At 58.3% G+C, this 90,273-nt stretch carries 60 protein-coding genes, 10 pseudogenes and 1 other annotated feature; of the genes and pseudogenes, 48 read left to right on the top strand and 22 right to left on the bottom strand.

Annotated elements, in window-relative coordinates; all coding sequences use genetic code 11:
- Nucleotides 1–255: transposase domain-containing protein (locus tag A3M7_RS45025; RefSeq protein ID WP_156936975.1), on the top strand; the 255-nt coding region annotated here is incomplete at its 5' end.
- A 308-nt stretch (nucleotides 256–563) separates the two neighbouring features.
- On the opposite strand, the gene A3M7_RS0127065 is transcribed toward A3M7_RS45025, so the two are convergent.
- On the bottom strand, nucleotides 564–1,736 hold the full coding sequence (locus A3M7_RS0127065) for a Xaa-Pro peptidase family protein (protein WP_027546731.1): 1,173 nt from the start codon (nucleotides 1,734–1,736) through the stop codon (nucleotides 564–566).
- Between the two features lie 991 nt (nucleotides 1,737–2,727).
- On the opposite strand from A3M7_RS0127065, the gene A3M7_RS0127060 reads away from it, so the two are divergent.
- The 3 genes from A3M7_RS0127060 (at nucleotide 2,728) to A3M7_RS0127050 (ending at nucleotide 6,791) form a co-directional block, all read left to right on the top strand.
- On the top strand, nucleotides 2,728–3,282 hold the full coding sequence (locus A3M7_RS0127060) for a hypothetical protein (RefSeq protein WP_245284332.1): 555 nt from the start codon (nucleotides 2,728–2,730) through the stop codon (nucleotides 3,280–3,282).
- A 165-nt stretch (nucleotides 3,283–3,447) separates the two neighbouring features.
- On the top strand, nucleotides 3,448–4,542 hold the full coding sequence (locus A3M7_RS0127055) for an amidohydrolase (protein ID WP_084302549.1): 1,095 nt from the start codon (nucleotides 3,448–3,450) through the stop codon (nucleotides 4,540–4,542).
- A 701-nt stretch (nucleotides 4,543–5,243) separates the two neighbouring features.
- Nucleotides 5,244–6,791, top strand: coding sequence for a UxaA family hydrolase (locus A3M7_RS0127050; protein WP_027546728.1), 1,548 nt, complete (start codon nucleotides 5,244–5,246; stop codon nucleotides 6,789–6,791).
- 526 nt (nucleotides 6,792–7,317) lie between these two features.
- Here A3M7_RS0127050 and A3M7_RS0127045 read toward each other — a convergent pair.
- Complete coding sequence (locus A3M7_RS0127045; RefSeq protein WP_027546727.1) at nucleotides 7,318–8,748, bottom strand: aldehyde dehydrogenase family protein; 1,431 nt, start codon at nucleotides 8,746–8,748, stop codon at nucleotides 7,318–7,320.
- Between the two features lie 523 nt (nucleotides 8,749–9,271).
- On the opposite strand from A3M7_RS0127045, the pseudogene A3M7_RS45020 reads away from it, so the two are divergent.
- From A3M7_RS45020 to A3M7_RS0127025, 3 genes and pseudogenes are all read left to right on the top strand, one after another.
- A pseudogene (locus tag A3M7_RS45020) lies at nucleotides 9,272–10,206 on the top strand (IS3 family transposase); the annotation flags it as partial.
- Nucleotides 9,556–9,672, top strand: a sequence feature (AL1L pseudoknot). Its footprint overlaps the pseudogene before it by 117 nt.
- 244 nt (nucleotides 10,207–10,450) lie before the next feature.
- Complete coding sequence (locus tag A3M7_RS0127030; protein ID WP_027546725.1) at nucleotides 10,451–11,626, top strand: IS30 family transposase; 1,176 nt, start codon at nucleotides 10,451–10,453, stop codon at nucleotides 11,624–11,626.
- A gap of 37 nt (nucleotides 11,627–11,663) precedes the next feature.
- A pseudogene (locus tag A3M7_RS0127025) lies at nucleotides 11,664–11,966 on the top strand (integrase core domain-containing protein); the annotation flags it as partial.
- An 837-nt stretch (nucleotides 11,967–12,803) separates the two neighbouring features.
- Here A3M7_RS0127025 and A3M7_RS0127015 read toward each other — a convergent pair.
- On the bottom strand, nucleotides 12,804–13,913 hold the full coding sequence (locus A3M7_RS0127015; RefSeq protein ID WP_027546722.1) for a M14 family metallopeptidase: 1,110 nt from the start codon (nucleotides 13,911–13,913) through the stop codon (nucleotides 12,804–12,806).
- 1,032 nt (nucleotides 13,914–14,945) lie between these two features.
- Here A3M7_RS0127015 and A3M7_RS0127010 point away from each other — a divergent pair.
- The 5 genes from A3M7_RS0127010 to A3M7_RS49885 all read left to right on the top strand — a co-directional run bounded on the left by A3M7_RS0127010 (nucleotide 14,946) and on the right by A3M7_RS49885 (nucleotide 21,586).
- Nucleotides 14,946–16,145: an acyl-CoA dehydrogenase family protein gene (locus A3M7_RS0127010; protein ID WP_027546721.1), complete on the top strand. Its 1,200-nt coding sequence runs from the start codon at nucleotides 14,946–14,948 to the stop codon at nucleotides 16,143–16,145.
- Nucleotides 16,146–16,238: 93 nt separating this feature from the next.
- Nucleotides 16,239–17,402: an acyl-CoA dehydrogenase family protein gene (locus tag A3M7_RS0127005; protein WP_027546720.1), complete on the top strand. Its 1,164-nt coding sequence runs from the start codon at nucleotides 16,239–16,241 to the stop codon at nucleotides 17,400–17,402.
- Nucleotides 17,403–17,657: 255 nt separating this feature from the next.
- On the top strand, nucleotides 17,658–19,868 hold the full coding sequence (locus A3M7_RS0127000; protein WP_027546719.1) for an acetate--CoA ligase family protein: 2,211 nt from the start codon (nucleotides 17,658–17,660) through the stop codon (nucleotides 19,866–19,868).
- Nucleotides 19,869–20,084: 216 nt separating this feature from the next.
- Complete coding sequence (locus tag A3M7_RS0126995) at nucleotides 20,085–20,942, top strand: MaoC/PaaZ C-terminal domain-containing protein (RefSeq protein ID WP_027546718.1); 858 nt, start codon at nucleotides 20,085–20,087, stop codon at nucleotides 20,940–20,942.
- Nucleotides 20,943–21,328: 386 nt separating this feature from the next.
- Complete coding sequence (locus tag A3M7_RS49885) at nucleotides 21,329–21,586, top strand: hypothetical protein (RefSeq protein WP_027546716.1); 258 nt, start codon at nucleotides 21,329–21,331, stop codon at nucleotides 21,584–21,586.
- Nucleotides 21,587–21,979: 393 nt separating this feature from the next.
- Here A3M7_RS49885 and A3M7_RS0126980 read toward each other — a convergent pair.
- Nucleotides 21,980–22,234 (bottom strand): annotated as a pseudogene (locus A3M7_RS0126980) (transposase); the annotation flags it as partial.
- A 333-nt stretch (nucleotides 22,235–22,567) separates the two neighbouring features.
- Between A3M7_RS0126980 and A3M7_RS0126975 the strand changes: the two are divergent.
- Nucleotides 22,568–23,419 carry a class II aldolase/adducin family protein gene (locus A3M7_RS0126975; protein ID WP_245284331.1) on the top strand — a complete coding sequence of 284 codons (852 nt, stop codon included), beginning with the start codon at nucleotides 22,568–22,570 and terminating at the stop codon, nucleotides 23,417–23,419.
- Between the two features lie 1,585 nt (nucleotides 23,420–25,004).
- Here A3M7_RS0126975 and A3M7_RS0126960 read toward each other — a convergent pair.
- Nucleotides 25,005–25,790 (bottom strand): hypothetical protein, encoded by a 786-nt coding sequence (locus tag A3M7_RS0126960; RefSeq protein ID WP_049823711.1) that lies wholly within the window; start codon nucleotides 25,788–25,790, stop codon nucleotides 25,005–25,007.
- Nucleotides 25,791–26,476: 686 nt separating this feature from the next.
- On the opposite strand from A3M7_RS0126960, the gene A3M7_RS0126950 reads away from it, so the two are divergent.
- Nucleotides 26,477–26,686: a hypothetical protein gene (locus tag A3M7_RS0126950; protein WP_027546711.1), complete on the top strand. Its 210-nt coding sequence runs from the start codon at nucleotides 26,477–26,479 to the stop codon at nucleotides 26,684–26,686.
- Nucleotides 26,687–26,696: 10 nt separating this feature from the next.
- Here A3M7_RS0126950 and A3M7_RS0126945 read toward each other — a convergent pair whose 3' ends face one another.
- Complete coding sequence (locus A3M7_RS0126945) at nucleotides 26,697–27,806, bottom strand: IS630 family transposase (RefSeq protein ID WP_027546710.1); 1,110 nt, start codon at nucleotides 27,804–27,806, stop codon at nucleotides 26,697–26,699.
- Between the two features lie 153 nt (nucleotides 27,807–27,959).
- Between A3M7_RS0126945 and A3M7_RS51330 the strand changes: the two genes are divergently transcribed.
- Both A3M7_RS51330 and A3M7_RS45010 read left to right on the top strand, forming a co-directional pair.
- Complete coding sequence (locus A3M7_RS51330; RefSeq protein WP_156936989.1) at nucleotides 27,960–28,205, top strand: helix-turn-helix domain-containing protein; 246 nt, start codon at nucleotides 27,960–27,962, stop codon at nucleotides 28,203–28,205.
- Entirely contained in the window at nucleotides 28,153–28,842 is a 690-nt protein-coding gene (locus A3M7_RS45010) for an IS630 family transposase (RefSeq protein WP_156936988.1), read from the top strand. Before A3M7_RS51330 ends, A3M7_RS45010 begins: the two co-directional genes overlap by 53 nt.
- Nucleotides 28,843–28,911: 69 nt before the next feature.
- On the opposite strand, the pseudogene A3M7_RS50690 reads toward A3M7_RS45010, so the two are convergent.
- A pseudogene (locus A3M7_RS50690) lies at nucleotides 28,912–29,395 on the bottom strand (transposase); the annotation flags it as partial.
- Nucleotides 29,396–29,976: 581 nt separating this feature from the next.
- Between A3M7_RS50690 and A3M7_RS45005 the strand changes: the two are divergent.
- The 6 genes and pseudogenes from A3M7_RS45005 to A3M7_RS47230 form a co-directional block, all read left to right on the top strand.
- Entirely contained in the window at nucleotides 29,977–31,113 is a 1,137-nt protein-coding gene (locus A3M7_RS45005; protein ID WP_049823708.1) for an amidohydrolase family protein, read from the top strand.
- Entirely contained in the window at nucleotides 31,110–31,547 is a 438-nt protein-coding gene (locus A3M7_RS0126925) for a Rieske 2Fe-2S domain-containing protein (protein WP_198033819.1), read from the top strand. The genes A3M7_RS45005 and A3M7_RS0126925 overlap by 4 nt, the downstream gene beginning before the upstream one ends.
- Before the next feature lie 172 nt (nucleotides 31,548–31,719).
- Entirely contained in the window at nucleotides 31,720–32,130 is a 411-nt protein-coding gene (locus tag A3M7_RS0126920) for a hypothetical protein (RefSeq protein WP_027546708.1), read from the top strand.
- Nucleotides 32,131–32,205: 75 nt separating this feature from the next.
- Nucleotides 32,206–32,529 carry a 2Fe-2S iron-sulfur cluster-binding protein gene (locus A3M7_RS0126915; protein ID WP_027546707.1) on the top strand — a complete coding sequence of 108 codons (324 nt, stop codon included), beginning with the start codon at nucleotides 32,206–32,208 and terminating at the stop codon, nucleotides 32,527–32,529.
- Between the two features lie 242 nt (nucleotides 32,530–32,771).
- Nucleotides 32,772–33,992, top strand: a complete 1,221-nt coding sequence (locus A3M7_RS0126910) for an NAD(P)/FAD-dependent oxidoreductase (protein ID WP_027546706.1) — start codon at nucleotides 32,772–32,774, stop codon at nucleotides 33,990–33,992.
- A 95-nt stretch (nucleotides 33,993–34,087) separates the two neighbouring features.
- Nucleotides 34,088–34,252 (top strand): annotated as a pseudogene (locus A3M7_RS47230) (hypothetical protein); the annotation flags it as partial.
- Between the two features lie 55 nt (nucleotides 34,253–34,307).
- Here A3M7_RS47230 and A3M7_RS47225 read toward each other — a convergent pair.
- Nucleotides 34,308–34,897, bottom strand: a pseudogene (locus A3M7_RS47225) (transposase); the annotation flags it as partial.
- A 34-nt stretch (nucleotides 34,898–34,931) separates the two neighbouring features.
- A complete protein-coding gene (locus A3M7_RS0126890) occupies nucleotides 34,932–35,552 on the bottom strand; it encodes a biotin transporter BioY (RefSeq protein ID WP_245284330.1) in 621 nt (206 codons plus the stop codon).
- A 90-nt stretch (nucleotides 35,553–35,642) separates the two neighbouring features.
- Here A3M7_RS0126890 and A3M7_RS0126885 point away from each other — a divergent pair, with 90 nt between their 5' ends.
- The gene (locus A3M7_RS0126885) at nucleotides 35,643–36,779 is read left to right on the top strand and encodes an ABC transporter substrate-binding protein (protein WP_027546704.1); all 1,137 of its coding nucleotides are present in this window, start codon (nucleotides 35,643–35,645) and stop codon (nucleotides 36,777–36,779) included.
- A gap of 370 nt (nucleotides 36,780–37,149) precedes the next feature.
- Nucleotides 37,150–37,332, top strand: a pseudogene (locus tag A3M7_RS47220) (acyl-CoA dehydrogenase family protein); the annotation flags it as partial.
- Between the two features lie 115 nt (nucleotides 37,333–37,447).
- Here A3M7_RS47220 and A3M7_RS50680 read toward each other — a convergent pair.
- The 4 genes and pseudogenes from A3M7_RS50680 to A3M7_RS0126850 all read right to left on the bottom strand — a co-directional run bounded on the left by A3M7_RS50680 (nucleotide 37,448) and on the right by A3M7_RS0126850 (nucleotide 41,919).
- A complete protein-coding gene (locus A3M7_RS50680; RefSeq protein WP_027546702.1) occupies nucleotides 37,448–38,158 on the bottom strand; it encodes a hypothetical protein in 711 nt (236 codons plus the stop codon).
- Nucleotides 38,159–38,451: 293 nt separating this feature from the next.
- A pseudogene (locus A3M7_RS44990) lies at nucleotides 38,452–38,996 on the bottom strand (transposase); the annotation flags it as partial.
- Nucleotides 38,997–39,548: 552 nt separating this feature from the next.
- Nucleotides 39,549–39,941: an ATP-binding protein gene (locus A3M7_RS44985; protein WP_049823706.1), complete on the bottom strand. Its 393-nt coding sequence runs from the start codon at nucleotides 39,939–39,941 to the stop codon at nucleotides 39,549–39,551.
- A 1,495-nt stretch (nucleotides 39,942–41,436) separates the two neighbouring features.
- Nucleotides 41,437–41,919: a MarR family winged helix-turn-helix transcriptional regulator gene (locus A3M7_RS0126850; RefSeq protein ID WP_027546700.1), complete on the bottom strand. Its 483-nt coding sequence runs from the start codon at nucleotides 41,917–41,919 to the stop codon at nucleotides 41,437–41,439.
- Between the two features lie 456 nt (nucleotides 41,920–42,375).
- Here A3M7_RS0126850 and A3M7_RS0126845 point away from each other — a divergent pair, with 456 nt between their 5' ends.
- The 4 genes from A3M7_RS0126845 to A3M7_RS0126830 all read left to right on the top strand — a co-directional run bounded on the left by A3M7_RS0126845 (nucleotide 42,376) and on the right by A3M7_RS0126830 (nucleotide 48,042).
- Nucleotides 42,376–43,911: a porin gene (locus tag A3M7_RS0126845; protein WP_027546699.1), complete on the top strand. Its 1,536-nt coding sequence runs from the start codon at nucleotides 42,376–42,378 to the stop codon at nucleotides 43,909–43,911.
- Nucleotides 43,912–44,725: 814 nt separating this feature from the next.
- Nucleotides 44,726–45,895, top strand: coding sequence for a Xaa-Pro peptidase family protein (locus tag A3M7_RS0126840; protein WP_027546698.1), 1,170 nt, complete (start codon nucleotides 44,726–44,728; stop codon nucleotides 45,893–45,895).
- Nucleotides 45,896–46,397: 502 nt separating this feature from the next.
- Nucleotides 46,398–47,264, top strand: coding sequence for a CmcJ/NvfI family oxidoreductase (locus tag A3M7_RS0126835; protein ID WP_245284329.1), 867 nt, complete (start codon nucleotides 46,398–46,400; stop codon nucleotides 47,262–47,264).
- Between the two features lie 91 nt (nucleotides 47,265–47,355).
- A complete protein-coding gene (locus A3M7_RS0126830; protein WP_027546696.1) occupies nucleotides 47,356–48,042 on the top strand; it encodes an SDR family oxidoreductase in 687 nt (228 codons plus the stop codon).
- 418 nt (nucleotides 48,043–48,460) lie between these two features.
- On the opposite strand, the gene A3M7_RS0126825 is transcribed toward A3M7_RS0126830, so the two are convergent.
- Entirely contained in the window at nucleotides 48,461–49,879 is a 1,419-nt protein-coding gene (locus A3M7_RS0126825) for an MATE family efflux transporter (RefSeq protein WP_245284328.1), read from the bottom strand.
- A gap of 992 nt (nucleotides 49,880–50,871) precedes the next feature.
- The gene (locus A3M7_RS48885) at nucleotides 50,872–51,021 is read right to left on the bottom strand and encodes a hypothetical protein (RefSeq protein WP_156936985.1); all 150 of its coding nucleotides are present in this window, start codon (nucleotides 51,019–51,021) and stop codon (nucleotides 50,872–50,874) included.
- Nucleotides 51,022–52,055: 1,034 nt separating this feature from the next.
- On the opposite strand from A3M7_RS48885, the gene A3M7_RS0126810 reads away from it, so the two are divergent.
- Both A3M7_RS0126810 and A3M7_RS0126805 read left to right on the top strand, forming a co-directional pair.
- Nucleotides 52,056–53,189 (top strand): mandelate racemase/muconate lactonizing enzyme family protein, encoded by a 1,134-nt coding sequence (locus A3M7_RS0126810; protein ID WP_027546693.1) that lies wholly within the window; start codon nucleotides 52,056–52,058, stop codon nucleotides 53,187–53,189.
- 1,109 nt (nucleotides 53,190–54,298) lie between these two features.
- A complete protein-coding gene (locus A3M7_RS0126805; protein WP_027546692.1) occupies nucleotides 54,299–55,147 on the top strand; it encodes an acyl-CoA thioesterase II in 849 nt (282 codons plus the stop codon).
- A 218-nt stretch (nucleotides 55,148–55,365) separates the two neighbouring features.
- On the opposite strand, the gene A3M7_RS50675 is transcribed toward A3M7_RS0126805, so the two are convergent.
- A complete protein-coding gene (locus A3M7_RS50675) occupies nucleotides 55,366–55,980 on the bottom strand; it encodes a hypothetical protein (protein WP_371090217.1) in 615 nt (204 codons plus the stop codon).
- Between the two features lie 1,268 nt (nucleotides 55,981–57,248).
- Between A3M7_RS50675 and A3M7_RS0126795 the strand changes: the two genes are divergently transcribed.
- From A3M7_RS0126795 to A3M7_RS0126745, 10 genes are all read left to right on the top strand, one after another.
- Entirely contained in the window at nucleotides 57,249–59,690 is a 2,442-nt protein-coding gene (locus A3M7_RS0126795; RefSeq protein ID WP_027546690.1) for a CoA transferase, read from the top strand.
- Between the two features lie 648 nt (nucleotides 59,691–60,338).
- Complete coding sequence (gene ectB, locus A3M7_RS0126790; RefSeq protein WP_027546689.1) at nucleotides 60,339–61,607, top strand: diaminobutyrate--2-oxoglutarate transaminase; 1,269 nt, start codon at nucleotides 60,339–60,341, stop codon at nucleotides 61,605–61,607.
- 35 nt (nucleotides 61,608–61,642) lie between these two features.
- A complete protein-coding gene (locus tag A3M7_RS0126785; protein WP_027546688.1) occupies nucleotides 61,643–62,533 on the top strand; it encodes a crotonase/enoyl-CoA hydratase family protein in 891 nt (296 codons plus the stop codon).
- 411 nt (nucleotides 62,534–62,944) lie between these two features.
- Nucleotides 62,945–63,670 (top strand): hypothetical protein, encoded by a 726-nt coding sequence (locus A3M7_RS0126780; RefSeq protein WP_027546687.1) that lies wholly within the window; start codon nucleotides 62,945–62,947, stop codon nucleotides 63,668–63,670.
- Nucleotides 63,671–64,177: 507 nt separating this feature from the next.
- On the top strand, nucleotides 64,178–65,440 hold the full coding sequence (locus A3M7_RS0126775) for an aspartate aminotransferase family protein (RefSeq protein ID WP_245284327.1): 1,263 nt from the start codon (nucleotides 64,178–64,180) through the stop codon (nucleotides 65,438–65,440).
- Between the two features lie 1,839 nt (nucleotides 65,441–67,279).
- Nucleotides 67,280–68,665, top strand: coding sequence for an LLM class flavin-dependent oxidoreductase (locus tag A3M7_RS44975; RefSeq protein WP_049823703.1), 1,386 nt, complete (start codon nucleotides 67,280–67,282; stop codon nucleotides 68,663–68,665).
- Nucleotides 68,666–69,033: 368 nt separating this feature from the next.
- The gene (locus A3M7_RS0126760; protein WP_027546685.1) at nucleotides 69,034–70,335 is read left to right on the top strand and encodes an aminotransferase class I/II-fold pyridoxal phosphate-dependent enzyme; all 1,302 of its coding nucleotides are present in this window, start codon (nucleotides 69,034–69,036) and stop codon (nucleotides 70,333–70,335) included.
- A 27-nt stretch (nucleotides 70,336–70,362) separates the two neighbouring features.
- Complete coding sequence (locus A3M7_RS0126755; protein WP_027546684.1) at nucleotides 70,363–71,316, top strand: hypothetical protein; 954 nt, start codon at nucleotides 70,363–70,365, stop codon at nucleotides 71,314–71,316.
- Between the two features lie 5 nt (nucleotides 71,317–71,321).
- On the top strand, nucleotides 71,322–72,110 hold the full coding sequence (locus tag A3M7_RS0126750; protein ID WP_049823702.1) for an SDR family NAD(P)-dependent oxidoreductase: 789 nt from the start codon (nucleotides 71,322–71,324) through the stop codon (nucleotides 72,108–72,110).
- Between the two features lie 74 nt (nucleotides 72,111–72,184).
- Entirely contained in the window at nucleotides 72,185–74,632 is a 2,448-nt protein-coding gene (locus tag A3M7_RS0126745) for a CoA transferase (RefSeq protein WP_027546682.1), read from the top strand.
- Nucleotides 74,633–75,965: 1,333 nt separating this feature from the next.
- Here the strand turns inward: A3M7_RS0126745 and A3M7_RS0126740 are convergent.
- Both A3M7_RS0126740 and A3M7_RS0126730 read right to left on the bottom strand, forming a co-directional pair.
- The gene (locus A3M7_RS0126740; protein ID WP_049823713.1) at nucleotides 75,966–76,205 is read right to left on the bottom strand and encodes a hypothetical protein; all 240 of its coding nucleotides are present in this window, start codon (nucleotides 76,203–76,205) and stop codon (nucleotides 75,966–75,968) included.
- A 1,278-nt stretch (nucleotides 76,206–77,483) separates the two neighbouring features.
- Nucleotides 77,484–78,875 carry an FAD-binding oxidoreductase gene (locus A3M7_RS0126730; RefSeq protein WP_049823701.1) on the bottom strand — a complete coding sequence of 464 codons (1,392 nt, stop codon included), beginning with the start codon at nucleotides 78,873–78,875 and terminating at the stop codon, nucleotides 77,484–77,486.
- Between the two features lie 99 nt (nucleotides 78,876–78,974).
- On the opposite strand from A3M7_RS0126730, the gene A3M7_RS48880 reads away from it, so the two are divergent.
- The 8 genes and pseudogenes from A3M7_RS48880 to A3M7_RS45910 all read left to right on the top strand — a co-directional run bounded on the left by A3M7_RS48880 (nucleotide 78,975) and on the right by A3M7_RS45910 (nucleotide 86,542).
- Nucleotides 78,975–79,352, top strand: coding sequence for a hypothetical protein (locus A3M7_RS48880; RefSeq protein ID WP_156936984.1), 378 nt, complete (start codon nucleotides 78,975–78,977; stop codon nucleotides 79,350–79,352).
- A gap of 251 nt (nucleotides 79,353–79,603) precedes the next feature.
- Nucleotides 79,604–80,632 (top strand): radical SAM protein, encoded by a 1,029-nt coding sequence (locus A3M7_RS0126725; RefSeq protein WP_198033818.1) that lies wholly within the window; start codon nucleotides 79,604–79,606, stop codon nucleotides 80,630–80,632.
- 160 nt (nucleotides 80,633–80,792) lie between these two features.
- Complete coding sequence (locus A3M7_RS0126720) at nucleotides 80,793–82,184, top strand: hypothetical protein (RefSeq protein WP_027546678.1); 1,392 nt, start codon at nucleotides 80,793–80,795, stop codon at nucleotides 82,182–82,184.
- Nucleotides 82,185–82,556: 372 nt separating this feature from the next.
- Complete coding sequence (locus A3M7_RS0126715) at nucleotides 82,557–83,033, top strand: class I SAM-dependent methyltransferase (RefSeq protein ID WP_198033817.1); 477 nt, start codon at nucleotides 82,557–82,559, stop codon at nucleotides 83,031–83,033.
- A gap of 1,139 nt (nucleotides 83,034–84,172) precedes the next feature.
- The gene (locus A3M7_RS0126705) at nucleotides 84,173–84,346 is read left to right on the top strand and encodes a hypothetical protein (RefSeq protein WP_156936983.1); all 174 of its coding nucleotides are present in this window, start codon (nucleotides 84,173–84,175) and stop codon (nucleotides 84,344–84,346) included.
- A complete protein-coding gene (locus A3M7_RS0126700) occupies nucleotides 84,343–85,104 on the top strand; it encodes an amidohydrolase (protein WP_027546674.1) in 762 nt (253 codons plus the stop codon). Before A3M7_RS0126705 ends, A3M7_RS0126700 begins: the two co-directional genes overlap by 4 nt.
- Nucleotides 85,105–86,153: 1,049 nt before the next feature.
- Nucleotides 86,154–86,294 (top strand): annotated as a pseudogene (locus A3M7_RS50670) (conjugal transfer protein TraI); the annotation flags it as partial.
- Entirely contained in the window at nucleotides 86,291–86,542 is a 252-nt protein-coding gene (locus A3M7_RS45910) for a DUF2274 domain-containing protein (protein ID WP_027546672.1), read from the top strand. The pseudogene A3M7_RS50670 and the gene A3M7_RS45910, both read left to right, overlap by 4 nt.
- Before the next feature lie 16 nt (nucleotides 86,543–86,558).
- On the opposite strand, the gene phnE (A3M7_RS0126685) is transcribed toward A3M7_RS45910, so the two are convergent.
- The 4 genes and pseudogenes from phnE (A3M7_RS0126685) to phnC all read right to left on the bottom strand — a co-directional run.
- Entirely contained in the window at nucleotides 86,559–87,437 is an 879-nt protein-coding gene (gene phnE, locus A3M7_RS0126685) for a phosphonate ABC transporter, permease protein PhnE (protein ID WP_049823700.1), read from the bottom strand.
- Nucleotides 87,438–87,441: 4 nt separating this feature from the next.
- Nucleotides 87,442–88,332, bottom strand: a complete 891-nt coding sequence (gene phnE / locus A3M7_RS44965) for a phosphonate ABC transporter, permease protein PhnE (protein WP_049823699.1) — start codon at nucleotides 88,330–88,332, stop codon at nucleotides 87,442–87,444.
- A gap of 43 nt (nucleotides 88,333–88,375) precedes the next feature.
- Nucleotides 88,376–89,293, bottom strand: coding sequence for a phosphonate ABC transporter substrate-binding protein (phnD, locus tag A3M7_RS0126675; protein ID WP_027546670.1), 918 nt, complete (start codon nucleotides 89,291–89,293; stop codon nucleotides 88,376–88,378).
- Nucleotides 89,294–89,462: 169 nt separating this feature from the next.
- Nucleotides 89,463–90,197: pseudogene (gene phnC / locus A3M7_RS44960) on the bottom strand (phosphonate ABC transporter ATP-binding protein); the annotation flags it as partial.
- Nucleotides 90,198–90,273 lie beyond the last annotated feature (76 nt).

The following is a 90,273-nucleotide window of genomic DNA, read 5'->3' as shown; positions in this document are numbered from 1 at the left end:
AATGCCGCCGAGCGCGGCGTGCGCGGTATCGCCCTGGGGAGAAAATCCTGGTTGTTCTGCGGCTCTGATCGTGGCGGCGAGCGGGCCGCGGTGATGTACAGCCTGATCGTCACCGCCAAGATGAACGATATCGATCCGCAAGCCTGGCTCGCCGACCTTCTGGCGCGCATTGCCGAGCACCCGGTTCACCGGCTCGACGAACTGCTTCCGTGGAATTGGCGCGACCGAAACAAGCAAGTCGATCAGGCAGCCTGAGTGACCGCTACGGCCTTCACCGGATGCTTACGCTGCTCACCCTACTACTCGGCGCGCGCGAGCTGATGTTCCTGTCCGAATGCATTGATGCGCGTCGGGCGGAAGGACTTGAACAAAGTGGTGTCGGACGCAGATTTGTGCGAGGCCGCTTTTTGCGCTCCCGGTCTCTCTGGCGATCGTACCGATGTTCGCATTCGGTGCCATCTGATCACGCCGCGAACACCGGCCTGACGGAATGCATAGATTATAGAGCCCGCTCTCGAAGGACAATGAAGCTCCGCTGCTGAGGCCCGAATGTGCTGAACATATTAGCTAAGCTCGAACAGCTTGCGTGGCGCTAGGGTTAGTGATTCGGCTCCGGACCCGGTAACGCGGAACGTCTCGCTGAGGGCATAACCAAAATCTTCCTCGATCCAGTTGCCTAGCATGAGATGGAAGGTCATGTTCGGCTTTAGCTCTGTCATGTCGCCATCTTGAAGGCTTGCGGTCGGCTCAGTCCAATCAACTCCAATGGCGTATCCACAACGGGTGTGCTTCTTGATACCCTGCTTTTCAATCGTTCGATAGAAGGCGTTTGCGACGTCACTGCAGGTGGCGCCGGGCCGAACCGCGTTCAACGCGGATTCCAAACCAGCAACCTCTGCCTCGTGTACACGGCGAAGACGGTCGGACGCCGCACCAACCGAGAAGGTGCGCATAATCGCTGCAACGTAGCCATGGCGAACCCCGCCAAGTTCAATATTGATCTGCGATCCCTCGCGAATGATGTCCTCGCTCCACCGAATATGACACGTGCCCGTGCGGGGTGAGGAGCAGAAGAACGCGTTCGCCAAATCCGTCCCTGGCTTGCCGTTCGCGCCGCGCGCCAGCGTCGCCAGGATTTCGGCCATGGCGTCTGCCTCCCTCACACCAGGACGAATGACTTCTGCCGCACGCATTATGCCAGCGTCGGCGATGGCTGCAGCTTCTCGCATAACCTCAATTTCAAGATCAGACTTGATGGTCCGGATCCAGGCTACAGCTTTGCTGCAATCCACGATCTTCGCTTTTGGCATTCGCCGTCTGAACTTCTCCGCCGTCTGAGCCGAAAGGTCGCCCAGCTCGAGCCCCAAGCCGCGGTTTGCAACGCCAAGTTCACGAAGGAAATCGATAACCGGATCGAAACCATCCTTCTCAGGATTGCCAATGAAATGTTCAGGATAGCCGATCACCCTCGCACGATCCAGAAACGATTGGTGGATCGCTGCGGGTGCATCAAGGCCGCGCATGATAAACGTCGGTTCCTCGTCTCCAATTGAAACCACCAGCGCTTGTGGAGTTATACCTGTCCGGGCCGTGCAACCGCTGAGGTAAGTGATGTTGCGCGAGTTGTTCACGACAAGCGCATCAACGCCGCGTCGTGCCATTTCTGCTTTCACTGCTGCAACCCTTCGCAGATACTCCAATCGGGGGAAAGCCTGCGGACCTTTGCTGATCTCCATTTTATCCTAACTCCAGCTGGTCGAGAGTCACCATGAGCGACGGGATGATCATCTCACAAAATATCGTCGCAAACTTCCAAAAACATTGCCACCCGTTCAAAGCTTTATTTCGTTGATATGAGCTTCCGTTCGTCGAAGTTCTGCGCTTAAGGCGCAAATCCGCCCATTTTCCTGCGGCCAAAGGATTAGATCGGGGGGCAGTACGGGTACGGTGCGAGACGGGTCCGCGTTCCTTGGAATTGAAATGGGGCGACCGGGTGCTGCCGGGACGAAAGTGCCGGCGGCTGCGGGCGTGCGTAGGCTGCAGGGCGGGAGAGTAAGTCGCCTAGGAGCCCTTTGGGTCGTGCGCGCACCCATTTCGAGCACCCGGATAGTTGATGCATTTCCCGGAAATCGGTGGTCTTCCCGGTGTGGGGGAGCCCTTCGCCATGTAGTCGCTAGATGCTCGGCATGGTTGGTTTTGCGCTTGTAGCGAACGCCATATACGGTCATTGCGCTCCACGAGCAGCGCCGTGCGAAAGAGAGGAATCTGCCGGCTACCGAGCGCTACATCGGGCTACCACAATTCTGTGCAGCTTGTCCGGATTTGCGTGCTGCGTGCGTGTGATGGAACAGGATGGCGAAGTCGGCGCAAGTCGCTTGCAGACTGATCTGCGACCCGAGCTGCAGCGTCGATCAGGCGTGCCGAAATTGCCTAACCAGTCAGAAGCCGTTCAACCAGCGCGGCGGAGCGCCCTTAGAAGAGCAGGAACTATTGCGTTTTTCTCAATCAAACGCAGAATTCCAAACTTATGTAGGCTCAAATTAGGAAGATTCGGCTCCAAAAAAAGTTACGCTTCATCCGATGCACGCTCTCACGCTCCCTCGGAATTTCGACCCTCGAACGAGGAGTTCCGCCCGGCGCCACGCCGCCGGCGCCGAAGCAACGCTTCATCATGAATTCCTCAACTTTCGATTTCCCACCATCACGGAAGCCGTTGCGGGAGCTTGGGTGGAGAAGGTCGTCCGCGGCGATCCTGCGCTTGAGATGGCGTTTGTCGCAGCTGCTCGACGTCTGGTTGAACGCGGAGCCGTCGCTATAAGCTCCACCTGCGGTTTCTCTATTCGGCATCAAGCGGCGGTGGCTGCGTCGGTGAATGTGCCGGTGGCAATGCCGAGCCTGCTCCTGTTGCCGGTGCTACTTCGTCAGCTGCCGTCGCCCGCCAAGATCGCCCTGTTGACTTACGACTCGACGTACTGCTGCGAAGATCTGCTCGGGGTTAATGATCCGGCCGAGCGGGCGAGGGTCGTGATAGGTGGTATTGAAGGTGGCAAGTTCTGGCGTGACGAGCTGAAGCGTCCAGCGCCACCCATCGACGTCGCCGCGATCGAGGCAGACGTTGCCGCCTGTATCGCGCGTCTCCGCGACAAGCATCCCGAGATCTCGGTCATCTTGTTCGAGTGCGCGGGATTTTCTATGGTCGCGTCCTCGATCCGTCGTGTGACGAAGTTGCCCGTGTACTACATCACTGACCTCTGCCGCATGACGATGGCGTCCGTGGCCTGAGGTGGCGTACATGCCCAGGGTACATCGCGGGTCTATGCTTAATATTTCGCAACTTTGTGACCGTGCCGCTACATACCATCCATCGGCCCATGCAGGAAGTATCATTCAATCAGCGCCGGGGCTTGCTGTTGAGGGCTTAATCGTGAAGCCCGGATTGGGATGCTAATGAACGACGCGATAGTCGATGCAGCAAATAAACGCTTACTGCCAAGCCGCAGGCCAGGTGAAGAGGAGCGCTCGGCCAGTGGGCTCTATGCCGAGCCGCGCGAGGACTGGCTAGCGGGCCACAGCGAGGCCATTATAGATTCCGGGCGTAGAATCATTGATCCGCATCATCATCTCTGGGACTGCGGACGGCCTCGCTACCTGATCGAGGAGGCGGCCGCCGACATTGCAAGTGGCCATAATGTAGTCGCCACGATCTATGTCGATTGCCAGTCGATGTATCGAGCGTCTGGTCCGGAGGCGTTTCGACCCGTAGGTGAGGTCGAATTCGCTAACGGCGTCGCTGCGATGAGCGCCAGCGGCGGCTATGGGAAGGCGCAGATCTGCGCCGGTATCGTCAGCCATGTGAATCTTCTGCTGGGTGATGGGGCGAAGCCCGTCCTCGAAGCCGAAATCGCCGCAGGCGGCGGGCGCGTTCGTGGAATCCGCCATTCCTCCGCCTGGGATGCCGATTCAGACGTCGGCAAATATTCGAAGCGACCTAAGAGACTCCTAGGCGATCCGGAGTTCCGTAAGGGCTTTGCTTGCCTTGCGCCACTTAACCTCAGCTTTGATGCCTGGCTTTTTCATCCTCAGATCGGTGAACTCGCCGATCTTGCCCGAGCCTTTCCCGATACCAACATTGTGCTCGATCATTGCGGTGGCCCTATCGGCGTTGGCAGCTATGCCGGTCGCCGCGAGGAGGTCTTTGCCGTCTGGAAGTCCTCGATCACCGAGATCGCCGAATGCGCCAATGTCGTGGTCAAGCTGGGCGGGCTGGGGATGCGACTGCTTGGCTATGATTTCCACCAGCGGCCAACGCCGCCCACATCAGAGCAGCTGGCTGCCGCTTGGCGGCCCTACATCGATACGTGCATCGAAGCGTTTGGCCCCGAGCGCGCGATGTTCGAGAGCAATTTTCCGCCTGATAAAGGCCAGTGTAGCTTCCAGGTCCTCTTCAACGCCTTTAAGCGCATTGCAGCCCCTTATTCCGAGGACGAGAAGACGGCACTGTTCTCGAAAACGGCCAGCGACTTCTATCGCCTTGGAGTTTAGCCGCCGCCTATCAGGCCTGACTTGCGAACTGCTCTCGTGTTATCAGAGACAATTGTTGCAACTGAGAGCGCCACTCCTTAGCGGACTCTGGGTCGATTGCCGTTATCCGATTTGCCCGATGCCTCATCTATTGAGATGGGCGAGCGACGCGCCGTGATTTCGCTCGCGCCATTCCACAACGCCAATCCTTTGTTGTTGGAACGTACCCGATTGCAGCAAAATCGCACGATACGGTCTGCGGGTGCCAAGCAGGGCCACCCATCGACGAACCGCTTGGCGTAATCTTCGATTTTAGTCGTATCGAGCCGCGCGACTGCGATCATGCATGGTACTGCCAGAGAGCGTCGCTCATTTGCAGAATTTCTGCAATTATGAACCCATTTTCGAGGACATCGATACTCTTAACGGTGCATATCTACACAGCGTTTGAAACGTTCGGCAGTTCGGGGCGGTTCTTCCAACCGAGTTGTTAAGTTGCATTCCAGAACTTGGAAATGCGCTTCACCAGATTGTAGAATCGTTTCATGCTCATGATCGGAAGGGCAAATCAGCTGGTTTCGCTGGGGGCTGCCAAGGATCGTATTGGTCAGCGCGCACTCGCGAGAACTCGTAACTGGCACGTCTGTTGTTAGTTGCAGCAAGGAAACATCAAAGCTTTGAACGCTGCGATAGCTGAGCGCGGCTAAAGGGAACACGACGACATGCTCCACACAAATATGAACTTCGCCGGGCCCTTGCTGAGCCTCAATGAGACGGATAATGTGCTGATTGCACGCGAAGCGCTCGCTGCGGGCCAGCGGGTGCGCGTCGGTGAAACGACGGTCGAGCTGCCTAAGGAGATCATCCCGGGCCATAAGGTGGCCGCGCGGCGGATCGCGCGCGGTGAGCCGATACGCAAATGCAATGCTATCATCGGCCGCGCGGCGCGCGATATCGAACCCGGCGAGCATGTCCATAGCCATAACGTCGAGTTGGTCGATTTCGAGCGCGATCCTGGGTTCGGTCTCGACGTGCGGCCTGTCAACTACATCCCTGAGTCCGAGCGCGCCACTTTTTCTGGAATCGTGCGGTCCGACGGCCGCGTCGCGACCCGCAACTTCATCGGCATTCTTGCGTCGGTTAATTGCTCCGCTACCGTCATCAAACACATCGCCGCATGGTTCACGCCCGAACGGCTTGCTGCTTATCCGAACGTGGACGGCGTGGTTGCCTTTGCACAGACGAGCGGCTGCGGCATGTCGTCGCCCAGCGAGCACTTCGACGTCTTGCGGCGCACGCTTGCCGGCTACGCGCGTCACCCGAATTTGGCTGGCGTGCTCGTCGTCGGACTTGGTTGCGAGCGCAACCAAGTCGCTGGTCTCCTGGAGACGCAAGGTTTGCAAGCCGGTGAGACGCTGCACTCTCTTGTGATGCAGGAGGTCGGTGGCACCCGCGCGACAATTGAAGCTGGCATCGCCGCAATAAGGCAAATGCTGCCCGCGGCGAACGACATTGCACGGCGCGAGGTGCCCGCGAGTCATCTGAAGATCGGCCTTGAATGTGGTGGCTCGGATGGCTTCTCCGGTATCTCGGCTAATCCGGCGCTCGGTGCAGCAATGGATTTGCTTGTGCGTCATGGCGGCACAGCGATACTCTCGGAAACGCCTGAAATCCACGGCGTTGAATACTTGCTCACACGCCGTGCTATTACACCCGAAGTCGGCCAGAAGCTGCTGGATCGCCTCGCTTGGTGGGAGCGGTATACGCACGGCCACAACGGCCAGTTCAATGGTGTGGTTAGCCCAGGCAATCAACAAGGCGGGCTCGCGAATATCTTCGAGAAATCGCTTGGATCGGCGATGAAGGGTGGCACGACCCCACTTCAAGCGGTCTACGAATACGCTGAGGCCATTGATCGCACGGGGTTTGTCTTCATGGATTCGCCGGGCTACGACCCCGTCGCGGTTACAGGACAGATCGCGAGTGGCGCCAACCTCATTTGCTTTACGACTGGACGGGGCTCAATGTTTGGCTCTAAACCGGTGCCGACGCTCAAACTTGCGACCAACACGCCCATCTACGAACGCCTTGCCGAAGACATGGATATCAACTGTGGGCTCATCATCGACGGTGAGCGCACGATCGAGGAAATGGGTCAGGAGATCTTCAAACACATCCTGCGCGCGGCGTCGGGCGAGCGTACTAAGAGCGAATTGCTGGGACTGGGAGACAATGAGTTCGTACCGTGGCACATGGGGATCGTGAGCTAATAATAGCAGAAGGGGTGTCAAATCCCGCGGCCGCTCTAGCTCGGAGAGATCGTGAGTGGGCTTGAAGATGCCAGCCTGTGCGATCGAGACATCGACAACGGCTGTTCTTAGGTGGCCGCTGTTAAGCCAGGGGCAATCGCTACATTGGTCTTGTGCTGCCTTCATAAGAGCTGCCCAAGACCTACATCCGACTGAGTAAGCTTTGATTTACCCGCTTTGCACATGCAGTATCACAGGTCGCCACGGCCAAGACGCAGTACTTGGGCGGGCGCGCTTTCCCAGCAGCCGGCCGCTAAACTGCTGAGTTCTCGGACATCAAGAAGTTTCCAGGATACCGCACCGCGAGGGCTCGTGGCTGGCGATGGAGCGCAGCAGGCGCTGTACTCTAGAGGGCAGGTGACCGGCGGAAAGAAAACTCCATCATGAGCTTGCAAGCTTCCGAGAGAGCAGATCTCGAAAGCTTGCAATCGATAACGCTCAAATGCATCAGGACAGAACCGTTCTTAAGGGCTTTGAGCCTCGCAGTTCAGCCCTCAAGAGAGCCAGCAACGGACTTTACCTCTAAATAGTCTTCAAGACCGAAGCGACCCCATTCGCGACCGTTACCCGATTGCTTGTACCCGCCAAAGGGAGCGTCGCAGTCAAGCAATACGCCCTGCAGATATATGGCGCCAGCTCGAATCAAGTGACCAACCTTGCGCGCGCGTTCAGGTGAGCCTGCGAATACGTAACCGGCGAGGCCATATGGCGTATCGTTGGCGAGTTGGATCGCGTCGATCTCGTCCTTTGCGCCAATGATCGCAAGCACCGGCCCGAAGATCTCCTCACGTGCAATTGTCATTTCGTTTTTGACATCTGCGAAAATTGTGGGACGAACGTAAAAGCCCTTGTCCATGCCTTTCGGCAGGCCTAAACCGCCGGCGACCAGCTTGGCTCCCTCATCTATGCCTTTCTGGATCAATGCTTGGATTTTGTCCCATTGGCCGCGGTGTACCACTGGACCGATATCAGTCCCTTCGGTTCGGGGATCGCCGACCTTGAACTTATCCGCGGCGGCTTTTGCGATCTCTGCCACTTCCGCCATTCTGGATTGCGGTACGATGAGGCGCGACGGTGCATCGCAAGATTGCCCCGAGTTGAGCACGATTTTCGCGATGCACCCGCTGACAGCCTTATCAAGATCGGCATCATCGAGAATAATGTACGGTGACTTGCCTCCAAGCTCTTGGCTGACACGCTTGACAGTAGAAGCGGCGCGGATCGCAACATCGATCCCGGCGCGGGTCGAACCAGTAAACGAGATCATGTCAATATCTCGGTGATCACTCATGGCGGCGCCGACCTCATGGCCAAGACCATTAACTAGGTTGAATACCCCTTTAGGTACGCCCGCCTCGTGAAGGATCTCCGTGAATATCAGTGCACAACTTGGGGTGAATTCCGAAGGCTTAAGGATCATAGTACAGCCAGCGGCGAGGGCTGGCCCCACTTTGCAAGCAATCTGATTCATTGGCCAATTCCAGGGTGTGATCATCCCGACCACGCCGATCGGCTCGCGCAACACTATCGCGCTGCCAATTCGCTCCTCAAATGAGTAACTCTTGAGGACTTCGAGCGTGGTAACGAGATGGCTTAATCCAGACTTGGCTTGCTTCTGTTCCGCCATACGAAGCGGAGCTCCCATCTCGTCAGAGATTGAATCGCCGATCTCTTTCATGCGGCGTTTGAAAATCTCGATGATGTTTTCGAGCAGAATGATGCGCTCCCCACGGGTGGTCTGAGAAAACTTCTCAAAGGCCCGCCTAGCCGCCATGACCGCCTTGTCGACGTCAGCTTTCGAGCCCAGCGCAACCTCGTACATTTCCTCTGCCGTCGCTGGATTGACGGTACGCGTTGTTTTCGTAACGGCGGGATCGATCCAAGCGCCATCTATGTAGAACCGCATTCGATTGACCATGTCATCCTCTCAACGTTCGTGCGTTGTGGTTTTTGAGTTGAGCTCCGCCCGGGCATGGTGCCTCCTAAAAGGAGACCCACTCTCTTTGGATGGGACCAAGTCAGGGAGGAAAACGCCCCGCCATTTTGCTCAGCACCTAGTGCATGCCGTGACCCAAGCTCTTTGCGGGAAATACGCTTAGTCTGTTGTCTCCGGACTGAGCTACTCGCAACGACCCGCGTGTCCGATCCAAAGGGTCTCACCTTCTTGGCGGATCTGAACCAATTCCAATGATGTTCCTGTAGCCTCTTTGTTGCGCGGCTTGACAGTGATTCTCGCGCGCCTTTTGCGTATTTTCTCCACAAAAGTGGAATAAGCGCAGGTTTCTCTTCATCGAACTGGAGCCTGATGCCGTTCAACGTCCTTCGAGCGGCAACAAGGTGCTGGTCCTGGGGAGCGGCGGTTGCCTCAAGTGCGTAATGCCGCGGGCGCCATGAACCGCCCCGGGTTTGCCGGAGGCTCCAACTCCTGAGAGGATGGAGCCATGACGAACAAGACGACGAACAAGTTTTCGGCTGAGGTCCGGGACCGTGCGGTTCGGATGGTTCTGGATCACGCCGGCGAGCACCCTTCGCGCTGGGCGGCGGTGACATCGATTGCTGCCAAGATCGGCCGCACACCGCAGACGCTGCATGACTGGGTCAAGAAGGCCGAGATCGACAGCGGGCAGCGGGCCGGCGTTCCGACTGAGATGGCCGAGAAGCTGAAGGCCCTGGAACGGGAGAACCGCGAGCTTCGGCAAGCCAACGAGATCCTGCGCAAGGCGAGCGCTTATTTTGCGATGGCGGAGCTCGACCGCCGGTCCAAGCCATGATCGCCTTCATCGACGATCATCGTGGGGCGCATGGGGTCGAGCCGATCTGCAAGGTCCTGCCGATCGCCCCCTCGACCTACCACGCCCATGTCGCCAAGCGGCGCGATCCGGCCAGGCTGTCGGCCCGCGCCAGGCAGGACGCCGCGCTGAAGATCGAGGTTCGGCGCGTCTTCGATCAAAACTTCTCCGTCTACGGCGTGCGCAAGGTCTGGCGCCAGCTCAAGCGCGAAGGCTTCGATGTTGCCCGTTGCACGGTATCGCGACTGATGCGGGACATGGGTTTGCAAGGGGTCATCCGCGGCAAACCCGTCAAGACCACGATCAGCGACAAGGCCGCGCCATGCCCGCTGGATCACGTCAACCGCCAGTTCAGGGCGCCAAGGCCGAACGTTCTTTGGCTCTCCGACTTCACCTATGTCGCGACCTGGAGCGGCTTTGTCTACGTCGCCTTTGTGATCGACGCCTATGCCCGCAGGATCGTGGGCTGGCGAGCCTCGCGCACGGCGCACGCCGGCTTCGTGCTCGATGCGCTGGAGCAGGCTCTGCACCATCGCCGACCGGTCCATCGCGGCGGGCTCGTCCACCACAGTGACAGAGGCAGCCAAGGCGGATTCAAGCGGTCGTTGCAACACTCCGAGGTTGGAGGTTGCGGTGAACATTCGAAAGCGGCGATCGGCACGATCAGGACGAGCGCCATTGCCATCGCCAGGGCGGCCGTCTGCTGCAGGGCGCGATGAACAGAATAGATTCTGGCGGGCGATCGCCAGCGGGCTGAGCAGCGAAGAGGCTGCGCTCGAAGCAGGAGTGTCGCAACCTGTCGGTACCAGATGGTTCCGAAAGGCGGGCGGCATGCCACCAGCGATGTTCAGATCTTCGGCGAAGCCGCTCTCTGGGCGGTACCTCTCATTGGTAGAGCGCGAGGAGATCGCACTCCTCAAGGTGCAGGGCCATTCCATACCGGAGATTGGGCGCCGCCTCGCGCGGGCTGCCTCGACAATCTCCCGTGAACTGCGGCGCAATGCGGCCACCCGCAGCGGCGGGTTGGAATACCGGGCGACGACTGCCCAGTGGCATGCAGATCGATCGGCCTGTCGTCCGAAGCTGACCAAGCTTGCGCTCAACACCACCTTGCGCACTTATGTGGAAGAGCGACTTGCCGGTGTCGTCGTGGCTCCGAGCGGCACTCCCGTTCCTGGTCCCGCCGTTCCGTGGAAGGGCCGCCGGCATGGGCCGCGCAAGGATCGGCGATGGGCCAAAGCCTGGAGCCCTGAGCAGATTGCCCGACGCTTGCCGATCGACTTCCCGGACGACAAGACGATGCGCATCAGCCACGAAGCTATCTATCAAGCCCTCTTCGTTCAGGGCCGTGGGGCGCTACGCCGCGAGCTGACGGCCTGCTTGCGAACAGGGCGTGTGTTACGGACGCCAAGAGCGCGCGTACGCAGGCGGGGCAAGGGCTTTGTCTCGCCAGAGATCATGATCAGTGAGCGCCCCGCTGAAGCGGCCGATCGAGCCGTGCCGGGACATTGGGAGGGAGATCTTATCCTCGGTCTTGGCAGCTCGGCAATCGGCACGCTGGTCGAGCGCACGACGCGCTTCACGATGCTCTTGCACCTTCCACGGTTGGCGCGGCATGGCGAAGCTCCGCGCGCGAAGAACGGGCCCGCCCTCGCGGGACATGGGGCCGAAGCCGTGCGCGACGCGATCACGCGCACCATTATCACTTTGCCCGAAGAGCTGCGCCGCTCGCTAACCTGGGATCAGGGAGCCGAAATGGCACAGCACGATCGTCTCAAGATCGATGCGGGTATCCAGGTCTACTTCTGCGACCCGCAAAGCCCTTGGCAGCGTGGCACTAACGAGAACACCAACGGTTTGTTGCGGCAGTACTTCCCAAAAGGCACAGACCTGAGCATCCACAGCGCCGACGAGATATCCGCTGTGGCAGCGGCCCTCAATGCCCGACCGAGAAAGACACTGGGTTGGAAAACGCCCGCGGAGGCGCTTGACGACTTGCTATCATGAGTGAAAATAACTGGTGTTGCGACGACCGCTTGAATCCGCCCAATACGTTTCGATCAAATACACCGAGCGCCTGGCCGAAGCCGGCGTGGAGCCTTCTGTCGGCAGCGTCGGAGATTCCTATGACAATGCTCTCGCCGAAACCATCAATGGCCTTTACAAGGCCGAGGTGATCCATCGGCGTGGACCATGGCGCAGCTTCGAGGCAGTCGAGTTCGCGACGCTGGAATGGGTCGACTGGTTCAACAACCGAAGGCTCCTGGAGCCCATCGGCAACATCCCGCCGGCCGAAGCCGAGCAACGCTACTACGCCATGCTGGAACAACCTGCCATGGCGGCTTAACTTAAACCAAATGGCCTCCGGCAAACCCGGGGCGGTTCACCAAGGCCGAGGTGGAGGTCTCAAGAAGGAAAATAGGTTCGCGACGGCGCATCAGGGACGTAGAGGCGCTATTCCGCGCCGAAAGGAATTACGTCGTCGCGCTGTCCTCGTGACACAAATCGAGATCTTCTGATGTAGTGAACGACGTCAAGAAGATTGGGAAAGGCTGTCCGGACTCGCCATTGCGCGCTCTATATGGCGACACGTGGCTTCCCGCGGCTGCATGCTGCTGGAGCTATCGATGTCCGGATTCAAAGAAAAGACTGGTGACGCCGCGGGGTCGCAGCATTCCTTGCAGACGCACCGAGCACGGGAGAGTCGTTCATCGGACGGCCAGCATGCCCACAGCCTATTGGAACGGGAGGGAGCGCGACCGATCGAGCCTTACCATATGCCGATACTCCCGGGTGCATCTGCTGTTCGCGCTGCGCCGATGCGCTATGATGCTCTTCAACGATAGATTTGAGAATGTCTTCTGTCGCCATCAACTGATCGCCGGAAGCGTACGACGTCCGATGACACTGTAGAGAGGGAGAACGTACTTGGCGTCAACGTCAGCGAGGCTTTCGAACGATCCGATGTGGTCACGACCGCGCTTGTCAGCCCCGGTTGCGATCCCATCAGGCTTCGTCATTGCCGCAATGACAAAAGCGGCGCGGTTCTTGTCATTTGCCGACCTCAAAGGGCGGGTCCAATCCTTCGCGACCACACGGAAGCATGGCTTTAGGAATCGCGATCAAGAAAATCTGAGCCTTAACCGCGCCTAAGACACGCCTACGACAAGGATTGGCAATGCCTTTACCCTCGCATACTATCCATCAACTGCCGATGAACCTGGCGGCTACGATACAGCACCATCTCCTTCCAATCGGCTCTGTCAGGATAGTAGTGCTGCTTCACGCGCCGACGAATGTCACGCCCAAAGTCGCTTCCAATCTGAGCTTGAGCGTAAGCGTAGAGCCAGTGATCGGCGCGCAACAATGGCCTGGCTGCCTCCGGAGGGTAAGTTCCGAACTCTAAGCAAACGTAAACGTGGCGATCACCGAGGAGCCGCTGCCAGTAGTCGTCTTGCGTGCCATTGAGTACTAAGGCCGATGAAGTGCCGAGATCTGGTGAAGTGACCGAATGGCCGAATATGTCACGAGCCCGCTGATATCCACTCATGCCCGATGCCTGCTCGCATTGCAGCTCACCATAGCCATACGGTCCGAGACCTGTGTGATAGTCTACGATCAAGACAAGCCGACGGGATGCGATACTGTAGTCCGACACGATCCGTTCGAGTGTTTGGCGAGCTACGGTAGGCCCGAAGCCGCCAAAGAACATTCCTGTCGGATGTCGATACTGACCGCTGGTCCGTGCCTTCCGGTAGGCGATTTCACCGTATGTTGCCCGATATTTTTCGATCGTTGCCTCGGCAGCCGCGAAAACAGGTCCATCCAAAGCACTTGGCACCAGACTATCCGCGAGGGCGTCATATCCCTCGTTTTGAGGAAGCGGAGCCGTGAAATCTATGAAGTTTCTGTTGAGGTCGCAACCTTCTTGCGTAACGCGCCGATCCCATGCGAACCCGTATGGATTGATGGCATGGATTAGCAACATGGCCTCATCGGATTTCAGCTTTTCGTATCCACGCTCGGCCAACCAGTCCAACTGTGCTGCGGATCCACAATATCCTTCGGCGCCGTGCGTGGCCGATATTAGAACCCCCACTCTTGAGGCCCGGCGATCGCCAAACCAGGCGACATCCGTCGAGAGTTCTTCTCCATCAGGGCCACGAGCCGGCGATGTATAGACAGCTGAATCGCTAGCTGCAGTCTTAGCAACGTACTCACGAAACCTCTGACGAGCTTCGAAATAATTCGATGCGAAGTGCTTATTCGATGCTTCAACAATGGAGTCGTTCATCAGCGTTCCAGTCGTGATTCAAGAACTACGAATTGAATTCGCAGTAAACCCCAATCGTAGTCCAGCTTCCTATCGCCAGATCGGCGCCCAGTCTTACCCGTCCGAGTTCGCAGTTTTTCGGCGTTCGAGATGGTCGATCCGATGAATGCCAGCGCAATCTCCGCATTGCTTGATTCTATCTAGCCAAGTGGGCGCCCGGTAGAGCCGTGCTCGAGCTCCTGAAGTTGAGCATACCGGTCCAAGGGTGGCGGCGTGAGGCCCATCGAGTTCAGCAGAACGGATGAATCGTAGGCTCGGCGCCAAGGTGCAAAGAACAATTTTGTCGCTTTGGACCTGATTTCATAATGTCGGCGTCCTTGTCGATGCCTCGCAGGGTTAGTCGCGCAGATATCGCGTCGGGGCACCCTCCCGGATCGTAAGATGCTCATGCCGGAGCTATGATGAAGGCGAGGAGGATAGCATCCTACGTCGTCTCTGCAGAATCTCGCCGACGAATTCGTGTGAATGCAACGAAGCCTAGGCAGTTCCGGCGAAGCCCTGGTCTAGGTTGGGCGCATATGTGTGAACTCAAGGTTGACGCTCGCCCCGCAATGCCAAGCGGCCTGTCTCAGCATAACGCGCGGCCATTCTGCGGTCGGCGGATCCTCGCTGGGCCGTAAAGGGATAGAGGACGTCGTCTCGAATATCCCCCAGAATTCACGCCAGACTACTAGGAGGGCGTGCGTCCACTTGATCGCATTGATAGCAGCTTTGGTTGGCATTGCAACAATGAGGGATCTATTCGGCCGCTAGCAACTACACGCTGCGTTCCGCAACACCAGTCCTCAAGAAAATCACGGCACAACTCACGCTCCGAGATAATACCGGTGACCGTGACAATGCAGTCGATGGCGCACTTATTCTGCGCATCTTACTAGTCTGGCGCATCTTTTTGGCTCATGATCCCCGCATTAGGGAGTTTTAGCTTCATGCCACCCGATTATTATTGCCCGTGAGGATCGGTGCGCTGTATTGCGCCAGTAGGAAGCAACGATGGATCTGAATTTTACCGCTGACGAGCTTGCCTTCCGCGACGAGGTCAGGGCATTCTGCCGCTCCGCAATCCCGGACGACATTCGTGAGAAGTTGATTGCGGGGAGGCATCCCAGCAAGGACGATAAGGTGCGCTGGACGCGTATCTTGGCGCAGCAGGGGTGGGCCGTGCCGCACTGGCCAGTCGAGTACGGCGGTACCGGCTGGACGCCGGTCCAGCACTACATTTTTAATGAGGAAGTAAGCGAGACGCCGGCGCCGGAACCGGCGGGTAGCGGCATTAATTTGGTTGGTCCGGTTATCTATACCTTTGGCAATGAGCAGCAAAAGAAATATTTTCTGCCGCGCATTGCACGTTGCGACGACTGGTGGTGCGAAGGGTTCTCTGAACCTGGGGCTGGCTCCGATCTCGCCTCGCTCAAAACCCGCGCTGTGCGCGAAGGTGACCACTATGTCGTCAACGGTCAAAAAATCTGGACGTCATTGGCGCAATATTCCAACTGGATCTTCTGCCTGGTCAGGACTGATCCTGATGCGAAGAAACAGCGGGGCATCTCATTTCTCCTAATCGACCTCACGTCTCCGGGTGTGACTGTCCGGCCGATCCAGTTGTTCGATGGCTATCCGGAAGTCTGTGAAGTTTTCTTCGATGACGTGCGGGTTCCTGTCGAAAATCGGGTTGGCGAGGAAAATCGCGGTTGGGACTACGCCAAGTTCGTTCTCGGGAACGGTCGCGTCACGATTGCTCGTGTTGGCCTTTCCAGGGAGTCTGTCCGGCGCATTAAGGAACTCGCCGCGCGTACCCGCGTCGGTGGTGAGTGGTTGATCGACCGGGCCGATTTCCGCAGGAAAGTCGCCGCAGTAGAGGTTCAGCTGAAGGCGCTCGAGATGACGCAGCTTCGCGTGGTGTCCAACCAATCGAAACTCGAGAAGGGTACGCAAGACCCGGCGAGCTCGATCCTCAAGATCAAGGGCTCGGACGTTCAACAGGCGACAGCCGAGCTTCTGATGGATGTGGTCGGCCCGTACGCGCTGCCCTATCAATCGGAGGAAGATTTCCAGCGCCGCGAGCCGCCGATCGGTCCCGATTGGGCTGGCCCGATTGCGCCTGCCTATTTCAACGGGCGTAAGGTGCCCATCTATAGCGGCTCGGACGAGATCCAAAAGAACATCATTGCCAAGGTCGTCCTTGGCCTCTGATGCTTGGCGGACCGGGCCCGGCAGGCGTTCAATGGGCTATTGCGAAAGGGCTTGAGGGGCAACCATACGGCCCCGCTTCAGGAGGGTTTTGTAGTGGATCTTGATCTTTCCGAGGAGCAGCGGCTCCTAAAAAATGGTGTCGAGCGCCTGATGCGCGACCGGTACGGCTTTGACGATCGCCGCAAGTACCGGACGGAGAAGCTGGGATTCAGCGAAGGGATGTGGGCGCGCTACGCCGAGCTCGGGCTTTTGGGGCTGCCGTTTCCCGAGGCATATGGAGGGCTCGGAGGTGGTGCAGTCGAGACGATGATTGTCATGGAGGCCTTCGGCAAGGCGCTGATCCTCGAGCCGTATTTCGCAACGGTAGTACTGGCGGGGGGCGTCCTGCGGCGCGGCGCGAACGAAGCGCAGAAGGCCAATCTCATCCCTGGTATTGCCGAAGGTCATACAAGGCTCGCGTTCGCCTATGCCGAGCCGCAGTCACGCTACGATCTCTTCGATGTTGAAACCCAGGCGAAGAAGGAAGGCGAGGGATGGGTCCTGAACGGAACCAAGGGTCTCGTCCTCCACGGCGATGTGGCGGATAAAATCATAGTATCGGCGCGAACGGCGGGAGGCGAGCGCGAAAAGGAAGGGATCGGCCTTTTCTTGATCGACGGCGATGTGCCGGGCCTCGCGCGTCGTGGCTATCTAACACAGGATGGGCTGCGCGCGGCCGAGTGTACGCTCGAGAATGTGCGCGTTGAGGAGACTGATGTGATCGGCGATCCTGCCGGCGCTTTTCCGATCATTTCGCAAGTTGCGGACGAGGCGGTTGCAGCTTTGTGCGCCGAAGCCGTCGGCTGCTTCGTTGAAATGCACGCCACCACGCTCAACTATCTGAAGACGCGCAAGCAGTTCGGCACCACAATCGGCTCCTTCCAGGTGCTTCAGCACCGTGCAGTGGACATGTTCGTTGAGCTGGAGCAGTCGCGCTCCATGGCGATGTATGCCACCATGATGGCGGGAGAGAGTGATGCGACCGAACGTGAGCGAGCCATGTCGGCCGCGAAGGCGCAAATCGGCCAGTCGTCGAAAGCGCTTGGACGTCAGGCGATCCAGCTCCACGGCGGCATCGGTATGACCATGGAATACAGCATAGGTCATTATTTCAAGCATGTGACCATGATCGACACCTTGTTCGGCGATTCCGACCACCATCTTCAGCGCCTCGCCTCACTCGGAGGGCTCTTCGGCGAGCAAAGGATGCAGCCATGAAACCAACTGCGTCATCGCCTAACTGTATCGGCGACTGTGAACGAGCGGCAGCTCGCTAGCGTATGAAAGCGCCGCATTTTACTAGTCAGGCGCAGCCTTTCGGCATAAGCCGATTCGTCGGAGCCACTCGGCCCAAAATGCCGCGTGTGGTCAGCCAGACTGGCGATGGAGTTTTTCTCAGATCCGCATGACGCGGCGACGAGAGCTCCATGAATTGCGGAACTACAGGGCGGGGAACGCGAGGACAGATTGAACATGCAAATCGATGGTATGCTGCGGCAGGAGAGCGGTCAGCGCGGAGCGACCGAAAGGATCGGTCGTCTTTTTCGCCCGGAATCCGTCGCAATCATAGGAGCTTCCCAGAAAGGAGGTTTCGCAACGGACATCCTTACGAATATCAAAAAATGGGGCTTCTCGGGCGAAGTCTTTGCGGTGAACCCCCGATACGATCAGATTGGTGGCGTGCCGTGCTTTCCGAGCTTATCGGCGATACCTCATCCGGTTGGCCTCGCGATAATCGCCATTCCAAGTAAGGCCATTCCTGCGGTACTCGATGATTGTGCGGCCGCTGGTGTGCGCGCGGTCCAGATTATCTCAAGCGGCTTCGCCGAGCAGGCTGGGGAGGGCGCGACAAAGCAGCGCTCCCTCACCGAATGGGCTGAACGGACGGGCATCCCAGTCGTCGGTCCGAACTGCTTCGGATTCATGAACGCGGCCAACCGGCTGATGGCGGTTCCATTGGATTTTCACAGCATGAAAGCGGGAGGAATCAGTGCCATCCTGCAGAGCGGCACTCTTGTCTTTAGCCTGATTGTGCCTCTCCTGGCCCGCCAAATCGGCATCGGGCGCGTCGTTACCGTCGGCAACGAAGCCTGCATTGATGTGGCGGATTTCATCGATTACTTTGTCGAAGAGGAGGAAACCCGCGTCATCACTTGCTATTGCGAGCAGATCAAGCGGCCGCTTGAGTTTATCAAAGCCTGCGAGCACGCCGCCGACAAGGGCAAGCCGATCGTGATGATCAAGGTCGGTCGCTCCGAGAGCGCACGCCAGGCGGCCTTGGCCCATACCGGCTCGCTGGTGGGCTCGGACGTGGCAATCGATGCCGCGCTGAAGAAGTTAGGTGTTATTCGGGTCGACACTGTTGATGACCTGATCGAGACCGCGGCTGCGCTGTCCTCGACCAAGAGGCCCCATGGTCGGCGTGTAGCATTCGCGTCTTTTTCTGGGACCGCTGTCAGTATGCTGTCTGACTTCGCCGACTCGTGCGGCATCGAATTCCCGCCGCTGCCCGCGCCGGTGAAGGCGCGCCTGAAAGAAGTCTTTCCTGAATTCGGGAACTTGAGCAACCCACTCGATCTCACCGCGCAAGGCGATTACGATACGCGCATTATCGATGAGTCGCTAAGCGCGCTCGCCACCTGCGGGGCTTATGACGTAGTCGTCTGGGGTCGTAGCTTCCCTTCGTACCTGGATATGCGCTCGGCCCTTGGGCAAGCGCTAGCGCGAGCCGCGGCGGCGGCCCCGGAGGTGGTCTTCTCCGTGATGAGCCTTGCAGGCGGCCATTTCTATACTGCTCTCGACCCAAAATATCCGATGGTCGAGCCCAAGGCCGATTTCGACGGCATGCCGTTTCTGCAAGGGATGGCCCCCGGGCTGAAGGCACTCTCCGCCCTCATTGGTTATGCCGAGTTCCTTCGCAACCGCAAGCCCAGCAACCGCCTGTCGAGTCAGTGGGGTCGACGCAGCGCCTACTATTCTGAGGCGGTGCGCATCATCCGCGAGGCCAAAGGTGACGTCTTGACGGAGCGTGAGGGCAAGCGTCTGCTCGCGCTTTACGGACTTCCCATCACGCGCGAAGCGCTGGCGACGGGGGCGGATGAGGCGGCGCGCATCGCGCAAACTCTTAATTTTCCGGTAGTGATGAAAGTCGAGTCCGCCGAGATTGTGCACAAGACGGACGTGGGCGGCGTCATCTTGAATATTCCGTCAGCGGAGAAGGCAGCGGAGGCGTTCGAGCAAATCATGGCTTCGGTCCGGTCGCACCGCCCCGAAGCGAAAATCGCCGGAGTCGTCGTGCAAGAAATGGCCAAATCAGGGCCGGAAATCATGCTTGGCGCGACTTTCGATCCGCAATTTGGGCCCGTCATTGCCTTCGGATTGGGTGGAATCTGGGTGGAGGCACTAAAGGATGTGCAGGTGCTGCTGCCGCCCTTCGATGCCGCCGATGTGCAATCTGCGATCGGGCGGCTACGCGGCGCAAGCGTTCTACGTGGTGCGCGGGGCCGCGCAAAGACAGACTTGGACGGCTTGGCCGATTGCATTGTCAAGTTTAGCACGCTCTGCACCGACGTTGCCAACGAGATCGGCGAGATCGACATCAATCCCGTCATCCTTTCTGCTAACGGCGCGGGGCTAACCGCAGTTGACTGCCTCATCGTTAAAAAGAAACGCAAAGGAGTTTGACGGACAAGCCGCGATCAGTTTGCGGCGGTCAGTTCGATCAGAGAGGCGTTCGGCAAAGACCGATATTACCTCCTGCTCGAGGAGAGAGGTGGCGTGGAGAGACCTTTTTAGCCCCCGGAGAGAGAGATCTAGGCAACACAACGAGCGTTGCTTAGTTCTTCCGCAACCACGTAAGCAGTCGAGCCGCTATAAGCCTTGGCGTGAGGAAAAATCACAATGGCAATCAACTATGAGCAGCTGATGGCCATGAAGAAACTCGGCCAGAGATGCAGCTATAGCGATCGCGATGTGATCCTTTATGCTCTTGGTATCGGCATGGGAGCTGATCCGCTGGACGAGAAGGAGCTCGCTTTCGTGAACGAGGCTACGGCGACGACGCGGCCACTGAAGGTCGTGCCGACGTTTGCTTCAGTCGCAGCCGGCTTCGCTGAACCCGGTGAGTTCAATCTGAACTCACTTGCTTTGGACGGCGAGCGCGATATCACATTCCACAGCACACTTCCGCCCGCCGCCCATATCACGGCCGATTCTTCCGTGATTGCCGTCTACGACAAAGGCAAGCACAAGGGGGCAGTCATCCGTTTCCAAACGGTGTTGAAGGGCAGCCGCGGCGAACCGCTGGCAACCCTGGTGACTTCGTACTTTGCGCGAGGGGATGGCGGTTTTGGCGGCCCGTCCCAGGGCCAGCCCAAGCCACACCAAATGCCGAGCCGAATGCCGGACCGGGTCGTCGACATTCGCACGCGCCCCGATCAAGGGCTGATCTACCGGCTTTGCGGCGACCGCCACGCGCTGCATTCCGATCCGGAATCCGCCAAACAATTTGGGTTTCCAAAGCCGATCCTTCACGGAATGTGCACCTACGGAATCACCTGCCGCGGCATTCTGCAGACCTATGCCGATTATGATCCCAGCGCCTTCAGGCGGCACGCGGCGCGTTTTTCATCGCCAGTCTACCCCGGGGAGACCGTGACGCTGGAGATGTGGAGGGATGGCAACGTGATCTCGTTCGAAGCGAGCGTGAAGGAGCGCTGCGTCACAGTTGTCAAGAACGGCATGACAATGCTTCGCTGACATCGCGCGTCGCGGAATGATTTCGCGACATTTGCCGCATATTCTGCAGAATTTCTTCGATCCGACTTATGCGCTCTTCGCCGGTCAGGTGGCTACGCTCACGCGTATCATACGCCGAACAATGTAGTTCTGCATAACGAGGGGGACTGTCATGACCAAAGGGGAGTCCGGGAACCATTGAGTTAGTGGCCCGAGCCGTCGCACTGCAGTCGTCGGCGACCTTAGTCGGCCTGCCGTTTGTTGCCAAAACCACCAGAGTCTCGGCGCAGGAAAAGCTCGCCGGCAGCGGCGAAGTCGTCGTCTTCAGCTATGGCGGCTCCTTTACCGAAGGTGTTCGGCGATCTGTCTACGAGCCCTTCACGAAGGCGACTGGAAAAAGGTCGTAGATGTGGGTGGCCGATTTGGCCGAGCCCAAGGTCAAGGCGATGCACCAGGCTGGCCGCGTCGATTGGGACATTGCTTATATCGAGGCGGAGGCCTATCCGGCAATGCACGAAGTGGGGATGTTCGCGCCGATCGATTACAGTCTCTGGAATCAAGAAGCGCTTGGAAGCTCCCTCGTAACAGACCGTAGGAATGTGAGCTGGCGCAGCTATGCCGCATCGCTGACATCTGTCCTGCGCCCAGGCACGTTCTTGGCGTAACGCGCGTTGACCAGAATGACCACGAACCCGCGCTGCTCGAGAATCTCGTACGCTGGAATCCAATGGACCCCCGGTGGATTCCATCGCGACACTGGTCACGCCGCAGGCTTTGAGCCAGTTCGCCAGATCATGCAGGTCCCAAGTGAAGGTGCCGAACGCGCGTACCTGGCGCGTCAGTGCAGACTGGGTCGACCGCTGCCATGCGCATTTTTGATCCAATGTCGATGGCCGCGGCGCCGACGTTGACCGGATTCAATTCCGGGTGGTCGCTGCTCGCCCTTTTGGACATGCAAATCTCCATCCGATTGTGGGTAGGCCGCTACCCTCCCGGCCACAGAGGATAGCCCAGGGCTGTTTCTACCCCGCGCAGGCGCACAACGGCGCTGGACAGTTTTTTAGAATATCCCGCTCGGCCTTCAGCTTGGCGACCTCACGGCGCAACCGCTCGATCTCCTGCCGCTCCGGCTTCATCTGTCCATGACCGGGAAAGGCCTGCGCCGGATCGGAGCCGAACTCTTTGACCCACTTGCGCAAGACGTTCTCGTGCACGTTCAGGTCGCGGCTGGCTTGCGCCACCGATACCCCGCGTTCCCTGACAAGCTTGATCGCCTCGACCTTGAACTCGCGACAGAACTTTCGTCTCTTCAACGCTCACCTCCGGCTTCATGAAATACCTAATCTCGGTGTCCATCAAACTGGCAGCAGCTCAAATGCCACGAATTTTGCTGAAGCAACATTCGCACCTGGCGCCGAAAAGGCCCGCTCCCCCGGTGGCCTCTCGCTCAAATGTCGCAGTCCCCGAGTGCTCGAGTGACAACACTTTTGGAACCAAGTAAAGCTATCGCCTTTGACCCATGCTGACCTCGGGGTGTGGGGCTGTTTCTCCAAGACCGCCAGGTTGTGCTCTCGGAAGCACACGCCTCTGAGCACCTCACCTATCGACCGCCGGGGTGAGCGAAGAGTTTCGATTTTCTCTATCAAATGCAGAATATCCGCAGCCCGATGACATTCATCGGTGAATTTGGCTCCGGGTTCGCACTAGTGTTCCACGGTTCACAAGTGGTCGAGCTGTTTTCTCAAGGAGAGGCGAATATGCGTAATGACGCTGCCGAGGAATGGGACATCCGTTGTGATCTGGCCGCGGCCTATCGCCTCATTGCCCATTTCGGAATGGACGATCTGATCTCAACGCACTTGTCAGCGCGACTGCCGGGCAAGGAGCATCGCTTTCTCTTGAATCCGTATGGCATGCTGTTCGAGGAAATTACAGCTTCGAGCCTTGTAGTCGTCGACCCAGAGGGGCAGGCCATTCAGAGCGAGGATGAGTCCAAAATTAACAACGCAGGCTTCACCATCCATTCCGCCTTGCACATGAGCCGTGACGACGCTCAGTGCGTCATGCACACTCACACTCTGGCCGGCATGGCGGTGGCCGCGCAGGAGCAGGGGCTACTACCATTGAACCAAAAATCAATGTGCTTCTACGGGGGTATTGCCTATCACAACTATGAGGGTGTTGCGATCGATCTTGGCGAGCGCGAACGTTTGGTGCGTGATTTGGGTAACAAGAACGTAATGATCCTGAAACATCATGGCCTGCTCACGGTCGGACGCACCGTCTCGGAAGCCTTCCTCAACATGTATCTTTTGGAGCAATCCTGTCGTATCCAGATCGCGGCCACGCAAGGAGGACAAAGGGTCGCCCTACCCTCCGACAATGTCGCCGCTCACACGGCGAAGCAGTTTCATGAAGAAGGGTACAATAGGAGCCTGCGCCCTTGGACGGCACTAAAGCGCCGCCTCGACCGCATCAGCCCGGATTACGCGACCTGATAACCTATTACTCCTCGGGCCTCCCGTCAGGGTAGATGACGCAACACGTGATCCACCACTTCATCTGCCCCGCCTTCGCGTGCTCGGGCCAACTGTCAGAGCGTGTTGGGCCACCAACTGATCGAGCGAATCTTAAGATCAAGCAATTGCGGTGGGTCGCAACGCACTTCGCGATGACAAACTCAACCATCGATGCAAAATCGAAGACCGGAATGCCGGTAGCTCGTTGGACCGCGGGCGCATAGGGCGGCAACTCCGAACATTCGAAGAGCAGCATCCCGATGTCGGGCCGCGCTTTCAGGAGAGCGACCGCGGTGTCAACCGTTTCCTTCTCGACGGCGCCAACGTCGAGGTCGCCGCTAGCGGTAAGAAAAGCCGCGGCGAAACAATGACGCATTCTCTATGCTGGCTACTATCACACGGTCGGACCTGCGGCACCCCAGCCGCTTCTAACATATCTGGTGTCAACGAGAGTGCTTGTGCGGTGATGACACCGATCGCTTTGTTGCGCGGAAGCATCTGTCCGAGCAATGGAATGAGAACAAGAGGGAAAGGCGCACGGGTACATCGACGGCCCGCGGGGACATGGTGTTGATATCGGGTCATGAATCCTCGGCGCGTGATCAGTTGTGCGCCTTCGCGCACAAGCTCCACAGCCGCCTGGACCGCGGCCGACGCGCAATTGTCGGCATCGGGTGACACAAGTTTGCTAACTTGGGATGAGGTCGCAAGGAGACGGACGCTGCCGTCATGCGTGCAATGCTGTCTGCGCCGTAGACAGGCAGATTCGTGATCCGACGGACCGGCAGCGCCGTTGACGGAAAAGCCGGCACTCGAATAGGATCGCGCCGATTTGAGGATGCGCGACGCGCAGTTGCTGGGGCCACGCGATTACCTCGTTTTCGAGCAATGCGGCGCTTGTCCGGATCGGGCGCTCAAGCCACATTCTCCATACCTCACCGTCCTCTATGCCGCCGATGACGATCCTTGAGTGGTCCCCAGGGTCCCGAACCCCGAGCAAATCTTCGCTCAGCTGACTCGAATTGGCTGTCACGATAGCGAGCTTGGTGGACTTGGGCAGTTGGTGCAAAAGCGACGCGCTATAAAGAGCGAAGTCTCCTCAAACAGCCGAGACAATATATATTGGGACGAAATCCTGCTGTGCCCCTTGCCGCCAAAGAATTACTGCGATGGTCTTGGGATGCACGCTGAATGCACGCGCCACAATCTATCGCACCACTACAAGCGAGTGAAGCGACGTTCTCGCTTTTGCGCCGCAGGAGGTTTTCTTGAGGGGTCTAAGTGCGTCGCGGTTTGCTGACCGGAGAGCCCTGAGCTCGCCGCCTCGAATAGATGACGCAACATGTGATCGACCACTCCATCTGCCCCGCCTTCGTGCCCTCCGACCAACCGTCAGAACGTGTTGGGCCGCCCAATCATCAGCAATAGATCGAGCGATTCTTCTTCAAAATCAAGCAATTGCGGCGGGTCCCAAGGCACTTCGAGAAGTTAGCCAGGAAACTTCCTTGTCGCTCTCTTTCCGCTCTCATCCTACCTCTGTCTCGCAACTCAATGAGACCGCAACTTAGTCGATTCCGGTGAATGGCTTTCGTATCAACCCGCCAATGACAAACTCAACCATCGAGGTAAAATCGAAGACCGGGACGCCGGTAGCTCGTTGAACCGCGGCCGCATAGGGCGGCAACTCTGAACATTCCAAGAGCAGCATCCCGATGTCGGGCCGCTCGTTCAGGAGAGCGACCGCGGTGTCAACCGTTTCCTTCTCGACGGCGCCAACGTCGAGGTCGCCGCTAGCGGTAAGAAAAGCCGCGAAGCAAGGCGCATTCTCTAGGCCGGCTACTACCACACGGTCGGAGCTGGCAGGTAACCCAGCCGATTCTAACACCTCTGGAGTCAACGAGCGCGCTTCTGCGGTGATGATACCGATCGCTTTGTTGCGCGGAAGCATCTGTCCGAGCAATGGAATGAGAAGAAGAGGAGAAAGGAGCACGGGTACGTCGACGGCAGCGCGGACACGGTCTTGATATCGGATCATGAATCCGCAGTGCGCCGTAATCATTTGAGCGCCCTCGCGCACGAGCTCGACAGCCGCCTGGACCGCGGCCGACGCGTAATCGTCGCCATCGGGTGAGACAAGTTTGCTAAAGGAAAGACTTGGTATGGTTTTGTAACGAACAGGCACACTCCAAGTGCTGGCGTTGCCGACGGTCCCAGGAATGAAGGGGCGGTCGAAGGTATCGCTGCCCGTCCGCTCAAGACTCAGGATACCAACGGGCGCGCCGTAGAACGCCTGGTTCGGCCGCCGCGAAACAATCGGGAGCTTCCGTTGACTGAGCTGAATATGGTTCATCTATCGGACCTTCCTTCCACATGGGCCAACAACAGATCGCGGCAGTCGGCTCAACCGACGGCTAGGCCAGCCCCTCGCGGGAAACGACCAATATTAAAATCATTTCAGCATCGGATGCGACGAATATTTCGTATCCCGCGGATAAATACTGCAAGAGTCGGCCGTGCGCCGCAGATTGCAAGCTAGAGAATTGAGCAGACCCCGACGGCGCGGATTTAGTCTCGCGCTGATCTCGGCCCGGAGGGGGGCGTCACGCCTCCCCTGAAAAGGTAAACCTGCCTTTGATTGCTAAAACATCCTGAGGCCCAACGCTGGGCACGTGAAAAAGCTGCATCGTCTTCCAGTTGGCTGCAGGTTTTCGATATTGCGTCCACTTGACTAGAGCAGCTTCGACTCTGTGGGGCCCGTAATATTCTGGCGGGGCATGGAGATGAGCCCGCAAATGTGAGTGGAAATATCCGTATGGGTGTCTTCACCGGAGCACGAAGCAAATTTGCAAAGGCAGAAGAAATCGTGGGTGGGCCCGAAATCTCATTTTCGGGGTGCTCGTCAAGGATTTCCAACTTGGAAAGGAGGCTGCCATGCGGCCCGTCAATTTTGACTATCTGGCCGATAAGCTGCGCAACTGGGGGCGATGAGGCGAAGCGGACCAGCGCGGTGCGCTTAATCACATTGGGCCGGAGACGTTGAAGAATGCGGCCGCCGAGGTGCGCGACGGCAAGCTCTTTAACCTCGGCCTGCGGTTCGACCGTAATGGGCCCCAGCTGGGACGCAAGCGATTCAACCGGATGGATTACGCGACGGACCTTTTCACGCCGATGGGCCCGGCGGCGGCGCTGCGCAGTGTCGGCGGCCGCGTCATGCCCGAAGAGATCAATAAGGAGTCTTCGCTCTAGTCACGTGAATCTAAAGTTCGCCACATAAAGTCTGCTGGGCTTTGTGGCAGAAGCGTTTGACGGAAGCCAAGATCTGGTCTGCGGACTTTGTCCATTTGAAGGGCTTCGGGTTATTGTTGTGCAGTTCGATGAAGGTACGGATGTCGGCCTCGAGTTGCCTGACGGAGGTGTGAACACCTCGCTGGATTTGCTTTCTGGTGAGCTCAGCGAACCAGCGCTCGATCTGATTGATCCATGACGCGGAAGTCGGCGTGAAGTGGACATGATAGTGCGGCCGGCGAGCGAGCCACGCTTTGATCTTGGGTGTCTTGTGGGTGGCGTAGTTGTCCATGACGATATGGACAGCGAGCCCCTCAGGGATTTGAGCGTCGATCTCTTTGAGGAACTTCAAGAACTCGACCGCCCGATGGCGCTTATAGCATTTGCCAATGACAAAGCCGGAGGCGACATCGAGCGCGGCAAACAGCGTGGTCGTACCATGCCGCACATAGCTGTGGGTGCGACGTTCCGGCACGCCCGGCATCATCGGCAGGACCGGCTGCTCGCGATCCAGGGCCTGGATCTGGCTCTTCTCGTCGATGCTGAGGACAAGGGCTCGGTTCGGTGGGGACAGGTAAAGCCCGACGATATCGCGCACCTTATCGACGAATAGGGGATCGCTCGACAGTTTAAATGTCTGGCTGCGGTGCGGCTGCAAGCCGAACGCCGTCCACATTCGGCGGATCGTGGTGTGAGAAAAGCCGGTTTCGGCGGCCATCGAGCGGATCGACCAGTGCGTCGCGTCGCGCGGCGTCGTACGCAATGTCCGCTCGATTACCTCAGCAACCTGATCGTCGTTGATGGTTCGAGGACGGCCAGGGCGGGCTTCGTCAAGCAGGCCATCACAGCGGCCCTTCAAAAATCGGCGGCGCCACTTACCAACCGTGTGTTCGTGAAGGCCGAGTTCGGCAGCTACCGACTTGCTTGGCAAGCCATCCGCGCACCGCAGGATCGCGCGGCAGCGCTCAGATAGCGATCGGGCAACGCGATGACGACGAACCTGCCTCTCCAAGTAAGCCCGCTCCTGCGGGCTAAGAACCAGCGGCGCGATCGGCCGGCCTCGCTCACCTGCATTCGCCACGAGCACTCTCCTCTGTAGAGATTCGAGCTATCAACTAATGTGACGAACTTGCGTTCCAGATGACTAGCGCCAGTTGGGTTGAATTGAATCGTAGGGATCCCCAAAGGGAGCGAAGCGTGATTCATCCTTGAGGCCGGGAGGAGGCCGGCGAGGATGGCGCATGGAGAGGCTCTTCGCATTCGAGTGATCAAGGCCGTCGTTGAGGATCGTCTTTCGCGGAACGAGGCGGCTCGGATATTCCGGGTCGGAATCGCGAGCGCGATCCGCTGGGTGAAGGCGTTCGAGGAGACGCACGGCACGGCGGCTTTGCCGACCGGCGGGGACCGGCGTTCAGTGCTGAAGCCGCATCGGGATTGGCTCCTGGAACTTCGGGGGCAAGGAGAACGATCTGACGCTTGATGCGATCGCCGAGCGCCTGCGTCGCAGGCATGGCGTCGAAGCCCACAAGTCGATGCTGTCGCGCTTCTTTGCCGGTGAGAGGATCAGCTTCAAAAAAAGCCGTGCACGCCAGCGAACAGGATCGTCCGACGTCGCTGAGCGCCGGCAAGCGTGCCAGTGCGCGCAAAGCAGTCTCGGCGACCGGCTCATCTTCCTCGAGGAGACTTGGACGACGACGGCGATGACGCGTCGCTACGCCTGGGCCGACGTCGGCGCACGTGCCTTCGGCCATGCGCCGCACGGACATTGGAAGACGACCACCTTTCTTGCCGGCCTGACCTGTGAGGGGCTGATTGCGCCTTTTGTGCTTGATGGGCCGATCAATGCCGAGTGCTTCTTCGCCTATGTCGAGCAAATCCTCGTCCCGGTGCTGCGCGAAGGCGACACGGTGATCCTCGATAACCTGTCGAGCCATAAGAATGAAGCGGCTGCGCGTCTCATCCCCGGCGCCGGCGCGCGCCTTCTGTTCCTGCCGCCCTATAGCGCCGATCTCAATCCGATCGAGATGGCCATCGCAAAACTCAAAGACCTGTTGCGCCAAGCCCAGGCGAGAACCGTCGACGCCCTAACTAGTGCTGCAGCATATGCAGGCGCTTGAGCAGTGAGGTCTGCCCGGCAGCATCCATTCGCACATCGGCACCGTGGACTAGCTAGGCGGTGTGGACAATTACCTTAGCCAGAGCAGGATTGCAGCGATTGCGACGACGGCGGAATAGTTCAGGCGGCCCTTTCGAAGCGTGTGGCGACGTGTCTGAATTGCTTGAGTTTCGAGAAGCAGCATTCGATCAGGTGTTGCTCGGCATAGATGGGCTCTTGTTGAGCGATATTTTCTTCGTCCGCGAGGGATTGTTTGGAATGACCGCCTGGGCGGCCGTGGCGGCAATAGCGGTTCGGAACGCATCGGAGCCGTAGGCCGCATCGGCCATCACGACCTCGGCTGAAAGCCTCTCAACGAGCGCTTGGGCTTGCGGCGCATCGTCGGCTTAGCCTACCGCCAGGAAGAAGCGGACCACCACCGACCGAAGGGCCGAAAATGCGCTGTTCCATTCACCGTTCAGGCAGATCGCGCGACGGCGCACCAGTCCGCACGATCCACAACACGCCCTCGACGAACATGCTAATATGCGGTTGTCGCGACCCGTCGAACTGCGCAGGCTGACGGAAGTTCAGGATGAGTCTTGCTCATCGCACACCGCTCTCCTTGAGAGGTTCTGGCAGGCTCGATACCCGCCTCGATGCGCCCCCCTCTCAACCCGTCATCACCCACTTTCCCAATAGCTCCGCGGAAGGAGCCCGCATCGCATTTGAGGATGTCGAGCTCCTCATCAAGCAAGATATTTGCTGGACACTCTATGCCTGATCGCCATGTTTCCATTCTTCGGCCCTCGACAGGGCAGCAGGTTCTCGCGGGTGGGTCACGTTATCGCCTAAGGCAATTCCACGAAGAAATGCTGCGTCAAACCTTGGCCATCCACCGAATTTACGCGCGGCCAAACAGAATTTGACGGTTTCCCTGTTTCGCCAGGTGGTAAAAGCTCCTCAAGTGTTCGAAAGCGGCGGGCAAATGCGGCCATTGTGCTAGGATAGCGAAGAATGAATGCGGCCTTTATAGGAGGTAGCAGGCGGCACAAGGAGACTCGATGTCGCCGTATTAGGGCCGGTACGGCTTGCTAAGGCAAGTTCGAGGTCGATGAGATCATCAAATATTCTACATGATGGAGGAATTTGAGCCATGTCTGTACAAACCAGCCAAATGGCGCCAGATGGAATGGTCGTTGTGGATTGTGACGTTCACGTCAACGATCTTCCGGAGTACTTGGCACCTTATTGCGAAATGCCGTGGCGCAAGTCGCTTGAGATCCTCGGTAAAAACCCGCACCCCTACTACCTGAACATCCCCGGCTACTCGCCCTTCTTCAATCAGTGTCCGCCGCTGCCCGGTGGCCATGGGCATAGGAGTGTTAACACGCCGCAAGCGATGCGCGTCGAGCTCAATGCGTTGGGTGTCGACTACGGCGTCCTGCTGCCGGATCACCTGCTTCTCTTTGCGCTTCTGGCGAACGCCGACTACGCCACAGCCGTGGCGCGTGCCTACAACCGTTGGCTGGTAGCCGAGTGGCTTCGCGAGGGTAGCGGTCTTTACGGCGCCATCATGGCCTGTCCGCAAAACCCGGAGGACTCAGCCAAGGAGATCGAGCGCTACGCTGGTACGCCGGGCGTCGTCGCCGTCTACCTGCCCACCGCCGGCGTCGAGCCGCTCTGGGGCCATCGCCGCTACGACAGTATTCTGGCTGCCGCCGAGGCGGCGAACCTTCCGGTCATGCTGCACAGTGTGACGGTGGTCTCGCCGGTCTTCCCTACTCAACTCAATCAGTTCGATAACCACTTCGGGCGCCAAATATTGGGGCACGCCTTTGCGATGATGGCGAACCTCACGAGCTTGATGCACACCGGCGTGCCAGCGCGCTACCCGAAGCTCAAGATCGTCTTCACCGAAGCCGGCGTCGGCTGGGTGCCCTACATGATGTGGCGCATGGACCGTTATCACCAGGAGATGCGCCGGGAGGTGCCATTCCTGGAGGAGCGGCCGAGCGATTACATGAAACGGCAGATGTGGTTTGCCACGCAGCCGCTGGAGGAGCCGGTTAATCCGAAGCACCTGGTCGAGACGATGGAGCACTACGGCGGCGCTGAACGCACATTGTTCGCCTCGGACTGGCCGCACCACGACTTCGACCATCCGAGGGGTCTAGCGCGGCTGCCGCTGACGCAGGAGCAGCGGCGCAAGATCATGGGCGAGAACGCGCTCAGCCTCTTCAATCTGCCGATGCCCGAGAGGCTCACGAAAAGGGAGAAACAGCGAGCATGAGCGACAATCACGAGATGACCGAGCGCGCTGCCGAAGCCCAGACGAAGACGCTGCAGTCGCCTCGGACGCCGGTCGAGTATCCAGTCGGCCTGGCAAGCGAATTTCCGCCCGGTTCGCACAAGATTGTTCAGGTGGGCTCGCAGGAAGTTGGGGTGTTCAACGTCAATGGCAATCTACATGCTCTGATCAATGTTTGCCCGCATCAATACGGGCCGGTATGCGCCGGCCCGGTGGGCGGCGAGATGAGCTGCAACGCCACAACGGGCTGGAAATTCCACTGGAGCCGGGATGGTGAAATCCTCATCTGCCCGTGGCACGGGCTCGAGTTTGATCTGGTCACGGGGGGCTGCCTTGCTCCGAAGGAGATGCGTCTGCGTAAATGCAGAGTGAAGGTTGTCGATGGCGAGGTGCGCGTGAGCCTGGGTGGAGGCTGAGCGCCTTATTGACCGAGCCGTGGTCGGCCGTCGACGGCAGCCACGGGAAGGAAGCGGCGACATGGTCCCGAAGAAAAACCGTTGCAAGAGCTGCAATCATTCCCGTAACGGCTGATACTGTTACGTCCGTGCAGAAGGTCGGACGAATCAAGCTGTTGCCATTGGAGCATTTATGTTCGTCGTCATCGTCGAGACACAGATCGATGCTGAGGAGCGGGCCGGCAGGACTACCTATCTTGCTAAGCTCGTACAACGTGCGGGCGGAGCGGTCGAGGAAGAACTCGGTCTCGAGGTGGTCAATTGCGAGAATCGCCGTGCGTTGGCGATGCTCGCCTGGCCGGACGAAGTTTTTTTAGCGCGGCGCTGGTGGCAGATCGGCAATCAGGAGGGCGGTGGCGAGGTGCTATTCACTGTCAATGGCGACGGCGACATAATCCTACTTGACCACAACGAGGCCGACGCGCTGCTCGTTAACGGCGGAGCTCAGGTCTTGGCAACGGTCGAACGCCGCCGGCCACCCGCGAACGTTTTCTGCCGGCCGGCTTCGCTTTCGGGTCAGTCGATCCTGCGGGGGCGGCTTTGAAGTGGTGACGATTCAGCTCGCCAAGGCGTTTCTATCGCAAGGGCGTGGCAACTATCCGCGAGTAATTTAACCGAAATGACCCTCATCCACTACGTGGCCGCAGACGGCACCCGAAGCTCCCTTAACATCGAGAGCGGTACCAGCGTGATGCAGGGTGCCGTGTTGAATGGCGTCGAGGGCATCGTGGGGGAATGCGGTGGCAACGCGATGTGCGCGACCTGTCATGTCTATGTCGACGAAAATCATATCAACAGACTGGAAACAATGGACGGGCTCGAGGACGAGATGCTCGATCTCGTGGCCAGTCCGCGACGGGCAAACAGCCGGCTATCGTGTCAGATTAACGTGAGCGCCGATCTTGAGGGCCTGATCGTGTACGTCCCAGACAGCCAATATTGACCCATGCAGATGCAGCATCGCCATCGAGTTAACAGGTCAACCAGTCTAGCCAGTACGGAGAGAGGTCCTAAGGAATCGGTTCCGTCACCGGCTGATGAACCTTTACTTCAAGGCCTTCCGGCCCACAAGGCTGAGGGCAAAGCTTGACTCGCTTCGAGTGCCGCCGCCTGCGAGGACCGCAAGCCAAATTGGTGAGAAGACGACATGGGTAGCTTCTGTGGTGGGCTCCTGCGGCTAATTCGATGACGGACGGACCGGTTATTATCGTCGGCGCGGGCCATGCAGGTTTTCACGTCGCCGCATCCTTGCGCCAGTTCGGATACAAGGGGCGTGTTTGTCTTATTGATGAACAGACGCATCCGCCATATCAGCGGCCGCCGCTCTCGAAAGGTTATATCAATGGCTCCGTAGGCCAGGACAGCCTCCTTTTCCGGCCCGAGAGTTTCTATCGTGAAGCGAGCATCGAATTGGTCCCAAGCCGTGTCGTCGCGATTGACCGGCTGGACCGCAAGCTGTTTCTTGCGTCCGGCGCCTCGCTCGACTACCACCACCTGGTGCTGGCAATGGGTGCCCGCAATCGCCTGCTGGATCTGCCAAACGCCAACCTACCCGATGTAAGATATCTGCGCACCCTCGATGAAAGCTCGGCCTTGCGCGACCTTCTTCCATCCAGAAAGCGCGTGGTAGTTATCGGCGCGGGATTCATCGGGCTTGAGTTCGCCACCGTCGCGCGCGTCAAAGGTTTGGAGGTCGACGTGATCGAGCTCGCGCCGCGCGTCATGGCGCGCGTCGTGACGGCCGAGTTATCTGACTACTTCCAGTCGCAGCACCGCGAGGCTGGCATCCGCATTCATCTCGGCGTGCACCCCACCGGCATTGAGGCTGATGGAGGCAAGGTGACGGGCGTCTCATTGCGTGACGGTCGGCATTTGGCGGCCGATTTGGTCGTGGTCGGCGTCGGCGTTCTGCCGAACATTGAGCTCGCAGCGGAATCTGGTCTGCCGGTTGCGTCAGGCGTCGTCGTCGACGAATACCTATTGACCGCCGATCCGAACATCTCAGCGATCGGGGATTGCGCGCTGTTCGCCAGCTCGCGATTTGGCGGCTCACTGCGGTTGGAGTCCGTGCAGAATGCCATGGATCACGCGCGCTGCGTGGCGGCACGCTTGGCCGGCGACCGGAAGCTCTATGACGGCCAACCCTGGTTTTGGAGCGATCAAGGCGCCAGCAAGCTGCAGATTGCGGGATTGACAACCGGCTATGACCAAGTTGTTCTGCGCGGCGATCCCGCGCGAAAGGCGTTCTCAGTGTTTTGCTATAAATCCGGCAAGCTTGTGGGCATCGAGTCGGTCAACCGCGCATCGGATCACATCTTTGGCCGGCGCCTGCTCGGGATGGACCGTTCACTCACTCCGGAAAGAGCCGCGGACGAGAGTTTCGATCTCAAGAGCGCACTATCCTGAGCGTATCGGCGGCTAACAAATGCTGTGTTGACCTCTCCAACTCAGGTCCGAGACCAGGTGGTATGGACAAACAGGATTCCGAAATTCTCTGACGCATGATTCAAGGCTGTCCTTTGAAGAGGTCAGCGTTGATTCGAAGCCTGATGAGCGACGAGGAATGGGCGCTCTTTGCGCCATTCCGGATAGAGAACCGATCTCGGGGTGGTCGACGGCCGCAGGATGATCGCAGGGTTCTGGACGGTATCTTCTGGATCACGAGGACCGGATCGCCTTGGCGTGACCTTCCGGCCGCATTCGGCAACTGGAACTCGGTCCACCGAGCGCGCGCTTGCGGCCGCCGCGTTTGCGCACCGTCAGCCGCTCTTCGCGATAGAGCCGGTAGAGCTTCTTCCAGTTCACCGCCACGCCTTCGCGCTTCAGCAGAAGGTGCAGCCGGCGATAGCCGAAGCGCCGGCGTTCGGCGGCCAACTCCCGCAGCCGCCTGCGCAGATCCGCATCGTCCAGTCGGCTCGAGCGATAGCGGTAAACCCGCGGCTCCATGCCGACGAGCCGGCAGGCGCGGCGCTGCGAATAGCCCTTGCTCTCGATCGCCCAGGTCACGGCGGTCCTCGTCGACCCAGGCGTCAGAAGTTTTTTCCGAGCATCTCGCGCAAGGTCGAGACGTCGAGCATGGCGTCGGCCAGCAGACGCTTCAGCTTGCCGTTTTCCTCCTCGAGGCTCTTCAGCCGCTTCGCCTCCGACACATCCATGCCGCCATACTTCGAGCGCCACTTGTAGAACGTCGCGTCGCTCACTCCGTATTTGCGGCAAAGCTCCGTCGCCGAAAGCCCCGCCTGGTGCTCCTTCAAAATGCCGATGATCTGCTCGTCGGAAAATCTCGATCGCTTCGTTGCCAGTCTCGTCATCCGGACAACAGGCTAACCTCAAAGCGAGGACATTTCAGGGGAGCATGTCACCCGCGATCACGTCATAGTTGGCGGTAGAGCTGGCGCTATAGCACTTGCCGACATAGGTGAGGATGCAGAGCAGGTGATGGGCGCGCAGACGGACCGTCACGCCCCGACTTTGCGCATGAGCAACGTCAGGGCGACCGCGGCCAAGGCGGATTTGAGGGAGTCGCCGGGAAGAAAGGGCAGACCGCCCGCGGTGACCGCCTTTTCGGGCCCGATGAACGCGGCGGGCCATGCAGCACCCAGGCGAGGCAAAGGGGCTGGCAACGAGCATGCCGGCAAATGCCAGAGTCGGGCGTTTGCCGTTCCAGCCGCGCTCGGCAAGCCAGCCGACGAGCGCAGTGATCAGGGCCCAAGAGAAGATGGAGCCGGCGGTCGGGCCGGCGAAAACGGCGAGGCCGCCGGCGCCGCCTGCAAGAACGAGCATTCCGATTGCCGCTTCGCCGAGCCATGCCATTACCGTCAACGTGCCCAGCCGCCATCCATAGAGGGCCGCTACCATCAAAATGGCATAGGTCTGCGCGGTCACCGGGACGGGATACATCGGCACCGTGATGTATACAAAGCCACGCCTCGGCGGTGACCTTTGCAGAATTTCTTCGATTCCCACCGATTTGTGCGCTCTTTGTGCGAGTCGGATTAGCTACGCTCATAATCATAGGCTGAACACCGTAGTTCTGCATACTAGGAGGAGAACGCCATGACCAAATCGGATTCCGGGAAACATTCAGTCGGTGGCGCGAGCCGCCGCCTAGTACTTCAGTCGGCGGCGACCCTGCTCGCCGCACCATTTGTTGCAAAGCCCACTAATGCCTGGGCCCAGGAAAAGCTCGCCGGCAGCGGCGAAGTCGTCGTCTTCAGCTATGGCGGCTCATTTACCGAAGGTGTTCGGCGAGCGGTCTACGAGCCGTTCACGAAGGCGACCGGAATAAAAGTCGTGGATGTGGTGGGCGATTTGGCCGCTTCCCAGGTCAAGGCGATGCACCAGGCTGGCCGCGTCGATTGGGACACTGCTTATATCGAGGCGGAGGCCTATCCGGCAATGCACGAAGCCGGGATGTTCAAGCCAATCGATTACAGCCTCTGGGATCAAGAAGCGCTTGAGGGCACGCCGCCGCATACGCGTTTCAAAGACGCGGTCGTGGGACTTGCGTCCGGGCTCGTGCTTTCTTACGACCAGCGCGTCTTTCCGGAAGCCGGCCCACAAAACTGGGCGGATTTTTGGGACATCAAGAAGTTTCCGGGACCAAGAGGGCTTGACTTTCGCGGTAAGCACGCCATCCAATTTGCGCTCCTGGCCGACGGTGTCGCACACAAGGATATCTGGCCCCTGACAGATGACAAGCTCGATCGCGCGTTTGCGAAGCTGAACGAGATCAAGCCGCATGTTGCCAAGTGGTGGACCGGGGGCGGTGAGGCGACACAACTCATGATCAACAAAGAATATACTATGGCGGACGCTTTCGATGGCCGTCTGATCTCCGCGATCCACCAGGGAGCGCCTATCAAATTTGTCTGGGAGGGGTGCTACCTCACTTACACTTACATGACGATTCTGAACGGCGGCCCCAACACGGCGAATGCGCAAAAGCTGCTCGCCTTCTTGAACCGCGCGCAGATTGCGGCCGCGTGGACGCAGGCGACCGGTTACCCTGGGCCAAATGCAAATCAGGTCAAGTACCTGCCGCCCAAAATTATCCCGCTGGTCAGCGTAGATCCGCAAAACGCTGTGAAGTGCATCATTGATGACGCCAACTGGCTCGTGGAGAAGCGCCCCGACGGCAAGACCAATGGAGATCATGTCCAGGAGCGCTTTCTTACATGGCGGACGCAATGAGCTTTATCGCAATTACTGGCTGAGCGGGGTCCTCGCGGGAAGCGGGATTTGAATTCTGCTACTCCTGCGGGGCGCTCCAGCGCTCAACTGGGCTGACGCATCGATCAGTTTGAGCGCTATCAGCTTGGCGCTCGGCGGCGTGTGCCCCACCGTGGCGAACATGCTCGAGATCGGATTGGTGGTCCGCAAGTGCTCAGGGCTCGACAGGGAAGTTATACAACGCCATCAGATCGTCGCGATCCTTGTCCAAGCAATCAATGGCGCGCGCATACTTGGCACCGCATTTCGACGGCCCGCGACAGCCCGGATCGGCGCCATCGAGATTCTTGCAGGGCTTTCTTCATGCCGCTCTGCACGGAGCTCGGAACCTGCCCCGCGAATGGCGCTGAAGATCATTGATCAGGTAATCCATGCGTTCGGCGCCGCCTCCGATGAGGCCGGGCTTGCCCGTGACTATGCGTCCACGCGCACTATGCGCCTGGCAGATGGTCCCGAAGAAGTCCACTGCCGCGCTATTGCCAGACTGAACTTCACAATCGGTCCGGTGAAGTAGAGCGGAAAGCGGCCACATTAGGCTCCCCGCGAAGGCGGTCTTGGCGGAATGCGCTCTCCATTTAACCTAACCCTGAACTCGCGGCTCCCATTCTCCCTGTGCTTTAGGAACGATGTCAGGCTATAGATGCCATCGTCATTCGGCAGAGGTCGGTGATGCTATACACTGGCAACTTCGCAATCCGGCGAATCGCCGGAGCGACAATCGGAAACGCCGCGCATTCGAACAAGATGGTTGCGATCTCCGGATGTGCGGAACGGAGACGCGCGATGCAGGCGGCTACATCTGTCTCAATCGCTGCGACATCAAGCGGTGGCGCCGGACGCTTCAGCTCGTCATGCCAGAACTTGCCCCCTTCGATGCCACCGATCACGATCCTTGCCCGCTCGGCACGATCCTCGATCCCGAGCAAATCTTCGCTACAACACGTCGAGTCATAGGTCAGGACCGCGATCTTGGCGCGTGGTGGCAGCTGACGGAGCAGGGCCGGTAATAGAAGCAGGCTCGACATTATCACGGGCACGCTTACCGATGTCGCCACCGCCGGTTGATGCCGGATAGAGAAGCCACAGGTCGAGCTTATCGCGACGGCGCCCCGTTCGACCAGCCGCCGGGCGGCCGCAATAAATGCCGGCTCAAGCGCCGGATCGCCACGGACGACGTTCTCTACCCAAGCTCCCGCGACAGTTTCCGAGATGATCGGAAAGTCGAACGTCGCCGAACTCAGTATTGAGCCAGGGGCTGGGGTCGGCGGCGTGGCCCCAGGCGGAAGTCCGCGTTCGAGGTGTAGGATACCGAGAGAGCGTGGGGGCATGTGCAAGGTCATGGATCAACCATAGCGCCGATTGGGGCGGAATTCTTCGAAGAGGCTAGCTAATCTAGCCGAAATTCTGCGTCTTATAGGGAGAACCAAAGTTCGATGATTAAGTCTGTTCTTGCGGAGCCGGGCGAAGACCACCCCAGAACCTTCAAGCAGCCAAGATCGATCTGAGACACTCTCTCGGTTTTCAATACAGGCGCATTCAGACGCAGCTGGCCCAAGCTGATCAAGAACCACTACTCGAGCATTTTGCGCGTTGACAAGCTTCGTTGGCAGACGTTCAACGGTCGCGTCCGCTCGCGACCGACGCCGTTGACGCCGACCGCGATGATGACCGCGACTGAGACAATGCGCCCGTTCTGGCGAACCTTCACGTAGGTGGCGTCGATCCATAGATAGGGCCAAGCGCCTTCGAGCGGCCACTGCAGTCCTCAATCTTGTCGTCAATCTCGGCGCACAACCGCGACACCTGGCTCTTGGAGATGCCGCTCATGCGCATGGCCTGCACCAGATCGTCGAGACGCCTTGGACGTAGGCTTCCTGCACCACTGCCGTGAGCGCCTTCTCGGCCATCCACCGCGGCTCCAGGGAGCCGGGGAAGTAGGAGCGTTTGCGCTGCTTGGGGATGCGTAGCTCGAACGTGCCGGCACGGGTCTCCCAGTTCCGATCGCGATATCGGTTGCGTTGCGCCAGGTGCTCCTGGCTCTTTTCGCCGTAAGTCGCTCCCGTCAGTCCCTCGCCCTCGCTCCATCAGCCGGTGGGCGGCGAAACCGATCATCTCGCGCGACAGATCGGTATCAGGGACTTTTCCACGAGCGCGCAGGTTCGTCATGTCGTCGTTCATCGATGGCTCCTCGGAACGGGTTGGTGTCGCAACCCGAACATTGCCGACGAATCATCGGTGACCACTGCGAAGCCGCTCGCTCGCTGCGGCGCTATTGATGGCTCGTTTCGCGAGCAACTTCGCTCAACCAGCTACACCACCATCTGGTAGGACGTCATGTGAACCCATGATTGCTTGTGGGGGGCAAGTCCGATCGGCCAAAGACGCAGCGGACAAGCCGGAACCGAGTCTTGCGGGCCTCGCTGCAACGCGAGTCTGGAGTGTAAACGGAGCCATGCGGGGCGCGGGAATGAGCTTCGAAAGGCAGATGTTCGCGGTGGCCGAGTGCGTTCCACGAAGGCAGTAGGGGCGTCATCGATAGCGAGATGATGCCGCTCCGTCGGGGTCGATGGCCGGATCACGCAAGGAATGTAATCATCGGAACACAAGAGGCCCGATTGGTCTCCAGCGGGGGCGGCGGCAAGGCACTGCCGGAGCTACCGTCAGAGTTGAAGTGTCGAATGCCATCCGGAACTGCCCATTTGCGTCATGATGAACTGCCCCACCCTCGGTTCATGATGTCGGTTGAAGGTTGGCTCCGCCGCTGACAGGACGGAGGGAGGCGGAGCCGACCGGAGGGCCGTCAGCGGCGGGCGGCTTATTGAGGCCGCTCTTTCGCTTCGCGCGAACCCATTCGGCAACGCTGCGGTTCGACGTAATTAGCGTGGCGCCGGTTTCGTAACGGCGGCTGACCAGCTGGAAGAACAGATGCGCCGCGTCGGACTCCAGCGGCAGGTAGCCGAGTTCGTCGATGATCAGCAGCTTTGGCTCCGTCAGCGCGAGCAGTTTCTCGTTCAGGCGCCGCTCGCCACGCCTTGGCCAGGCCAGCGCTGGGGTCGATGGGGCGACGGTGGCGAAGTACGAAGAGAGGGGGGAGGATAATCTTCGTGGCGAATGCGTCCACACCGGTCGCTACCGGCCACAACCGGGTGCGGCGGCGGTTCGGCGAGGTTACCCTCGTCAAGTCTGCTGGATACGCCGATTGAAGGAACACACACGAGCGCCGATGTTAACTTTGGTGTCCAGTGCAAAACCGACAACTACCACCACGCGAAAAAGCTGCGCATCGCGTCGTTACGTGCAGAATTTCCGAACGGACGCCCCTCAAATCAGAGAACTTCGCCTTCTAAGATCGCTAATATTTGCCCAAACAATGAAGAAAAGATCGGTAGACCGGAGCGGCGGCTCGCAGAAATCTCCACGAGCAACTCTGACAGTGTGGCGAATCTTCGGGGGGGTGCAGAGCTGCACCAAGGGGGCGAATTGGATGAGGTGCGCAGCTTGGCATTACGTGAGAGGCGATCTTGCGTCCACGCGGCGTGATGCCGCGGCATTTCTCGACAATCTCGACGTCATCGACCGTCTCATAGGCCGGCAGGTCTGGGCCACATCGTGGACAAATATCGGAGAGGCTCATTGTCGTGTCGCTGACCTTCGCGTTGGCGGAGGCGCGTTTGATGAGGCGACAGAAGCCTGGCTTAGCGCACTGACTGCCTTTGAAGTCGCCAGGCGACTTGATGAAGACCCCCAACAGCGTGACCAAGTTTCCACGAAATTCGAGGCGGCCATTCAGAGGCTCGGATCTATGGGACTGAGACTCGAGCGCGTACAAATTGCGGACGGTGATCAGGAATTTCAGGCCTACTTTGTGTCCGCCGCCGGGCCAGAATTACGTGTTCCCTCCGTCATTTGTATCAGCAATGAAGAAGAACTCGGAACGACGCTACTTAGAAGAGTTTTGCCCGTTGTGACGGACCGGGGGATGTCGATTCTCGTTGTCTCTCACGACGACGTCTCGAATCACTGGCGCGGCCAAGCAGAAACATTGTTATCTTGCTGCTTGGACTATCTGTCAGGTCGGCCGGACGTCGATCCCATTCGAATTGGTGTTTATGGAGACGGATTGTCGGCGGTTCTAGCCACGGACTTCGCCGTGTCTGATAAGCGCATCGCTGCGGCAGTCTGCGACGGCGGGCTTTGGAATTGGGCCAGGACCCTGGCATCTGTCCGCTGGATGACCGGGACTGCAGACCTCGTAGACGAGGATCTAGCGTCCGTCCGTCGTTCGCGATTGGTGCGGCAGTTGAGATGCCCGGTCCTTGTGCTCGTCGGTGGATGTGGGGCGGTCAGCGCGTCAGAGGCGGTCAAACTACAGGCTGACTGCAGGAAGGCGCATGTAGATCTCGAATTGGTCACGCTGCGGACGAGTTGGTCTTCCTCAAAGCGAATCGAGAATTTCGTGACTTCGGACGATTGCGTCTTTGGCTGGCTGGAGCGAAAGCTCAAGCACGGTTCGGGCAGCCCATTGTCAAGGTATTGGCCCATTCCCTCCGTCCAACCGACGACCTACGGCAATCGAGAAGGGGCGTGCGGATAAGGCCCGGCATCGAGGGGGGGTAGGCTACAGAACGCCTATACTCAGCTTTTGAGAGGCCAATCGGCTATTTTTGGCAATCGAGGCCAGTCGTTTATTGAGGTAATCAAACGATGCTTCGTCGAGCCCGGCGAACATTGTCGAGTTAAGGGCTTCTCTCTTATTTGACAGGTTCATGATTTCCGCCTCTGCCCTTTGGGTAAGAGACATCTGCAGGAATCTTGCATCGTCGGGGGATGTCACGCGAGATAAAAACCCCATTTCCTCGAGCTTTTTCGTTTGATTCGTCACGAAGGCAGGGTGGATTCGCAGCTTATTTGCGACCGTTACCCCAGCCACCCCACGACCTTGGTCGAGCTCGTCGATAGCCATCAGGATCAACCATTGGGGTTCGCTTAGCCCCATCATCTCCCCCCAACTTTTGTGTATTTCCTCGAGTTGAGCGTGGATTTCGACGATGTTCCAGATGAAGTCCCTAACGGCTCTATCCAGTTGATCTTTTCCGCCCATTTGATCTTCCCGCCAAATCTCCGCACGCCCCGACAGGCGCGCCGCGCATCATTAGCGGGAATGCGCGTGGACGTCTCGACACGAATTGACGAGGCATGGCAGTCATGCGAGAAATTAATTGACTTTTATAAGCAACTTGATATCTCTTTCCCCAGACCGAAGGGCCTCTTCTGCCCGCGGTCATGTTGAAATCTCCAAGTTGAACCTCCGGGATGCCCCCTGGGGGTTCTTTGGTGTTTATTTAGCACTGTAATGCGGTTCTGTTGCCGAATAGCAACGAGATCCAATGAACAACTACTGCTCCAAATTAATTAATTGAAGCAATTGATATCGAGAACTATACGGGAAGGGACGGAGAGGGGGCGCCTCGAAGTCGTTCCGTCAACACCCGCCCAATGGGGTGAGGCTCGTCGCGGCGGATCTGATGGAAACGATATTCAATCTGGAGGTTTTTCCATGAAACTAACAAAGAGTCTCATCCTCGGTTCTGCGGCAATGTTCGTAGGTGCCGGGGCGCAGGCAGCCGATCTGCCGATGAAGGCGAAGGCGATCGAATATGTGAAGATCTGCTCGCTGTATGGTGCGGGGTTCTACTACATCCCGGGCACCGACACCTGCCTCAAGCTGAGTGGTTACGTCCGCGCTGAAACGCTGATGGGTAGCAACTCCATCTTCAACACGGCCAACAACGGTATTGGCGCCGCCCACAACCGCCTCAGCAACTATTACACCAGCAGATCGCGTGCAGATCTCGCCATGGATACGCGCACGGCGACCGAGTATGGCGTCGTTCGCACCTATGCCGACCTGGCCTTTACGTGGACCGCAGGTGGCTACGCGGGCGCCGGCACAAGTGCCGTGAATGGCTCGACGTCCTACAATGGAAATGCGGTGGGCACGAGTGGCTCCGGCTCGATCACGGGTGGTTCGCTCGGCATCTACTACGCATTCATTCAGTTCGCCGGTTTCACGATCGGCAGGGCGCAGTCGCAGTTCTCCTCTCCCTGGACAAACTATCCGGGCAACAACTTCGACGGCCTGCCGGGCGGCGCGGGTTGGGACGCGGTGAACCAGTTCGCCTACACCGCTGACTTCGGCCAAGGCATCACGTTCAGCGTCTCGGCCGAGGACCAGGTCGTCCGATATACGACCAACATCTGGAACGTGAGCGGCGCGACGGCGGCGGGTCTCGCCACCGGAGCGTACGGTGCTGGCGACATCGGCGCTGTGCGAACGCCGGATTTGGTCGCCGCGCTTCGTGTCGACCAGGCTTGGGGCCTCGTCCAGGCTTCGGTCGCGGCGCATGACAACCATACTGGCTACTATGGCGTCGATGAAACTACCGGTCATCCCGCCGACAAGTGGGGCTGGGCGGGTCAGCTTGCACTGTCGGTCAAGAATATCCCGACCGGTGCGGGTGACACGATCAATATCCAGGGTGTCTACACAAACGGTGCAAGCGGATACAACTTCCAGCCGTACACGTCGTATACCTACGCGATGTATGGTGGTACGGGCCTGCCCGGCGCTTATCAGAGCATCGGTTTGGCTGGCGTTTCCGATTCCGTGTTCGTTGCCGGCTCTGGCCAGGAGTTGACCACGACCTACGGCTTCAACGGCGCCTACACTCACAACTGGAATCCGCAGTGGAATACCGCCGTCTACGGTGCGTGGGCTGCTGTGCGATACAACAATACGGCGAAGGGCTACATCTGCGGCGCGTTCACCGCAACGCTCGCGCTATCGAGCGGCGTTGCTGGCTGCAACCCCGACTTCAACTACGGGGTCGTCGGTGTGATTACGCGCTGGACACCGGTCAAGAACCTGACCTTCTCGGCTGATCTCGCATACTCGATGCTCGACCAGAAGTATGCCAGCGGAAGCACCGTGACCTTGCCGGTGCAGGCCGGTATCGCCAAGCCGGGCGCTACGTATCAGCTAAAGGACCAGAACAGTCTCGTGCTGCTGCTGCGCGCTCAGCGTAGCTGGTAAGTCTTCTGTCCAACTAGCTGAAGGAGAAAACAGAACGGCTCTATAAATCTAGGTTTAACCTCCAAGAAGGCCTCCGGCATGCCCGCCGGGGGCCTTTTTCAAAACTTAGCCACTTAAACGTAGCCCAACTCTCGACAAATTTAAATCGATGAGCTCTCGTGGCTTGCTCGGTCAGGACGTTGACGAAGTAAAGCTTCGCGTTTTGCTGCTTGCGCGCAGAATTACTGCTCTGCGAAGGGCGATATCGCCTAATGCAAATCCCCAGCGGCCAGTACTAATTGTTCGAAATGAACTTTGCAGCTTTGGGCGCTTGGGGATAGTCAAGCTTCCAGTAATGGGGATAGTCAAGCCTCCAGTAAGAGGAGAGGGCGGGATGATTTCCGCGCGAGCGCTTTTTGCTGGAGCTGGCGCGGCTGCACACAGAGCTATCCCGTCCAGAGCGCGCCGGCGCAAGCATCCGCAGGGCCGAGCGACGAAGTCCTTGGAACAAAAGAGAACGAATTCGGACCGACAGATCACGCAATGGGTGGTGGAAGCGCCGCTCGTGGACAGCCGCGAGAATCAATCGAGGAAAGCCAGGTCTCTCCAGTGTAAAGCCAGGTCTCTCCAGTGTGCAGGCCGCTCCGAGGAAGCGAAGGTTTTGGCCCAATGTTGACTGGAGGCGTCAAGCTTTGAGCGGTGACAAGCGACACCAGCTTCCCCAAAAGGGGGCGCGACCGACACGATCTTCGAGAGCCGATACAAGGCGGCGCGCTCGCCTCAAAGTCGAACTTTTGTTGACCTCAAATAGCAAAACACAAATGGAGCTAAGACAATGACCATCAGCAAAGGACCGCAGGTGTTCCCGCGCACGGAGTACCTGCGAAGGCTTGCCGCGGTGAAGTCAGAAATGGTCAAGCGGGAGATCGAAGCGCTCGTCGTTACCTTCGACCGAAGTATTAATTATCTAACGGGGTACACTGCACGATCCGCGTATGTCCCGCAAGCGCTTGTGATTTCGGTTCACGAAGAAGAGCCGACGTTCATCCTGCGTCTTATGGACGTGCCAGCTGCTATTCATCTGACGTTTCTGGAGCGGAACAGAATCATTGGCTATCCCGAAGCGTTGATTGGCAACCCAGAAAAAGATGGTTACGACGCTGTCATCGATTTCCTCCAGGAAGCCAACTTTGCGACCCGCGGGATCGGACTTGAACTGGGGCAGTTGCCAGCGCGAGCGGCGAACAACTTCCAGGCGCGACTGCCGAGCGCTAGGATCGTGGATTGCACGCATGTCGTCACGTGGATCCGAACTATCAAGTCCGATCTTGAGATAACTCTGATGAGAGAGGCAGCTGCTATCGCCGATGCGGGTATGATGCGTGCGGCGGACGTAATACGACCCGGCGTGCATGAAGCTGACGCGATCGCTGAGATCCTGTCGACCTTGGCGCGCGGCGCCAATGGAAAGCACGGAACGGGAATCGCGAATATCTTCATGTGCTCCTCACCACGCGCCGGAACAAGCCACATTACCTGGAGCGACGACGTCTTTCGCCAGGGCTCACAGATCAATCTCGAACTTGGCGGCGTGCGTCATACCTATACAGCGGCAGTCATGCGGACCTTTTCGATTGGCAAGCCCTCCGACCGGCTGCGCCGCCTGCATGAGGCCGAGGTAGCTGGCCTGGAAGCCGCGCTAGACAAAGTCCGACCAGGGGCAACCTGCAACGATGTCGCTCAAGCGTTCAACCGGACAATCGAGAAGCTGGGTTTTCAGAAAGAATCGCGGTGCGGCTATGGCATAGGCATCGATTGGAACGAAGCGGTCACGAGCCTCAAGGAAGGAGACATGACCGTTCTGAAGCCCAACATGACTTTCCATCTGATGCTAGGCAACTGGCTGGACGAGGATTTCGGCTATGTTCTCAGCGAGACATTCCGCGTCACGGACTCGGGAGCTGACGTATTGACTCGGGTGCCGCGTCAAATTTTCGAAATTTAACTCGACTGCGGGCTCTTCCGATCAGGAGCCTGCCGCGCCGAAGTTGGCAACGTCCCTCGGGAGGTTGCCATTACGCTCGCTGGATGCTTGCACCGCTCACAGCTCCTCCTTGACGGCGGCCGCTCTGCTTCTGCTTCTGCTTCGGCGCACTCGCGAGATCCGTTGACGATTCTTTCCGGTCCGCCTCCGGTTTATGGGGAGGGGGCCTCGGTCGATCCATTTTCGCCTTCTGTCGATCACCCCGTCGGGATGGTTGCGGCCTGTGCTTCGACGTGGTTTTCGCGCTGAGAAGCTGATCATACCAAGCTCATGCGCCGAGCTGGCCGCCTCGACTACTGATCGTCCTAGCCTATCATGGCTGGTCGCATCAAGTTAGGGCGAACCGGGGCAATGATCGAGCGTTCCTGTCCTTCCTGAAGAATTTCGGCATCTTCGCCCCAATTTTCGCAGCTATTCCGCTATAATCTTCGTTTAGATTCTTTCTCTGGAGCGGAGAAAAGAGATGGGAGCGGCGATGCGAGTTTCGTCGACGGCGCAAATCAATCGTGATCAGCTAAAATCGGTGCAAGGTCAAATCGCCTTTGCTCGACGCTCGCCGGGCGAGAAAGCTCCAGCTATCGTCGTGCCGGGCTCCGATGGGCCCCTGGTGAGCTATGACGTCACCATACGCGACGCGCGTCCGATTGTGGACGAACTTTCTCTCGACAGAGAAGGCTTTACCCTCGTTCAGCACAAGATCTCCTGTGCGATCGAGCGTGATCCGGAGGTCATGCGCGATAGGTATCTCGAAGAAATGGTACCGTTCATCAAGGACTACTTCAAAGCCTCGTGGGTCGTACCCAAGCAAGAAGCGGTTATCATCCGCTCTGCTGAGGGGAATTCTGTTCCGCCGGCAGATAAGGGAGCCGGTCTAGTCAGGCCCTATGTGGCCGGCTTTGCTCATATTGATTATGCGCCGATCGCCGGCCCGATGATGGCCGCGCGGGAGGACCAACTCCAGGGCATTCCGATCCGGGCTTATTCTCGATTGATGATCATTCAAGCTTGGCATGCTCTCTCGGAGCCTCCGCAGGATTTTCCCCTGGCGTTCTGCGATGGCAACTCGGTTCTCGATACGGACTTGGTTGATACCGTTTACGAGAAATACGACGTCAAGCACAAGACATGGCTTGTTCACTACAGTCCAGTTCACCGCTGGTATTACTTCCCGGAGATGACCTCGGAGGAGTTCGCTCTTTTTAAGGGGTACGATTCCGAAGACGATCACAATCCGAGGTCCGCTCATGCGGCGTTCGACAATCGTCGCGCTTATCCAAATGCGAAACCCCGCAGGAGTGTCGAGGCGCGCTTCTTCGTGTACTACGACTGAGACGCTGAGGGCGGTTTCTTATAATTGAGATCACTACGCAAGTTCATAGGCGGGGCTTGCGGCAGTGCGGGTGGAGGGAGACGTTCCTTAGATGAGCACAGTATTGATCACGGGCGCAAATCGGGGCATCGGCCTTGCCCTTGCGCAGCAATACGCGACTGAGGGTGCCGAGGTTTTTGCGTGCTGCCGCGATCCAGCAAAGGCCGACGACCTCAAAGGGCTCGCCGCGTCATCCGGCGGTCGCGTGCGGATCATTCCACTGGACGTAGCTGACGAGTCCTCGATCGCCTCCCTTAAGCGTACCCTGGGCGATCAGCCAATCGACATTCTCATCAATAATGCCGGAATCAGCGGCCTATCGGCCGACCGGATCGAGGCCGTCGGCTACATGACCACGATGCGCGTCAACGCCCTGGCGCCCATGCTGATCGCGCAGACCCTGTACGACAATTTGAGACACAGCACTCAGAAGAAGCTGGTGGCAATCACCAGCATTATGGGCTCGACGAGCAGCGCTGGGGGCGGCAAGTATGCTTATCGGGCCTCGAAGGCGGCGCTCAACAATGGCATGCGTGGCTTGTCGCGCGCCTGGGCTCGAGATGGAATCCTGGTCGCGTTACTAAACCCTGGTTATGTGCAAACAGAGATGGTCAAGGGAGAGGTTGCTTTCATATCGGCTGACGAGTGCGCGCGCGGCCTTATTGCTCGGATCGCGGAGCTCACGCCAGCGACCAGTGGCGTTTTTCAGGACTACCGAGGTGTGGCGATACGCTGGTAAGCGGCCTCACTTCAGCCTAACCGATTGATACGCAAGATCCGTCTCCGCGGGCATGATGTGCAGATGTTCGCCGCAATATCGGCGGTCGAACTGCGGGCCGTGCGCGCGCCCTAGAACGAGATCGCGCGCGCTTCACCGTGAATCAAAAAAACGAAGTTTGCTGCTAAAGCAGAGCCGTCGTTCCTCTCTTGCGATGAAAGCGACGGTGGGAATCCGCCAGATAAGCGTGAAGTAACGCTCACGTCTTGCTCAGCACAAGCGTTCTATAAGACGAACTGGTCGCACTTTACGGCTGAGTGCCAGTCACGATCGAGCGTCATTCATCCAACTCGAGTTGGGAGTAAGTGCATCTCATGAGCCCTTCCTCAGGAGAAATAACCGTTTTTGTCTTTTGTAAGTGTCGCGTCTCACGTTGAATCTACTCGCTCCCGCACCGGCTGTGATCAGCAAGCCTGCGCGTCAGCAGGTGGAAACGCAGAACCAGAAGCGCGGCGCAAACCGCCGTTCCGAGTGACATGCCAATCCAAATGCCAACGGCGCCAAACCCCATTCTCAATCCCAGCACATAGCTGAGCGAAAGACCGATGATCCAATAACCGATTGCGACAAATAGAAGCGGCATCTGCGTATCCCTCAGGCCGCGCAAGCTGCCCAATGCAATTATGTATATTGCGTAGCTAATGAAGAAGGAGGCTCCGACCGAGACGAGATCCGCAGCCTCGGCGCCGGTGGTCGACTTCTCCAAAAATAACATCGTTATCTCTACCCGGGCTTTAACCACCACGACAGTCAACATTATGCTTGCGACGATACCTACAAGCATTGCGATAAGGCCGGCACGCTTTGTTCCTGAGCGATCGTTGCGGCCGACCGCTTGAGCAACGCGCACGGCGGCCGCCATGCTTACGCCGATCGGAATCACCATCAGCGTTCCGTAGACTTGGAACGCGATGTGGTGAGCGGCAAGTGCTGAGGTGCCGATCATGCCCATCAGAATCGTCGCGGCAGAAAAAGCTACGGAGTCCAGAAGAATGCTGATCGAGATCGGCACGCCAGTCACAAATAACTGCCGCATCGAGGGCCAATTGAAGCGCCAGAGATGGCTAAGCAGGTGGTAGTCCCGAAAGGGGCGACACATTGTCGTGAACCATAAGGCGGCCAACAACGTCGCACAGTTTACCAAAGATGTCGCGACACCCGCCCCCAATAGCTCCAGTCGCGGTAGTCCAAGTGTTCCAAAGATCAGCACATAGCCTAGAAATGCGTTAACAGGAATGGCCGCAAGCGTGATCCACAAGATCGGCTCCGGACGATTGAATGCTCCCATGAAACTACGAATCGCTACAAAACAGAGCGCGGGGCCAACGCCCCAGCCTAATCCAAGCAGATACTCTTGGGCCTGTTGCGCGACGACTGGAGCCTGGCCAAGAGCGAGTAGTATTTGCTCGCCACGCAGAGGAAGCATCATAATCGGTACGGACACCAAAAGCGCCGCCCATAGGCCCATACGTAGTGAGGTCCGAGCGATGGCGAGATTATCGGCGCCAAATGCCTCAGCTGCTAATAGTGCGATTGCCGTCATCAGGCCCATGCCAAGCATGAAACCAACGATATAGACTCGACTTGCGAGTCCTGCTGCAGCGACCGCCTCAGGCCCAAGGCGCCCGATAAACGCGAGGTCGGTCACTATCATTGCGATTTGACCGAGTTGCGTGAAAACCATCGTTGTGGCGAGTCGAACGAGTTCGCTTAACTCAGCAGCGAAATGGTGGCGGGCGATCAAACTGAATGGTCGACCTTGCGGAGCCGTAGTCACTCTGGTTTTCATCCTTTTCATCTGTTCGATCTGCGTCGGGGAAAAGTGACTCCTTAGAGTTAATTGGGTATTCCCGGCTTGCGCTCGCGTCTGCGCTCGTTGAGCGAGTTTTCGGCTCTGCATTCGATCCGTCTACCTGCCAAGAAGGATAGTCGCCGAAGCTTGCGATGCGGAGCTCTGAACCTGGAGAGGGCGCATTTGCGGACGTTCTGCTACCTACCCGATCGCTTCGACATCACAGGCATTATTCTTCCGCAAGCTTCAAGCTAAACCCAACATGAAGGAGGTGGGATGGGCGAACCTCATGACCGACATCTCGCAGTTGTTGGTGCCACAAGTGCACACTCACACATGCCTCGATCGCGACAACAGATGAAGGATAGATGCCCGTTTTAGAGCTGAGCTCGAATCTGTGGCCGGAGGTCACACGTCCAGTTGCATCGGTGGAGCGACGTTCGAGACGTGTTTGGTGATACCAAAGTCGACAAGAACTGTTATCGACATGTAACCTCCTTCCAAGTGAGAACCTCCCGATCCTGCCGCGTGGTGGCGAAAGCAAGCTCTCGCAGATCAGTCTTGCGTCCAACGAGTATCGTGTCGACATGCCGATCTGATGGTTGGCGATGTCCGCGTCCAGCGGTCTGCGGCGGCGCCGTGCGCAAGCTCTGCCAGGCCGCCACATCAAGAACGTCGACTGGCGTACCGCAGGTGGTTTCGTTCGTTGATCATGTTTCGGCGTGCGAACTGTTCACATGCGCTGATGTCGTATCTCCGCCTTTATTGAGTCCGCACTAGCCGTCTCGAGTCTTCCGTCGAACCACTACCCCGCGCTCCACGTCCGCCGTTTACTAGCCCGGATGCGGATATGCGCTACCTCCTGTTTGGTGCCGCTAAACAGATCATGGAGTAGATCGGTGGAGACAACCTATCAGCTCTGGTAGTTTGCCGTGGGCTCCTTGAAAGGAGTATAAGTTGCGAATGAATTCACCGTCGTGGACCTCTGACACGCATCGCTAGGCAAAGCGCGATGTTTCGTCGCGCGAGTATTGCGGCAATCGGTTATCGAGCCTGAAGCGATGCTCGGCATCCATCGCAAGTGCGACATAGGACCATTTTTGAATGATGGATGTTTCTTTTGGAAGGACAGCTGCGACGATCTTCACGGCATTCGTGAGATCATGACCGATCTCCGCGATGATCAGAAGATCCGTAAGTCGCCGCAGCTCACCAGTAGATCGCGTGCTGCGGACGAGCAGCAGCGCTGATTCGTCTCACCGAGTTGTGTCCGAGAGCCACGGAGTTGTCGCTGAATATTTGCCGCAGGCCGCGATAACGTCTGTTGCCAGTTCCATAAGAGTGTTGAGAGGGCGATGAAGTGTGCCGCTCCGTGCGGCGAAGTCTCCGCAGGTTGAATGCCTCAGACGGTGTATGATGCCTGGTCTCACTATCGTGGAGTGGCCTTACCGTTCGCACGCTACCGACTGGTAATCGTAGTCCGGCTTCTAATAGTTGTCCAAGGCAGTCGGGTTCAAGACACGGATCGCTATTTTGTAGCACGCGAATTCTTGGAAGCGAGTCAAGACACCAACGCGTGGACGCGCTTGGCACGGCCGTTGCTATGGAGAGGCGGCAACCCGGAGCAAAAAGGCTGCGTGCATTCAGACGTGCAAGATGAGCGGTGCGCTCATTTCCTTGAACCCAAGTGCTCATTTCCGAGAGAGAAACGAGCGCGAGGAATAGCCAAACAACAGTTTCGCGATCGGGTGCGGGAGAGCAACATGCCTTCAGTGAGACAAGCCAACTCTAGCGGAAAATTACGGGTTTCGATAAGTCGAGCCTCTCTCAGAACTTAGCGCCATTGCAAGGGCATTATCCGGATCGTGATCACGATGAACAAGCTAAAAACATGCTCATGGAGAATGGCTTGCGGACGAGGTCGACGAGCTCCGCAAGACAGCTCAAACTCGCCACCTTGTACCGAAATGAGGAGATCAAATGCCGTGGGCACAATTTGTACTGCGCCAAACGACCGACGTGGATGCAATGCTGCCCAAGCTCCGATTTGCGAACGCTCGCAAGATGGGAAAGTGAGCTGCCCCTCCCTTCCCGGACGCTTTGTCATCACGCTTTAAGGTGCTTCGATGCCCAAGTGGCACATTGAACCTTGCGCCATGTACTGGAACAGCACAGATAGCCAATGAAGATCACAGTCGTCCGCACTCACATCCTTCAAGCCGCGCTGTCGCAGTCCTTTGCCTCCTCACGCGGCTGGTATGACACGCGTACCGCCATGCTGGTCGAGATCGAGACGGACCAGGGTATCATCGGCTGGGGCGAATGCTACGGTCCGGCGCGGATGACCGCAGCCGTGGTCGATAGCGTCGCGCCATGGCTCATCGGCGAGGATCCGCTGCGTACCGATTGTCTGTGGCAGATGATCTATGCGCGCTTGCGCGATCACGGCCAAAAGGGTGTTGTCATCGAGGGCTTGAGCGGCATCGATATCGCGTTGTGGGACATCAAGGGCAAGCATTTTGGCGTTCCTGTGCAACAGCTGCTCGGCGGTGCGCAGCGGACGGAGGTCGTTGCTTACGCGACTGGACTGCTCCGGCGGAAAGCGGACGACCCGGTCCGCTATCTCGCCGAGGAGGCGGCGGGCTACGTCGCCGAAGGATTTTCCGCGGTGAAGCTCAAAGTCGGCTTCGGTGTGGAGGCGGATGCGGACGCGACGCGTATCGTGCGTGAAGCGATTGGGCCGACGGTAAAGTTGATGGTGGATGCGAATCACGCGTATGACAGTGTCGCTGCGATACGTCTGGGGCGCATGATCGAGCAGCACGACATCGGCTGGTTCGAGGAGCCAGTGCCGCCGGAGGATATTGCCGGTTATCGGGCAGTAAAGGCGGCGCTCTCGATCCCGATTGCGGGTGGAGAATGCGAGTTTACCCGCTTTGGCTTTCGCGACCTGTTCGTGTCGCGCGCGCTCGATATCGCGCAGCCCGACATCTGCGCGGCCGGCGGGTTGTCCGAATGCAAGAAGATCGCCGACATGGCGGAAGCGTTCGGCGTCCGTTATAACCCGCATGTCTGGGGCACCGGCATCGCGATCGCTGCGTCGCTGCATCTGCTCGCCGTTCTGCCGTCGCACACACCGCCCTCGCTCACACCCGTCGCGCCGATCCTGGAGTTCGACCGCACCGAGTACCCGATCCGGCAGGCGATTCTCAGCGAGCCGATCGAGCACACCCGCGGCATTGTCTCCGTGCCGGACGGGTCGGGGCTCGGCGTCGAGATCGACCGCAAGGCACTGGCGCGATTTGCGGCGCGGTGATGCGTCGATTCCCCGCGCGCGGCAATTGAGCTGACCGGCGGGCGCTGGTCCGCCCTGTGGCCTCGTAACTCCCGCCACATATTTGATGATTGAAGCGACTAAAGCACAACGGCGTAGACGCGCTCCTCGCCAGCTACGGGACGAACTGACCGGGCGCACAGACCGGCCGCTTCCGGTCCGCAAACACGAGATATCGAAAGATGGGGCAATGTTCGCGTCCCGTCGATACCGGAGAGTGCTGCGACTACCGGTCAAGCCAATCTCATACCCTGCAAGCCCGGGCCAATTGACTCCTCAAAAGGCCGCTGGTGCGGTCATACTGTATCCTGAAGCTGCTCAAGAGCTCCGAGTTCCCCGTACTTATTGAGCCGCAGGGTCGCCCCTGCTCTTTCCAGCCCGAAAGCACGAGATACCGAAGGACGGGGGCAAAGTCCGCGTCCGTCGATTCCGGCGGTCCGGGACAGAGCAGGCGCTTACGAACGAGCGGCTGCTATCGTTGCAGCTTTGCATATTGCATACGAGTAGACGAAGTCTTGTTCGATTGCCGAAGGTCATACGGAGCGTCGATTCAAATAAAAGCTCCATCTGCGTGGTAGTCCTGAAGGACGTGCCATCACCACGGTTCCGCACGAGAGGCGACGGTCGTCGTCTGACGCGCCTTGTTGTCGTGTTCAGCCGTGTCCGGTTGAACACATCTATGTCATGAGCCGGACACCAAGGCGTAACTGTTCCGCCAGCGAGGCATGAAGCACATGGATTTTCATCGCTTCAAGCAAGATTCGCGGAATGCTTTCGGCACGTCGATTGCTAGCGCACGGAAAGCGCTCCGTTACCACTATTGCGGCCTCGCTGCCCAGCCCAAGAGAATGAGTCAAACTGCTCGATGATGAAAATCGGTGCGATAGACGCAGAACTGTTGAGTGCGGTTCCGCCAATTGACACTTCGCTGCGTCAGGTAGTGGCAAAACAAGATACGAGATAAGTGCCCCAAAGGGCAGATACCTATCATTGCGGACGGCTCGACAGAGACGACCCAGGACTCTCAGGACTTTCGGGTTCATGCCTTTGCTATCCCCGGAATGACGCAGAAATAAAGCGACGACACGTCAATGTGCAAAAGCCCGATCGACCTGCGTGCTGTCCTCAGCCTCGAACAGATTGATGCGGACTTGTTTCGCGGCAACAATCCAAACACAACCTCGCAACGCGTGTTCGGCGGCCAATTGATCGGGCAAGCAATGGCCGCCGCATGCCGCACGGTGAAGGATCGGCTGCCGCATTCGCTACACTCCTATTTCATCAAGCCCGGCGACCCGCAGGTGCCGATCATTTACCGGGTCGAACGCTTGCGCGATGGCAAGAGCTATTCGACCCGCGGCGTCACCGCGATCCAGCGCGGTAACGCAATCCTATCCATAATGGTCTCGTTCCATGCCGAGGAGCAGGGCACCTTCGACCACCAGGACAAGATGCCCGACGCGCTAACGCCGGCAAAACTCACGCCGGCGGAATGGTCCAACCGGGAGACGTGTTCCGAAACAGCGGAATTCATCCGCCACTATTATGCGATCGAGTTGCGCCCGGTCGAGATTGGCCGTTATGTCGGCCAGAAGATTGAAGACGGCCACGTTCACATTTGGATCAAGACCGCTGCGAGACTGCCAGAGGATTCGGCGCTTCATATATGCGCGCTGGCCTATGCCTCCGATTACACGCTGCTCGATTCGGTGATGGCACGCTATGGCCGAACGCCGTTCGACAAACGGGTGATGCCCGCAAGCCTCGATCATGCGATGTGGTTTCACCGCCCGTTCCGCGCCGACGACTGGTTGCTTTACGCGCACGAGTCGCCGAGCGCACAGGGAGGGCGCGGCCTTGCGCGGGGACTGATCTTCAAACGCGACGGCACGCTGGCGGCGACCGTTGCCCAAGAAGGCGCCCTGCGCGAGTCACGCTAGGCCTTCACTCGGCCATTCGCTTGCGCACTTGCCGTACGCTGGCGATATTCCTGTCGAGCAAATGCGGGCATGAGGCGGCTCCTCCTGAAGTTGTTCGATGATGTTCCTTGCATGGCCGAAGTGCGGGACGTTGTTCCTGCGCGGCCGGAAGAGCTTCTCGGTGAAATAGCATCCTTGCGGAATCCGATCTGAGCTATTTCATCCGAACCTAGCGAGCATCAGGGAACCGACGCCATTGTCAACCGGCAGAGGTCCGTGATGCTATAGACCGGCAACTTCGAAAGCCGACGGATCGCTGGGGCGACGATCGGAAATGCCGCGCATTCGAACAGGATGGTTGCGATCTCCGGATGTGCGGCGTGCAATCTCGTGATGCAGGCGGCCAGATCCCTTTCGATGGCGGCGACATCGATTGGTGGTGCCGGACGCTTCAGTTCGTCATGCCAGAACTGTCCGCCTTCGATACCGCCGATCACGATCCTCGCCAGCTCGGCCGGATCATCAACCCCAAGCAGGTCTTCGTCACAACAGGTCGAGTCGTAGGTCAGGACTGCGATCTTGGCTCGCGGCGGCTGCTGGCGGAGCAACGCCGGTAACAGGAGCAAGCTTGACATTATTACGGGCACGTTTGCTGACGCCGCCACCGCCGGTTGATGTCGGATAGAGAAGCCGCAGCTCGAGCTTATCGCAGCCGCGCCTCGCTCAACCAGCCGCCGAGCGGCGGCGATGAAGGCCGGCTCAAGCGCTGGATCGCCGCGAACAACGTTCTCCACCCAAGCTCCCGCGACCGTTTCCAAGATGGTCGGAAAGTCGAATGTCTCCGGATTCAGCATTGAGCCCGCCACTGGCGTTGGCGGCGTGGCACCAGGCCGAAGCCCGCGTTCGAGGTGGAGGATGCCAAGAGAGCGTGGGATTTGCGATGTCATGGACGAAGCAGGGCCTGCTTTTAAGCCTCTCACTTACCTGACAGCGAGCAAGAGCGAACCTACTAAGATTGGCAGTATTCTGGAGTCAGACTTGCGCAGTACCTGCCATCTAGGTGCGTCGGCAATTGTGGACAACTGGAATGCCTTTTGCTGTTTCGAAACGCGGCTTCCGAGCCGGGGAGTACAGGCCTCAAGTTCAGCAACACCGATTGTGACCATCCCTCGGAGCTGCCGTCGTTCGCTCACGGCGGGGCGCAGCGGTGGCGAGCGACGGCAGCGAAAAGGGGCCAACCATTCCTTAGTGGGCTTGAGCGTCGTTAAGCCGCGACCTTGAGCATCTCCTTACTTGTGCTTTTGCGCTTGAGTTTTGTCCGGATTTGCCCATCACCAAAAGCAAACCCTCGAGCCGAATCCTGTGCGCGAGTTCGGTAAAGAGCGCAACAGATTGATGCGTCGAACGATGCCGCTCTACCAGCAGCGAAGAGGTAAGCATATGGCCGTCATGGGAATCGCTGGGCAGCGCCTTCACCTGTGCGAGGACTCACTGCCTCTAGCGTGCGCCGGCGAAAGCTCAACGACCAGTGGCAGGGCCGCGAAGTGGCGGCGTGGATGAACCGAATGCATTGCAGACTACCAACGGAAACTTGCCCTTCAGCCAGGCGCGCCACCACGTAGAGAAAAATCGTCGCAAGCGGCGACCAGGCGCGTATCTTTGCCATCGACAAAAACACGAGCAGCGGAACGAAACCTGGATCGATGGGACGGAGCTGTCACTGCTACCATGGGCCTTTGCGCCCATACTCTATGTGATTTGGTAGCTGCACTAGCGATTAACCAGTGGTTTAGTCGTGTCGAACCGGGCGGCGATCGAGCAGGCACAAATATTGTCCTGAACGTTCGCTTCGGAGTGAAAGGGTACGTGCGGCTTGGCTTCCGCGGGAGACAGAGGCTAGCGAGGGATGCTGCTGGGGCAAATTTGGCGGAGATCTAAAGAACGGATCGACAACGCAATTGATTCGGAAAGATACAGTGGTGGATCGTGACGCATTTTAGATCGGTGCCGGTGCTTCAACTCGCGTCAATCGCAAATACTAAGCAGTGCCGCGCTCACGGTGTCGGCAGGCGCGCATAGCGTCGCCGATCATAGCAAACAGCATGAGCAAACGGAGTCCTCGATGGAAGTGTTATCGCATCTGCGGGTCGTCGAAATCGGTAGCTCGGCCGCGACCAGCTATTGTGCGCGGTTGTTTGCCGATTTCGGCGCCGACGTGCAAAAGGTCGAGCCGCCACGAGGCGATCCACTTCGCCGCAGCGCGCCGCTCACGCCCGATGGTCAGAGTGCGTGGTTCGCATTTTTGAACTTCAACAAGTCAAGCATCATCTTCGATCCCACCGAACTGGACGCGATTACACGGGTGACGGGATTAATTGGAGAGTGTGACATTCTGATCGATGGCCGCGATGTTGATCCCGCTGATTGCCCGTCTGTCGATATCGCTGCGATCCGGCAGCGACGCCCCGGGTTGATCTACCTCGAAACAAGCTGGTTCGGCCGCCAGGGGCCCTATGCGGGATTCGCCGCGACCGATTCGACGGTGCGCGCACTAGCCGGCCTGGTAAAGCTGGTTGGACCGCTCGAAGGTCCGCCCTTGCATGCGCCGGATTTTCAGACGGGTATTCTTGCCGGACTGTGGGGCTTCATCGCTGCGGCTTCTTCGGCCATTGCGCGAATGCAAGGTGGGGTAGGACGGTCGTGGTCGCTCAGTATTTTCGAATCGAGTCTAGCTCTCAGCGAGTATCCGATATTCGAGGCGTTTGCGCACGGTGACGTGATGCGTCGGCTTGGGATAAACCGCTTCTGGCCGAACTTTCCGACCGGCATTTACGAAACCAAAAAAGGTCAGCTCGGCGTAACGACCGTCACAACAACACAGTGGCGGGCATTCTGCGATATGCTCGGGCTGTCCGAATTGCGTGATGATCCCGCCCTGACCTTCAACGAGGGTCGTCTCCAAAATATGGAACAGATCGAACGACGGTTCATGCCGAGGCTGAAGACACGGACAGCGCAGGAGTGGTTTGCGGAAGGACTAACGCGCAAAATCCCGATCGTCCCGGTGCCAGAAATATCCGATCTACTTCAAGACCCAGAGAAGAAGGCGCGCGGTGCAATCGTGCCCGTCTGGCTTGGCGAAGAAGCTGGCCTGACCGCCGGCTCGATGCAGCGACTGACGTTGACGCCGCCGCGCCGGGGCGGAAAGGTTCCGGCTGCCGGCGAACAGCAGGTTTTCGCCGATATCCGAGCAAACGAGTCGGTCATTCCAGCGTCGCCGCGTTGCATCGATGCCGATCGGCGGCCGTTGGAGGGGATTCGCGTCGTCGATTTCACAATGGGCTGGGCGGGGCCATTGTGTACCCGCACACTGGCGGATCTTGGTGCAGACGTCATCAAGATCGAGGCTATCCAATATCCGGATTGGTGGCGGGGCGTTGACCGCCATCCAGGTTACGTGGAAGACCAGATGTACGAGATGGCGGCATGCTTCTGCATCATGAACCGCAACAAGCGCGGTATCACGCTCGACCTGACGCGGCCGCAAGGCCTCGCTCTTGCCAAGCGGTTGTTGGCCGGAGCCGATATTGCCGTCGGCAATTATTCAGTCAACGTCCTGCCGAAGCTCGGGCTCGGTTACGAAGCGCTCAGAACGCTCAACCCTCGGTTGGTCATGATGTCGATGTCAGCGTTTGGGACGGACAGCGTCCATCGCGATTGCCGGGCCTATGGCTCGACTCTCGAACAGGGCTCTGGGTTGCCTGGCGTAATCGGAAACCCGGGCGGGCCACCCGTTATGAGCCATATCGCGTTTGGCGACCCCGTCGGCGGGTTGAATGGCTGCGCCGCAGTTCTGGTTGCACTGATTCACGCCTGTAAAACCGGACACGGGCAATTCATCGACCTGGCGCAGATCGAATGCATGATGCCGTTTGCAGCGCCATGGATCACCGTCCATTCGATCGGTGGTACGTCACCGCCAAAATATGGTAATCTGCATCCGCAGTTCGTGCCGCATGGCTGTTTCCGATGTGCGGGTGAGGACAACTGGATCGTGGCAGCTGCGACCGACGCGGACATGTGGCAGAGACTTGCGATCCTAATTGGTCGACCAGACTGGGCGGCGGACCCATCGTTGAAATCTGCACAAGCTCGCCGCAGCATCGAGGATGTGATCGCGAGAGCCATCGAAGACTGGACTCTCGCCCGCGATGCGGATCAGGCCATGTCCGAGTTGCAAGCCGCAAGAGTTGCGGCCGGCGTGGTCCGCTTGCCAATTGACCTACTCAAGGACCGGCATCTCGGCTCGCGCGCATTTATGCAGAAGGTTGAACGCGCTTTCATGGGCCCGCATCCGCAGCCATCGATGCCCATTCGGGAAAGCACAACGCCCTATGCCATCCGTGCAGCGGCGCCGACGCTCGGACAACACAACGGAGAGATATTATCAGGTCTTCTCGGGCTCTCTGACGACGAGATCGCACGGCTAACGGAGGAGGGCATCATTGGTACGACGATGCTCTCCGAAGCGGAGCTCGCAAAAACAAAGGAGGCGTCGGACTAGCGAATATAGGGGGATGTTCTAGATCGCCGAGCCCTCAGAGTTGGCAGATCGGCACCCAGTTAGCGCATCGTTTTTGTCTCGGCTATCCACATCTTCTGCAGAGCTCATTGGCTTTCTGTCTGCTGCCCCTCGCCGATTTCTCAACAGTTGGCGCGCCCAGCAATCCATCTGGCGCAAGCAGACTTTGGGCGATCGCGAGCGCGGGCCGTAGGTGCGCTGCTCCAGGGCAGGAACGAGCACTCTTCTGGAGGTGCTTACCGCCTTGCCGCGAAGCGAATTCTCTCAGACTACATCGATATCGATCGACCGAGAGAGCCGTCAAACCGTTTCCTAGCCGAAACAACTAAAATCTAGTGTGAGTCAATTGCGCATCGCGCTTAGCCGGGATTGGCAGCTCCGTTTCTCACAACACAAATTGCAATACTGCGAAATCGACGACTCGCGTAGATCGAAGCATAGGCGTGGCTCTCGACCTAATAGCACCACTACTAATCCCAGTAGGTTCGTCGTCTCCGGTTCTCCGATAATTGAAGTGCGAAGCAAGGCATGCCAGGAAGCGTGCCTCGCGCTGAGATCTACTTCCTTGTTGATTCAACTGCGTGCTGCGGAGAGACGGCTATGGCTGAAGTCACTAGCGAGGCAGATAAGATGCAGGCTCTCGAAGCGCTGGAATCAAACGTCCGCTCGTACTCACGGTCGTTTCCGGCAATTTTCAGTCGGGCGCGCGGCTCCATCATGTTAACGGAGGATGGTCGCAAGGTCATCGACTTCCTCTCCGGTGCTGGAGCGCTGAACTACGGCCACAACAATCATCGGATCAAAGCTGCTCTTGCTGACTACCTAGCATCGGATGCTGTAGTCCACGGCCTGGACATGGCCACTCCTGCGAAGCTCGAATTCATAGAGACTTTCAACTCTGTCATACTTCAGGAGCGGGATCTGCAATACCGGTTCCAATTCACAGGGCCAACGGGCGCCAATGCTATCGAGGCAGCAATAAAGCTCTCACGCAAGGTCACAGGACGTCAAAGTATAATATCATTCACGCATGGGTATCATGGCATGAGTCTAGGAGCGATTGCCGCGAGCGGTAATCGCTTTTATCGCACAGCCAGCGGCGTTTCTTTGTCGGGCGCAACTTTCATGCCTTACGACGGCTACCTTGGATCGGAAGTTGATACGGCTGATTACCTGCGAAAGGTGCTGACGGACGAGAGTAGTGGCATCGATTCTCCAGCTGCCATTCTTGTCGAAACCGTGCAGGGGGAGGGCGGTATAAACGTAGCTCGCAAGGAGTGGCTGCAATCAATTCAAGCGATAGCAAAGAACGCTGGCGCGCTCTTCATCGTTGACGACATCCAGATGGGCTGTGGTCGCACGGGCGAATTCTTTAGCTTCGAATTCGCCGCGGTGTCGCCAGATATCATTGTAATGTCAAAATCGCTAAGCGGGTACGGTCTGCCATTATCAATGTTGTTGATTAAAGAGGAATTCGACGCATGGCGGCCAGGCGAGCACACGGGCACGTTTAGAGGAAACAACCTTGCACTCGTATCTGCAACCGCGGCCATAGATGTTTACTGGCGGGACGATACGTTCTCGCAGGAGGTTCAGCGGATGGGACAGGTCATGCGGCGCCGACTTGAGGCTGTTGCATCCGAGTACAGAAACAGTTTTGCTGTTCGAGGGCGGGGTATGGCCTTGGGGTTTGACTGTCAAATGCCCGAAATCGCAGAGGCTACGTCGCGCAAAGCATTTGAAAAGGGACTGATTGTCGAACGATGCGGCCCCGTTGATCAGGTCGTAAAATTCTTGCCTGCGCTCACCATCGACTTTGATACTCTAAATCAAGGCCTTGAGATATTCGAGGAGGCGTTGTGCCAGTCTCTGAAAGAGACGACCGTGGCAGTGATGTGACTTGCCGCTGCTTGCCCAGATGAGAAGGAGATATCATGGCCTACGAGACCATCAAATATGAGGTCGTCGATCAAATCCTCACGCTTACGTTGAATCGGCCGGAGAAGCTCAACGCCTGTACTGCCACTATGGAGCGGGAAGTCGTCGATGCCTTCGATCGCGCCGACAGCGACAATGACGTCCGTGCCGTCATCGTGACCGGTGCGGGCCAAGCCTTCTGCGCCGGGGCCGATCTTTCGTTCGGCGCTGACACATTTGATCGCGACGCGCGGCGCGGGCCAGTGAAGCGGCTGCTGAATGGTACGGTGGACTACAGTGATCCAAAGGTCAGCGACGGCGGCGGCAAGATTGCCATGCGGATCTTCAAGTGCCTCAAGCCTGTCATCGCCGCGGTGAATGGGCCGGCCGTAGGTATGGGGGTCACCATGCAGCTTGCGATGGACATCCGCATAGCGTCTGAGGCCGCGCGCTTCGGCTTTGTGTTCTCCCAACGTGGCCTCGTGCCGGAGGGGGCCTCGAGCTGGTTCCTGCCCCGCGTCGTTGGCATCGCCCAAGCGCTCGAGTGGTCCTACAGCGGGCGGGTATTCCCGGCGCAGGAAGCTCTCGCCGGCCGGCTGGTCAGCAAAGTCGTGCCGCCCGATCAACTACTGCCCACTGCACGTGCACTCGCCAACGAGATCGTGGAGAAGACCTCAGCCGTATCGATCGCGCTGATCCGACAGATGATGTGGCGCATGCTGGGCGCCGATGAACCCATAGAAGCCCACAAAATTGAGAGCCGCGGCATGTATGCGCGCGGCCGTTCCGCAGACGCCAAGGAGGGCGTGATCGCCTTCCTTGAGAAGCGGCCCGCAGTATTCAAAGACAAGGTGCCCGCTGACATGCCGGATTTTTTTCCATGGTGGACGGAGCGAGAGTACAAATAGGCAAGTATTTCCCCGTTCCGCCAAGCAAAGCGCGAGCTGGCGCCGTGCGTCCGTGATGGTGTTCTTTCAAAATTTGGTGTTCCACGCACGCTCGCATCGAAGCCTTAGCGTGAGCGAGGTTATCTTGTCGATGTTCACGCGCGTTCTAGAGGATGAATGCTTAAGAGCAGTTACCCCACATCGGAGTGGCCCGTCCACATCATCTGCCGTATGCTGCGGCCCATTGACCGGCTACCGGCGCTCTGCTTCCATTGAAAGTTGATGGGTGCAAAAGTCCGCCTGCTCGAAATATCGAAAATCATCGTCGTCCTCACCAGAACAGGTAGTGTCTCGATTCATCGCTAATGCTCTACCATCTACTTGCCGCGTAGCTTTTGACGCAGCTCATCAGGATAGGAGCAAGTTGCAGCGATGAACGTTTTAGTTAATCCGTTGAACGTCTCACGCTTCCTTCGGGCATATGACGACTCTGCCGCGCAGAAGGGCATTGAGCTTTCGATAGGATTTGATTTTCATGAATATGTCTCGATCACGCAAGGCCTTCCAACAAAGAAGCCGACATATCCAAATTTCCGGCCAGATAGGTCGCCAATTGAATCAGGCGAGGGATATTGGATGATAGGCCTCGACAAGAACAAGGAGGTCGCGCTTGTTGAGGCTGCTCGACTCTATGACCTTTCGCACAGCAACTTTGCTGAACATCTTGAATCCCTAAAGGCGTTTTACGCTGATCCGACCGTACATGCGCATCCTCAGGACCGCTGCGCTTGCACGGCACCAAGCGCGAAGAAGATAACTGGAAGAGTAGCCTATCACGGTGATTTTTGGTTGCGCAAAGACTTTAGAGGACAGGGCATGCCCGAGATCATGGCTGCAGTGTTACGTGGGGTGTCGTTTGCCATGTGGACACCTGACTTCGTAGTTGGCCTTGCAGAGCGTTGGCTCCTCGATAAGGGCGTCCTTGCGCAATACGGACACACGCATCACGAACCCGGTGGGTCAATACTGCATCTGGTAGAAGAAGATATTATGGATGACGATTTACTTGTTTGGCTGACCGCTGGGGAGCTGAGAAGCCTTGTTGATCGTAGCGCCAAAAACGAGTTGTCTTCAACCCTGCGGGTCTCGTCGGCATGATCACGCCGTGGATAACTACGCGCCTCTGAATCATGCGCAGTGCGCTCACGGACGCTGTCGCGGCATGCGGATCCAAAGGAATTCCGAAAGTGAGAAGTGCCCAAGTTCGGTTCGTGCGCGAGGCCGCTTCGATGCTATGCTTCGAGATACAAGGTCAGCGAAATGGTGTTCGAGTTGAATGCGCAAAGCAACTATCGGCCGTTCCTCGCAAAGGAAGCCAAATCCTGCGGGCATGCCGCGGTTGGAAAGCGTCGCGATGCTCCGGTCGTCTTGATCTCGCTTCAGAACGATACCGATGTTCGGGAGAAAACCTGGGATGGAGGAGCCGCAAGAGGCGGACGAGCGACCACTCGCGTTCAGCCGTTCAGAACGGGCACATAATTCGAAGAGGATAACGTGAACCAGGGAATTGCAGGTTCGAACGCGGCAGGAATTTCGCGCGTTGGGCAGAGGTCTCAGGAGAGCTTCGCCCGCGCGCGGCTGGTTTTCCCTGATGGGACGTCGCGAGTGACCATCGAGCGGAATCCGGTCCCGCTCTACATCGAGCGAGGAATGGGCAGTTATCTGTTCGATGTCGATGGCCGTCGGTTTCTCGATCTCAACGGAAATTTCACAACGTTGATCCACGGGCACGCCTTCGCACCCGTCGTCGCGGCGCTGACCCACCAGTTGCAGCGCGGCAGCTGCTTCGCAAATCCGACGGAGAGCGAGATCGAACTCGCCGGATTGCTTTGCGGCCGCATTCCGCAAGTTGATCGTGTTCGGTTCGTCAACACGGGTACTGAGGCCGTGCTGTTTGCGATCAAGGCTGCACGGGCCTTCACCGGCCGCTCGAAAATCGCCAAGCTCGAAGGTTCTTATCATGGCGCGTACGACTGGGCTGAGGTCAGTCTCGCGGCGACGCCGGACAGTTGGGGTGATCCCACTGCACCTAACTCTACGGCGTTTTATCGCGGAATGCCTGCAAGCGTGCTCAATGAAGTCGTTGTGCTCCGCTTCAATGATGCCGAAGGCGCACGCCAATTATTGTCATTGCATGGACACACTCTTTCCGCCGTCATCGTGGATCCGATGCCAAGCCGCGGGGGTCTAATTGCGCCGAAGCCAGAATTCATTGCTGCGGTTCAGGAAACAGCCCGCAAGAACGGCATTCTGGTGATTGCTGATGAAGTTCTAAATCTTAGGCAGGGTTTCCGAGGGGCCTCGGCCCGCTATGGGCTTGTTCCTGACCTCGTCACGATGGGCAAGATCATCGGTGGCGGTCTGCCGATCGGAGCAATCGGCGGTCGCGAGGACGTGATGAAAGTATTCGATGCCTCAGCGGGTCCACCGCTGCTTCCGCAAGGCGGCACATTTTCCGCCAATCCACTATCCATTGTAGCGGGCCTTGCGGCAATGCGGCATCTAGATCATGCCGCTTTGGAACGTCTTGAGACATTTGGCAACATTATCCGCGACGGGATTAGTCGCGCCATCTCGCACCGGCGTGCGCCACTCTGCGTGACTGGAGCGGCCTCGCTCTTTCGCGTCCATCCGATGGCGCAACCCCCCAATGAATATCGTGAGGCCTATCCTGGGCCCCCAGCAGCGGCACTGATGAAGCAGCTCACGCACTTCTTTGCAGAGAACGGCATAATCCTGCCGTATGGGGCTGCCGCTTCGATCTCTACGCCGATGACTCGCACAGACGCCCACTTCATCGTCGATGTGTTCGCAGGCTTTCTCGATAGCCATCAAGACATACTGGACAGGATGGAGCTACGGAGGTGACGCGGACAACAGTTGCGACAACCTCGGGCTGCGTGTGGGGATCTCGCGTGTCCGACTGCGGCGAGATGAACGTCCTAAATCCGGTGGAGGCGCTCCAAGTCGTCGTTCTCAAACCTGGCTAGTCGAGCCTTCTGGCCCTGCATCGGGACGGGATCTAATGCCGAACAGGATCGATCTTTGGGCTTATTCTGGCTCGTATAGATAGATCGCGCTGCATCGCGCGCGCACTAGAAAACCCGTCTTGGCGGTGGGAGATCGTATTGAACACGCGCGCAGTAGGCTGCCGGATGAGATATTGGGGGCGGCGTTTCTTCCTAGGCGGTTAATCGACGAACTGTTCGTGACACGACATTGTAACTAATTGCTAATCTCTGGGCCAGAAAAAACGTTCGACCCATTGTGAAGTCGGAGACGGCTTTTGCGTAGCTGCTGGATGAGAAGCTTTCGAAGCTCGAGTTGTGATGACTGCTCGCAGCGCGTCCAGTGGATGAGGCATTGACAACGATGATGCTGTCACTCCGGCACACCGATGTGCACGCCCGATGCTGTGCGTCGCTCCTTGCGGTCCTTGGATATCCATTAAAGGGCAAACTGAAGGGACACGGTGATCAGCACGTTCTCCTCGTGACTAGAGCAGCGCGCGGGATTGAATTTGAGATGGCGCGCCGGTTCTTGGCTGATGGCTATCAGTTCCTGCGTTGTGGCGACAAGAGTAGAGTAGAACTGGGTGGATGATCCTATGCCCTCCCGGAACAACGGAGGTGAGAGGATCTGTTAATCGAGTGCGGGCGCGTTGGGCGACAAAGCGACTTTGGTGAACAATGCAGGCGTCTCTGCGAAGCGCACGGCCAGGAGTTCCCCTGGTTTTCGCGGATATCGCTCAAGTAATGGCCGAAATCTCAACGATCGCTTTCTTCTTATATAGCTTTTTGGCGCCAGAAATGACTGCATAAGGCAATCTGCGCATCGTCAAAGTCGGATCATTAGCATGCCGTGCCATGCTGTTGATCGCAGGCCCGCGCTACACCGCATCGAAGGTGGGACTAGTTGTGTTAAAATTGGCGCGCGCTGCTGCCCGGATCTCACGCCACACGATATTACAACCAATTATCGCGCTTGGCCGGAGTCATCCGACTGGGCCACCAGAAGCTGCGGTCAGCCGCTCCCGCGCTCATCTCATTCCGCTGGCCGCTTTGGAACGGAAGAGGTAACGCGCGTTGTGGCTTCTTGCCTGTCGCCAAATGCGAGATTGTGTGGCTTAAGCGGGGAAACTCCCCGCCGATGATATCGATCGTTGCGCTAGCGGGCTTGAACGACCAGACGCGATCCAATGTACGCCACATATACGAGCATTGCCGAAGAGCACGCCATCAGCACTGTCAAAGTGATGCGCGCACATCAGATTAGTCGATCGTTTGCGCGTTCGAAAAGTGCCATCGCGACGCCTTCGCCGTCGCAGTTGGACGCAAAGAACTTTCGACCAGTCAACTACCAACGGTCGTAATTGATCTAGATCACCAAAGCATGCCACCTACGGTCTGAGCGTCGGGCCGCATTCACGGAATTGTTGGGACGAGGCCGGCTCCCGCCAGACGTTATGTGCCCTCCGAGGAGCGTTCGGAACGTCAGAAGGCTATGATGTTTGCAGCGCGTTGGGTCAGAGCCTCACTCACGTGCCCTCAGAGGAATGAAGTATCGGACCGTTTCGAAAGGCGCGGTTGTAGAGGTCGATAATTCTCGCGAGAAGTTGGACGCTGAGGCGGGCTGTTTATCCGATCGAGGCGCCCCACCTGCCGAACACGGTGCCTGAGAATAGCCCAACAAAAAAGGAGATAGGGTATGCGGCGCAATGATGAGATGAAGCTTGGACTGTTCCTCGCTCAGGCGGGATATAACGAAGGTGCGTGGCGCGATCCGAGCGTGCCAGCGAATGGCGGAGTTGACATCGACCATTATGCTCGCTTGGTAGCGATTGCCGAGCAGGCGGCATTTCACTTCGTGTTTCTTCCGGATAGTCCAAGCGTGGTCGAAAAGGACCACGCTAGCATAGCTCGTGTAAGCCGGAATGATGGATTCGAGCCAATCACGCTCTTGTCCGCGCTTTCGGCGAGAACACAATACATCGGCTTGGTCGCGACAGCGACGACCACGTACCACGAGCCTTATCATCTGGCGCGCATGTTCGCCTCACTTGATCACCTATCGCGGGGGCGTGCCGCTTGGAACATCGTCACCTCGGGGAACAAATTCGAAGCCCCAAATTTCGGCGCAAAAGAACTTCCAGATCATGACGTGCGTTATGATCGGGCCAGAGAATTCGTACAAGTTGTCAAGGGACTTTGGGACTCTTGGGAAGACGACGCTTTCACGCGGGACAAGGAAAGTGGCATCTTCGCTGACACTTCCAAGCTGCACTTGCTTAACCACCGAGGGGACTACTTCTCAGTCAGAGGTCCACTAAACGTTGCGCGGCCGGCGCAAGGCTATCCTGTCTTGGTTCAGGCTGGTGCATCCGATGCCGGAATACGGTTCGGTGCAGAACTCGCAGAGGTGGTATTCACTGCCGAACCGTCTTTAGAGAATGGTAGACGGTATTACGCAACCCTCAAAGAGAAGGCGCGCGCACTTGGACGGGAGGACGATCAGGTGGCCGTCATGCCGGGCATCGTCCCAATCGTCGGGACGACAACCCAAGAAGCGCATGAGAAGCTTCAAAAGCTAGAATCTTATACGCATATCGATGTCCAAATTGATACGGCCGATCGTTGGCTGGGGGCTGTCACCGATCTGCGGTCAATGAACCTCGACTCATTGGTCCCCGAGTCGTTACCGCAGACGAACCTCATCCAGAGCCGCCAGAAGGTGCTACTCGACTTGGCTGTACGCCAGAAATTCACCTGGAGGCAACTGATCAGCTTGGTTTCGAGCTGCCGTGGCCACCTGATGGTTCTCGGAACACCGGACGAAATTGCAAACAAGATGGTTGATTTCTTTGATCAACGTGCCGCTGACGGATTCAACGTCATTCCGGCGATGGTTCCCAGTGGACTCAAGGATTTCGTCGACCTCGTCGTTCCAGAATTGCGCCGACGAGGCAAGTTCAGATCCAGATACTTCGGACAGACACTAAGAGAGAACCTTGGCCTCAAGCGGCCGTTCAATCAGTTCATGCACGCAAGTGTAAGCAGTCATCCGTCCTCGGATAATTTTGGGGCCAGGGAATAGGTATGTCTGGGTCGAACAGAGCATGAGCGGCAGCAGAAATCCCGCATCGTGCTCGCTGCAGCTTCTAAGGAGACTGCGGGTCTCGCTTGTCGTGTCTGTGTAGTAGGGAATGCCGCGCTGGTGCGGTCATGCCATCTGCCTCATTACTACTGTCCTTCCGTCGGCACTGGCACAAGGGCCCTCCGCGATCTCGCCCCATCTGATGTGGTAGCTGCCCAAGCGACGTAGCAATAGGTTACTGCATTTGGCGAGGAGTGCGGATCAAGCGGCCCTCAGGATTAGTGCTGTACCTCCCGTACGAACCGATGTCGTGAAACTGCGGGTCCTGCGCACTCATGTAAGCGATCCGTGCATGCTTGAGAGATGGAATGGAGAACAAAATGCAACAGGGGACCCCGCTCTCAAATAATCGGCCGACCGAACATTTTCGGAACACCGCCTACATGATTGACAAGAGCCGCCCGTTTTTCGATGCAGCTCACGCGGCTGGTCTCATGGCTGTCCAGGGACGTTCTACGTCCGGCCGCACCGTCGTTTTGGGCAGCGGCCCTCTTGCGGAGCGCCCGGAGATTAACGATTTCGTGCGATGCTCATACCTGGGCTTGGACAATCATCCCTTGATCGTCGCTGGCGCGATCGACGCGATTGAGGCGCATCGGTCGTTGCACTGGTCATGTGCACGGACGCGGCTCAATTTCGATCTTCTCGCAGAGCTTGAAACAGACCTGTCGGAGATGTTCTGTGCACGTGTCATCGCCTCTTCTACCGTCATGCTTGCTAATCTGGGCGCGATGCCCCTCCTTGCTTCCGGTCAGTTGACGGGCGGAAGAAAGCCGGTCGTCGTGTTCGATCGGATCGCCCACATCTCGCTCGCTTATCACAAGCCGGTGGTCGCCGATGAAACCCGGGTGGAAACGATTGCGCACAACGACATCGACGCTCTCGAACGCTTGTGTCGCGAACATCCGGTGGTCGCCTACGTGTGCGATGGTGTTTATTCCATGGGGGGAAATGCGCCCGTCGAAGAGCTGCGTCAGCTCCAGGAACGTTATGGACTCTTTCTCTATATCGACGATGCTCACGGGATATCGCTGTTCGGACGCCAAGGCGAGGGATTTGCTCGCTCTCAGTTTCCACAACAGCTGGGTGACCGCACAATCATAGTAGCCTCGTTGGCCAAGGGATTCGGTGCATCTGGCGGCATGTTGATGCTCGGAACGGCTGATCACGAGGCTCTATTTCGACGCTACTCCATTCCCTATGCGTTTTCGGTGGCCCCCAATCTGGCGGCGGTCGGCGCGGCGCTTGGCTCCTGCAAGATTCATCGTTCGGCAGAACTCGGCGAACGACAGAGGCGGTTGGCGCAACGGATCGCGATCTTTGATAATCGTATAGCAACCGCCGAGCAGGGCAATTCACTTCCGATCAGAATGGTCGCTATCGGATCGGAAGCCGAGGCGATCGTAATTGCAAGAGAGCTTCTCGATTCGGGTTTCTATACTCTGGTGACGTTCTTCCCGACGGTTGCCCAAGGAAAGGCAGGGATTCGGGTGTGCATTACGGCCGATCATGAGGTTCGCGATATAGAGCGGCTCTGCGACCGCATCTTGGAACGGTTGCCCGAAGCAACGGCAAAGCCTCGTATGCCGTCCGCCCCTGCCCTGAGGTGATGCCCGGCCATTTAGTGGAGAAAATTCATGGAGCTGCCCGATACAGCCAAGTTGCTATCACTGTCTGCTGACAAGCAGGATGAAGGCTTGCCGACACTCAATCCGGCGTTCTGCTGCGAAGACATCTCCGGGCCACCGAGGCCAACGTCCTCGGCGTGTGCGTACACGTGCGCGAATATTCTTGCAGAATTCAGCTACGTCCAATTGAGATATACGTTTATTGTAGGTCAGCGAGCACAAGAAAACCGTTTGACACTCGCGACATTGGCGCGCCGCATTGGCACCAATATCACGCCCGCGCGCCGCGCGTTTTCGCAGCTGGTTCCAACCAATGCGGCGAACGCAAACCGGCGACTCGTAACGGTCGTACGGGTGCCGAAGCCGGCCGAACTTGGCGAACTCCTGAAGTGGCGCCTCGCGCTGTACTTGCCATTCGCGATCGCAACACCGCTTCATCCCATGTCCGACTGCAGCGGATTCAAAGTGTCGGCGTTCCGCGTCGCCATGCTCGAGCCTGGTCAGCCGAGTCCTGGCATGGATGTTGGCAGGATCTGGTCCCGCGCCAAGCCGATCATTGCGATCACGGCTGCTGCTAAAAATAAGCTGCACTGCATGATGTGGTTTCTAGAAGAAACAATCGTGACTTGTGGGTCCCGCGACCTCAAACAAGCGTGCGACGGCATATTCCATGAGCTCGCCGCGCGCATAACGCCTGCTTTCAGCACACTTTCCGACGAATACTCCATACCACCGTACTTGCGCCGATTGCTGGGTTCTCCTCCGGAGAAACGCCGCCCCACTGTGAAACCGGAAACAGCGATGCGGAGCGGCAGGAACCGAACACGCGATAGCTTCAAATGGGACGTTAGGCAACTCGGCAAGAGCTTGAGGCAACGACAACAATACGTCCTTCTGAGGGGGGCGCGGCTGTGCTTTTCCGGCGCTGTGGCCTTGCTCGATACGACCGTTGCGACCGCTTGACGATCATGATGACACCAGGAAATCTCAGCGGCCAAGGCGATCGACGCGTTGCTCTCGTGACTGGAGGAGCACGAGGGATCGGACTTGAGATCGTACGTCGGTTGTTAGCCGACGGGTATCAGGTCGCCTTTGTGGCGACGAGAGCAGAGCATGTGGAGCGGGCGCTTGAGAGTCTTAGCTGCCCGGAAGATCGGCTCTATGCCGAGGCGATCGACGTGACGCGACAAAACGAGGTGGAACGATTTATTGATCGCGTCCAAGCGCGCTGGGGCGACATTGCGACTTTGGTGAATAACGCGGGCATTTCCCCCAAGCGCGCGGACCAGGATGCTCCCTGGCTTTCGCAGATGTCCCTCGAGGAATGGGCGCGGGTCATCGATGTCAATCTCAAAGGCCCCTTTATTCTCATACGGCTCTTGGCGCCGGAAATGATCGCGAAGGGCTATGGGCGCATTATCAATATCGGATCACTCGCTGGCCGTGCTATGCCGTTGATCGCAGGGCCGCACTATGCCACGTCGAAGGCTGGGCTGGTTGGACTAACCCGTGCTGCGGCGCGGGATCTGGCCCCAAATGGGATTACCGTCAATTGTATCGCTCCAGGACGGATCCTCAGTGATCTGACTGGGCCACCTGAGGCCGTGGTCAACCGCTCTGCCCTCAGCCGCATTCCGGTCGGCCGTTTTGGAACGGCCGAAGAGGTGGCGCACGTCGTAGCCTTTCTGGCCTCGCCACTAGCCGGCTTTATCACCGGCGCAACCATCGATATCACGGGCGGCGAGTTCGCCGCATAAGGCGATGGATATCGCGCTTGACGCGAAAGCCTTCCGTTGCCGTCAAATGCGGCGGCCAATAAGAGGAACCCTCGATGGGAGTGTTATCACATCTGCGAGTGATCGAGATCGGTAGTTCGGCCGCAACCTGCTATTGCGCGCGCTTGTTTGCCGATTTCGGCGCCGACGTTCAGAAAGTGGAGGCGCCAGCGGGCGATCCACTTCGCCGCAGCGCCCCACTCACGCCAGGTGGTCAGAGCGCGTGGTTCGCATTCTTGAACTTCAACAAGTCGAGCATCATCATAGATAAGGCTGGCCCGGACGCGATCACACGCCTGACGGAGTTGATCGAGGGTTGCGACATTCTAGTCGATGGCCGCGATGTTCATCCTGCGGACTGCCCGTCGATAGATGTCGCGGCGATCCGGCGGCGACGTCCCGGGTTGATCTATCTCGAAGCAAGCTGGTTTGCTTGCGACAGTCCATACGCGGAATTCGCCGCAACCGACTCGACCGTGCGCGCGCTCGCCGGTCTCATCAAGCTGGTTGGCCCGGTCGAGGGTCCGCCGTTGCATGCACCGGACTTTCAGGTCGGAATTATTGCCGGTCTGTGGGGCTTTGTCGCCGCGGCTTCTTCGGCGTTTGCGAGAATGCAGGGTGGAGCAGGGCGGTCGTGGGCGCTCAGCATATTCGAATCGAGTCTCGCGCTCAGCGAGTATCAGCTATTCGAGGCACTTGCGCGGAGCGATATGATGCACCGCATTGGCGTTAACCGCTTCTGGCCAAACTTTCCAACCGGCATTTACGAGACCAAAAAAGGTTGGCTCGGTATTACGACAATCACTCCGGCACAATGGCGCGCGTTCTGTGATATGCTCGGCTTATCCGAATTGCGGGACGATTCAGCTTTGGTGCTCGGCCAAGACCGCCTGCAACACCGGGAGAAAATTGAGCGACAGTTCATGCCAAGGCTGAAGACGCGGACAGCGCAGGAGTGGTTTGCGGAGGGATTGAAGCGCAAGATTCCAATCGTGCCAGTACCAGAAATTTCCGATCTGCTGCAGGGCGCGGAGAAGAGAGAGCGCGGCGCGATCGTGCCCGTGCTGCTCGGCGAAGAAGAGGGCCTGACGACCGGCTCGATGCAGCGACTGACATTGACGCCGCCGCGCCGGGGTGGAAGGGTTCCAGCTCCCGGTGAGCAGCAGACTTTCGCGATTGCCCGAAGACATTTGAGCGACGCTGCGTCGGCGTCATCGGGCCCGATCGATGCTGATGGGCTACCATTGCATGGGATTCGTGTCATCGACTTCACGATGGGGTGGGCGGGTCCGTTGTGTACGCGCACACTGGCTGATCTCGGTGCGGATGTCATCAAGATCGAAGCGGTCCAGTATCCCGACTGGTGGCGCGGCGTTGACCGCCGGCCAGCCTACGTCGACGACCAGACGTACGAAAAGACGCTGCGCTTCTGCATGATAAACCGCAATAAGCGCGGTATCACACTCGACCTGACGCGTCGGCGAGGCCGCACTCTCGCCAAACGGCTTATATCGAGAGCCGACATTGTTGTCGACAATTATTCGGTCGATGTGCTGCCCAAGCTCGGGCTCGGCTATGACGTGCTCAGAACGCTCAATCCTCAGCTCGTGGTGATGTCGATGTCAGCCTTCGGCACGAACAGCATCCATCGCAGTTGCCGGGCCTACGGCTCGACTCTCGAGCAGGGCTCGGGGTTGCCGAGCGTGATCGGAAAGCCGGACGGGCCACCCCTCATGAGCCACATCGCGTTCGGAGATGCAGTCGGCGGGTTGAATGGCTGCGCTGCAGTTCTCGTTGCATTGATGCATGCCCGCAACACCGGGCAGGGACAATTCATTGATCTCTCGCAGATCGAATGCATGATGCCCTTTGCGGCGCCCTGGATCACTATCCATTCGATCGGCGGTACGCCGCCGGTAAGATACGGCAACCGACATCCGGACTTCGTGCCGCATGGTTGCTTCCGGTGTGCTGGAGAGGACGATTGGATCGTGGTAGCCGCGACCGAGGAGGACATGTGGCAGAGGCTTGCCACCCTCGTTGGCCGGCCAGACTGGGCCACGGACACATCGCTGAAATCTGCGGAAGCCCGCCGCGGGATCGAGGATCTGATTGAGAGAGCTATCGAAGCCTGGACGCTCAGCCGGGATGCGGATCGGGCGATGTCCGAGTTGCAGGCCGCAAGAGTCGCCGCCGGCGTGGCCCGCCTGCCAATTGACCTGCTCAACGATCCGCATCTTCGGTCGCGTGCATTTCTGCAGGAGATCGAACGTGCTTTCATTGGCTTACATCCGCAACCATCGATGCCGATTCGCGAAGGAGTAGCGCCGTACGCGATCCGCATAGCGGCGCCGACGCTTGGACAAGACAACAGGGAGATTTTATCAAAGCTTCTCGGCCTCTCCGATGCCGAGATCGCACAATTGGCGCGGGAGGGTATCATCGGTACGGCGATGCTGTCTGAAGAGAAGCTCGCAAAAGACAAAATACGCGCCTCAGATTGACAATTCGTCGCTATAGACCGGATTGATGAACCCTCAGGGTTGGGTACATCGACCAATCCCTGCTCAGAGATTCACGAAGGCTGCACCGCTTGCTGGAACAAGGTGGGGTACGCAAGCGAAGATGGCCGCCTGCGCGGCTACGCCTGCTCATTGCGAGGAGCAACCCCGAACGAACACCGGCGGCGCTTCCCTCCCGCCATCGCCCCCACAATATCGTCAAGCCAACATGCACCTGGTGACAGCGACAGCGCGGCGCAATCCGTAAATTACTATGAACTCGGATCGTGCTACAGACGATTGCCGCCAGGGCTACCAGTGCGCCACGCAAATCAGGTCGCGCTATCGGAACGGCGCAGGACTCGAGTTCGATTTGCTCACTCGTTGCGGCGGAACTTCAAGTGCACGCGTAGAGGCCGTTCTCCCGTGTTGGTTCGGACTGGCGCTTCCGTTGCCGGAATTTGGTCGAGACCAGAATTCGGGGAGTTCTCCTGTTCGCCGCCGCGCCTTCTTTGGAAAACGCTAGACGATATTGCGCCACTCTCAAAGACAATGCGCGCGCGGCGGGATAACGATCAAGTGCTGGGCATGTCGGGCATTGTCCAGATCGCTAAAGCATCTGAAAAGCTTCGACGCCTGCAAATCCTATACGCATATCGACGTGCAAATGGGACTGGCTGCGTGTTTGTTACGGCTCGTCGCCGACCACCGGTCAACGAATCCCGGCTCTTGGTGCCCGCGGCTTTACCGAGGACGAAAAAGGCCGGCGGCACCCAGCGAGCGGCCTCGTAGAATGCGTTTAGTATCTCCTTACGGGATCAGATCCTGGGTGAACCCACGCGGCGACCAGCGACCGACGAATATCCGGTCTGCGGGATGCTCGTTGGGCACCGATTGAGACTGGCCCTTGGATGGTCACTCTCGTCTGCTAGGCTTCTTCGTACTCAGCGGCGCCCGCCCGAAGCGCGAACGGAAATGATCAGGCAGGGGTGACCGGATAGATCCGATCCACCGCGCTGATATCCTGGATTGCCAAGCCTCTCCGCCGGGACATTCATATGCAGAAGTGTCATCTCGCCATTGACGTAGGGTTAGTGAGTTTCAAGCCGCTGTAGGTGGCAACTCGTCCTGGATGGCGTCACGCTGGCGCACGTCAGCACTACGATAGTCAACCGCGGCTGATGGCGATCTTGCATGTTAGCAAAGCTCTTCTAAAGTATTCCCAGATTGCACATTCGGTTGCAGCGCTCGCGCTTCACAGCGTCGTCCTCGCGATAGTCCATCGCAACCGCGATGCTCGCACTTCTGCTGACGGTAAGGCCCAAACAAGCGGCCTTCAGGTGTCGACGATCTGCAGTTTTGCGGGAATATCGAGTTCGATTTCATGCGACACCTCGATGATGGCTTCTGCATGATGGCCATTCTCGAACAGAGCGTATTTCAACGCTTGGGCGCGATTCACGAACAGGCCGCCAAAGATTCCGTTCTGTTCGCGGGCAACCCATTTGCCACGGCGATTCCTGCCAACAAAGACGGTCGACGCTGCAGGGCTACACGATGGTTCGACGAGCTTCATGTTCATAATGTCTTCCATGACTTTCATTGGGCAAGCTCCTCGGCGGATACCTGCCCAATCCATGGCCGTTTAAAGGTCGTCGGTCTGCGGGATGCATGGTTACTGATTCCTGGAGTTCTGCCCCATCGAATACAAATTCGAGAGCGAGCCCATGCCAATTTCTATCAGCAGTGAAAGGTAGACATCGCCCCTTGCGTCTGATTGATCCTGGTGTTTTTATCTGCGCCGTTCACGGGAGTTGCGGTCTTGCTGCAAAGAACGTGCATGACAACGTGAACCGACTTTCCGGAATCACGAGACCATTGTTCAACAAGTGCCCTCGGGGCGGAGGATATTCGTCCGAGCGGACTACCTGGAACGGCGCGCTTTGCGTGATCCGCTCTCCTAAACACAACCCGCATCGGCGCATTGGGGCAAGCTTCATAGGCAACTCCTGGAGCGATACCAACCGCTTTTGAGGCGACCCTTGCTTGCTCATCTCAGCAATCGGCATGCCACTCGCGGTATCTAACGCTCTCCTCGCTCAACGAGAAGACTAAGTGGATGTCAACGTCCCTGTGGAATGGCTGCGCCGCTTTCGTCCGCATTCCGACATCAGACGTCTTCAATGAGACATGAATGGCGGGACGAAGATCCCAGACATAGAGACCGGCATAGATCGTTTGCTAGTGCCGAACAGAGCTGGCCAAAGTTTGGCGCATGGATTGGGGCGAGCGGATGTTGGAGCAACCCGAGCGCGATGTATTGTCATTGAGCAACACCAACAGGCCAACCAGATCTCCTGAGAAGTAGCTCGAACCCCGACTTCCCCAACGCCAGATCAACCCGAGCAGGCTCGTGAAAGAGGGAGCGGTCATTGAGCGAATTAGGCTAATTTGAATTGGCGCCTTCGCCAACCTGCTGACCGGGCCAATCGCCGCGCGCGCCTGATCCGCAGAGTGGGGCCGCCAAGGCGTATACTGGGCGACACCGCCTACCACGTGAAACAATTGCGAGGGAATGGGCGCGGTGCAAAGCCGGTTAACCCAATCCGTAGCAAGGGAAAGCCGCTTCAGATTCATACAGTTGCGCTTTTGGTATCGAAACCGCAGTGCCTTCAGCAGAGATTTCTGGCGCTTCGTCACCCGCTACGATAGACTGGCACGAGATCATCGCGCTTGTCTGTTTCGTCGTGGATTTAACGAAGTTTAGACCATACGGTGGCCGTTATCTGATGATCGGAAACTCAGAGTGCGGCCTGTCCGATTGAGAGACCCGCTTTGCCCTGACACCTTACTCTCACATCGTGAAAATTCGTCCCGGGTTCAGGATGCTGTTCGGATCGAGCGCGCGCTTTAGCGTACGCATCGTTTCGATTTCCTCTGGTGTCCGACTCATCTTCAGATACGGCCGCTTTAGAATGCCGATGCCGTGTTCGGCTGAGATCGATCCGCCGAACTCACTCGTAATCTGATAAACAAGACTCTCGAAATCGTCCCGCCTGTCAGGCGTGTGCTCGTGATGCAGATCGATATGCAGGTTACCATCCCCGGCGTGACCAAAGACGATTGTGAATGCGCCGGCATCGATCGTCTTGATGCGCGCGCCAATCGCCTTCTCATATTCATCCATCTGGTCGATAGCGAGGCTGACGTCGAAACTGATATGTGCGGCGTAAGGGAACGTGCGGGCAAGGGCGGAGACGGAATCGCGGATACGCCACATGGCTGCCGCGGATGCATTCGAGTTTGACAACGCTGCATCGAGAATCATGTTCTCGCCCATAGCCGTCTCGAGCAGCTTCTCGAGATCGACCTGGATACGGTCGACGTGACCGGAGGCCTCGATTAGGACATAGAAGGGATGATGCGTAGGCAGTGGCACGGCAAGGCCTTTGACGCGCTCGACGGTGAAGCGGTAGTACTCGTTCCACATCGCCTCGAACGCGGTCAGTTCTCCGCCTAGTTGTTTTTGCGCCATGCCCAGGAATGAGATGAGTTGTGCAAACGAGGGCAGGGCGCAAAGCGCCACTTGCCGCCCCTCAGGTGCGGGAAAGATACGCAAAGCGGCTCGCGTCACCACGCCGAGAATTCCCTCGCTGCCGATGAAGAGCTGCTTCAGGTCGATGCCTGTGTTGTTCTTGACGTATTTGCGCAAGCCCTGCAGCACTGTGCCGTCGGCTGTCACGACTTCGAGGCCGAGGATCAGATCGCGCGTCATGCCGTAGCGAATCACGCGATTGCCGCCGGCATTAGTCGAGATGTTGCCGCCGATAGTGCAGCTACCGCGTGCGCCAAGATCGAGCGGGAATACGTAGCCATCCTGCTCGACCCGCTCCTGGATCTTTTGCAGAGGCGCGCCGGCCTGCGCAGTGGCCGCGCCCGCCGAGACGTCCACCTCCTCAACCGCGTTCATGCGCTCCATCGACAGCACGATTTCGTTGGCATTCGGCAGGGCGCCACGCACCAACCCTGTCATGCCGCCCTGCGTCGTCACCGGCACTTTTTCCCGATTGCAGAGCCGAAGCAGCGCCGAGACCTGTTCTGTCGTCCTTGGACGGACGACTGCACGCGGCTTGGCGACCGATTTACCCGCCATATCGTGGTAATAGCGTGAGTCGATGTCGGGGCCAGTCAGAACCGAGCCATTGTCGAGTGCTTCGCGCAGTTCGCCGATGAAGCCATTAGACATTTTCCCCTCAGCTCCGAGTTATGAGCCAACAACTGACATTCGCTGAATGAAGGACAAAATGGTGCGATTGCGCAGTGTATTCATTAGGATCAATCGCGCATGCGTCATTGGCAACTCCCGGAAGAACCCACCGATTTGGCGGTGAGCTGCGTCACCTTCTCATTTCAGCAATCAACGTGCCACTCGCGGATCTGTGCTTGCCTGGCGAAGGATACACGACGTACTGACACCGTCCCTGTGAACGCGCTCAACAGCCTCGCGAAATACGAGGCAATGGAATGTGTGTCACGTGACTATCTTACCGCCTACACCAGCTGGCAGGAATACGAGGAAGACCAGAAGCAGTTGCTCGAAAAATGGCAGATGAAGAAAACCTATGCCAGGAAATCAGTGGTTTCCGGCTGCACTCTGCTCATCGTATTGGCGCCTCGTGGTTGTTGGACGAGTGATGCGCGACTTTTATGGGGTCGGAAATGAGATGCTCCGTCGCTAGTAGTGCTGTGGCTGGCGGCCGATGTGAGCCGTCCGGTTTGTCGGGAGCTCGTAGACCGGCGTGGCGACCGCGGGGCGCGCGTGTGCGTCTGTCTGAAACCAAACGCTCCTGATGTCTTGAACCCACAAAGCTGTTTGGAACGTAACAACGCGCCGCAAAGATCGGCGACGTTTCGCTGCGACGTACTGGCATGGATCCTGCTCCGCCCTCGCTGGGAGAAAGCCAGGAGGACGCCATGCAAGTCGATAATCCGCTTCCCATTGTCTTCGGCCACGCGAGAATATGTGTATCGTTTTACTGCAATCTTCATTGCGAGCACTGTTATGTTCCCGAAGAGTATCGAGATCAATACAAGCGGCTTTTGGAGCCATCACAACTATCTATCGAGGAGATGACAGATTTCATCGATCTTCTCGCCGGCAAATATTCCCTGAGAAAAGTCTCATTGACGGGTGGCGAGCCGCTTCTGAAATTGGTGTTTCCGCGCACGGCAGCCCTGATGGCCCATGCGAACAAGCGAGGCCTTCAGGTGCAACTGAACACAGGAGGGCTCGGCCAGGTGCCAATTTATGACGTCGCCTCGTTCTTTGACGATCGCGAGAAGCTGACGTTCCAGTTCAGTTTCGACGGTGCGAAGCGGAACACGGTGGACCGTTTCCGGGGCAAGGCGGGTGTTTACGACTCCGCACTCCGGCAGATGGCTGAGGCGGCCAATTGCGGGGCCTTGGTACAGGCCAGGATGACTGCCAACCGGCACAACATCGGTGAGGCGCTCGACGCCTACCGGCTCCTGTCGTCAATCGGCGTCTACTCCTTCAGGGTCAAGCCGATGTTCGCCTCGGGCGTTGCCCTCGGCAATGAGGATGCGCTCTTGGGCTCGGCTGACGAAATTCGAGAGCTGCAGGAAGCCCTGATGGGGATTGCGGCGCAGCCCAGCTCAGCGCGCCTCGAACTGCCGCCGCCGATTTTCATCGATACGTCGCAGCCGCGGCCAAACGTCAGATATACCGAATGCGACTGTGGTGCCACCGCGGTCTACCTCTCGACAAACGGCGATTTGTATCCCTGTTCCTTCGTCGTCGGGGATCCCGATAGCCGCGAGTTCCTCCTCGGCAATGTTCGATCGCCGGAATTCGATCTGGAGAAGATTTGGCGTCGCTCGCCGGCGCTCAAGAAATTTCGGGCCAACAGCGGCTGCGGCCAATGCCCGAGCCAGGTCGCGCTCCTGAAGAATGTCGAGAACCGTGCGCTTGCCTGCGCCTGACCGGGCGAACGATGAACGAAAGCGGTCTCAATATCGGCGGTTCTCGGTGCGCGAGAAGGCAGTATCCCACCCTGTCAGCATCCGTCAGGTCGCCCCCCGTGTCTGCCCTCATCGGGTCCGAAGTTCTGATTGAGGCAAAAGCGAGAGAGTATCAGAAGGCATGCGAGGAGATATCATTCTCGTCGGGCTCGGTGCTTATGCCCGGGCGAAATATATTCCTCTGATCGAGGATGCCGTCGCCAGCGGTCGAGCATCGGCCTTCCATATCGTCGAGCTCGACAGTGTGCGAGACGATATGAATGCCTTTTTCCGGACCCGCGCATGCAAGCCGGCGAGCGTCTCATGGGTACCCGATCTCAGGCGATGGGCGATCTGGTATTCCGGCCATGGAGAGGACGCGCTGATGGCTCTGGCACGGCCAGGCACAAAAGTCATCGTCGCGACCGAACCCAAGGCCCATTTGGGCTACCTGCGCGCGGCTCTTGAACTTGGCCTTGATTGCCTGGTCGACAAGCCCGTCGTTCTGCCCATGGGGTCGAATGGACGCCCTGCCGCGGACCATCTGGTTGGTGCGGTAGCCGAGCTCAAGCAGATCTGCGATCGGACTGGCGGCCGTTGCGTGGTCATGACGCCGCGCCGCTACAACGCAGTCTACGAATTGATTGGACGCTATGCGCGGCGCGCCTCCCGAAACCTTGGCACGCCGGTCACGTATATTGGTATCGAGCATCACGCGGGAGTATGGAACACGGAGGAGGAGATCCTCTCCCGGGAGGACCATCCTTACCGCTACGGCTACGGAATGCTTTGCCATTCCGGTTATCACTACATCGACATTCTCGCCGGTCTCCTGGCTCACAATGAGGACCACTTCGGCAGTCTCGCGCTCGAGCTGGATGTCCACCGGGCGACTGCCGCTGACCACGTCGGGCAGATTGGCCCGGATCCGGTCCGCAGGCTTAGCGGCGACGCGCCAGACGCTGCACTGTTTCCCGCACCACCGTTCTGGGGTGAGACGGATATTGTCTCGTCCGGAGCCGCAAGGCGTCCCGGAAGCCGCGAAACCGTCTGCCTGTTTCGGCTCGATCTTCTGCAGACCAGCGTGTCGCTTCGCAACTGGCGGCAACTGCCAACCGATGTTTACAACAAAAACGGACGGTATGGGTCCGAGACCATTCGCTTGAATATAGGTCCCTTCGCCGCGATCGAGGCCAGGATCTTCAAGCGCACACATTTGAGCACGGAAGCTCATCCGGAACTGAGAAGGGAGGCGCACATCACGCTTTGGCGGAATGCCGGTTTCCTCGGCGGCGCAGCCTTGCGCGAACGGCTTTATCCCGCGCGGGACACGCTTGTCCGAAACGCTGATCTTGGCGCTGGCCGCAAAAGGCTGTTTGACGATTGGCTGGCGGGACGGACCGACAAAAGTTCCCTCGAGTCGCATACCCGGACGATAAAGCTCTTTGCTCACTATTTGGCGGCGCTCACAACAGACGGAGCGAACAGAGATCAAGCGACCCCATTGCGCGCCGTCAACAAAGTTCCGGCATGAATGTCGTCGCTTCGACTTCAGCGCGCCGTCGGCATTCTGGGCGTGCCTTGTTCGCCGGAAACGGCCCGAGATTGGCCATCGTTGGTCGTGACCGGGAAGGTGAGGCTCTTGGCCGCGCATACGGCATGCCAGATGTATGTTCTGACCCACTGCGAGACGATTGATGAATTGTGGCCGTCACGACGTCCTATTTGACGGGAGTCATCCTCTGCCCAGCAACTACCGGGCATACAGGCAATCGGTTCATAGGCGCTTAGTATAAAGATCCTTCGACAGAATCCTGGGTGCCCCTTTCTCGAGATCGGCGTAGGGCCGACCTTGAGGCAGGAGCGGTTCAGGACCATCAGCGACCTTGGTATCCACTATGTGGGCTTGGACTTCGAACGTGTCTACGCCCAACGCCGGGCCGATCTGGCGGCGGCCGGCATCGCCGATCGAAACATCACCTTTCTTGGAAATCCGTCAGGAACATACCTGTTCAACCTGATCAGGTTGGCGAGAAATCGAGAGACTTTCGACATCGTCTATCTCGATGGTAGCCATTCGATCTATGTCGATCTAGCAGCTGCCATCGCAGCAATACGGCTATTGAGGCCTGGTGCTCTGTTCCTTTTCGATGATGTGAGGTTTTCCTTCGGAAGGAGGCATTTGATCCGGACCACAGCTCAGTATGCGGATGCCAACGAGACCAGGCAGCTGAGTGAGGATGAGGCCAGCGAAGCTCACGTCACGATCATCATCCGGGACTATCTGATCCCTTTGTTCAGCTTTGAGGTGGAGCGGTCGTGGTCGGATCCTGATTGGATCGCACTCCGCGCGCGCGAGTCCGCTCCGTGGATGTGGATTTGACGGTTCTCCCACAATCGGGCTCCGCGATCGACATCTGCACTCCTGGCACGAAGGAGGCCGAGAGGGTTCGCCATCTTGTCACGCATGAAGTTGCCGCCATGGTCGTTCGAGGCCTCGAACTTGCAAACATTCCCGACTGCCGTGTCGTCGTTCTTTTGAAAATCGATGATCGGTCTACGATCAAGGAGCCGGCCGGCAAATCAGCTGCCAGCTCGACACGACGTGCTTCGCACTCCAGGCGGCGGCCGAGGTCTGAGGTCGCGCCGCGCTGCAGGCAAATAGTGCCCCGATGTGCTCGGTCATGGCCTTTCGTTTCTGGTTCACTGTTCAATTTTTGCAAGGCTGCCCCTGCGTGCGGTGCTCAATTGAACGAGGCCCCTGCTGCTTCGTGTCGACGGCGTTGATGTCCCGAGCCTTGGTCAGGATGGCATTGCTGGTGAGTTCGCTGCTGTTATGGCTGACGACTATCTTCGACCTGCCACACTCAATCGCCGGCCGCTCCAATTCCTGCGGCCATCCGGTTGCCTTAAAGCGAGGAGCAGGTGCGATTGCCTTTTCGATCGCCCGCGCAATCACAAAACCATGGCGAAGATAGAATTCTCTGGAATCCTGCGCAATGGCGCAAAGATTGCTAGATTTCTGCGTGATCTGATCCTGTGTTGCGAGCTCGAAGCAAAAGGAACTGCTATCCGGATTAGAAAATGACTTAGGCGATTGCTAAGGGAGTTCGGTGTCACCACAGAAGTCATGCTGCACGTATAAATCTCGTGTAGGCCTTATGATTAGAGCCGATCGCAAGCATATGACGGCGGCCGGCCACAGCGCGCCAATCGAGACAAAAGTCGGTGGTGGCATTGGCGGAAGGATGACAATTATACGCACGGAGTTGCGAACGATCCTGAAGTTAGCTTGCAAGGTATTTGCATCGCGCGAAATGATCATAAGGCCTCAAAGAGCGGGGCCTTTGAATGGCCTCACTGCAAGAGAACCGAACCGTCTTGACTTATCTGCATCCCACATCTTTCCGCAACGAGACTTAAATTGCCGGCCAAATGACTAAGAAGAGCATCTGCAGCGAGCCCGTATATGCAGTGGCGCGCGAGCGATCCGTGTGCGGATACGGCCCTATCGGTGAGGTCATGGCGGCAGACCTTCATCGCGGGGACGCGCAGCCGGGTATCACCGGAAGCGTGCTTGAGCAGGCGCTGGAAGATTTCCACTCTCGCGCTGGCATCGAGGATCTGGACATGTATGTGAGCTACGGCCTCGCGAGCGTTATTCCGGCGAAGCTTTGCGGCGAGGGCGCTTCATGAGGATCGACTGCGAGGTGCATGCTTTCCGCCTTAAGAGCCGGCAGGCTGCGCCCATCATCGACGGCTCCATGGAAACGCTGGAAGGCGCCGCGCGCGAGTCCAAGATCGCTGGGCTGGTCCTGGTCCAGCCTGCCTTCCTGAACGACGATCCGGCCGATCTCTTCGCCCAGGCGAGCCAGGTTCGGATGCCGGTAAGGCTCATTCCGCTCCTTGTTCAACCGCTGGCGCCTGAGGTGCTGGAGGAGTGGGCTCGATCAGGCGCTGTCGGTTTGACGCTAACCCTCACCGATCAAGGTCCACTGGCAGAATCCCTTGAAGCCGCGCTCCGGCTGGGCTTGCATTTGGAGGTGTCGGGTGGCTTCGAAGGACGTGAGCACCTGGTAGAGCGGCTTCTGGCCGACGGCCATCGACTGGTTTTCCGCGGCTTCGGACTTGCGGATAGTGCCCGCGATCCCGCCTGGGATCCACGCCTCGCACGGCTCCTGGCGCTCGCCAAGGGAGCCGAGGTGTGGGTGAAGCTGTCGGGGATCGGACGCGTCGCAGATGGCTGGGCTCGGGCAGCCGCAGCCAGCATGCTGCAGGAGCTCGGGCCGAAACAGCTGCTCTGGGGCTCGGAGTGGCCGCATGTCGCAGCCGCTCACGCCTATGCGCCATCCTATGCCCAGACGCTTGAGTGGCTTGAGGAACTCGTCCCAGACGAGGACGCTCGAGCGCGGATCCTTGGCGAGACACCTGCGGCCCTTTACCGATTTCGCTGAGTTAAGACCTGCGCACCTGCCGAAAGGACCAAATAAGCATCGTCCACCGGAGCGCGGGGTTCGCCGCCAAAAGAGGTTTCGCTCAGGAATTGGCAGATCGAAGCGGTCCATCAAAGCTTTCCGAGAAGCCACACCGAGTGCGCGTAAAACCAGTCGAGCGGAAGAGGAAGCTGGCACCGCACAGGTTTGGCTATGGATCCAGACGTGCAAACGACGGATGGAGGTTATCTCTTGAGGGGCTGATGATATGTCTGATCGATTTCCAATCTTCGACGTTATCTTAGAACAGCGCAGACGAAGGTGGGTGTGGTCGGTCCGCACGACCGGAGGCACGCTGGTCATGACAGGTTCAAGAAGCAGCCGATCCGCTGCTCGCTATGAAGCCGACCGGGCGCTCTTTTTGATGTTGCTGAGCGCGCCCTACCATTCGCGGCTCTCAGAGCGAATGATCCAGGCTAATCAACAAGCTCGCGCGCGGCGCTCGCTTCCGCCCAAACTTTAGAGTCACTTGACGTTCGGAAATCGCGCCCTGGTAAGCCGTTTCCGTCGGGTCCTGGACTTAGCGAGCTGACCAGATCTCGGCGGTGATCGAGCTCCCTGAACCGCTCGATAAGGCTACCGCTGTGGGCTCCGAGGAATAGCGACCTTAATACCGAGACGTGGAATGCAATTTTCGAGGCGGCGCAATTGCTGACGCGATGTCAAGCGGCTTCCAGGAGGGCGGCCATTTTGCAAAAGCGGACTGCTAAACTACGGCGACAACATCCTGGCCGGCCGAAAAGTCGATCTGATGGTGCCATCATGCTCAATATAAATGGAAATGTAGCATGGACAGCTGCTGGCACCGTGTTTTTCAAGATAGCTCCGTCGCGGGCGGACGGTATATTTGATGGTCTCGCTCGTAGATGCTTCATCGCTGAGATCGGAGCTGTTGAGTCGACGATTTCCGTCGAAACAATTCTGTCGCGATCGGACGCGTGGTCCTTACCAACCGCGAGCATATCACCACCCTCCAGCCGCTCGACAAGGGTCGGGCCCGTTCTTGCGCCATCTGCCAGACCGGCCGACAGATCGTGCTGCGCCAGCTCAACGTCCGGCCGACACTGACCATCCGGCCAGGTTTCCTGGCCCGCGTCATCGCCACGCGTGACTTGGTGCTCGCGCCTTATGCACGGGGAGTACCGCCATGATCAAGCTTAAGCTTGGGCCGCTTCTCGATGACAAACTGGAGAAGCTCACCCTCGAGCTGCCGGCGGCGGTCTTCAGGGATCTCCAGAGCTACGCCGAGCTCCTTACACGTGGCAGAGGTGCGACGAAGCCGATCGAGCCCGCTAGGTTGATTGTGGCGATTCAGACCCTGGGGTCGAAGCGGTATCGCGGCCTATCCCGATTGTCTGGTCTTCCGGAAAGTGTTGTACGGATGACCATCGGCCGATAACACTCCGGTTGACTCTTTACTGTTTGCTCATATTGATGTTGCCCAGGTCGCCGATAATACGCGCTCGGATCTGCCGTGACGCGACGTCGATGATAGCGACAGCAACGAGCATGACTACAATGATGAAGCAAGCCTGGTCCCATTCATTGGTCATGATTCGCTGCGAAAGTTGCAGGCCGATGCCACCCGCCCCGACGATGCCGAGAACGGATGCGGACCTGAAGTTGGATTCGAAGAAGTAGAGTGCGTTGCTGAGGACGATCGGCGTGATCTGCGGCAGGACCGCCAGCCTAATCGTCTCGATCGTGTTAGCTCCGGCAGAACGCACACCATCGACAGGTCTCCTGTCGATGTTTTCAACTGCTTCAGCAAAAAGCTTTGACAAAAAGGCAACATCGGAAAAGATGATTGCCAGCACGCCGGCGAACGGCCCCATTCCGACTGCGCTCACGAAGATCAACGCCCAGATCAGAATGTCGATGCCGCGCAACATGTCAAGCACGCGGCGCAGGGCGAAGTGGAACGTCAAGCTCGGAATGATGTTGCGCGCTGCCAGGAAGCCGAGCGGGAGCGCAACCAGCACTGCGATAGTGGTGCCGACAAGCGCAATCGCCAGCGTTTCGACCAGCGCCTTGAGGTAGGTGCCGAGATAGCCACCAGAGGTCGGCGGTAGCATAAGTTTGACGAGAAGCCCGAGCCGCGACAGACCAGACCAGAGTCGGGCCGGCGAGGCGTCGATCCACAATAAGCCGAAGGCGAAGACGCAGGCAAGGACGAAGACGAGTGCGCGGCGCGCCCAGCGCTCCCCGAGCGGTGCGGCGAAAATCCTGGGGTAGGCTTTTCGCCATAACGCAATCTCGTCGGCGGGTGACGGCGAAGCAATCAGAAGGTCCATTCCGCTAGTCCCTCCGTAAGCCGTTGCTACCGATCAGGTGATGTCGGATCGCCTCGCAGGTCAGGTCCGCGGTCATTACGAGGGCGATAATCAAGAGCGCGATTGCGCTAATGTCATGATAGTCGAACTGACGGATCGACAGGTAAAGCTGTTCGCCGATGCCACCGGCGCCCACGATCCCGAAGACTGCGGCGCTGCGGATGTTATATTCGAAGCGCAGCAGCGCATAGCTGACGTAATTTGGAAGCACCTGGGGCAGCACAGCCAAACGTATCAGCATCGGCCAGGTGGCGCCGGCTGCCGTGAGGCTTTCGATCGGTCCCCGGTCGACGCTTTCGTTGACCTCCGAGAAGAGCTTACCAAGCGCGCCAGTCGTATGAACGGAGAGGGCCAGCACGCCGGCCAACGGTCCAATCCCGAAGGCGAAGACGAAGATCATTGCATACACGAGATCGGGTACCGTGCGCGCCAGTTCCAGAAGTCGTCGCACGACGAAATAGATAACAGGGTTGGTCATGAGATTCCGCGAGGCCGGAAAGCAAAGGAGCAGCGCCGCGCAACTGCCAACGGTCGTGCCCATGAAGCTCATTAGCGCCGTCTCTGTGAGAAGCAGCAACCAACTGGCAAGATTCCAGTACCAGGCATGCAGGTCGGAGGCGATGCTGAAAGGATGAAGCGTCGGAAATGTCGAGGCGACGTAGCGCCAAGCGTCGGGCAGCCCGCGAGCAAGTTCGGCCGGGCTCACCTGGCTCAGGCGCGCCGATCCAATCAGTAACGTCGCGAACATGCCGCCATAAAGGAGGGTCAGCAGCTGTAGTCGGCGCCTTTCGGTCCGACAGGAGCGGGCAAACTCCGTGAACCTGTCGGGGGGATCCGTCTCGGGGTGGCCGATCATGCTAGCTCGCCCCTGCGGATCAGTTGTCCGCACAGTGCTGCGCTCATTGGCCGCGGCGGGCGCGGTGATTGGCTTCGGTGATCGCTATGATGTCATCGTAGCGGTCCGGCGTCACCGGGACAATCTGCTTTTGGTTGTAGCCGAGACCCTCGTAGGCCTTTGGATCGTCCTGTGCGGCTGAGAACAGCGCCCGGCCGAAAGCCTGTTTCAGGTCATCCGGCAAGTCGGCGCGCATGGCGTAAGGGCCGTTGGGAATCTCACTTGACCGCCAGATGACGCGCGTCTTGTCCTTCGAGATCATGCCCTTCTTTTCCATCTGGACGACGTTGCTGGAATTGTCGCTCATCCAATAGTCAGCAGCCGCATCGAAAGTGCCGTTGATTAAGCCGATGACGCCGAGTTCATGGCTGCCCGAGAATGGCGTCTTGGAGAAGAAGGTCGCCGGATTGATGCCCTGCTTGTTCATGAAGTAGTTCGGGACAGCGTAGCCCGACGTAGAGTTCGGGTCCACCCAAGCGAGCACCTTGCCCTTGAGATCCTCGAGCGAGTGATAAGGACTGTCCTTCCGCACGACGATGACCGAATAGTAGCCGGTAGAGCCGTCCTGGGACTGGTCAATGCCGACGGGGACGATCATGCTGCCCATGACCTTGTGGCCGAGGGCGTAATTGGCCGCGCCAATGAAGGCGAACTGGATCTTCCCCGAACGCAGCGCCTCGATCACGGCGGCATAATCGGTGCCCCAGAGAATGCGAACCGGCACGCCGAGCTTATTGCTAAGGTAGGCGGCGAAGGGCTCGTATCGCACAACGGCGTCGCGCTGGTTCTCCGAACTCGAAATGCCGAAATTGAGTTCTTTGTATCGATCGCGCCAATCGGCAAGGGCAGGCGAGGTGACGGCGACGAGGCTACTTGCGGCGGCAAGGGCGAGAAGGGTGCGACGAGCAATAGGATCGGTCATTTTACCGGCGTTCTCCGAGGAAACTAAAAGAGCCGCCGCCTAACGCGAGGCGCCTTTGAAGTCGACCTTCTTCGTCAGACGGGTAGGGAAAGAGACGGACAGATGAGCGATCGCACAACCCGCCCGGTGACGACCTTTTTTGTTCGAGGGTGTCTTAGCCCGGTCGGGCATAGATCAGCTGCAAACGGTCGGCAGTAAGGTCCGACGGCAGCCCATCGAAGACGACCTCCCCCCGCGCAAGTCCAATGATCCGTGAGCAATAGGTCCGGGCCGCATCGAGCGTGTGCAGGTTGCAGAGAACGGTGATGCCTTCGTCCTGGTTTATGGTTTGCAGCACCTCCATCACGATCTCGGCGTTGCCAGGGTCGAGGGACGCGATCGGCTCGTCGGCCAGAATGAAGTCCGGCGACTGAACGAGCGCACGGGCGATCGCCACGCGCTGCTGCTGGCCGCCCGAAAGGGTGTCGGCGCGTTGCAAGGCATGCGATAGAAGCCCGAGCCGGTCCAGCGCCTTCGCGGCCGCAAGTCGTCGCTCTGCTGAGAACTGTTTGAACAGCACCGGCACCGTCGCACAGTCGGCGACCGTGCCGATCAACACATTGGTAAGGACGTCGAGCTGGCCCGTGAGGTTGAAGTGCTGAAAGATCATGGCGCAGCGTGATCGCCACTGACGCAGCGCCCGCCCTTTGAGCGCGCTGACTTCGGTGTCGCCAAAGAGGATGCGCCCGGCGGTCGGCTCAACGAGACGGTTGATGAGCCGCAGCAGCGTCGATTTGCCCGCACCGGAACTGCCGATTACGCCCACGAACTGGCCGGGCGGAATGGTGAGAGTGATTCCGTTAACGGCAAGCCTAGAGCCAAAGTGGCGGCTAATCTTGGCGAGGAGAAGTGGTTGCCTGTCCATGTCGGAACCGTGCCAGCCCCCTGTTACGATCAGGATTCATTCGAATGAATTTTTGATGACATTCGAATGATTCCCC

This window comes from Bradyrhizobium sp. WSM2254 (assembly GCF_000472645.1).
Classification (GTDB): domain Bacteria; phylum Pseudomonadota; class Alphaproteobacteria; order Rhizobiales; family Xanthobacteraceae; genus Bradyrhizobium; species Bradyrhizobium niftali.
The sequence above is the reverse complement of the archived record's forward strand: the minus strand, read 5'-3'. Positions and strand labels throughout refer to the sequence as shown.

Coding starts and splice junctions, on each gene's coding strand:
- A3M7_RS0127065 (WP_027546731.1), bottom strand. CDS start 1,736: ATGGAGATCAGCAAAGGTCCGCAGGCTTTCCCCCGATTGGAGTATCTG.
- A3M7_RS0127055 (WP_084302549.1), top strand. CDS start 3,448: ATGAACGACGCGATAGTCGATGCAGCAAATAAACGCTTACTGCCAAGC.
- A3M7_RS0127050 (WP_027546728.1), top strand. CDS start 5,244: ATGCTCCACACAAATATGAACTTCGCCGGGCCCTTGCTGAGCCTCAAT.
- A3M7_RS0127045 (WP_027546727.1), bottom strand. CDS start 8,748: ATGGTCAATCGAATGCGGTTCTACATAGATGGCGCTTGGATCGATCCC.
- A3M7_RS0127030 (WP_027546725.1), top strand. CDS start 10,451: ATGCCACCAGCGATGTTCAGATCTTCGGCGAAGCCGCTCTCTGGGCGG.
- A3M7_RS0127015 (WP_027546722.1), bottom strand. CDS start 13,913: ATGAACGACTCCATTGTTGAAGCATCGAATAAGCACTTCGCATCGAAT.
- A3M7_RS0127010 (WP_027546721.1), top strand. CDS start 14,946: ATGGATCTGAATTTTACCGCTGACGAGCTTGCCTTCCGCGACGAGGTC.
- A3M7_RS0127000 (WP_027546719.1), top strand. CDS start 17,658: ATGCAAATCGATGGTATGCTGCGGCAGGAGAGCGGTCAGCGCGGAGCG.
- A3M7_RS0126995 (WP_027546718.1), top strand. CDS start 20,085: ATGGCAATCAACTATGAGCAGCTGATGGCCATGAAGAAACTCGGCCAG.
- A3M7_RS49885 (WP_027546716.1), top strand. CDS start 21,329: ATGTGGGTGGCCGATTTGGCCGAGCCCAAGGTCAAGGCGATGCACCAG.
- A3M7_RS0126975 (WP_245284331.1), top strand. CDS start 22,568: ATGCAGAATATCCGCAGCCCGATGACATTCATCGGTGAATTTGGCTCC.
- A3M7_RS0126960 (WP_049823711.1), bottom strand. CDS start 25,790: ATGAACCATATTCAGCTCAGTCAACGGAAGCTCCCGATTGTTTCGCGG.
- A3M7_RS51330 (WP_156936989.1), top strand. CDS start 27,960: ATGGCGCATGGAGAGGCTCTTCGCATTCGAGTGATCAAGGCCGTCGTT.
- A3M7_RS45005 (WP_049823708.1), top strand. CDS start 29,977: ATGTCTGTACAAACCAGCCAAATGGCGCCAGATGGAATGGTCGTTGTG.
- A3M7_RS0126925 (WP_198033819.1), top strand. CDS start 31,110: ATGAGCGACAATCACGAGATGACCGAGCGCGCTGCCGAAGCCCAGACG.
- A3M7_RS0126920 (WP_027546708.1), top strand. CDS start 31,720: ATGTTCGTCGTCATCGTCGAGACACAGATCGATGCTGAGGAGCGGGCC.
- A3M7_RS0126915 (WP_027546707.1), top strand. CDS start 32,206: ATGACCCTCATCCACTACGTGGCCGCAGACGGCACCCGAAGCTCCCTT.
- A3M7_RS0126910 (WP_027546706.1), top strand. CDS start 32,772: ATGACGGACGGACCGGTTATTATCGTCGGCGCGGGCCATGCAGGTTTT.
- A3M7_RS0126885 (WP_027546704.1), top strand. CDS start 35,643: ATGACCAAATCGGATTCCGGGAAACATTCAGTCGGTGGCGCGAGCCGC.
- A3M7_RS50680 (WP_027546702.1), bottom strand. CDS start 38,158: ATGACCTTGCACATGCCCCCACGCTCTCTCGGTATCCTACACCTCGAA.
- A3M7_RS0126850 (WP_027546700.1), bottom strand. CDS start 41,919: ATGGGCGGAAAAGATCAACTGGATAGAGCCGTTAGGGACTTCATCTGG.
- A3M7_RS0126845 (WP_027546699.1), top strand. CDS start 42,376: ATGAAACTAACAAAGAGTCTCATCCTCGGTTCTGCGGCAATGTTCGTA.
- A3M7_RS0126840 (WP_027546698.1), top strand. CDS start 44,726: ATGACCATCAGCAAAGGACCGCAGGTGTTCCCGCGCACGGAGTACCTG.
- A3M7_RS0126835 (WP_245284329.1), top strand. CDS start 46,398: ATGGGAGCGGCGATGCGAGTTTCGTCGACGGCGCAAATCAATCGTGAT.
- A3M7_RS0126830 (WP_027546696.1), top strand. CDS start 47,356: ATGAGCACAGTATTGATCACGGGCGCAAATCGGGGCATCGGCCTTGCC.
- A3M7_RS0126825 (WP_245284328.1), bottom strand. CDS start 49,879: ATGAAAAGGATGAAAACCAGAGTGACTACGGCTCCGCAAGGTCGACCA.
- A3M7_RS0126810 (WP_027546693.1), top strand. CDS start 52,056: ATGAAGATCACAGTCGTCCGCACTCACATCCTTCAAGCCGCGCTGTCG.
- A3M7_RS0126805 (WP_027546692.1), top strand. CDS start 54,299: ATGTGCAAAAGCCCGATCGACCTGCGTGCTGTCCTCAGCCTCGAACAG.
- A3M7_RS50675 (WP_371090217.1), bottom strand. CDS start 55,980: ATGCTGAATCCGGAGACATTCGACTTTCCGACCATCTTGGAAACGGTC.
- A3M7_RS0126795 (WP_027546690.1), top strand. CDS start 57,249: ATGGAAGTGTTATCGCATCTGCGGGTCGTCGAAATCGGTAGCTCGGCC.
- ectB (WP_027546689.1), top strand. CDS start 60,339: ATGCAGGCTCTCGAAGCGCTGGAATCAAACGTCCGCTCGTACTCACGG.
- A3M7_RS0126785 (WP_027546688.1), top strand. CDS start 61,643: ATGGCCTACGAGACCATCAAATATGAGGTCGTCGATCAAATCCTCACG.
- A3M7_RS0126780 (WP_027546687.1), top strand. CDS start 62,945: ATGAACGTTTTAGTTAATCCGTTGAACGTCTCACGCTTCCTTCGGGCA.
- A3M7_RS44975 (WP_049823703.1), top strand. CDS start 67,280: ATGCGGCGCAATGATGAGATGAAGCTTGGACTGTTCCTCGCTCAGGCG.
- A3M7_RS0126760 (WP_027546685.1), top strand. CDS start 69,034: ATGGAGAACAAAATGCAACAGGGGACCCCGCTCTCAAATAATCGGCCG.
- A3M7_RS0126755 (WP_027546684.1), top strand. CDS start 70,363: ATGGAGCTGCCCGATACAGCCAAGTTGCTATCACTGTCTGCTGACAAG.
- A3M7_RS0126750 (WP_049823702.1), top strand. CDS start 71,322: ATGATGACACCAGGAAATCTCAGCGGCCAAGGCGATCGACGCGTTGCT.
- A3M7_RS0126745 (WP_027546682.1), top strand. CDS start 72,185: ATGGGAGTGTTATCACATCTGCGAGTGATCGAGATCGGTAGTTCGGCC.
- A3M7_RS0126740 (WP_049823713.1), bottom strand. CDS start 76,205: ATGAAGCTCGTCGAACCATCGTGTAGCCCTGCAGCGTCGACCGTCTTT.
- A3M7_RS0126730 (WP_049823701.1), bottom strand. CDS start 78,875: ATGTCTAATGGCTTCATCGGCGAACTGCGCGAAGCACTCGACAATGGC.
- A3M7_RS48880 (WP_156936984.1), top strand. CDS start 78,975: ATGCGTCATTGGCAACTCCCGGAAGAACCCACCGATTTGGCGGTGAGC.
- A3M7_RS0126725 (WP_198033818.1), top strand. CDS start 79,604: ATGCAAGTCGATAATCCGCTTCCCATTGTCTTCGGCCACGCGAGAATA.
- A3M7_RS0126720 (WP_027546678.1), top strand. CDS start 80,793: ATGCGAGGAGATATCATTCTCGTCGGGCTCGGTGCTTATGCCCGGGCG.
- A3M7_RS0126705 (WP_156936983.1), top strand. CDS start 84,173: ATGGCGGCAGACCTTCATCGCGGGGACGCGCAGCCGGGTATCACCGGA.
- A3M7_RS0126700 (WP_027546674.1), top strand. CDS start 84,343: ATGAGGATCGACTGCGAGGTGCATGCTTTCCGCCTTAAGAGCCGGCAG.
- A3M7_RS45910 (WP_027546672.1), top strand. CDS start 86,291: ATGATCAAGCTTAAGCTTGGGCCGCTTCTCGATGACAAACTGGAGAAG.
- phnE (WP_049823700.1), bottom strand. CDS start 87,437: ATGGACCTTCTGATTGCTTCGCCGTCACCCGCCGACGAGATTGCGTTA.
- phnE (WP_049823699.1), bottom strand. CDS start 88,332: ATGATCGGCCACCCCGAGACGGATCCCCCCGACAGGTTCACGGAGTTT.
- phnD (WP_027546670.1), bottom strand. CDS start 89,293: ATGACCGATCCTATTGCTCGTCGCACCCTTCTCGCCCTTGCCGCCGCA.